This is a genomic window from Geomonas diazotrophica (genome assembly GCF_018919385.1).
Taxonomy (GTDB): domain Bacteria; phylum Desulfobacterota; class Desulfuromonadia; order Geobacterales; family Geobacteraceae; genus Geomonas; species Geomonas diazotrophica.
The window spans coordinates 1-115,343 of record NZ_JAHLMF010000004.1; the positions used below are offsets into that span (position 1 = coordinate 1).

Genomic DNA, 115,343 nt, shown 5'->3' on the forward strand with positions numbered 1-115,343 from the left:
TTAGACTCCGACAGGGCGGCAACGGCTACTTTGGCTTTGAATTCTGCGCTGTGACGGGTGCGATGTTGTGGCATTGAACCTCTCCTCTGGAAATAGGTCGGTCCATTGCTTATCACCCTGTCTCAAAAACCGCAACCACTTCAGGACATCCACTTTACAAAACCCCTTTGCACGTTGCTTTTGGGGCTTTGCGCGTTGGCTTTCCCCCTCTGCAGGCTGACTTTGTAGCTTTGCAAGCTTGCATCGGTCCTTTGCAAGCTGACATTGTCGGTACGCGACGGAAAAAAAGGGAAAGCAGGTGATCCTGGGCGGAAATCGAGAGGAGGCAAGGCCGTTCCGGCATGTTTCTTGTCCAAAGCCAGCGGTTTCCCACCGATGCAACGCTAAAAGGTCCAAAAGCAGCTGCTTTTTTGCAAAAGCACGCTTGCAAAGGTCCTCTGCAAGCGTGAAGAGCATCTAAAGCAGTCAGCAGCGCATCAATAGCGGTAGGAAAGCTCTGCACGCAGGAGCCGGTTCATCTGCGTGTCGCCGGCGCGCAGCTCGTAGTTGTGGATCCACTCCTGCCCGTAGAGAAGCAGGGCGTTCCATTCCTTGGAGAACGGGAAGGTCCAGGTGGCGCGGAGGGCGTTCTTGCGCTCGATCGCCTGCATGACGCCGGCGGCATCGAAGCGGCCGGAGGCGTCGACGGTCACGCGCCCGTAGTCGCCGCGCCTGGTGTGGAAGGCCTCGAGCGCGAGGTTGTTGCGGACCGAGAACCAGTGGCTGTAGCGCAGGAAGAAGTCCTGGGTGGCGCCCCCCTGCGAGTGTCCGATGGGCATGTTGTACCTCAGATACCCTTCCGGGAAGGTGCCGTTGGTGTAGAGGATACGGTTTCCGCGGAAATACTCGAAGCGGAGGTCGTCCCTGCCACTTTCGGTGAGACGCGGGAGGTAGAAGCCTGCGACATAGCTCTCCACTATGGGCCAGAACGAGGCGGAGTCCTCGCCCGAGAGCTCGCCGTAGAGTTCGGTGTTGCGCAACCAAGGCAGTCTCAAGCGCAGGTCGAACCCAGCCACGGTGTTGGAGTTGTCATCGCTGGTACCGCCGACGATGCCGCGGACGATGTCCCCCAGGCTGTTGTTGACGCCGGGACCGCCGACCTGCCGCCCCAGGTTGATGCCGAACTCGAGGTCATCCAGCGGCTTCATGGCCAGTTTGCCTGCAAAGAAGAAAGGCTGGCGCTCCAGTCCGTCGGTGACGGTCTTTTCGAACCGGGAGAAGATCAGGGAGTATTTCAGGTCCCATAGGTATTTCGTCTTCACCAATTCGGGGCTGGAGAGCTTGACGAGGTCGAAGTTCCTGGCGTTGTTGGTGAGGGTGATAGCGCCGCGATAGCCCGGCCCCAGCCAGTTTTCGTCCCGTCCCACCTCCAGTTCGAGCCCCTTCCCCCCCAGCTTGACATAGCCCCGGTTCAAGCGCAGGCGCGCCTCATCGGCGTCTTCTGACCAAAGCAGCATCGGTTCCACTAACGCCGAGGCATATGAGGAGACGTAGAGCGCACCGCTCGCCCTGAGGTCGACGTTGGAGCCGGCGCGATAAACCGCGCCGTCGTTGTTCTCGAAAAGAGGCGTTCCTTCAGTTCCACGCTGCTGGACCGGAGATGGATATGGATTGGCGGGCCTTAGGCCGCTGCCGATGCCGAAGACCCCGTCGTTGCCCGGGTCGTGCACGGCCCGGAAGTAGCTCCGCGGAGCACCGTCCACGTAGACATAGCGAAGTCGAGCGGCGGCAACCGGAGCGAAATCGAACGTAGGCGCCGCGTCCTCGCGGCCGTAGTAGGAGAGTTCGCGCGGCAGCAGTTCGTTCAGGCGATCGAGCAGTTCCGCGGCCAAGGCAGGCTGTCCGCCGGCGGCAGCCCGCGCTTCGGCCTCCTTGACCAGGCGTGCGGCCTCCGCCTGCGACAGGGGGCGGATACCCTTCACGTCCGAGGATATGAGCCCGAAACCGGACAACTTCTCGAGGTATGAATAAACGGGACTGTCCAGCGGGATATTCGGTGAGGAAAGCGCAAAGGCAAGACAGGGATATAAGACGACTACGCATGCCGCGACGACAATAAACTTGGACAATTTCATTCAATTCTCAATCTTTTAACAGGGATAAAAAGGATAAAAGGGATGACTACCCACACAATCTGTTGCCTAATCTTCGATATTCCAATTTAGGAGAACCGAAATTAATCAGTAACCCGACGCCAATGCCGGTGGCTTTAAGGTAATTCAGGACCTGGGCTACATGCTCGGGAGCTAAAGCTTTTACAGCCTTTAACTCTAGCAACACGGTACCCTCAACAACGACATCCGCGTAGAAATCGCCAACGTTTTTCTTGCGGTAAAAGACCTGCAGGGGAACTTGCGCCCGTGCCTGAAGACCTGCTTCTTCAAGAGCTATCAAAAGGGATCTTTCGTAAACCGACTCAAGAAAGCCGTTGCCTAATTCATTACTCACGTCAAAGCAGGCGGCTAGAATCTTCCCGGTCAAATCTTCATAAATCATCGCGGTCTCCTTAGATTCAGAAGTTGTATCGGATGATCCTAAGAAGTGCTTCGTTTTATCCCCTTTATCCCCTTTATCCCTGTAAATAGGGTTTTTCTCTAGATCTTGTTTAGGCAGCCGTCCCCTCGCTGGTGCCGGCGACGCGGAGGTTTCGGATGAAGGTGAGTTTTTGGGGCGGGAACAGGTCAGGCCTGACCCGCTGGAAGGCAAACGGCGGTGCCACGTCGAACTCGTAGCGCGGCACGAACTCAGGCACGATGCTGCGTAACGAGGCCAGCACCTCTCCCAGGTCGTGAGCCCTGGCGTGGTTGAAGAGCTGCTCGAGGTCCGCCGTGACCTTCTTCAGATCAGTCGCCACCGGCGCCATGACCCTGATCTTTTTATGGCTGGTAGGCCGGATCCCCTCACCGTCGATCAAAAGCTCCTCGAAGAGCTTCTCCCCGGGCTTGAGGCCGGTGAACTGGATCTCGATCTCCTTGTGCGGGATGAAACCGGAAAGCCTTATCAGTTCCTCGGCCAGCGAAAGTATGCGGACCGGCTCTCCCATGTCCAGAACGAAAATCTCACCCCCATGCCCGATGCAGCCGGCTTGCATGACCAGCTGAGACGCCTCCGGAATCGTCATGAAGTAGCGCACGACATCCTTGTCTGTCACGGTGACCGGGCCGCCCTTGCGGATCTGCTCCTTGAACAGGGGTATGACGCTCCCGTTGCTCCCCAAGACATTGCCGAAACGCACCGTGGTGAACTTGGTCTGGCTCTTCGCCGCCAGCGCCTGAACGTAGATTTCGGCGCTCCTCTTGGTGGCCCCCATGACGTTGGTCGGGTTGACCGCCTTGTCCGTGGAGACCATGACGAAATTGCGCACCTTGAACTTGTGCGCCGCGTCCGCCACGATCTTCGACCCCAGCACGTTGTTGAGAACCGCCTCGGCCGGGTTGTACTCCATCATGGCCACGTGCTTGTAGGCCGCGGCATGGAACACCACCTCCGGGCCGAACTCGTCGAAGACCGTCTCGACCCGATCCTGGTTCTTCACGTCACCCACCATCGGGATGATGCGCAGGTCAGGGAAGGCGGCGGCGAGCTCCTTTTCGATGTAAAATAGCGGGGTCTCGGCGTGGTCGAACAGCACCAGTTTTGCCGGTTTGAACAGGGCGACCTGGCGGCAGATCTCGCTGCCGATGCTCCCCGCCGCGCCGGTCACCAGCACCCTTTTGTCGGTAAGGTAGTTGCGGATCGCGGTCTGGTCCAAGGCCACCGGGTCGCGCCCCAGGAGGTCCTCGATCTCCACGTCCTTGATCTGGCTCATGGAAAACTTGCCGTCGATGATGTCGGTGATCCCCGGCAGGGTCTTGAAGCGCGCCTTGGCCCGTTCGCAGTTGGTTATAACCCGGCGCATCAGCTCCGGCCCGCCGGAGGGGATGGCGAAGATGACCTCCTCGACGCTGTACTTGCGCACCAGCGCGCAAAGCCGGTCGGTCCCGCCGATAACGCGCACGCCTGAGAGCCGCATCCCCTTTTTCTCCGGGTCGTCATCCACGAAACCTATCACGTTATAGGTGGCGTCGGCCTGCTTGCGGATCTCCTTGAGCAGGAGGTTCCCAGCCTCACCCGCACCGATGATGAGCGTCCTTCTCCCCTTGTGCAGACTGGGGATCAACTGGGTTTCCCGGTAGATGCGCCAGAGCAGCCGACTGGTCGCGACCATGGAAAAGAGCAGGAACCAATCCAGGATGTAGACGGACCGAGGCAGGGCGAAAGGACCCTTCATGAAAACGAGTGCAAGGGCCGAGAGCAGCGAAGAGAGTGTCACCACCTTGAAGATCTCGTAACCGTCCTGCAGCGATGCATAGCGCCAGATGCTGCGGTACATGCCCGAGGCGATGAACATGATCGGCTTGGCCGAAAGGATTACCAGCAATCCATGCAGCAGGTTATTGAACTGCTCGGAGGGTATTTGAAAGTCAAAGCGAAGCAGGAAGGAGAGAACGAAAGCACCAGCAATGAGCACAACATCGAGGAAAAACACAAGGATTCTTCTAGTGCGGAACATGTCCCCCCCACAGCACGACAGGTCATTATGAACCTAAAGAGTCTACATTAAAACTAACATATACAACTATACCATCTGGCCTAAAAAAAGCAAACCTTAATGTAATATTTTCCGTTGGCTACTCGGACTGTCACAGCGTTAATCGTATGAGACAGTAAGAGGTGGTAGTAAAGTCCAATCCAGCCGGGAATTGCCCCGTTGCAAGCCCCAAAAAACGGAGCACGGTACCAGGACTTTATTTAAAGAGGCAAGGAGCATGTTTGTGCAGAATCAAGGGCATCAACGTCCTGCAGATATTTAGAACTCACCAACTTATGAACCGTACTCTTTAACTCGAGTGAATTCGACAGTAACTGTTCATTGGTGTACAGCGATACAGTCCTGTTGTATTTTTTCAATGAGTCAACCTCTTTACAGAACCTACCGGCCCCCACCTCAGGTGATACGCCTTCATAAACGAGGTTGAAATCCCGAGACAAAATGACCTGAGACGACCCCAATCTATGGTGTTCAGATAAAATCAATTCAGAACCGAGAGCGCCTTGACCAATTCTCGCTATCCCTCCAAATCCAAACTTTATGCTTTGGGACTTTATGCTGGAGGCCAGATACTCAACGATCCCGCAGGAAAGAAGTTCGAACATAAAATCTAATTTCAATGATAAATGGAGATCGTTAAGTCCGATGTGGATGTTTTGTATTCCATTTACTTTAACAATTTCGTTCACCCGTGCCAGAGCCTGACCAGTTTCTAACAGCAAGCACGTCTCCACCCGACCTCGCACCAGTGTGAGAAATTTATCGACCTCCACAGCATTTGTAAACATGGGGAGCATGAGGATATCGGCACCAAGTTCAATGCATCTTGTTATCTCGCCAGCCGAATCATCATGTAGCGGGTTTATCCGCACCATCAATTGTGAGGAGTTCAGCACTTTACGTATTTTTGTCACGTCCTCCAAAGTATGACGGGAAATCACACTATTCAAATGCCCCTGTCTTTCATCTTTCCCATTGATTTCCAGATCAACCATTACCTTGTGAACTCCCGCCATCTGGGCGGCACCCGCTCTAAAGGGGTCATTGGTTATATATATAAAGTCCATTAATAGCTCACAAAGTTCTTAAAAATATAATCCGATGTTTCTCGAGTCCTGACAACTGAGTACCCGCCTCCTTCAACTTTCTTTATAATTGCACAGTTAGGCAAAATAAACGGAGGTTTCATCACTATCGAGTAAGAGCCAACATTCTCGTAGACAATGAAATCTCCAACCTCCGCATAGCCTTTAACTGACTTGGAAAGGTAGTCGCTCTCTATGCATGTGAACCCTGTGACATCGAAAAACTGCGAAGCCTCACCTACATCAGTAGAAGCATCGCGGTTAAGTATCGATACTGGCAAGTTGAGCGAACGTGCGACGGGGCTGATGTTAAAGATGCTTCCGGACACGTTTACTATACGTCTGCCATTTATATTTTTAATATTGATGATTTTTGTATAGAATTTAAAAGTATCAGCAACCAAGGCAGTTCCAGGCTCGATAAAAAGCAGAGGCTTTTTGCTTTGTCCTTCAAAGGCCCGGGCAAATTTTGTACATATCACTTTTGCATAATCAGAAAAATTGGGCAGTTCGAACTTGTATGTCATCTTAAGCTTATCAGGCATGTTGCCAAAGTATCCACCGCCTATGTTGATAAAGTCAGGCGGCTCACTGAAAAGGTTTTGACACAATTCAATCATACGCTCGACTCTCACAGCATACGAAGACAAGTCACGATTAGGGAAATGGCAGTGCAGGCCAGCCAACCTCAAATTTGGTGAGTTGTTGATAGTCTGAACTGCATGTCGAAATTCCTCGCCTCCAACATCAAAACCAAAGCGCGACTGCAAGTTATCGTCAATGGGGAAATTGCATCTGATTGCAACATTTATGACGCGCGTTGACGCCTCAAGCGAGGTAGCGACTGCCATATTCAGGTCGCGGATGGAGTCCAAATTAACCAAAGCCCCGGACAAGAGTGCGGCCCGAATGGAATCAAAAGACTTGTACGGACCATTATAGACGATCCTTTCAGGCAAGACACCAAGCCTGCAGGCAAGGTTATATTCCATCTCCGATACTACTTCGGCATACCCGCCAAGCTGATCGACAAGTTTGCAGATGTCAGGGGTATAATTAGTCTTGTAAGAATATGCTATTTGAGTTTGGCCATACAATGCTTTGAAGGCATGGTCCATCCTCCTGAAATTATCTATAAACCTGCCCTCATCATAAACAAAAAAAGGATCTCCATATTGTTTACTTAGTTCCTCGGCCTCGGTCCACGCCATGTCAGTTCTCCACTCTCTTTTCGATGGTATTTTTCATAAATAATACGACATAAGGAGTTTTAAATAGAATAACTAGGTCAAGCCAGATTCCTTTTTCCAGGTATTTATCGACATACATGTTGTCTAAAATGATTTTTTCATCCCAGTTTAGATCGTTCCGTCCTGAAATCTGGGCAAGCCCAGTTATCCCAGGTTTCACCATGAACCGTTTCTTAAGAGTCTCATTGAAGTCTTTATAATCGCCGAGTTCATTGAAAACAGGAGGACGGGGTCCGACGAAAGACATGGTGCCATTGAGTACATTAATGATCTGGGGAAGTTCATCCAAGCTTGCAACCCTAAGAACCCTGCCAACCTTGGTAATTCTAGGATCATCCGAGAAACTGAAAAGCTCAGCCGGACTTTCTATCGAACCGCTTCTTAGAACATCCGTAGCATTGTGAGGGATGGGCGATCTATCAGCATGTTCGATCATGGATCGGAACTTGAGCATTTTGAAGATAACGCCGTCTTTGCCAATCCGGTCTTGAGTAAAGAGAACAGGCCCCTTCGAGTCAAGCTTGATTAGAACTGCAATCACAATAAAAACCGGCGCAAAAAAAATGAGTAGTGTCAGACCAAGTGCTATGTCAAGAATGCGTTTCGCCATATGTTAAAACCTTTCCCTTGCGGTAAGAGTGCAGCTATCAATAAACTTTCGTCAACCATCCACCATGCTGGGGACTCTTATTACTAACGACATCAAGATACAAGTCCAACATTTTTACCGTCAGCTCACCAGGTAAGCCTTGACCTACAGGCACGCGGTCAATAGAGGTAATTGGAGTCACTTCTGCTGCGCTGCCACATAGAAAAACCTCATCTGCAATATATAGTTCAGTCCTGTCGACCTCCCTCTCGCACACGCGTAAGTTCATTTCTAATGCAAGGTCCAAAATTGTATTGCGGGTGATACTTTCAAGAACAGAAGAAGTGAGCGAAGGCGTGATGAGCTGGCCATTTCTCACAATAAACAAACAGGCGCCCGCGCCCTCCGAAACCTTTCCGTTAGAAGCGAGAAATATCGGCACATCATAACCATTCCTCCGCGCTTCGAGATGACCATAACGGCCGTTTATATAATTAGCCCCGGCTTTGATCCTAGGTGGGAGACAGTTGTCACCAATGCGGTCCCAAGATGAGACACAGGCAGACAGGCCCTTCAGATTAGTAACGTCGGTCCTACTTTTGGCAATAGGAGCGATAAACATTTCGACAGGGGCTACTGAGTTCCAGCTCCCCTCGCCATCGATAAACAGCGTCATTCTGACAGCCACATCCTGTCGATAGCTATTGAAGCGGATCGTTTCTAAAAAATACTCCCGCAACTGCCCGAGAGCATACGGGCATGAAAATCCTATGAGTTTACATGAGTTAAGCAAACGGTCGAAATGCTCCTGTAGGCGGAAGGCGTATAGTTGCTGTTGCTCTTCATTCCAGTAACAACGAATCCCCTCGAAAACGTTTAAACCAAACTGTGAGGTGGGAGAAAGCACGTTGATTTTAGCGTCCGCCACCGGAACAATGCTGCCTTTAAACCAGATACCGCGATCTTCCATTTTCTTCTCCTCGTTTACACTTAAACAACCGTCGTTATATTTACCGTATGTATTTAAACGCTGATTTAATTACCCTATGAACAGAAACACTTCTTTAAGTAACCTTTTACTCGGGATCCGACATCTATGTATTCCATGATAGAATAAATCGGATTCAGTCACGAAGAGGTCAAGTGACAGAATTTGAGACTTCTTCAAGATACTTTTTCATATTCGAGTAAACAATTTCTGCGGTGAACCTTTCTTGAAAGAGGTTGATGGCATTGTTCGCCATTATCTTCAGATGTGCTGGATCGTCATAGGACAGTTCGAGTGCATCTACAAGGCTATTTACATCACCTTCTGAATAGAAAACGCCACAACCATTACTAAGCAAAAGATCGTGCAGAACCCCGGTCAGGGGAGATAACACCGGTAGACCGGCAGAAAGGTATTCGATAGGCTTGTTTGGAATCGACGCACAAAAATCTTTTGTGTTGTGATACGGAGCTAACCCCAAGTGCGCAATGCGCATTAAAGCGCATATTTCACTTGAACCAACCCAACCGGGGAAACTCACATTTGATAGTCCAGCGGCGGCTTTTTTATAATAATCAAGACGATCCCCCGCACCGCATAAAATGAAGTGGAACGCTCGCGACCCGCCGTCAAGCCTGCGGGCTGCATCGATGACCGTATCGAGATCGAACTGCCGCCCAATCGTACCGAAAAACACCACGAAAAATTGCTTTGAATCAACAGCAATCCCGTGCTCCTTCCAAAACTCGTTGGCCTCTCTCAACTCGGCATCAGTTGGTCTGCGTTCCTCATAACCAAACGGGAATTCCCGATCGAGTTCGCTGCGCGACCTGTTGGCGTACCCGAGTCCCCATTGTAGGATCTGCGGCGTCATGCTGGTCAGGGCGGTTGCATGAGAACATGCCCAACGCAGATCCCTAAAAAGCGGGGTCAAAATCAGACGCGCGAGACCTCGCGCCCAGCGTGGAGCTAAATCTACGAATATTTCCGGCCACAAGTCACGGATATCAAGTACCACTGGAATTTTCCTAGAAACAGCGTACTTCACCGCGGCGCGACTTAAATCAATAGTCGGCATGGAGCAGAGAATGACATCGGGAATTGGCTCCCTTGGTGCGAGTTCGGCAAAACGTGTAGCATGCTCACGGTGATCAAGTAACCGCGCCAGGGAAATGTTGCGCCGATATCCTCTTGAACGAAGCATCATCAAACGATATCCGTCGGAGATGGTTGTAGATACTTCATGGACTGCACGCTGCTTTTTGCGGGTGTGATCGAAAGATGAACACCACCAGACAACCTCGTGTCCGTTCTGAGACAACAGGCGGGCAAGAATTCCCGTTCGCAGCAGGCGCTCATCGTGGCCGTCCGTAGGAACGGGTTCGCCTATGGTTATGAGCCAAACACGCATCGTTTCAAATCTCCCGGAGTAACATTAAATTGCGGAAGGACCAGCAATACTAGTTGAAAAAGAAGGTCGTCAATCCTCACCCGCGCAACGTGCGCAAGCCTCGAGAAACTTTAAAACACGTTTAGATATGATACTTTCGGCAAGATCCCTTTTAGCGATAACAGGGCCGTTGGAGCGTCTCCCCAGGGAAATAACATCGGCCACTGCTTGGCCTAAAGCATGGGGGTCTCTGGCAACAATCCTCGAGGGATCTACTTCAAGGAGACGCTCAACCACATCACCAACAGCCACACTGACCACGGGTAGGCCGCATGCCATGGCTTCTTTAACGATTGTCGGACTACCTTCGTAATCACTGGTCACAATTAATGCATCGGCCGCATTTGTGTATAGGGGAACCTCTTCAGGCTTTACATTGCCGCAAAGAACTTCGAACCTGAGGTTTGGAATCCGCCTTTTGGCCTGCCAGTAGGCCGCCTCGGCTAAGTCCAAACGCTTTACTGTGCAGTGGAGCCCGGCATTAAAGAGAAGGACCGGGTCTTGATGCGTCCACCCGAGGGCTTTTCTTGCCTCGCAAGGAGAAACGGGCTGAAAACAGTCAACATCAACCCCCATAGGAACGACGACGGCACGGTTTTGTCCAAACCTCAGGCGTCCAAACAGTTCCTGGCTGACACAGATAATGCCCTTGGCTCTGCGTGCGGCAAGTTGGGAGAGAACGTGGCCAATAAAAACTCTAAGTTGATTGCCCGGGCCAGGATTGAGATCACTACCATGAAAGGTGATCACGACCGGGTAATTCGTTGAATGAGTAACCAGCCAGGCAGTCATTGTGCCATAATGAACATGAATTATGTCGGGTTTAAAGGTGCTGATCTCAGCGCGCAGCCTAAAAGAGTCGCGTAAAAGCCCAAACAAAGAGGTGCGGGAAGCAACGAAAAAGCGGCGGACGGTAGCGCCAAGTTCCTCGATCTTGTCCACCTGACGGCGGGAGAATACCATACTCATCCCTTGGCCGTTACCAGGAATCACTGTAAGTACTTTCAATGAACAGGCTCCTCGATACCATTTCGCTGAAGTTTGGAATTAATACGGGAAGCGGCCTTAAGAGATCTGAACACCTTAAGTGCCACATAAACAATAACAAAAGGAATCAGACTCATAAGGGTGGCTTTAACCGACCCCAAAATACCGTTTCTGACACTACTAATTACCAGCGCATAATAGATGCCGCCGTAGGAGAGAAGAACCAGGTCATTATTACAATACTTTCTAAATTTCTGGTATATTTTTTGGGTGATAAGGCCATAACAAAACATGAAGATAAACACTCCTACGGCGCCAAACGCCCAATACCCCTCCTGAAGAAAGAAAAAACCATACCCACCACCGATTTCGCGAACGCCGGGGTAAAAAACCTCTACGAATTGTTCATTCAGCGGAAGTGGTCTTTCATCAAAGAAAATCCTCGGCATGAATACCATGAGTTCGGTAATGATCGACCATCCATAGCTGAAATGAGTTTCTCCATCACTTATCCCCTGGATCAGTCTCATAAGATTTTCCCCGACGATAAGCTCTCCGGAGGATGACAGCTGTAAAAACTTGGCACCATATACACTAAAGTAGTCCCAAAAAACGGATAACATCTCCAATGGATTGCTAGTAACTCTGACTATGGACATAACATTCATGAACAAGTATAAGAACGAACCTATCATTATTCCGGTTCTCAGCTTAATCTCTCTCACCCTGTAATGATAATAAGCAAAGACCGTAACAGCTGCACTAATAACTAGTCCTCGCCAGCCTGACAACGTATTTACCACGAGGTAATCTACTATTATCGTGAACCCAACCAGCCTTAGAAGCCAATGTCTCTTAAACATCAGTATAGTCGCCGACGATAAAATATATGCGATAGGTATTTTTTGAGTAAAAACCTCTACAAGCCCGGCTGTACTATCTTTCATTTTTTCTACGCGAGATATAAGGGCCATCTCACCATAGGATTTGATATGCAAAAAATCAAAAAAATCGGTAAGATTAACGGCAAAGACAGCCCCCAAAACGATGCCCATTGCAATTATGCATTGCCTAATTAGTCTGTTAGACGGCAGTTTCAAATGGACTTTCGAAGATATTTCCGTCTTTACGGCTAAAATACCCAACATCAGTCCTGAAAGTCCTATCAGGCAGATTGCGTAATATTGAGTGAGGGTGTCATCACTTATATAATCTCCGTAGTATGTAGTCAAATTAGTTTCAACGTCTACAGCAGAGGCAACTGAGTATAGGAACAACAAAACGACAAAACCTATTACAGGAGACAAAAGGTCAGTTTTGTTTTTACGATGATATACAATCAAAAATATTGAAGATGTTAAAATATAATTGATAACAAAAGCGGTAAGCCTATTGATACAATGTTGATCATTGGCAAAGTAAGTGATGCACATAAATGCCATCAGCAAAAAAATAAAAGCCGTATGCAGATAAACGGAACTTTTGTCTGTCATAATCACCGCGAGGTTTTACTCCAATGGAATATTTGATATTCAAAAGCAATAGTTTGGGTCACTAGGGCAGCCTGTTTGACACCAAGCACTACCTCGTTTGAAAGGTCTATAAGATCGTGTAGGTAAGGTAACCCCAATAGAGTAGGCGCTGAACGGTGCATCACCTTGCCTGATACACTTTGCAACTGAGGTGTTACTCCTTCCGTGCAGGAACCGGTGTCTCTGCAGTACAGGGACGCGGCGGAACATCCCTGTCACGGAGAAATTTTGCAGGGACCCCTCCCCATATCTGGTTTGAAGGAACGTCGCGGGTGACAACTGCACCGGCGGCGATTATGGCCCCACGATGGATCGTTACCCCGCGCAAGACTACTACATTGGCACCTACCCAAACATTGTCCTCAATGACCGGGCGAGGAGAAATTTTTGTTGTTGAGGCAGCAGTAAATCCAGCAACAACCGCCTCAAAAGGTGAGGTTGTCCAGTGATCCGGTATATGCTCGGTAGGGCCGATCAGGACATTATAGGCTATCGAGCAGTACCTGCCGATTGTCGCAGCTGAAATATCGCCAGAATTGACATAAGTGCCGCAACCTATGCTGACGTCTCTGCCTATAACAACGTCGCCTAAAAAAGCGGCTTCTTTGACATCAGCATAGGGACTGATTCGGGCCGCTGAAGAAAGCTCGACACCATACATTGAGGCCTTAACCCATCCTACTGCGTAGTAGAGTTTCTTAGCTACGAGATTGAAAATGTTCTTGCACAGAATCAGCATTGCGGTCTCACTTTTTTGGGAAAGTCACATCTGCGGACCTTACGCATCGGCTACAACATACTGCTTGAGATACCTGAAGGTTATCGGAGTCGCCAGCGCTGTAAACGCGAGTGTCGCACAGAAACAGGAAGCTATAGTCGCGATCCCTACCAAACCGGTTATTGGCCAAGTGATCAGCAGTTTAAGTCCACCGCACAACAAAAATGAGGAGACCAACGGATAAAACAAGTCGTATGTGAACCAGTTTAAGTTCTCCCCGGGGATGATACAACGGTGTATCAAAGTAATGACGATCAAATCTTGTAGAAGGCTCACCCCAGAGAAGGTGGCCGCAGCCCCTAACAGTCCATAATGCTTTACACTTAACATAAGAAGCGGCACATAGATTACGAGGAAGGGGATAAAAATGTACAGTATCACCTTCATACGGCCAAAGGCCTGCATGATAGAATATGGCATGTAGAGAAGGCCATTGAAGGTTGCGCCAACTATCAGAACCGACATGATGACATGGCAGTGTGCCACGGTCACCGGATCCCTAATCCACAAGAATAGAATCTCTTTGGAAAAAAATACCAGCGTGGCAGATATGGGCATGACAGCCAAAGACATGAATTGGCAACCCTTGTGGTAGACCTCTGTTAGTGAAGCGACATCGTTTTTGGCTTGTAATTGGGTTAACACCGGGAAAAAAGCGCAATATATGGGGTAATAAAGCATAAAGAGACTTCCCACCACCTGCCAGGCGATACTGTAGTAACCGAACTCGGTGAGGGAAATCTGTTTGCTGAGAATGATTTTGTCCAGCTGATTGAAGAGCAGGATGACGACGGATACGAGGCTCATCCCGATCGCCAACCGCCAGACCGATCTGATCAGTTCGTACTGGAACCTTGATGCAGCACCCGTAGCAGGTAGGGAGCGCCAGAGGGCGACACCCACCGCTGCAACATTGACGATGCTCATAAAGAGCTGCCACCAGAAGAAGGCCAAGACGGGTGAGGGGGAGAAAATGACCACCACTAGCGCCCCCACACCGCGTAACGTCCACAGCGCCGCATTGATGTAGTTGAAGAGGACCTGCCGCTGCAGCCCCATCAGCCCGCCGCTGTAAAAACCGACCGGCCACTGGAACACCATGGACAGACCCATGAGGAGCACTGACTGCTTCACCACCCCGAAGGAAAGCGCCTGAGCATTCACCCATTTGGCGGCCACCACAGGGGAGAGCAGGAGCACCACACCGCACAGCACTGCGGCAAGCCCCCAGTACACGACCTCAAGCGTTCGCACCGAGTTGCGCATCATCTGTTCCTGCCCTGGAGAGGCCGAGTAACGGGCCAACTCGCGGTTGATGGACGGGCTCAGCCCCAGGTCCAGTATGGTCATGAGCGGTTGGATCGTGGCGAAGATCCCGACCAGGCCATAAGCCTCTATGCCCATGTAATTTATGTACAGAGGTACGAAGGCGACGTTGATTATGGCAGCCCAAGCCTTGCCGGCATAGTTGGCTATGACATTTCTTTTCAGCGTGCTCAATGGGAACCTTTTGGTGCCATGCCTTGGAACAGTTCGTTGAAGATCACCGCCTTCAACTTCGCTGCACGCGCAGGGTCCTTTTTGACTAGATTGTCGTTCTCTTCGGGGTCTCTGGCGAGGTTGTACAGTTCCTCCTTCGGTGTGTTCAGGGAACACACGTACTTGTATTTCCCTTCAACCACACTGACGGTACCCAGTTTAACCACCGCCTTTTGGTAGTTCTGTTCGAGATTCATGGAGAAAACTCTTTGCTCCTGGCGTTGCCCCCCCCTCAGGAGTTCCAGAAATGATTTCCCCTGCATATTGGCTGTAGCCGGAATCCCGGCTGCAGCGAGGATGGTCGGCGCTAAGTCAACCTGTTGCACGTTTTGCTCAATGCGGACGGCGTTTTTTTGCCCGGGGAGGCGCACAACGAGCGGTATGTGGATGAGCGGTTGGTTCAGCCTGTCACCGCCGTGTGACTGTTCACCCTTCTCGAATATTTCACCGTGGTCGGCAGAGACGAAGACAGCGGTGTTTTCCAGATAGCCGTCCTTTTCGAGCTTTTTGATAAAGCGCCCGAATTCGTTGTCAGTGTAGAGAATGAGTTCATCGTAGCGTGCTCTGAGGGAGTCTATCCTAAGCTGGTCTTTGGGGTCATAACACCTGCCATAGATGGAGTACTGAGAAGTCGCCGTGTCGAAAATCTTCTGCGCCAGAAAGTGGTACTTGAACTTCTCCGGCGGCAGATAAGGTGCATGCGGGGTGAAAACGTGTACCCACAGGAAGAACGGGCCGTCCTTCTTTTGGTCCAGGAATCTCGACGCCTCCTCGAAGGTCTTTTCGGGCGGGTTCATGACCTGAGTATTCCAGTCCTTGTTGCCAACCATGAAGAAGTCGTGCCACTCGGCAGGAAGTGGGGGATCGATGACTATGTAGTTCAAGAAGTACTTGAATGCGTAGTACACCACGACACCTTTCATGCTGTAGAACCAGTTGTTGATGTTACTGTCCAGCTTTAAAAGTATCGGTGTGAGAGTGTTGTAGCACCGGCCGGAGACGTAATTGGAGATATAGGGAACCGGCGCCACGTAGCTGAAGTCGGCATAGGTCCTGTTGTGCCAAGGATGCGCCGCCGGGTTCGCCACCACCGCCGCCGTCGTATAACCATTTTTCTTTAAGATGGCTGAAAGATTGTCACGACGTGCCTCTTCGGTCAGCACCATGAAATTGTTGTAAACCTTGTGCTGTGCAGGGTAGTTACTGGTGAGTATGCTGCAGATGCTCGGAGAGGTATGGTTGGAATTAGAGAACATGCGGTCAAAAACGAAGGCAGTCCTCGCAAATGTGTTTATGTTAGGGGTGGTGTCTCTTGAGTAGCCATAGAGTGACATGTCTGATGCGCTCAAGGCGTCGAACGTGATGAGAATTATGTTCTGTTTGTGCGTGGAAGGCGCTGTCACCGGCGCTGCCGGACCAGCAAACAAGGAGACCGCAGTAAACCTGACAACCAGGACGAGGACCGACACCGCCGCAAATACCGGGACTGCCTTAAAAACCCCGTCAACGATGGAAGGGATCTGCTTCAGCTTGGCTGCAAGAACAAGGTTAAAAAGCAGGAATATGCCTATCACTATGGCGTGCCGCAGAGTGTTCTGCCCAGCGGGAACCACCGTGGCCGACCAAAGGTTCAAGTAGATGAAAAAGACCAAATCCACAAAAAACCATACCGCCAGGCTGTTGGCCGTCAGCACCAGCTTTCCCAGTGTCTTGTTGAAAAAACCAAGCACCGTGCTTAATGGACCGACTACGAGGGCCGGGAATACAGCAGCCAGAGAGAGGATGAGAACCAGCAGCGACGTGTCCACGGCAATGGTAGTGAGGGTGAACGCCCCGAGGAAGGAGTCGATACGGTACAGAAAGTCGCCCGGCAGCAAAATGAACAGCAGCGCGCAACTCCAGTATTTGAAGACACGCAGTGAGTTCTGCCTTATCTCATGCATCGAGATCTTTTTCATGTTTGGCAGATACCCCCGATGGCTCGGGCGACATCCAGCACGGTTGCGACATCTGCCACACTTTCCCTCCTGCTGCCGAAGATGACCCCCGGGACCAGGGAGGCGTCGCAACAGTGGTCACCACTCCACTTTTTCAGGTTGTTTTCCAAAACCGGCCCAGCGCCGAAGGCACCGATGGCACTCTGCCAAGAGGTGCGATAACCATCGGCGAAGCCTATCACTAAGTCCGGCCCATCGGCGGCATCGATCCTCCCGTAAAGGGCCCCGGTGTCATAGCATCCTTTGACGCAGTTGACATCTCCGTCGGAAAGAGTCAACAGATCAGCTGCCAGCCTTCGTTGCAGTGCGGGAAGATCCGCAGGATCCACGATGCCTTGGCTCTCCCGTCCCTTGACGTTGAAGTAGATGCTGGTAAAGCCCACGGCGTAGGCGCTGGTGGCCGACCAGTCAACTCCCTCGAACAGCCCGCTGCAGGAGTCTACACCGTCCTTCAGTGTGAGGTATCCCTTTTCCATCAGCCAAGCATTCACATGAACCGAGCGCCGGAAGGTAGTGAAACCGTGATCGGAGCAGACCAGCAGTTGCCCCCCGGGCGCCCGCTCCATGACCTCGCCCAGGATTCGGTCCATCCAGCGGTAGTACCTGGGGATGACGTCGCCGAAGCTTTCGGCCGCATGCGCATCGTACATCGGATGGGAGCCGTCCTGCAGGCGCCAGAACATGTGCTGGATGCGGTCGGTGGTATCGAAGACACAGCCAAGAAGGCCGTTCCGGAACCGCGCGAGCTCATGCATGAGCATCGCTTCGCGCTCGGCCATCACGGCGTCGCACAACTCGACGAACTCGCTGTCAGAAAGGACGCCGTCGTTGAGCGCGTTGGTGTCCTCGGAGATGCCAAGGGTGGCGTACGGACCGATGGCCTGGGAAAGCTCTGTGGCGTACCCCGCGGGGGTGGCAATAGGGAACTCAGCGCTGGCGTAGTCCACCTGGACCGGGGTCAGGTAGAGCCTGAACTCGGGGGCGGTCTGCTGCAGCAGGAAGCGGCAGACGCCGGTCACTTTGCGGAAGAAACCGACGTCAAAGCTAAGCTCGATCCACGGGCTCCAGGAGCCCACCTGGAGCGTCACCGCCTTCCTGCCGATTTTAAGTGTGGCTTCCCGCTCGTCGAACTCGATGAACAGCGGCAGCGTCGCGGCCTTTCTCCCGATGAGTGAAGCGGTGAAAGGGCCGGCTATGTCGGTTTGGATCTTGCCGCCGCGTGGGGCCACCTCGACGATGCGCCCCTTGCTGTCGGGCGCGAGCGTTCCTTTCTCGGTGGTGTACCAGGCATAACTTCCCAGCATGCCGCGCACGTCCGGAACACCGAGTCCGGCCAGAAGTTTCCCTTCCTGAAAGGGGCGCGGTGGAAAGCCCATGGGCCACTTAAGCAGCGTACCCTGCTCCCCTCGCCGGGCCGCCTGCTCCCAGAAGGTCTCCCCCTGCACCGGGTTCACGTACTTACCGGAGTGCTGGCGGTGCAGGGACAGAAACGGTTTATAGGTGGCGGGGTCGCGGTGGATGAAGTCGAAGATGCCGTGGGCGCTGGGCGCCTTGCCGGTAGCAATCGTGGCCCACACCACCGGGCTTTGCGGCGGCGCGACGGTGGCGAGCCTGCCGTAGGAGCCCATTTGCGCCAGGCGCTCGAAATTGGGCAGGCTCCCCTCCCCCATCATGCGCTCGGTGACAACCGGGTCCATGCCGTCGACTCCCAGGAAGATGCACCCCGTCATGCCACGATCCCTGCGCCGGCCGGTACGCCGTCACACTCGATCACGAAGCGTCCAAGCTCCGGGACCACGGCGAAGGAGTCGATCACAAGGGGTGCCTCAGTACGGATGCGACAGCGTGCCATCTCGCCAATGTTGAGGCTCTCCGGGTCGAGTTCGTCATCCGGCGCGGCCGGGTCATACACCTTGAGCAGCTCGATAACCCCGGCGACCGCCTGGGTTGCGCAGCGAACCACGACGCGGCGACCGGAGACGTAGGAGTCGGCAAACCAGAAGATGGTGGCGCCGAAATCAGACACGGACCTGGGCGCCGGCTCCCCGGCGACAATCTCCCCACGCTGCGGCACCCGGTCGACATCGAGGAAGAGTCCGACGGCGTCCCCGTAACTGGCCGCTCCCACGTCCAGCGCAGGATACCTGGCGATGCCGCGCACCCGCGCTCTGCACCCTTCTGGCCAGACGGCGACCCAGTCGCCGGTGCTGAGACGGCCGGAATCGACCTTGCCGACCAGGACCGCCCCCTCCTCGTGCGGGTAGACGTCCTGCACAGCGAACCGGAAGGGACGCTCCTCGATGGGGGGAGTGTCTATGGCGTCCAGAACCTCGAGGAAGCAGGGGCCGAAGTACCAGGAGAGCCCTCCTTCCAGGGCGCGGCTGGCCACGTTCTCACCGGTCAGGGCCGAGATGGGAATGATGGCAAAGGGGGTGCCGGAAAACTCCGCGAACAGGTCGCGCACCTGGTCCGCCACCTCAAGGTACCGCTCGCGGTCGTAGCCGGTCTGGTCCAGCTTGTTGATCAGCACGCAGATCTCCTTGATGCCCACCATGGCGAGGAGTTTCGCGTGCCGCCTGGTCTGCGGGCAGATCCCCTCCACGGCATCCACCATCAACACGGCGGCGTCTGCGTAGCTCGCTCCGGTCAACATGTTGCGGATGAACTCCCGGTGCCCCGGCGCATCGATTATGACGTAGTTGCGCTGCGAGCTGGTGAAGTAGATCTGCGAGGTGTCAATGGTGATGCCGCGCTGGCGCTCCTCCTCGAAGGCGTCAAGCACGAACGCGAACTCGCTGGCCTTGCCGGCGTCGTGTGAGCTCTGCCGCATCTCGGCCAGGCGGTCCGCCTGCAGCGCTCCGGTATCGTAAAGGAGCCGGCCGATGAGGGTACTTTTGCCGTGATCGACGTGTCCGGTGATTACGATCGGGAAGGGGCGCATTACATGTACCCCAGCGAACGGAGTTTCTGCATGGTGTAGAGGTTCTCCTTGTCCTGAGCGCGTCCGGCGCGCTCCGATTCCGTGGTCAGCTGCAGCTCCTTGATGATCTCGTCGATGCTGGCGGCGGGCGAATGGACCGGCGAGCAGCAGGGAACACAGCCAATGCTGCGGTAGCGGTGCCCCTGCCGGCTCAGGTAGAGGTCGACGAGGGGGAGTTGCTCGCGCCGAATGTAGCGCCAGATGTCCAACTCGGTGAAGTGGAGGATCGGGTGTACCCGGTAGTGCTCGCTGTCGTTCAAAAACGAGTTGTACTGGTCCCACAGCTCCGCGGGCTGGTTCTCGTAATCCCACTGAAACTGGGAATCCCTGGGGGAAAAGTAGCGCTCCTTGGCCCTGATACCGTGTTCGTCGCGCCGGATGCCGAGGAGGATGGCCTGGAACCCCTCCCGGTCGATCAGCTGTTTGAGCGCATTGGTCTTCAGCTCGGTGCAGCAGTCGAGCTTCGCGCCTTTGTCGGGGCCCATGCCGCAGGCCAACTGCTCCTCGTTGCGCGCAACGATGACCTCGAACCCCCACTCCTTGGCCAGCCGATCCCGGAACTCGTACATCTCCGGGAACTTGTAGCCGGTGTCGATGTGGATCACCGGGAAGGGGATCTTGCCGAAGAATGCCTTGCGAACCAGGCAGAGGAGCGTCGTAGAATCCTTGCCGACCGACCAGAGCATGCCGGTACGCCCCTTGAATTTCTGGTAGGCTTCGCGGATCACACAGATACTTTTGCTTTCTAACGCGTCGAGGTAGTCCATAAAAACCGCCCGTCAGGCCAAGGCCCGGAAAATTGTCCGCACGCTGAGTGCGCAGATGAGGGTGCCTATGAATAGCATCATAATGCGCGGCGAGATCCTGCTGCACATGGCAGCAGCGATGGGCGCTGCAACTGCCCCTCCGGCAATCATGCCGAGTATCACTGTCCAATCAGGGGAGCGCAGCAGCAGAAACAGCGAGGCGGATTCGGCCAGTGCCACGAAGAACTTGGCGAAGTTGACCGATCCAACCGTGACCCGTCCCGCGGTCCCCCTGAGCATAAGGGTAGCGGTGACCATAGGCCCCCAGCCTCCCCCGCCGATCACGTCCACCACCCCGCCGGCCACCCCGAGGGGGAGCAACGGAATCGGCTTAGCCACCGAGGCGGCCTTCCCCAGCCCCATGAGCAGTATCCGCACCCCCATGAGGATCAGGAAGCAGGAGATCCCGGGGACCAGTACCTTGACCGGGAGCGAGGTGACGATCAGCGCTCCAGCGAGGGCTCCAGCGACCCCCCCGGCAGCAAGCTTCTTGAACAGTCCCGGATCCACGTTGCCGTACCGGTAGTGCGACAGCCCGGACAGCAGCCTGTTCACCACCTCGGAGGAATGCACGCTCACGCTGGAAACGGCCGGTGGCACCCCCATCGCCAGCAGGATAGAGGTCGAGGTGACCCCGTACCCCATGCCCATGCTGGAGCCGACCATCTGCCCCAGAAAGCCGATGCAGGCGTAGGGGAGCAGGCCGCTGGCGGTGAAGGGCCCTGGCATCTACTTCTCCGGCCTGCGGAAGATCTTACGCAACAGCTTCACCACGCCATCCCTGCAGAAAACGAAGGCAGCGGCGACGGCGGAGACTATGGGGAAGAGAACCTGAAAGACGTAGCCCCCGGTATTGGGGTCGATGTAGGCATGGGCGTCACCGCAGCTAACAGCCACAACCGTCAGGGCCAGCAATGAAATGGTCAATGCTCCACCTCTCATACACTCTCCTTTACCGCGAGCCTGACCTGCTCCGTGATGCGCAGCAGGTCAGGCTCGCCCAGATAAGGGTGCATCGGCAGGCTCATGACCCGCTCGGCGGCTGCCTCGGCTACGGGGAAGCTCTGCCTGCCCAGTCCCAGAGAGGAGAAGACCGGTTGCAGGTGCAGCGGGACCGGGTAGTGCACCGCAGTCGGGATCCCTGCGTCGGCAAGCGCCTTCTGTACTTGAGCCCGGTTTGCGACCTGCACGGTGTACTGTGCGTAGACCGAGCTGCAGCCCGGGGCTAGGTACGGTGTCACCACCGAGTCCCCCAGAAGCACGTTATACCTGGCTCCGACGCGACCGCGCTCCGTCACTTCGTCCGGGAACACCTCCAGCTTGGCCAAAAGCACCGCGGCCTGCAGGGTGTCGATGCGGCCGTTGATACCCAGCGCCGGGTGATGGTAGCGGCGGTCCTGACCATGCACGCGCACCTGGCGCATCATGGCCGCCAATTCGTCGTCATCGGTGAAGCAGGCCCCACCGTCGCCATAGCATCCCAGCGGCTTGGAAGGGAAGAAGCTGGTGCAACCGATAGTGGAGAGGGCGCAGGACCTTTTGCCCTTGTAGAGGGCGCCGAAACTCTGGCAACCATCCTCGATGACAGGGAGGCCATGTCTGCCGGCGATGGCGTTGATGGCGGCGAAGTCGGCGCACTGTCCGTACAGGCTGACCGGCAAAATGGCCTTGGTGCGGGAGGTGAGCGCCGCCTCGATTCTGGCGGGGTCCATGTTGTAGCTGCGCGGGTCGATATCCACAAACACCGGCGTCGCCCCGAGGAGTGCTATCATCTCACCGGTGGCGATGAAGGTGAAGGGCGAGGTGATCACCTCGTCGCCAGGGCCGATTCCCAACGCCATCAGAGCAATAAGCAGCGCGTCGGTGCCGCTGGCCACGGCGATGGCGTGGCGCGAGCCTGTGTAGGCCGCAAGCTTTGCCTCCAGCTCCCCCACCTCGGGTCCCATGATGTACTGGCCGTGGCAGAGGACCTCCTTCATCCGCCGCTCCAGGTCGGGCAGGATGCGCTGCTGCTGCGTTTTCAGGTCGATGAAGTCGATGGCGCTCACGTTCATGCCCCCGCCTTGAAGTTGTCATAGAATTCCTTGCCCACGGCCAGTTCCGTCGGCAACGGGGCCTCCTCGTCCAGGTCGAGGCAGCGTAGCATCTGCCCCTGCAACTGGTAGCGCAGCCCGCTCTCCGGGCAGGTCATGATCCCGGAAGCGTCTGGTGCGGTGAGCAGGTGCCCGTGCCGGCTCATCCACCCCTTCTGGCGCGCCGGCACACCGACCATGAGGGCGTAATCGGGGACATCCTTCGCCACCACGGCCCCGGCCGCGACGAAGGCGTAGCGACCGATGCCGATGCCGCAGACCACCGTGGCGTTGGCGCCGATGGAGCAGCCCCGCTTGAGCAAGGTCTTCTCGTAGAGTGAGCGCCTGAGCACCTGCGAGCGCGGGTTGGTAACATTAGTGAGGACGCAGGAGGGACCGAGGAAGACGTCGTCCTCGATCACGGTCCCCTCGTAGATGGAGACGTTATTCTGCACCTTGACGTTGGAGCCGATGACGACGCCGGAGGAGACAACGCAGTTCTGGCCGAAGCTGCAGCGTTCGCCGATCTTCGCCCCACTCATCAGGTGGCAGAAGTGCCAGATCCTGGTGCCGGCGCCGATCTCGCAGAGTTCGTCGACAAAGCTCGACTCGTGCACGAAGTAATCAGACACGCCGAGCCTCCTTGAGCTGCTGCAGGAAGTCATGCGAAGTGGAGGAAACCCCCTGCGGCTGGGCCTCCCGGATATCGTGGGCGAGCACGATGGCGGGACGCGCGTCCCTGAGGCCGAAGCCGTTCCCTTCCAGGGTGCGCTGGTAGACGACGGTGTGCAGGTCAGTGAACCCTTCCGAGAACTCAACCTCCTTGCCGTCCACGGTGATGGAGCGGAAGGTGGAAAGCCCTTGCTCGGTCGCCGCCTGGGGCAGGTCGCTGCGGTCCACGGAGAGAAACCACCGCACCCGAGCCCGCTCCAGTTCCACGAAGCCGCCGATCCTGTGACCGTCGGCATGATGCACCTCGCTTTTTTGCACCGCCCCGAAGAGCCAGATCAGAAGATCGAAAAAATGGATGCCGATGTTCGTCGCTACCCCCCCAGCCTTACTGATATTCCCTTTCCAGGAGTTGTGGTACCAGGGACCACGGGAAGTGATGTAGGTGAGTATGACGTCGTGCTTTGGTTGGCCCGGCTGGGCTTGGTGCGCTGCGACCAACGATTCCTTGAGGGCGACCAGCGAGGGGTGCACCCTAAGCTGGAGGATGGTGTTCACCTTTTTGCCGCTCTCCACCTCCATCTCCTCCAGTGCGTCCAGGTTCCAGGGGCTGAGCACCAGGGGCTTTTCGCAGATGGCATTAGCGCCGATGCGCAGAGCGAAACGGATGTGGGCGTCGTGCAGGTAGTTGGGCGAGCAGACGGAGACGTACTCGATGCGCTTGGAAGGGTCCTGGCGCCGCAGCTTCTCAACATAACGGTCGAAGCGCTCAAATTCCGTGAAGAAGGATACATCTGGAAAAAACCGGTCCAGAATCCCGACCGAATCGTTCACGTCCAGCGCCGCCACCAGCCTGTTGTTGGTTTCCTTGATAGCCTTGAGGTGGCGCGGCGCGATGTAACCGCCCACCCCGATCAACGCGAAATTCTTAGGCATAATAGCCGTCCCCTTCTGTAAGTGGTTTCGGAAGCAAAAAGTGAGTTATCAGAGTCTCCAAAATCGGATGTCGCTCTGCTCCAGTTGCTGCCTGTCGTATATGCCCTTCACGTCGATGAGAAGCGGCGCACCGTTCATCATCCCCCTCACCTCGGGAATACTCATGGAGCGGTATTCCTGGTGCGCCACGGCCACAACCACCGCGTCGCTGGGGCGCAGCTTTTCCCTGGCGACCAGTTGCACCCCGTATTCGTGAAACGCCTCGGCAGGGTCGGCCAGCGGGTCGCAGACCTGCACGGTGATGCCATACTCCTCCAGTTCGCGGATGATTTCGATCACCTTGGAGTTGCGCAGATCGGGGCAGTCCTCCTTGAAGGTCAGCCCGAGCACGGTCACCAGCGAGTCCCGCACGCTGTGTCCGGCGCGAACCATCTCCTTGACGGTACGCTGGGCGATGAACTTGCCCATACCGTCATTGATCCTCCTGCCGGAGAGGATCACCTGGGGGATGTAGCCGACTTTCTCAGCCTTATGGGTTAGGTAATAGGGGTCCACGCCGATGCAGTGTCCGCCCACAAGGCCCGGCTTGAACTTGAGGAAGTTCCATTTGGTGCCGGCAGCTTCCAGCACGTCGGTGGTGTCGATCTCAAACTTGTCGAAGATAACGGCGAGTTCGTTCATGAGGGCGATGTTGAGGTCGCGTTGGGTGTTCTCTATGACCTTGGCCGCCTCGGCCACCTTTATCGAGGAGGCGCGGTGCACTCCGGCGGTAACTACCGACTCGTACACCTTGGCCACGATGTCCAGGGTGCGGGGGTCTTGGCCGGAGACAACCTTCTTTATACTGGTGAAGGTATGCTCCTTGTCCCCCGGGTTGATCCGCTCGGGCGAGTAACCGACGGTGAAGTCCTCACCGTTTTTCAGCCCGGACACCCTTTCCAGGATCGGAAGGCACTCTTCTTCAGTGACGCCAGGGTATACCGTAGACTCGTACACCACGATGTCCCCCTTCTTGAGCGCCCGTCCCACCGTTTCCGAGGCCTTAAACACCGGGGTGAGGTCGGGGCGGTTGGCACTATCCACCGGTGTCGGCACCGCGACGATGTGGAAATCGGCGTTCGCAAGCACCTCGACCCGATCGGTGTACCTGATATCGGCGTCACGCATATGCTCGGACGACACCTCTCCCGTTCGGTCGATCCCCTGCTGCAGTTCGCGGATGCGTTCCGGATTGATGTCGAACCCTATGGTCGGGCTCTTAAGCCCGAATGCCACTGCCACCGGAAGCCCTACATATCCTAAACCAACAACTGATACTGTCCGTCCGGTCATCTGCTCCCTCTTCTCCGTAGGATGGATATATTCCACGACGTGGCACAGCCGTCCACAGCGTGCCAAAACGGGTTCACTTAAAGCGAAAGGCGTATCTTCTTATGTCGTGAAGCGTTTTGCGATCACTCTCGGGGAGGTGCTCCAGGTACTCCAGCAAGAAAGCGAGCATAATCGAAGCGAAGAAACCGACAGCGGTTATCATCACCACCAAGCGTGTGCGGGCCGGTCTACTCTTCTGTGTGGGGACTACCGCTTCATCCAGTACCTGGAGAGATGAGGCGTCCTTTGCCTCGTTTAGCTTGGCCACCTCATACTGCTTGGTCAGTTGTTCGAAAATGGCCTCCTGCGCCTTCAGGTCCCGCATCCGTCGCGCGTACTCCAGTCCTACGCCGGGAACCCTTCCTACCGCAGGGATGGCCTCTCCGTCACCGCCGTTTCCGGTAAGGGCACCGATATGGCTTTTCAGGCCGCGGATGCTACTTTGAACTGCCTTCACCTCGGGGCTCTGTTCGGTCTGTTTGCTGGTTAAAACGGCGAGTTGGACCTCTTTGCTGGCCAGTTCAGCCCTGAGCTTCGCTATCCCCTCGATGGAGGCCTTCGCCTGCGCCTCCATCTGTACCACTTTGTTGCTCTGGGAGTACGCCCTCAGACTCTCCTCGGCAGCTTTCAGATCCTTTTTCACCACGGCGAGGCGCTTCTCCAGGAAGGCCCTTTCCGTCCCGGCCTTGGAAAGGTTAAGCCGTACCGTCGTCTTGCCGAGTTCCTCTACGAAGGCATTGGCCAGCCGCGTCGCTCGCTTAGGATCCTTGTCGTCGGCTGTGATGGTAATGATGCCATCCTTGCCGGATTGGAACTTTACGGAAGTAGAGAGCTGCAGCCTGGCCAGCTCCATGGTCTTCCCCTTGAACCCATCAGCCAGCCCAGAGGAACCAATGATTGCGTCTGCAACGGAGCGGCTGCGCAGGATGCCGAGGTAAAGGTCGCTGCCGCCGCCAAGTCCGCCAGCTGCAAGTCCGGCCAGGCCACCTGCCTGCCCCAAGAGTGCGGAAATGCCACCACCCCCCTCCTTCTGGGGGGGGAGCACTCTGGCAGTGGCCGAATAGATGTTGGGGAGAGCGAGGCTGTAGCAAACTGCGGCCACCGCAGTGAGCGCAGAGATCTTTACTATGAGCATCTTACGCTTGAACACCACACGCAAAAGTTCCAGGACCCTTATCTCGTCATCTTCTAACTGTTTATCCGCTTCCATACCGTCCTTTTTTTACACGAGTTCCTCGATTACAGTCCTGCCGCCACCAACACACCGGCCATGACCGCGATGTTGCCGATGATTGTGGCGATGTCTTTCATGTTCCTTAGGTACGCCGTCTTCTCGTATTGTCGCGGCACGATGATGGTGTCGCCTGAATCGAGCGTCTTACCCCAGAAGGAGTTGTAGAACATGAACTTGGAGGAGTTTGCCTGGCTGATGACCGAGCCATCCACCTTGACTACATAGATGCTGTCCATGTCGGCATCGCCGGTCGGCCCACCGACCTGCTGCAGGTACCAGTCGATGTCGCGGCCGCGTTGGGTTACCACGGTGCTCTGGTTGTAGACGTCTCCAATCACATTGATGCCCCCTGGATCACTGGGGACGGTAAGTTGGTCGCCCCCCTGCAGCTCCAAGTCGTACATGCTCCCCTTGAGGTCGCGTAACGAGGTGATCTCCATCAGCACGCGCCCTTCGGCCTTCTTCGTTTTCAGGATCTCGATGCTGCGCATGAGGTTATCCAGAGTGGTCTTGGAACTGGCGACTTCTTCGGCGGAGGATGCCGTTTGTGAGACGTTGCTCTGCAGCTTGATGATCTGGTCCTGCGCCTTGTCGAGCGCCTCGTCCATGCGCTGCTGCTGCAACTTACGGGCGCTTTCCCTGGTGAACCGCGCCCCTTTCAGGTAAGCGAGATCGGTAAAGCCGCCGGCGCGGGCGATGACGGAACTGAGCCGCTCTCCCTTGTAAATGGGATAGGTGCCGGGGAACATGACTTCACCCTTCAAGGTGACGTAGCGCTCGGTCGCCTCTGCCCAGTTCGGGATGCGGCGCACCGTCAGTTCGTCGAAGGGCTCCAGTTTGACGTTTTCCTTGCCACCCTTGAGGGCTTGATCGAGGTTCACGGAAATCGAGTAGGAGGTGACCGAGCCGCTATCGCGCTTGACCCTGGTGATTTCGGCATTGCCCAGGTAGGCGGAGAGCTTCACGTTCCCCGCCTGCATGAGCAGGTCGCGCACGGTCATGTTCTCAAGGTAGCGGACCTGCCCAGGCTTTTGCACCTCGCCGCTTATCTTGACCACCGGCACCTCTTCCATCTGCTCCCGGGAGAAGATCTTCACCCGGTCGAACTCCTTTAGCTCAACGTCCTGGCCAGGATCCCCCTTGAGGGCTCCGGCAACGTCGAAATAGACGATCTCGGGGTGCATATCCGGCGGGTAGAGACGGATGATCTGCGCAGCTCCGGCGTGGTACTGGGGCAGGAGGTTATCGCCTTGCAACAGCGAACTCACCCTCATACCCGGCTTCAGCGCGTAGTCGCCGGGGCGCAGCACGTGACCTTCGAGCCTGACATAGCCGCGCAGCACGCTGTCAATCGGCAGGACGTTAACCAAGTCCAGGTCCTGCATCTTTATGCCGGAAATCTGTTGTTCCGCGGCGGGGCCGCTCAGGTCCAGATTGAAGTCCTTGACGACTTTCTTGTCGTGCGCCTCGACGCGGTACAACTGCACCCTCTGCAGGTACCCTGTCGGATTGGCGCCGCCGCCGAGGGCAAACAGGTCCTTCAGAGTACTCTCCCCCTTCAGCTCGTAGATGCCGGGACGCCGGACGTTGCCGACGATGCCGGCGACGCGGCCGATGACCGGGACCAGGATGGTGTCCCCCGGCTGCAACCGGATGTCCTTACCCTTGTCTCCCTTGAGGAAGAAATCGTACAGATCGACCGTCTCCACCACCTTGCCGTTGCGGTTGATCTGGATGTTGCGCAGGCTGCCGTTCTTTGTTGGCCCTTTCGCGGCTGAAAGGGCGCTGATCACGGTGGAAAGCGAACTTACGTTGTAGTCGCCGGGGGAGGCGACCTCGCCTACCACGTAAACCTTGATCAGCCTCAGCTTGTCCAGGTTCACGTTGAGCTGGAAGTCCTTGTAGATGCGTGCAACGCTCCCCTTCAACAGCGCCGGGAGTTCACCGTAGCTTACCCCGGCAACCTTGACGGCACCCACTTTGGGCAGCACGATCTCACCGCTGCGATTCACTTCGAGCTTGTGGGTACCGTTGATGCTACCCCAGAGTGTAACGATCAGACGGTCTCCCGGGCCGACGAGGTAGTCGGGCCCCACCGGAACGTCAGTCTGAGCCGCAAAGGTGTCCTTGCCACGTTTGAAGAAGTTGTAGCCGAACTGGGTCAGCTGATCCCACCCGTATGGCTGCGGCCGGGACTTGTCGATGATCACGGGGTTTTCACCCATGGCCTGTTCCAGCGCCGAGGGCTCCGCCACCGGCTGCACCGTCTTCCTGGCAGGTACCTTGGCGGTCTTCTTCTTTTCTTTTTTGTCCTTCCCTTGCGCTTTGTCCCTCTTGTCGTCGCGGATGCTCTGGCGCTCCCTGCGCGACTTGCCGTCCTGTACCTGCTTCTCTTCTTTGCCCGTCGAAGGATCAAAGAATTCCCGCTCTTCCTTGCCGCTTACTTCCCTCGGGTCTTCGGCCTGCTCTTGACTCCCTTTTGCGGGACCGGCTTCGACGGCTTCATCATCAGAGTCGCTTTCACGCACCGTGGACTTGCGGCGATAGCCCGACTGATCGCCGCCTTTGTCCTGTCGCAAGGAATCGCCGTCGGCGTCATCGGGGGTGCTGAAGTAGTCGGAAGAGACCTCTGAGGAACCTTCCTCTTTGGCGGCGGTTGGAGTCGTATTGGAGGAGGGATCCTCGGAGGTGGTGGCGGAAAAGGCGGTTGCAATGGACAAAAGCGTAAGCGTTACGACCAGAAACAGAATTCTTTTCATGCTTGGCTGTACCTCTAACTGAAGATCACGAGAAACGGGGCATCTGAAGGCACAAACTTACCAATCACCGGGTGCATCGTATATCATGCATCCCTTCAAATGTAAACGAAAACCCACTGATAAATAAAAGAGATCAGGAATCACGCCCTGCACAAATCGCTTATAAACTGGGTAGTTTTCTTAATGAAAGGCGGGAACAGCAGCAGGAGATCAGACAGTAGCTTACACCGAAAGACTAAGGCTAGTCTTTGTGACAATACCGTGACTGCCCGACGGGCAGAGCCGATCACAACTGCACCCAACAAAACAAAAGGTATTACTAATGATCAGGCTCTAGTCTATACCACTTACACAGCGCATTGTAAATGCAAAAACAACAGAAGCCAAGCATCTCCAGTCAAACCTTGAAAGACACTGTACCTCTTTTTTGGCACATGCTAGCTGAGCAGTTTTCATGCCCACTTTTCATGTATTACGCCTCAAAAAATCGTAACCGTCAAGCAGGCGGACCAGCGCCCTGGAAAGACTTTCCACCTTTTGTTCTCATTCCCAGACACTTACCGACGGAGACAGAGTGTATCAGAAAAAAAATAGAACGATACTAAGAGAGAGATTTTTTTCGTAGCAGTGGCATAGAGCATGAGGAGGGAAAGAAGAGTGAAATGCAGATAGAGGGGAAAGAGTGTCAAAGACTGAGCGAGTGACTGAAAATTGACATCATTATTCAAGTTCCGCCCTGATGGACTCCTGGGAGGGAAAGTTCACCAGCACTCCCATCCCCTTCTTCTGGAAGACCACCATGCTGCCGACCGCTACGGCGGAGGCGCCCCCTTCCCTGACCACGGTGCCGATGTCCTTGACGCTCCCGGCACCGCCGTGGGCAATCACCGGCACGGTTACGGCCTGGGCCACGGCGTGCACGAGTTCGACGTCGAACCCCGCCCAGCTCCCCTCGCGGTCGATGGAGGTGAGCAGGATCTCCCCCGCCCCCAGCGACTCGAGTTCCTGGGCCCACTCGACGGGGTTTCTCCCGGTGTTGCGTTTCCCCGCCTCGCTGTGCACCCGGTAGCGCCCGAGGAGGTCCTTCTTCACGTCGACCGAGGCGACCACGGACTGGTTCCCGAAGTGCTCGGCGAGCCTGGTCACGAACTGCGGCTGCTCCAGCGCGAAGGAGTTGAGCGCCACCTTCTCGAAGCCGATCTCGAAGATCGCCTTGGCGGTCTCGAAGTCGCGCACCCCGCCGCCGTAGCCAAGGGGCATGAAACACTCGTCGGCGATCTCGGAGAGGACCCTGAGGTTCGGGCTCCTCTTGTCGGGGGTGGCGGTTATGTCGAGGAAGAGCAGTTCGTCCACCTCCAGCTCGTTGAAGATGCGCACCGTGTTGCAGGGGTCCCCGACGTAGGTGAACTTACCGAAGCGCACCGTCTTCACGAGGCTCTCGTTTCTCAATAGAAGTACCGGTATGACTCTCGTTCTCAGCATCATAGACTCGCAAAGTTCTTAAGGAGCTGCATCCCGAACCGGTGGCTCTTCTCCGGATGGAACTGGGCGCCGTAGATGTTGTCGTGCTGCAGGGCAGCGGTGAAGTCGAGGCCGTAATGGGCCTTGAGGATCTGGTCCTTTTCGTCGTCGACGCAGACGTAGTAGGAGTGCACGAAGTAGAAGCGGACCTCGCCGGCGAGCCCGCCGGTGAGAGCGCTGTCGCGGGTGAGCTCGACCAGGTTCCACCCCATGTGGGGCACCTTGAGCCCCGGCAGCGCCGGGAAGCGTTTCGTCTGCGCGGCCACCCACCCAAGCCCCGGCCGGCTCCCCTCTTCGCTGGAGCGGGTCAGAAGCTGCATGCCGAGGCAGATCCCCAGAACCGGCACCCGCTCAACCAGGGCCTTTTGGTCGAGCACCTCCCTGAGGCCGCTCTCGTCTATGCGCAGCATGGCGTTGTCGAAGGCCCCCACCCCCGGCAGGAGGATCTTCTCGGCACGCGCTATCTGCTCCAGGTCGCCGGTGATGACGGCGGCTGCGCCGATGCGCTTGAACATGTTCCGGATGGAACCCAGGTTCCCCATGCCGTAATCCACGATGGTGATCATTTTGTCTCCTGCGCGGGGAAGCAATACTTAAGATAGAAGCTCATCCCAACCAAGTTTGCCTTCACCAAAAGTGCAAAGAACGGGCGCAGCCTTTCAAAGCGTTTCTTATATGTCGGATAGTCCTTCCACGACTTTGGCGGCTGCTGCATGATCCTCTCATACTCGTCGTCGCTCAGGCCGAGCCTTTTCTTGAAGTACGTCAACAACTCGTCCTCGATCTTCGGCGGAGTGTTGTACTCGGCCCAAGCATCCTTCCTGGACATCGCGCCCTTTCGAACCAACGCGGACAACGAATTGTTTCGGAAGTCGGCACCGAATTTCTGCGGGGCATAGATCCCGTGGAAGAAAGCGGTCATCCGGTTCTCAAGGTGGTGCCCCCCGTAATACTCCCAGCCGCATTTTTTCTCCAGAAAAGCTCGGGCTTCCTCCTTGCTGTACTGGATGTACCAGAACGGGCGGATCATCTTGATTCTGGCCACGCACGCTCGCCACAAAAAACGCTCGAAGGTCATAAGCGGGTACGTCTGCATCGGCACACGCCCGTACATCCTGTGTATGGACCGGATGTACTCTCCGTCAAAATAGTTCTTTCCGACAGGGGTTATGCCTTCAGCAAGAAACGAATGTCCTTCCAGAACATGCTTCACGCCATACTTGGCGGCAGCCCGGTACATCGTTTCGGCGTACCCGAGATCGGTTGACGCCTCGATTTCCGGCACGCCTGCGTAGAAGAACGCCTTGAAGATATCGTCACCTTCCTTGTTGTTGATCACATGCGTGTGGAGGTCCACGTCGAACGCGCTCAGTACCTTGCGGATGTTCTGGGTAGCTATCGCTGAGTTCCAGGTGTTGTCGTAATGTACGGCAAGCGGCCGCAGTCCCCATTCTTTCGCCATGTAAACGAGGTAGGATGAGTCGGTGCCTCCGCTTACCCCTATGATACAGTCGTATTGCTTGCCTTTGCCGGCGCTTCTGATTTCGTCGAGGATGCGGGAGAACTTCTCATTTCCCAGCGCGGTGCCGGTGCCAAACTGCTCCTTGAGGGATTCCACCTGCCGGCAATAGTTGCAGACGCCATCATCGTCAAAGCTGATGGATGAGACGCGTTCATCGTAAATGCAGCGGGAACAAATCTGTATGCCCGCCTCGTCCAGATTGGTGTTCAGAATCATGTCAACCGCCTATTTCTATTTCAACAAGTAGCTGGATGAGTTGCCAGCGACACGACAAGGAGTGCCAAACGCCTTGCTCCCGGCAGGGACGTCTGCGAGGACGAGGCTGTTTGCGCCGATGATGCATCCGTCGCCTATGGTAACGCCCTTGGCAACTATCGCATTCGGGCCTATGTAACAGTTGTTTCCTACCACGGTCTTCGCGTATTCGTACCCGCATTCGCCGCCGCTGATGGCCCATTTAACGGAGTCGTGACTGTAGATCTGCACCCCTGCCGAGATCGAACAAAATGAGCCGACCACCAATCCGCCGGAACCATCCAGCATCACACCGGGCCCGATCCATGTCTTTTCGCCAACCTTCACGTCTCCAAGGACGATGGCGCTGTCGTATATGGAGGTACCCTCGCCAAAGCCCAGCTCCCTTGCCTTTTCCCACCGGTCGACTACATAATCTGCAAAGGGAAGCGTGCGCTGCCAGCGTCCGGCGACTTCACCCCTGCGCTTGTTGTAGAGTTTCCCCAAAAGCTCAAACAGGCGTTCCAACGCCCTGGAATCGCCTTCCCCCAACAGTGCCTCCAATTCCAGGTCTTCGTGCGGTTCTCCCTTCATATCAACCTCGCTGCAAGCGGGCAATCCGCCTGCTCACCTTAAGTTCCGGATACTTTTCATAATGGCGTGCAACTATGGTATTTAGTTGCTCCGCAAATTTCACTCCCGAAAGTCTTGTTCCCGGCACCGGATTCCAGCCAGGGTCATCAGCCTCCCACTGCCTGATCAGCAGGCGTCCGTCAAAGCAGTTGACGAGGAACTCGCCGCTTTCGAAACAGGCGCTAATCACTCCTTCTTCGGCCTCTATAACGTCATCGAATGGATGGCAATTCCAGATGGTGATCACCCTTTCTTCGTGGGAGGTTTTCAGACCTGGGTAGGGTTTGCTGAGGGCCCGGCAGTGGGAGCAGATGGTGGCTTGAGGGAGGGTCCAGTCTACCCAGCCGTCCTCGGGCTTGCGCTGAGGGTAGTAGAAGCCTTCGCTCGGCTGGGGAACTCCGCGAAGAAGCGTCGACGGGTCGGCCAGCGCCCCGGCAACCATATCAGCCATGGCAAGTGCGCACCTGTAGTATGAAACCGCGATATCGTCGCCGTCTGCGTAAAAAAACGAGCGGGTTGCCAAGATGGGCCCGTCGTCTATCCCCACCGTGATCTGGAACAGGGACAGGTCGAAGCGTTTGCACCCCAGCATAAGGGCCCAATTCTGCGGCGATCGCCCCCTACCCCCGTGAATGCCGTCCGGGCTGCCGTGCCCTCCCAATACTCCGTAACGACAGCTCGCGATGAGCCACTGAGGCACCAGCCGTTGCCATCCGGCGACCCAAACCAGGTCGAAATCGATTTCCTCTATTACCTTCCTGTCCTCCGGCGCAGAGAGGCCGTAGGTCCTGACATGGCGGTACGGGATATTCCAGCGTTCGGCGAACGATGCTATGTCGATCCAGCCGCTCATCTTTACCGGGTCGGCGCTGTCAGGGTGAACACCTACGATGGCCTTGACCGGTATGCCGCGTCTCAGAAGCTCGGCGACCGCGTCAAGCCCGGTGCGAGCCGTGCAAAGGATGAGAAGTTTCGGGCAATCTTCAAACGGCATATCAGTCCCCCTCCGGAAAGATTTCCCTATGGCGACCAAGAAACGCAGCAACTTCTTCCGCCCCAAGTCCCAGTCTTTCCGCACCGGCGGTCAGCCATGCGGAAAGGGCGCCGACGTCCGATGCAGGGGTTTTCGAGGCCGGGGAGTTGCCGCCCTTGGGAATCGCTTTCGACCATTTCGCCACATTGACCATGGCCACACACAGGGCGTTGAAATGCCTCGGCAGGTTCACCGTACGGACGGGAAACCCATGAATCAACGAGTTGCGGGCGTTCGTGATCGCCCGATAGGTGGAGCCGGAGAAACCAAGCAGCCTGGACACCGGTTGGCTCGTCAGCAGTGCCAAAGCGGCGACCGGGTCCAACTGCAGCTTGTGGTCGGACAACAACGCCGCGACCTCACGAGCGGGTGCTGCCATACGCTGCAGGTACCGGCTCACCATCGTCTTGGTCAGCCGCTCAAAGCAGCGGTAGAGACCAAGAAACGCAGGCTCCCGGCGGCCGTCCAGCCAGAGCCTGAGAATTTGCTCCCCCTCCCGCGGGATCAACAAGGGAAGGCAGCTGCTGGCCTCATCGAGCCCCGACTTGTTGCATCGCCCTCCCGTTCTCAAGGAGATGCAGTAGCTTTCCCACGCACGTTTGCTGCGCAGGTCAAGGTGCTGACAGACCTTTTCGGCAGGCTCGCCGTCACGGTCGTTCCACCACTCGGGATGGGTCAAAACCTGTATTCTCAGGGGGGCTTCACTCAGAAGCTCCTCCCAGCTGCGGTGGATCCAGTAACCGTTGGAGTCAGATGTGTAACTCACCTGGCTCTGGAGTATGCCGGCATAGGCATTTCTAAGTCCCGCGTACGACGTCTGCCTGCAGGCCATCGTGAAAGGCGTCGTGTTGTGGAAGGAGAACATCTTGACGTCGCCAGAGGTCTTTTCGAACCCGAGAAGCCGGTTGAGAATCTCCAGTTCGAATCGGATTGCCCCCTCCAGTTCAGCCTCGCTGCTGATCTTGTGCCAGGCGGCATCGAAATGAAGGCCGACGTCGTGCCCCAGACCTGCTATCTCCTGCAGGACCTTCCGCGTGCCTTGTTCGAACGGACTGTAGAACTCGCCAGTCAGAAGAATCGTGTAGGTCGCGCGGATGTTGTTTTCCGCCTCGATTCTGGCCAGATCCAGAGCGGCTTTGGGCGAAATGTCAATATCATGACGGATGATGGCAAATCGTTCGGGTAAAGAATCAGGATCGTCCAGGACCTCGAAGCCGACGCACCGGTAGTTGCGGGAAGTGTGCTTCAAAAGCTTCTCGTATTCACGCAGCGTGAAACTGGCCTTTTGCCGATTCGTAACCATCTCTTTCCTCGTTACCGGGTGAACCTGCCGCTGTAGCAGGCCTCTTCCTCGTGGAAGTGCCTGGTGGACAGCCCCTGCCGCTCGACGAGTGCCAGGACCTCCTCCTTGCCGTAGCGCCTGGCGTTGCTCGGGCTGTACCAGTCGTAGTTGGTGACCACCGAGGTCTCGGGCCCGAGGTCCTCGCTCCAGAAGCACTTGATGAAGTTCCAGTACAAAAAGCGCTGGATGTCGTAGCGCCCACCCTTGATGCCCAGTGCCGGGATGTCGGGGGCGTCGAAGCTGACCTTCAACTCGGAGAGCCTTTTCCCCAGCTCGGTCAACTGCTCCGACATCTCCCACAGCTCACGCGACTCCATCTCCTTGCAGCGCAGGCGGAAGTGATCGTCCAGAAGCTCGCGCGGCAGCGCCTTCTTGCGGTAGAAGTAGCAGGCGAACTCCCCTCCCCCCTTCCTGGTGACCCTGGTCAGCTCGGCGAAGGTGAGGTCCGGGTTCTGGGTGTGCATGATCACCTGGTCGCAGCTCACGTAGTCGACCGAGCCGTCGGGAAAGGGGGTCGCGGCTATGTCGCCGCGGATGAAGAACAGGTTGGGGAGGTGGCGGTAGTTGTGCGCCGCCTGCCGCGCCGCGTCGGAGAAATCGATCCCGATTACGAGCGCCTGCGGCGCGAGCTCGGCGAACCAGGCCGCCTTGTACCCCAGGCCGCAGCCGGCGTCGAAGATCACGCTGCGTCCCTGCAAAAAGGAGGCGAGCTCCTCCTCGCCGGAGAAGCCGTAGAGGTCGAGGTACCACTTCTTCTGCATCTCGTAGAGCCTCTGCTTCTCGTCGCTTTGGTCGTAGCGCCCCCACTTGTCCGAGAAGGCGTCGTTGGTCTGCGACTGCTCGGCATCCTCGGCCGTCGCGGCGAGCGAGGCGAAGTTGGCGCCCGGCGCGAAGAGGACTCTCTCCCCCACAAGCGCCTGCAGTTTGTTGCCGAACTCTTCCCTTGTCATTTATCCTCCGCGTATTGCTTTAGCCACTGCTCCACGTTCAAAAGCGACCAGATGAACAGGCGCCGGTTCTGCCTGCCGCTCAGGTGGTCGTCGACCAGTTCGTGCACCACCTTGCGGTCCAGGTACTGGTAGATGAGGGGGTTCCCTTCCAGGAGGTTGCGGCGCACGTAGTCGATGCTCTCCCCCTTGAACCAGGAGGCGTCGGGGGCCGAGAAACCCTGTTTTTCGGCGTTGGTCACGCTGCCGGGGATGTAGCGTTCCATGGCCCTGCGCAGGATGATCTTGCCGTCGTTTGTCTTCTGGAAGTACTTCTGCTCCTTGCCCGGCTCGTTCTCGTCGATGCGCACCACCTGGTCGAGGCTTCTGAGCTTGAGCGAGACCGGGATCCTCTGGGCGAAGTCGACCAGGTCGTTGTCAAGGAAGGGGACGCGGGTCTCCAGGCTGTGGGCCATGCTGATCTTGTCCTCGACCACCAAGAGCCCGTGCAGGAAGGTCTTCGCCTCGAAGTAGAGCGAGTGGTTGATGTAGTCGGCCGGCGTCGAGAGCCGGTGCTCGTGCTTTTTGAAGACGTTTGCGAAGATGTCGCGCGTCTGCACCTCGCGCACGTCGTCCCATATCGGTTGAAAGACGCGGGTGACGTCCTTGGTCGGGATGAGCCGCTTCCAGTAGCGGAAGTACTTGTCGACGTAGTCCTCGAAGTTGTCGTTCACCACCGCGCGGTAGTAGCGCCAGGGGTACCCCCCGAAGAGCTCGTCTCCACCGGCGCCGGAGAGGACCACCTTGACGAAGCGGGAGGCGAGCTTCGCGGCGTAGTAGTTCGGGTAACTCTGCCCCACCCTCGGCTCCTCCAGATGGTAGGCGAGCGTCGGGAGGCAGCGCTCCATGTCCCCCGCCTTCAAGACCATCTCGTAGTGCTCGGTCTTGAAGAGGTAGGACATGTGCTCGGCGCGCTTGCGCTCGTCGAAGCCAAGTTCGAGGCCCGAGGCGGAGCTGAGGTCGAAGCCGCAGGTGAAGGTACTGATGTAGGGGAGCTGCGACCCCGCTACCGCGGTGATTGAGCCGGAGTCCATGCCGCCGCTCAGATAGCAGCCGACGTCGACGTCGCTGACCAGCTGCCGGTTCACGGCCTGGCAGAAGAGCCGGTTCAGCTCCTCCAGGTACTCATCCTCACTCAAGGGATGCTCCGGCTCGCCGAAGTCGTAGTCCCAGTAGCGCACCGGCTCGAGCTGGGCGACCGGGCGCCCCAGCGCGACCTTCGCCCAGCAACCCGCGGGAAACAGCTTTACCCCCTGCAGCAGGGTGCGGTCGGTGAAGATGTTCTGGAAGGTGAAGTACTCGACCAGCGCCTCGCGGTCCACCGCGGGCCTGAGCTCCGGGTGGGCGAGCAGGGCCTTTTGCTCCGAGCCGAAGAGGAGCCACCTCGATGACAGCGCGTAGTAAAGCGGCTTGATGCCGTAGCGGTCCCGGGCGAGGAACAGCTCGTGGCGGCGCTTGTCCCAGATGGCGAGGGCGAACATGCCGTTGAAACGCTCGACGCAGCGCTCCCCCCAGGCGAGATAGGCGTGGATCACCACCTCGGTGTCGGTCTTGGAGTGGAACTGGTGCCCGAGCGACTCCAGCTCGACCTTCAGCTCCCTGAAGTTGTACACCTCGCCGTTGTAGCTGATGACGTAATCGCCGCTGGCCATGGGCTGCTGCCCGGCCGGGGAGAGGTCGATGATGGCGAGGCGGCGGTGCCCAAGCCCGAGCGGCCCGTCGATGTAATGCCCTTCGCCGTCGGGGCCGCGGTGGGCTATGGCGTCGGTCATCCTGCGCAGGATGACCGGGGAGACCGGAGCCCGGTCGAAGTTCAGGATGCCGGCTATGCCGCACATATCAGGCTATTTCCTTCAGCGCCTGCACAACGTAGGCGTAGTCCTCGTCGGACATGCGGTTGTGCAGCGGGATGGCCATGGTGTGGGCGTCGCAGTCGCGCGCCCCGGGAAAGTCGTCAGGCTTGAGCCCGAAGCGGTCGCGGTAGTAGCCGAGCATGTGCACGGCGTGGGTCCCGGGGCGGGTGGCGATGCCGCGCTGCTGCAGCCGGTCCATGATCTCGTTCCTGGGAAAGGGCGCGGTTTCCGGGTCGACGTAGGTGACGTAGGCCTGCCAGGCGTGCTCGTACCCCTTCGGGACCTTGGGCGGGCGGATCCAGCCGATCTTGCCCAACTCCTCGCGGTACCAATCAGCCCAGCGGCGCCGCTCGGCGAGGAAGCCGTCCAGCTTGCCAAGCTGCACCAGTCCCACCGCACCTTGCAGGTCGGTCATCCGGTAGTTGAAGCCGAGCAGGTTGAATTCCGGCAGGAGGTAAGGTCGCGGCCCGAGGTGGCGCTGTTCCTCGGAGAGGCTCGCGCCGTGGTTTCTCAGCATGTTGGCGATCTCCGCCAGCTCGGGGTCGTTGGTGGTGAGCATCCCCCCCTCACCGGTCGTGATCGACTTGCGCGGGTGGAAGGAGAAGGCGGCGAAGTCGCCCAGTCCCCCGGCGGGGGTTCCGTGATAGGCGGCTCCGGAGGCGCAGGCGGCGTCCTCCACGACGCGCACCCCCTCGGGGAGCACTGCGCGCAGGGCGTCCATGTCGGCGGCGAGCCCGAACAGGTGCACCGGTATGATCGCCTTGGTCCGGGGGGTCAGGCGACGCTGGACGTCTTCGGCATCGATGTTGTAGGTGTCCCGCCTGACGTCGGCGAAGACCGGGGTCGCGCCGCAGTAAATGACCGCGTTGGCCGTGGCGATCCAGGTGAAGGCGGGGACGATGACCTCGTCGCCCGGGCCGATGCCGAGCGCGGCGAGGGCCAGGTGCAGTGCGGTGGTGCAGGAGGTGGTGGCGAGGGCGTGCTTGACCCGGTGCCGCTCCGCGAACCCCTTCTCGAAGGCAGCCACCTTGGGCCCCTGGGTGAGCCAGCCGCTCTCGAGCGGACCGCGGCAGGCCTGCCACTCCTCCTCCCCGGTGCAGGGGAGCGAGATCTGTATGGTGCGCTTATCGTGCGCCATGGACATCCCTCCAGGCGATCAGCTTCTTGAGCCCGTCGCGCAGCGAAAGCTTGTAGGTGAAGCCGAGGTCGGCCTGCGCGTTCTTCGGGCAACCGATCCGGTTCTGGACCAGGGCCCGGGCGTCGTCGGCGCTGTAGGGGCGGTACTCGACCTTGAGGTCGCTCTGCTTGAGTTCGAGGATCAGGTCGCACAGCTCGCGGATCGAGGTCTGCACCCCGGTCCCCACGTTGTAGAAGCGGTCGGTCGCCTTGGAGAGAAGCGCCATGACGTTGCAGCGGGCGACGTCCTCCACGTCGATGAAGTCGTAGGCCTGGGAGCCGTCGCCGTTGATCACCGGCTGCTGGTTGGCGTCGATCTTGTTGAGCATGATCGGGATGACGCCGGTGTAGACCGCGGTCTGGTCCTGGTGCGGGCCGTAGACGTTCATGTAGCGCAGCCCCACGTAGTCCAGGCCGTAGCGGTCGTGGTAGGCGCGGCACATCGCCTCGCCGGCGATCTTCGTGGCGCCGTAGAAGTTGCGGTTGTTGAAGGGGTGCTCCTCGGTCATGGGGACCTCGACCGCGTCGCCGTACACCGACGCGGAGGAGGAGTAGACCAGCTTCTTCACCTGGCTGCGCACGCACGCCTCGAGGACGTTGAAGGTCCCCTCGATGTTTACGTGGAAGGCGGTCCTCGGGAAGTCCTTGCAGTGCAAGAGCCACATGGCGGCAAGATGCACCACGTAGTCGGCCCCCTTCAGGGCGTCGTCCAAAAGGTCGACGTCGCGCACGTCACCGCCGTGCGGATAGATGGTGCAGCGGGGGTCGGCCAGGTGCGGGTCGAGATTGGACATCTTGCCGCGGGTGAAGTTGTCGTAGACCACCACGGAGCCGGCCTCGGTCTTCAGCAGTTCGCCTACGACATGGGAACCGATGAAACCTGCGCCGCCGATTACCACTACCTTGCTTCCTTTGATCTCGTTCAATGCCATCGGTTTTCCTTTTGGTGAGGGTTCGGTTTATCTGGTGAGGCGCTGCACCTGCTCCGCGATGGAAGCAAGCTGCTCCTCCGTCAGGTACGGATGCATGGGGAGGCTCATCACCCGCTCCCCGGCCGCCTCGGATACCGGGAAGTCACCCCTTTTGAGCCCGAGCCCTGCGAAGACGGGCTGCAGGTGCAGGGGGATCGGGTAGTGCACCGCGGTGGGGATACCCGCCTCGGCCAACCCTTTTTGCAGCTCCTCCCGCCGCTCCACCTGGACGGTGTACTGGGCGTAGACGGAGCCGTTGCCGGCAGCGAGGGTGGGGGTGCCGACGCATCCCTGCAGGAGCTCGCCGTAGCGCGCCCCGATGCGCCCCCGGGCGGCCACCTCGTCCTCGAAGACGTCGAGCTTGGCGAGAACGATGGCGGCCTGGAGGGTGTCCATGCGGCCGTTGATCCCCAGGGCGGGATGGTGGTACCTGCGGTCCTGCCCGTGCACGCGGATCTGGCGCATCTTCAGGGCGAGGTCATCGTCGTCGGTGAAACAGGCCCCCCCGTCGCCGTAGCAGCCAAGCGGTTTGGACGGGAAGAAGCTGGTGCAGCCGATGCTGGAGAGTGAACAGGAGCGCCGTCCGCGGTAGGTGGCCCCGAAGCTCTGGCAGGCGTCTTCGATCACCGGAAGGGCGTGTGCAGCGGCGATCTCGTTGATGGCGTCGAAGTCGGCGCACTGCCCGTAGAGGCTCACCGGCAGGATCGCCCTGGTGCGGGGGGTGATGGCCGCCTCGATCCTGGCGGGGTCGATGTTGTAGGTTGCCGGGTCAATGTCCACGAAGACCGGCGTGGCGCCCAAGAGCGCGATCATTTCACCGGTGGCTATGAAGGTGAAGGGGGAGGTGATCACCTCGTCGCCACGCCCTATCCCCAGGGCCATCAGGGCGACCAGGAGGGCATCGGTGCCGCTCGCCACCGTGACGCAGTGCCTCGTCCCAGCGTAGCCGGCCAGCTTCTCCTCGAGCTCCGCCACCTCAGGCCCCATGATGTACTGCCCGTGGGCGAGGACTTCCCTCATGCGCCGCTCCAGCTCGGGCATGATGCGCTGCTGCTGGCTCTTCAGATCGATGAATTCGAACTTGGTCACGGCCTAGTCGCCCCCTTTCAAGACATCGTAGAACTCTTTGCCCACCGCAAGCTCGGGGGGCAGCGGGGCCTCCTCGTCCAGGTCGAGGCAGCGCAGCACCCCCGGCTCGACCTCGCGGTAGCGAAGCCCGCTCTCCGGGCAGGTCATCACCCCGTCACGGTCCGGGCTCTTCAGGAGATGGCCGTGGCGGCTCATCCACCCCTTCTGCCGGGCAGGTACGCCGACCATCAGGGCGTAATCGGGGACGTCCTTGGCCACCACCGCCCCGGCCGCCACGAAGGCGTAGCGCCCGAGGGTGATGCCGCAGACTACGGTGGCGTTGGCGCCGATGGAGCAGCCTCGCTTGAGCAAAGTCTTCTCGTAGAGGGCGCGGCGCAGCACCTGGGACCTGGGGTTGGTGACGTTGGTGAGCACGCAGGAGGGACCGAGGAAGACGTCGTCCTCGATGACCGTCCCCTCGTATATGGAGACGTTGTTCTGCACCTTCACGTTGGAGCCGATCACCACACCCGGGGAGACCACGCAGTTCTGGCCGAAACTGCAGCGCTCGCCGATGGCTGCCCCGGACATGACGTGGCAGAAGTGCCAGATCTTGGTGCCGGCACCAACTTGTGCCCCTTCATCGACATAGGACGATTCGTGTACGAAGTAATCCATCTCTCCTCCTGACGGGCGGGTGCCGTCGCCGGCCTACAATCTCCAGAGCCGGATCCCGTGCGCGGCGAGTTGCTCGGCCTTGAAGATTCCTTTCACGTCGATCACGAGCGGCGAGCCGTTCATCATCCCCTTGAGCTGTTCCGGAGACATCCCCCGGTACTCCTTGTGCGCCACGGCGATCACGAGTGCCTCGGCGACCTGCAGTTTGTCGGCGGGAACGAGGGTGACCCCGTATTCGTGCCGCGCCTCGTCAGGGTCGGCCAGGGGGTCGCAGACCTGGACCTCGATGCCGTAGTCCTGGAGCTCGTGGATGATGTCGATCACCTTGGAGTTGCGCAGGTCGGGGCAGTCCTCCTTGAAGGTCAGGCCGAGCACGGTGACCCGGACCCCGAGCACGTTGTGCCCCGCACGGATCATCTCCTTCACGGTGCGCTGGGCGATGAACTTCCCCATGCCGTCGTTGATGCGCCGGCCGGCCAGGATGACCTGCGGGATGTAGCCGAGCTTCTCCGCCTTGTGGGTGAGGTAGTAGGGGTCGACCCCGATGCAATGCCCCCCCACCAGTCCGGGCTGGAACTTCAGGAAGTTCCACTTGGTCCCGGCCGCCTCCAGCACGGAGTTGGTGTCGATCCCCATGCGGTCGAAGATGAGGGCAAGCTCGTTCATAAGGGCGATGTTGAGGTCGCGCTGGGTGTTCTCGATGACCTTGGCGGCCTCGGCGACCATGATGGAGGGGGCCCGGTGCACGCCGGCGGTGACGACCGACTCGTAGACGTCCCCGACGATCTTGAGGGTCGCGGCGTCCTGGCCGGAGACCACCTTCTTGATCTTGGTGAAGGTGTGCTCCTTGTCGCCGGGGTTGATCCGTTCCGGGCTGTACCCAACGAAGAAGTCGGTGCCACAGGCAAGCCCGGAGACGCGCTCAAGGATGGGAACGCATTCGTCCTCGGTCACGCCGGGGTAGACCGTCGACTCGTACACGACGATGTCCCCCTTTTTCAGGGCCCTCCCCACCGTGTCGGACGCACGCAGCATCGGGGTGAGGTCCGGCTGATTGGCCGAGTCAACCGGAGTCGGCACCGCTACGATGTGGAAGTCGGCCTCGCTCAACACCTCTATGCTGTCGGTGAAGACGATATCGGCCTCGCGGAGCTCGCTTTCAGTCACCTCTCCGGTACGGTCGTACCCGCTTTTCAGCTCCTGGATGCGCGCGGCGTTGATGTCGAAGCCATAGGTTTTATGCACTTTGCCAAAGGCGACCGCCACCGGCAGGCCGACATAGCCCAAACCGATAACGGAGATAATACGATTGTGGTTCATCTGACATGGTCTCCTCAGCAGTGGATTTCACAACACAAAAATTCATTGAACAAAAAGTCTGCTTCCATTCAAGCTCTACGGCACCAGTACCCCGTAGGGGAGTCGATAAACAGGGGCATGTTCCGGCAGCAGCGATCCGCAGGTAGCCGTTGCGGGGGAGACGATGGCCGCCTGGTCTCCGGGCCAAGGCAGCGCACCTGCCCGAAACGACTTAAAGCAGCTTTCATGCCGGTGTTCATCTCTTGATGGAAAAAACAGGATTCAGGTACGGCAGACGGTGGGAACTCTTTGAAGCGGTGGCTGGGCCTTTTTTTTCATTGGTTCAGGCTCAGCGGGCCAGGGGTAGTGTATCAGAAAATACTCAGAAAGGAACAAGCGAAAAACAGTGGGGAAGGGACAATACGCACGAAAGCGGGGAGATCGTGTCAAAAAAGCAAAGGGATGTCCAAATGTTGACATCCCTTCGTTTCAGGCAGAGTAAGAATATATGGTCGCGCTTCAACTATTGTAACTTGATTGGCTGATCAAAAAGTTCAGGGATCCATCTAAAGGCGTTTACGATGATCCAGACTGTCTTGGAGTTACATCTCCCCCCAATCATGGAAATACCTGTCACCTTTTGGGGTGGTGTCTTAACACTCAGACGTAATACCTGGAGGTGACGCTTTCCCAGGTTCCCTGGGCCTTCAGGATCAGGTCGCAGAGCTCGCGCACCGCTCCCCAGCCGCCGCGGTTCCTGGCGACGAATTGGGCGAAGGGAAGAACCTCCTGTACGGCATCGGCGGGCGCCGCGGCGAATCCCACCCGTTTGAGCAGCGGGATGTCGATGACGTCGTCCCCCATGAAGGCGACCTGCTCGTCGGAGAGGCCGGTGGCCTCCAGCATCTGGCGGTACGGGACGAGCTTGTCCAGGGATTTCTGGTACACCTGCCCTATCCCCAGTTCCACGGCACGGTTGTAGACCACCTGCGACTCGCGTCCGGAGATGATGCCGACCTCGATGCCGGAGCGCTGCAGCATCTTGATGCCGTGACCGTCCTTCACGTTGAAGAACTTGCTCTCCACGCCGTTGGAGTCGAATATGATGCGTCCGTCGGTCAGCACGCCATCGACGTCGAGTATCAGCAACTTGATCTTCTTCAGCTTTTCTTCCATGAAAACCTCACTTAAGCCTCACGCTCACGCAAAGCCGCAAAGACGCTAAGAACTGCACAAAAAAACAAAACAAACCTGCTCACGCAAAGACGCTAAGACGCAAAGTACGGCAAAAACATTTAACAGGGATAAAAACGGATAAAAGGGATAGACAATAAAAATCGCGCAAAAACACTATGAGCACAAAATCTTTATATGGCTTTTATCCCTTTCATCCCCTTCATCCCTGTTGAGAGCTCTGAGGTTTGCTTTGCGACTTTGCGGCTTTGCGTGACAAAGCTTCTATGCTATGCCCGCCTTCAAAAGGTCGTGCAGGTGCACGATGCCGACCGGAGCGACGGCGTCATCGTCGGAGAAGACGAAAAGCGAGGTGATGGAATACTGCTCCATCTGCTGCAGGGCGCGCGCGGCCAACTCGTCGCGGCGGATCCGCTTGGGGCCCTTCTTCATCAGCGCCGATGCCGGGAGGTTTATGATGTCGAGCCCTTGTCCCAGCGCCCGGCGCAGGTCGCCGTCGGTGATCACCCCGAGCAGGGCGCCGTCTTCAGAGGTGACGCCGGTGATGCCCAGCCCCTTGGAGGTGATGGTGAAGAGCGCCTCGCGCATCAGGGTTTCGGAGCCGACCAGCGGGAGCCCCTCGCCCGAGTGCATGATGTCCTCCACCTTCAAAAGGAGCCTGCGCCCCAGCGTGCCTCCGGGGTGGAACATGGCGAAGTCCTCCGCCTTGAAGCCGCGGCTCACCAGGAGCGCCACGGCGATGGCGTCGCCCATGGCCATGGTCACGGTGGTGGATGCGGTCGGGGCGAGCCCCAGGGGGCACGCCTCCTCCTTCACCGAGATGTCGAGGAAGATATCGCCGCTTTTGGCCAGGGTGGAGTTGGGGTTGCCGGCCATGGCGATCAGGGAGCCCCCCAGACGCTTGATGATCGGGAGGATGCGCACCACCTCGTCGGTTTCGCCGGAGTTGGAGATGGCGATCACGACGTCCCCCTTCATGATCATCCCCAGGTCGCCGTGAATGCCTTCCGCTGGATGCAGGAAAAAGGCGGGGGTGCCGGTGGAGGCCATGGTGGAGGCGATCTTCTGGCCGACGAGGCCGGATTTGCCCATACCGGTGACGACGACGCGCCCGGTGGTGTTCAGTATCATCTGTACGGCTTTTTCGAAGGCCTGGTCAATCGAGGCTTCGAGGTGCAAAAGCGCCTCCGCCTCGACTCTGATCACCCGCTTTGCTTCTTCTAAAATCAAGTTCAACTCCTTTAAAAAGGGGCACGCCCGTTCGCTTCGCTCACTCAAGACGCAAAGTCGCAAAGTAAAGCAAAACCAAAAGCAAACATCATTTAAACAGGGATGAAAGGGATAAAGGGGATACAACCTAAAAGACTTTGGGGTTAAAACCAAACCTTTGGTCTTGTCCTCTTCTTTGCGTCTTGGCGTTAAGTTCGCTTTTCCGCGGTTATCTTCTTTATCCTTGCTTACCCGGCCTTGTCTTTGCGTCTTCGCGGCTTTGCGTGAGTTGCCTTTACGCTTGTTTCACGATTGCGTCGATGGCCTTCAGTTTCTTCAGAAGTGCCGGCAGGTCGTCCAGGCGCACCGAGTTAGGTCCGTCGCAAAGGGCACGCTCGGGCTCCTCATGCACTTCCATGAAGACGCCGTCCACACCGGCGGCAACCGCCGCACGGGAAAGGAACTCGACGTACTCGCGCTGCCCGCCGGACGAGGTCCCCTCGCCTCCCGGGAGCTGGACGCTGTGGGTGGCGTCGAAGATGACCGGGAAACCCGTGGAGCGCATGATGGGGAAGCTGCGCATGTCCACGACCAGGTTGTTGTAGCCGAAGCTCGCGCCGCGCTCGGTGAGAATGATGTTCTCGTTCTCGCAGGCGCGGATCTTCCCGACCACGTTCTTCATGTCCCAGGGGGCCAGGAACTGCCCCTTCTTCACGTTGACGACCTTGCCGGTCCTGGCAGCGGCGACCAGGAGGTCGGTCTGGCGGCAGAGAAAGGCGGGAATCTGCAGCACGTCCAAAACGTCCGCTGCCGGCTCCACCTGTTCGATGGAATGGATGTCGGAAAGAACCGGAACACCCAGCGATTCCTTCACCTTGGCCAGGATCCTGAGTCCCTCTTCCATCCCGGGGCCGCGAAAGGCGGTGACCGAGGTGCGGTTCGCCTTGTCGTAGGAGGCCTTGAAGATCAGCGGAATGCCGACGCCGTTGCAGATGCTCATCAGGCGTTCAGCGTGACGCAGCGTCGCCGCTTCGTTCTCTATCACGCACGGCCCCGCAACCAGCACGAGCGGCCTGTTCCCGCCAATCTTTATGTTTCCTACCGAGATCTCGCGAATCATCATCTTTCTCCTATTTGCGTCTCACGCTCGTTCGCTTTCACTCACTAAAGCCGCAAAGACGCAAAGTGAAGCAAAGCAAACCGTTTAACAGGGATCAAAGGGACAGGATAAAACGAAAAAGGATTTTGGGTCAAACCAATAATCGCTTTCCCGCTTTATCCCTTTTATCCCCTTAATCCCTGTTCAGTGGTTTGTTCTGCGTCTTTGCGTCTTTGCGTGAGGCGGTTTGCTAGCCTTTCCTTGCCTTGGTGGCACCGATGAACGCCTTGAACAGCGGGTGCGGGTTGAGCGGCTTGGACTTGAACTCGGGATGGAACTGACACCCGAGGAACCAGGGGTGGTCGGCCAGCTCGACGATCTCAACCAGGTTCCCTTCCTTGTAGATGCCGGAGATGATCAGCCCCTTTTCTTCCAGTGCGGCGCGGAAGACGTTGTTGAACTCGTAGCGATGACGGTGACGCTCGGAGATCTCGGTGGCGCCGTAGGCCTTCTGCGCGAAGGTCCCCTTGGTGAGGGAGCAGGGGTACGCACCCAGGCGCATGGTGCCGCCCTTCTTGTCGACCCCCTTCTGCTCTTCCATCAGGTGGATCACCGGGCTCTGGCAAGAGGGCTTGAACTCGCTGGAGAAGGCCTCGGGGAGCTTGCAGACGTTGCGCGCGAACTCGACGGCGGCCATCTGCATGCCGAGGCAGATGCCGAAGAAGGGGACCTTGTTGACGCGGGCGTACTCGATGGCCTTGATCTTGCCCTCGGTGCCGCGCTCGCCGAAGCCGCCCGGTACCAGGATGCCGTCCACGTCGGCTAGGTACTTCTCGGCCCCCTCCTCCTCGATCTTCTCGGAGTCGAGGTAGACCAGGGTGACGCGGCAGTCGTTGGCGATGCCACCGTGGGTGAGCGCCTCGGAGAGCGACTTGTAGGATTCCTTGAGGTCGACGTACTTGCCGACCACGGCGATGCGGACCTCGCCGCAGCCGGGGTTGGTGAGCTTGGAAACCACCTGCTGCCAGTGGGAGAGGTCCGGCGCCTTGGTCCAGATGTTGAGCTTCTCAACCACCTGGTCGTCGAGCCCTTCCAGGTTCAATGCCAGCGGCACCGCGTAGATGTGCTCGGCGTCGCGGGAGGTGATGACCGCCTTCTCCTCGACGTTGCAAAACAGGGCGATCTTCGCCTTCATGTCCTGGGGGAGCTCCTGCTCGCAGCGGCACAAAAGGATGTCCGGCTGGATGCCGATTTCGCGCAGCTCCTTGACCGAGTGCTGGGTCGGCTTGGTCTTAAGCTCCCCGGCGGTCCTGATGTAGGGGACCAGGGTGACGTGCAGGTACAGCACGTTCCCCGCGCCGCGGTCGCTCTTCAACTGGCGGATCGCCTCGAGAAACGGCAGCGACTCGATGTCGCCCACGGTGCCGCCGATCTCGACGATGGCGATGTCGCTTCCCTTGGCGTTGTCAAGGATGTTGGCCTTGATCTGGTCGGTGATGTGCGGGATGACCTGGACGGTCCCCCCCAGGTAATCGCCGCGGCGCTCCTTCTCGATGACCGAGAAGTAGACCTGCCCCGTGGTGAAGTTGCTCTTCTTGGAGAGCTTGCTGGAGGTGTAGCGCTCGTAGTGCCCGAGGTCCAGGTCGGTCTCGGCGCCGTCGTCGGTGACGAAGACCTCGCCGTGCTGGAAGGGAGACATGGTGCCCGGATCGACGTTTATGTACGGATCCAGCTTCTGGATGGTGACCCGGAGCCCCCGTGCCTCCAGCAGAGCGCCCAAAGAAGCGGCGGCGAGTCCCTTACCTATGGAGGAGACAACGCCGCCGGTAACAAAGATGAATTTTGTCTTCACTGAAAAAACCTCCAATTAACTAGATCAAGACAAAGATATAGATAGAAGTACCGCCTCTGATCTCATCCTCGCCTTGAATCTCTATCTCATTCTTAATCTCAATCTCAATCTCAATCTGCTTTTTAGCCTTTCAACTTGGCCAGGACCTTCTCCAGGTCGGCCGGGGTGTCCACGCCGATCGATTCGCACTCGGTCTCGACGATCTTGATGCGGTAGCCGTTCTCAAGAACCCGCAACTGCTCGAGCTTCTCGACCATCTCGAGGTAGCTGGGCGGAAGCGCCGCGAAGACCGGCAGGAACTCCCTGCGGTACACGTAGAGTCCCACGTGCTTGTAACATAAAAGCTTGCCGCAGCAGAAGGCATCGTCCTTCAGATCGTTCCACTTGTCGCGGAAAAACGGCAGCGGCGAACGGGAGAAATAGAGTACGTTCCCCTTCGGGTCGGCCACCACCTTCACCACGTTGGGTGACAGGAAGTCGTGCAACGTCTTGATGCGGCATTTAAGGGTCGCCATGGGGATCGAGGGATCCTCGAGCATCGGTGCGATCGCCTGGTCGATCATGGCCGGGTCGATGAGCGGCTCGTCCCCCTGCACGTTGACGATGATGTCGGCGTCGAGCCTCCCCGCCACCTCGGCCAGCCGGTCGGTCCCGGTCTCGTGTTCCACCGAGGTCATCTCCACCCGCCCGCCGAAGGCGCGCACCGCGGCGGCGATCCGCTCGTCGTCGGTCGCCACGATCACCTCGGAAACGAGGGTGGCCTTCGAAGCACGCTCATACACATGCTGCACCATGGGTTTCCCCATGATGTCCGCCAATGCCTTAGCCTCAAAACGCGTGGAAGCATACCTGGCGGGAATTACCGCGGTTATTTTCATTTGGCGTCTCAGTACGACCCGCACCGGCCGAGCCGGCGTCGTGTCCTGGTTGCGGTTGTGGTTTGGTGATTTTTATGGCTGGCTTTTGCTGCGATTTTAGCCGGTGGAGCGCAGCCTGAACCTCTGGCTCCGTCCCTTGTCTGGCGGGACGAAACAAGTTACATCAAAAGAAAGGTTCGTGTCAAGGAGTGAAATTAGAGGGATGCGCTCAGCTTGTCGGCCCACGAGAAGGTCTCCAGCTGGGCGGAGAGGAGTTGATCAAGCTCCAGTTCGCAGACATCCAACTGCTCGCTTACGGCCGGGAAGTCTGTCTGTTCCAGCAGCTCGGCCAGCACCAGCAGTGACCCCAGCTCCCCCTCGTGGTGCAGCAGCGCGCTCTTCACGTTCTCCACGAGGTTCAGCTTGCCGACCAGCTCGGCCATGGCATCCTCGAACAGCACGTCGATGAGCGAGAGTATGCCTACCATGAACCCCTGGTCGGCGAGCTCGCCGGCGCCGCGGCCGCGCGAGGCCAGGATGAGGAGTTCCATCAACTTGCCGCGCGTGGCCGCCATCTCCAGCAGCGGGCTTTGCACCCCGTTCTGGTCGTTGCAGGCGTACAGCGCGAGGGTGATCCAGCGCTTTAGCTGCTCGAGCCCGAGGACCGTCAGGGCGTGGCGCAGCGTCTTGATCCGTACCCGGAGCCCCATGGCAACGGAGTTCACCAGGCGCAGCAGGTTGTAGGTGAGCCCCGGGTTCTGCTTGAAGGTCTCCTCGATATCGGCCCAGTCGGCGTCGGACATCACCTGCTTCATGAGCTGCATCATGGTGATCTTGCCGATATCGATCTTGTTCTGCCTGAGCACCACCGGACGGGCGAAGTAGTATCCCTGGAACAGGTCGAAGCCGAGCTGCGAGCAGTATTTGTAGTGCTCCGCGTTCTCGACCTTCTCGGCCAAAAGTGTGAGCGGCCACTTCCTGAGGTTTTCCACCATTTCAGGAAGGGCGTGGGCAGGCGTCTCCAGCACGTCCACCTTGACGATGTCGACCAGGCGGTAGATGTCATGGAAGGCGGGGGAGTAGACGTGGTCGTCCAGGGCGAGGCTGAAGCCCAGGGCCTTGAGGGAGCGGCAGCGGTCGAAAACCTCCTGGTCGGCGACGATGCTTTCCAGCAGCTCGATCACCACGCGGTTCTTGGGCAGGAGCTCGACGGCGTCGCTCATCAGCACTTCGCGGGTCACGTTGAAAAACCCCTTGTGCCGGCCAAGGACGTCCTGGATGCCGAACTGGGCGAGGGCGTTGACGATGACGCTGGCGCTGGCCGCCTGCACGTCGAGGATGTTCGCCGAGAGCAGGCTCTCCGGCGAGCGGAACAGGAGCTCGAACCCCATGATCTGCTGGGTCCGGTCCAGTATGGGCTGGCGCCCCAGAAAGAACTTTTCCTCAAGCATGGCAAACCCCTAGAACCCGTTCTACGTTCTACGTTCTACGTTCTACGTTCTACGTTCTACGTGATACCTCTTGCCGATCAAGTTTCTCGGTCGATAGCGCCGTGCCCTGCCTGCTGCCTCTAACATAGAACCCAGAACGTAAAACGGCCGTTAGCAGCGTTAGTTGCAGAGCCTCAGTACCTCGCGGCTGATGGAGTCCAGGGGACGGACGTAGTCGACGCCTCCCAGCTTGATCGCCTCGTTGGGCATCCCGAAGACGATGCAGCTCGCCTCGTCCTGGGCGATGTTCAGGGCACCCGCCTGCTTCATCTCGAGCAAGCCGTGCGCGCCGTCGTCCCCCATACCGGTCATGATCACCCCTACGGCGTTCTTGCCGGCGTAGCGCGCGGCGGAGCGGAACAGCACGTCGACCGATGGGCGATGCCGCGACACCAGCGGCCCGTCCTTGACCTCGACGTAGTAACGCGCGCCGCTTCGCTTCAAAAGCAGGTGGTGGTTCCCCGGCGCGATCAGGGCCCGGCCGCGCACGACGGTGTCGTTGTTTTCCGCCTCCTTGACCGTGATCCGGCACAACCCGTCCAGCCGCTGGGAAAAGGCGCGGGTGAAACCCTCCGGCATGTGCTGCACGATAACGATGCCGGGACAGTCCGCCGGCAGCGACTCCAAGAAGGTCCGAAGCGCCTCGGTCCCGCCGGTCGAGGCGCCGACCACGACCACCTTCTCGGTGGTCTGCATCATCGCCTGGCTCTTGGGCTTTTCCATGATCACGTCGGCCGTCAGCTTGGGCGCCACCTGGTGGGTGACCGCGGAGACGCGCCGCAGCCTGGCCTGACTCGCCGCCTTCACCGCGTCGCAGATCCTCACCCGGGACTCCTCCAGGAACGCCTTGGTCCCCAGGCGCGGCTTCTGGATGATCTCCACCGCGCCGTACTCAAGGGCCTTCAGGGCGGTCTCCGATCCCTTTTCGGTGAGGCTCGAGCACATCACCACCGGGATGGGGTGCTGGCTCATGATCTTGTGCAGGAAGGTGATCCCGTCCATCCTGGGCATCTCGACGTCGAGGGTGATCACGTCGGGCACTTCCTGCCGGATCCGTTCGGCGGCGATGAAGGGATCGCCGGCGGTCGACATCACCTCGATCTGCGGGTCAGAGGAGAGGATCTCCACCATGGTCTGACGCACCACGGCCGAGTCGTCCACTATCAGTACCTTTATCTTTTTGGGCATCAACACCCCCCCGATTTTCTCATTCGCTTCAGGAGGACCTCACCGGTGTTGGAGTGGAAGATGATCTTCCTGCCGCGCTCCCCCCCGAGGTCCTGCTTGGCCACCCGGACCGTCTCGTGCGCGAGGACCCTGAGCGCCATCTCCGAGTTCTGCCGGCCGACGCTGCGCATCCTGCCGCGGGCGTCGAACATGTCGGCCCCGCCAAAGACCTTCGCCTCCAGTTCCCCGCGCAGCGCCCCCCGCTGCATCAGCCGCTCCAGCATCGCCCTGATGGCGGAATCGACGTACTTGCCGCGATACCCGTCGTGCTCGCCGCCGGAGGGATTGTCGCTGCTTGGGAGCTGGGCGTGACAGATGGCTCCCAGCCGCAGCCTGCAACTGAAGATGGTCACCGCAACGCAGGAACCGAGCAGGGTGGTCACCAGGACAGGCTCAGAGCTTACCATTATCTGGCCCGGTTTCAGAAAGACGACCTTTCCCTGCGCCGCCGGCATCACCTCGGCCTTCGGTACACCGTCGGGTAGACGCTTGCCAACGGTACGTCGAGGCCGCTCAAAGTCTCCGAGTGCCCCATAAAGATGTAGGCGCCGGGCTTCATGTGGCGGTGGAAACGCTGCAGCAGCCTCTCCTGGGTGGGGCGGTCGAAATAGATGATGACGTTGCGGCAGAAGATGATGTCCAGCTGCTCGCGCATGCCGAAGTCTTCGTCCATGAAGTTGAGGCGGCGAAAGCGCACCTTCTCGCGCAGTTCCGGGACGATGCGCACCATGCCGCTGGAGCGGTCCTTGCTGCGCAAGAGGTACTTTTTCTTTAGTTCCATCGCTACCGGCTCGACCTGGCTCTCGGTGTAGATCGCCGTCCTGGCCTTTTCCAGCACGCGCGTGGAGATGTCGGTGGCAAGGATCCTAAAGTCGAACCCCGGATTGCGCAGGGCGTATTCGGAGAGGACCATGCAAAGGGTATAGGGCTCCTCGCCGGAGGAGCATCCGGCGCTCCAGATGGAAAGGGTCGCGCCGGGATGCCTCTTCACCCAATCGGGGAGCACCGTCTGGGTCAGGTAATTGAAATGGTCCGGTTCGCGGAAGAAGTCGGTCTTGTTGGTCGTGACCATGTCCAGCATCTGCACCAGCTCTTTCTCCATCCCCTCTGCGGAGAAGAGAAAATCGCAGTAGTCGGTGAAGCTGTGCATTCCGAGACCGCGCAGCCTCTTTTGAAGACGCGCCTCCAGCATGGTTTTCTTCACCTCCGGCATCTTGATGCCGCAGGTATCGTAGATAAACCGGCTCAGCCTGCCGAAGTCGCGCGCCGACAGGGTTGCGGTGTGTTCAACGACACATGGCTCTTCCATGATAACGGACCTCGCTGCATGCATAGACGCTGCCCCTCCCCCACTTGTCAATTCTGTTCCGTCTCGACGGCCTGCACCAGCTGCGGGATATCCAGGATCAGCGCGACGGAGCCGTCCCCGAGGATGGTGGCGCCCGAGATCCCCTCGGTATCCTTGTAGGCGCGCCCGAGCGACTTGATCACGGTCTGGTGCTCGCCGATGACGTGGTCCACCACGAAGCCGACCCGCGTTCCGTTGACCTGGGTGATCACGATCTGTTCGATCTCCGGCGGCGGACCGGTGATGCGGAAGTGCTCCCTAAGCGGTATGTAGGGAACCAGGTGCTCGCGCACGTGGGCCAGGTTCCTGCCGTGCGAGCGCGCCACGTCCTCGCGGGTCAGCTCGACGCACTCGTCGACCAGGGCCAGAGGCATCATGAAGGAGTCGTTGCCGATCTTCACCAGCAGGCTCTCGATGATGGCCAGGGTGAGCGGGATCTTCACCGTGATGCAGGTCCCCTGGCCGCGCACGCTGGTGATGTCGATGCTGCCGCGCAGGGACTCGATGGCCCGCTTCACCACGTCCATGCCGACGCCGCGTCCCGAGATGGAGGAAACGGTCTTGGCCGTGGAGAAGCCGGGGGCGAAGATGAGGCCGAAGAGCTCCTTCTCCGAGAGCTCGGCACTCGCAGAGATGATGCCACGCTCGATCCCCTTGGTGCGGATCGCCTCCTTGTCCAGACCCGCCCCGTCGTCGGCTATGGTGATGAGGACGCTGTCGCCGGAGTGGACCGCCGCGAGGCGCACGGTGCCGCGCGCCGGTTTCCCGGCCGCCTCGCGCAGCTCGGGAAGCTCGATACCGTGGTCGATGCTGTTCCTGATCAGGTGCACCAGCGGGTCGTTCAACTTCTCGATCACCGTCTTGTCCAGCTCGGTCTCCTCCCCTTCCGTGGTCATCTCGATCTGCTTGCCCAGTTCTGCGGAGAGGTCGCGCACCAGGCGCTTGAACTTGCTGAAGGTGCTGCCGATGGGAAGCATGCGGATGTTGAGGGCGCTGTCGCGCAACTCGGCGGTCAGGCGCTCGACCTCTTCGGCGATCGCCATGAGCTCCGCGTCGTCGCGCTGGGCAGCGGTCTGGGACAGGCGCGCCTGCACCGTCACCATCTCGCCCACCAGGTTCACCAGGAGGTCGAGCCGCTCGGCCGGGACCCGGATGCTCGATGAGGCGTCCGCCGCCTGTTTCTCCTGGCGCACCTCCTTCACATGCTTTTGTTCCGCCAGGGCCGCCTGCACCCTCCCTTCGGGGAGGATCCCCTCGGAGATGGCGAGCTCGCCGAACCTGCGCTGCCGGGAAAGCACGGCCTTCATCTCGTCCGCGGTGATGTCCCCGCGCTCCAGGAGGATCTCGCCCAGTTTCTTGTAATCCTGCTGCTCGTCGTAGCGGTTGTGCTCCGCCACCACCTCGATCTTCAGCTCGCAGTCGTCCTCGACGAAGATGAAGATGTCGCGCACCGCGTTCTCGCCCTGGTCGGTGGTGAGGATCACTTCCCAGTAGACGTAGCACCCTTCCGGGTTCATCTCCTCCAGCGGCGGGAAGCCGTCGGTCTGTGCAACCAAGGTGCAGGTCCCGAGCTCCTTCATCTCGGCCAGGAGGTTCAAGGGGTTGGTGCCGGTGACGAAGATGTCCCGGGGCGGCACGAAGCGGATCCGGTAGGTGACGGGGTCTTTGCGCTGGGTCTCCGCCTTCTCCTGCCGCTCGGGGGTCCCCCCGTCGGCAGCGACGAAGCCGGCCAGCTCGCGCAGCCCCACGATGATCTCGGCGCTTGCCTGCAGGTCGGTTTCGGCGCCGCTGTCGGCGGCATCGAGCATGGCCCGGATCTGGTCCCGGGCGGCCAGGGTCAGGTTCACCAGTCGGCCGGTGACGTTGAGCTTGCCGTTGCGCACCATGTCGAAAACGGTTTCCACCTCGTGGGTGAAGCTCGCGATGTCGTCGAAGCCGAACATGGAGCCGGACCCCTTGATGGTGTGCATGGCACGGAACACCCTGCCGATCAGGTCCTGGTCATCGGGGCGCTCCTCAAGCTCCAGAAGCGAAGACTCCAGTTCAGCCAGGAGCTCGTATGCCTCTTCCTTGAATGCCTGCCGATGCAGATCGATCATCCCAGCACCTTCTTCACAACCGCCATCAGTTGTTCGGGTTTGAACGGCTTGACGATCCAACCGGTGGCGCCGGCCGCCTTTCCTTCCTGCTTCTTGGAGTCCTGGGATTCCGTGGTCAGCATCACGATGGGTATGAACTTGCAGCTGGCCAAGGACCTCGCCCCCTTGATCAGCCCGATGCCATCGAGGTTGGGCATGTTAAGGTCGGTGATCAGCATGTCCACCTTGGTGGTGGCCAGCTTCTGCAGCGCATCCTTGCCGTCCACGGCCTCCACCACGTCGTAGCCACCCTGCTTAAGGGTGAAGGTCACCATCTGCCGTACGCTGGCAGAATCATCCGCTGTCATTATCACTTTGGCCATTAGCTCTCTCCTCCTACCCAGATGCAACTGCAAGCTCGATCTTGCGGACACCCGGTGTGCCTTTGAAATCCGGCGCCGTTCGCCGCTTCACGGAAGGTGGCGTTGCCGCCATCGAAGACATGCAGGTTCTTGCCTCTGCGCAACGCACTCTGGTGCGCCGAGCACAATAGCTGCAGCCCGGTCAGATCGATCCCGGTCAGTGCGGAGACGTCCACCCGCACCTCCGGAGCCGCCTCGAGTGCCGCCAGGAGCGCCTCCCGGAAGTCCCGGGCCTCGCAGATGGTGACCCCGCCGGATACCTTCAGAACCTCCGTCGCCCCTTGCGGGTCTTTTACCCGTTCCAACTTCACCTCGTCCATATGGATCCTCGTCCTCGATTTAGAAAAGTTCCACGTTGCCGCCCAATTCGTCCTCGTCGGCCGCAGGTTGCCGCGGCGCGGACTGGGTGGGCATTCTCCCCCCGGTGGCGGGACCGCTCAGCGACTCGTGGATCCTGCGTTCGCTCTGCATGGTGTAGCGCTGGGCCAGTTGGTCCAGGTTCCCCCCCGAGCCGGCCGGGGCCAGCCTGCGGGCTTCGGTCGCGACGCCGGAGATGGCCCGGATCGACTCCTCCAGCACCTGGGCCACCTTGCGGTGCACCGTCATCCCCGACACCACCTGCTCGATGTCGGTGGAGAGCCGGGTCACCGCGTCGTCCATCTTGTGCAGCGAGTGCTGCAGCGTGTCGTTCACCTGCCTCAATGTCTGCACCAGGCCGGAAAGGGTCTGCACCATGCCGTGCACCTCGGACTCAAGCCCCGTGGTCTCGACACTCACCCCCTGGCTGAGCCGGTCGGTGACCGCGATGATCCCCTGCAGCGTCCCGGAGACCGCGCCGGTATGGTCGATGGCGTCGATGGAAAGCCGCTGGATGGCCTCAGCCAGGACCCCGAGCGCCGCCCCCTCGTCGCCGGTATAGGCCGACTTGATCTGGGCGTTCAGGGCGATCAGCTTGATCTCCTCGCCTATCTTTTCTATGTCGCCCACGAAATTGGCGATCTCCCCCACCGTCTCGGCGACGGTCCCCATGGCCACGCACAGCGCCTGGTTCACCTTCGAGCTCTCCAGGAGCGCGTCGGAGACCACCGAGATGTCCCTTTCCATGCCGGTGAAGAAGCTTCCCCCCGCCTGGTCCGCGATGCCGGACATGCCGCTGGTCTGGGCGGAGAGACCGGATTGCTTCCTGGCCACTTCCCTGAGGCTCTCCATGATGACCCGCACCGCGCCGTCCAGTTCGTCGGAGGCGTGCCGCAGCTGCGCTATCTGCAGCTCGCAGATGGTGGCTGTCGCGTCGGCGCCGCAGCTTCCCGCGTCGAGTCCCTCTTTGACCTCGGAAAGCGCCTCCTCGACATGCTCGATCTGCTGGCGCACGATGTCGTGGGCCTGCATGGACATGACCACGTCGCCGATGGAGCGGTACACCTCGTCGGAGACCGCGGAGACCAGCGCCACGGAGCTTGAGCAGCGCGAATTGATCTCGGTGAGGGACTGCAGGCTCTTCTTGGTCCGTGCCAGGACCTCGATTACCTTATCGTGCTGCTGGGCGCCGCTCTCGAGTACCCCGGTCAGGGTCTGCTCGATTTCCCGCGCCAGGTCGTCCTTTCTTCTCAGGATGAAGGCGGCCTTTTCGTTCACCTGGACCGATAGCTCGCCGACGTCGCTGGCAAGGGTGTCGAACCCCGCGGCGCTCTGCCCCAGCCGGGCGCTCTCGATCTTGGTGGAGATCCCCAGCATGCGCAGCACCTTGTTCACCTTCTTGAAGCCGGAGAGCGGATCGCTCACCTTCTCCAGGAGCCCGAGGATCTCGCGCAGCGTCTGGGCGCTCCCCTCGATCTCGTTCTGGGCCCGGTCCACGTAATGCCCCATGTGGTCGAGCATCTCTCCCAGGCGGTCCATGGCGCCGGTCACGTGATCGCCGGCGACCTCGCCCACCATTTCCGAGGCGAGCCCGGAGATTCCCAAGCCGCGCTGGTAGAAGTCCTGCAGCCTGCCACCGATCGCCAGGAACTCGTCTTCGGTGGTCCCCGATATCACGGCAAGCTCCGCCGCAGCCTTGGCCAGGACGCCGGACCATCCCGGCGCTAGTGCCCGTGTTTCGGATTCCCGGGCGCTGGTATCATTGCCGGCAGCTATCATAACTTTCCTTTTAACTCGTATGAGGTTGGTAAACGGCGGGCCTCTCCCGATTTTTCCACCAATGGCCCGGTTGAGTTAATTTATCGACAGGCGGGGGCAGATCTTGAAACCTTTTTCTCATGGAATCCAAAACTTCGGCAATTTAATGGGAAGTATGCGCCCTAATTGGTGTTCTTACTCCGCGGCTTCGGCCGCTTCCCCCCGAAAAAAGGCAACATCGCCGTAATCTCGGGCACTTTTGACCACAAAAAATGTTTACGGTGGAATTCCGGAAACACCCCTTAGTGAAGCGGTCACGCAAAGCACGCAAAGCACGCAAAGGTCAGGAAGAAGGCTCTTGTCGCGACCAAAAGCCTTCTTTGCATCCTTGGCGGATGCTCGGCGTTCTTCGCGCCACGCTTTTAAGGGTCGGGATTGCGGAGGAAAAAAAAGGGCGTCCAGGTGAAGGGACGCCCTTGTTGCTGCGAGGGTGGTATGGGGGGGCGAAGGCGTTCTTGCCTAGCGCCTGACGAAGATCTCGCGGGCCATGGCCGAGTCGATGGCGAATTCGGAGAACCCGACCCTGAAGATGTAGGAGGGAAACGCCTGCAGCAGGGAGATCCGGTTCCCCGGGAGCACCCCCATCGCCATCAGCTTCTGCATCTTCTTGCTGTCTTCGGTCTGGATGTAGGCGATGTCACCGTCGTCGCCCGGCTTCAGCTCGGTGAGCGGCACCACGCCCAGGTCGCCGGTTTTGCGGGCCTCCTCGCAGCACTCCCCGGGAGGGATGGGCTTGCCGTGCGGGCAGGTCGCCGGGTGGTTCAGCATGGTGCAGACCTTGCTGTCGACCCCCTCGTTCAAGAGGTGCTCGAACTGGCAGGCCTTCACATCACCGCTCTCGCCCCTGATGTTCAACACGTCCATCATCAGCCTCTCGGCGAGACGATGCCGCCTGATGGTCATGCGCCCTTCCTCGCGCCCCTCGGGGCGGAAGTAGATGCGCCCTCCCCTGATCTCCACCAGGGCGTGCGCGGAGAGCTCGTGGTAGGCGGGATCAGAGGGATCGATCTCCATCCGGTCCAGCTCGGCGTAGCCGGTTCCCTTCTCCTCCGACTCGATCCAGAGCGCCTCCAGTATCTCTTCCGCTTTATCGCTAAGCTTCATAACTTCTCCTTTTTCCCTCACTCGGGGTCATAGTTGCGGCCCACGGGCCCAGGCGCTACTCTCGATCCTTCTTGCCGAACATCTTCTTGAGCCCTTTAACGAAAGCAGGTTCCGGCGGGTTCTCATAATTGCAGCGGGGACATTTTACCATCTTGCAGCCGGATGACATCGGGCAATTTTTGCACCCCACGTTCCCTTCGCTCTCCGCAAACTCATGTCCGCAAAATCCGCACCTCATGCAAACCTCGACTAACGTACTACCTGTCCCGGAAACAAAACCGACGTAACAGGGATAAAGGGGATCAAAGGGATACCACCTGAAGCAAAAACCGGTGTCACGCCAAGACGCAAAGTCGCAAAGAAAAGACACCATCTTGGTAACTGTAGTTCTTATCCCCATTGTTGTTTTGAGCCTTTATCCCCTTTATCCCTTTTATCCCTGTTTGAATGATCTTGGGTGTCGCACCATTAGTTACAGGATGTTTGTCAAGAGCAGGAAACGGTTCAACAGCCACCCGGTGCCGAAGGCGAAGGTGGAGACGAACAGGCCGATGCCGATGGCGACCTTCCAGCCACGCTCCTTCTTCATGATCAGGAACTGCGCAACGCAGGGGATGAACAGGGTCAGCGTCACGGCGGCAACGGTAAGCTGGCGCGCATTCATGAGCCCCTTGCTCTGCAGGTCGTACAGGCCGGCGGCACCGTAATCGCGACGGAAGAAACCGAAGATGAAGGCGACGGCACTCTCCTTGGGAAGCCCAAGGGAAGCCATCACCGGCGTCATCGCCTCAATCATCTTCTCGAAGAAATGGGTGACCTTGCCCAGCCACAGGAGCACCGAGGCCAGGATGAACAGCGGCAGGATCTCCATGAAGTACCACTGCATGCGGGTGTAGGTCTTGGTCAAGACGTTGGAGAACTGCGGCAGCCGCATGGGCGGGATCTCCATGTAAAACATCGGGGTGTCGCCGGGGAGCACCTTGGCGGCGAGAAGCCCCACCAGCAGGAAGATGCCAAAGAGGCAGAGGCCCCAGACCAGGAGCGCCCCGGGGGTCTTGGCCAGAAGGGACATGATCACGCCGAGCTGCGCCGAGCAGGGAATCGCCAGCGCCAGCAGCACCGTCGCGATGACGCGCTCGCGCACCGTTTCCAGGGTACGGGTCACCATGGTGGCCATGGTGTCGCAGCCGAAACCGAGCACCATCGGGATGACGGCGCGGCCGGTGAGTCCCATGGTCTTGAAGACCCTGTCCACCAAAAGCGCCAGGCGCGGGAAGTAGCCGCTGTCCTCCAAGACCGAGAAGAAGAGGAAGAAAGTCGCGACGATGGGGAGGATGATGCCGACGGCGTAGCGAAAGCCGAGGGTGATGATGCCGTACTCGCCGACGAAGAGCTCCTGGATGATGGGCCAGGGGAGGCTACCCCTCACGACGCCGGTGATCCAGGGGTTGAAGAACCCTTCGAATCCCTTCCCCTCCAGGAGATCGACCAGGGTCCCGGCGCCGAAGACGCCGACGAACTGGTACAGGCCGAAATAGAGCACGATGAGAAGCAGCGGGATGCCGGTTGTCGGACGCACGGTCAGGCGCGAGATGCGCTCGGCCAGGGTGACCACCCGCTTCTGCGGGGTCCTGAAGGCACCGTCCAGCACCTTCTTCACGATCGCCTTGCGTTCCATGGAGAGGTCGAGGTGGAAGGATTCCCTGCGCTCGAAGCGTTTATCCCTGACCGCTGCCTCGACCAGGGCGAAGCCCTCCCCCTCGCTGGTGCGCACAAGCTCCGCCACCTCGTCGTCACCCTGCAAAAGGAGCAGCGCCAGCGACTTCTTGGAGAGGATGTACTCCCCCTTCAGGCGGCCGGCGATCTCGGCGATGTCCGCTTCCATGAGGCGGGAATATCCGAAGGGGGGGGTGCTGCTCGCGGTGGAGCCGGCGATGGCTGCCCTGATCTCAGGAACGCCGACCTTCTTGGCGGTAGCGGCACCGATCACCGGGATGCCGAGACGCTCTGACAGCAGCGGGATGTCGATCTCCAGCCCCATGCGCGCCGCCTCGTCCATGATGTTCACCACCAGCACCACCGGAAGCTCGGCCTCGATCAGCTGCAGCGTCATGGGGAGCATGCGCTCCAGGTTCCGGGCGTCGAGCACGTGCAGCACCAGGTGCGGCCGCTCGGTGAGCAGGATCTCGCGGGCGACCCGCTCCTCCTCGGTGATGGGAAGGATGGAATACATGCCCGGCGTGTCGATGATCTCAAATTCCTCGCCGTTGATGGTGGTAGTGCCGCGGGAGACCTCCACCGAGGTGCCGGGGTAGTTGGAGACGGTGACGTAAGCGCCGGTCAGGGCGTTGAAGAGTACGCTTTTGCCGACGTTGGGATTCCCGACCAGGGCCACTTTTTTGGCGCCGGTGCTGCTGACGGTGGGAGTTTCGTGACAGGAACCCTTCTTACCGAAAAATGACATGATTCTACCTACCCCTTTTTAACGTTCGTTTGCCAATGAAATGCCAATGAATGTCACTTTCATGATGGCGGGAAAAAATTTTGTGCGGCTTGATTCGGGCCTTGGCCGGTCCGGTGGCCGCGAGGGCATAAGGGCGCTAATGAGCCCTCCCTACGGCGCCGGCCGCTTCGGCTATTTCCTGCAGTTGGCGCAGAGGCCGTAAATTTCGAGGCGGTGCCGCTCGATCAGGAAGCCGCGGCTGTTGGCCACCTCGTCCTGCAGTTTTTCGATGGTTTCGTTTTCGAATTCTTCGATGTGGCCGCACCGGGTGCAGACCAGGTGGTCGTGGTGCTCCCCTTCGCTCACGTGCTCGTAACGGGTCTGGCCGTCGCCGAACTGCATCTCGCGGGCAATGCCTGCCTCCGCGAAGAGCTTCAGGGTGCGGTACACGGTGGCGTAGCCGATGTTCGGGTGCTTGGATCTGAGCTTCAGATACAACTCCTCGATGCTCAGATGCCTGTCGCTGGAAAGGAAACTGTCGAGGATGATGTCGCGCTGTTTGGTCGACTTGAGTCCCCTCTGGGACATGAAGTCGGCAAAAACTTTTTTCTTGGCTCGTTTCATGACAACCCCAATTGAAAGTGGATGTCATGATAGCGAGCGTCACTGGCACTGTCAACTCTTTTTTGGGACTGATGGAAAAGAGGCGGAGTCTGTGTCAGGCTTCGGGAAGAACATTGAAGCACAAGCATCCCGTTTACAGCCAGTGTCGCAGGGGGAGACCAACGTAGCTGCCGTTGTGAGGGCGAGGTGAAACAGATGCTCAAAGCCACGAGCGGATGACTGGTCAATGCGGATTATGTCACGCGCTCAGCGAAGTGGCACCGGCGCCCCTGCACCGACCTACTTCGCTCCGGGCTTGTTGATGATCTCGGGGGGGATGTCTTCGGGGAGCGGCTGTACCGGGCGGCCGCACTTGCGGCAGCATTCCTCGCAGCCGGTTTCCTTGCTGGTGTCCTCTTCCAGTTGCGGCTTCGTCTCCTTCTTGGCAGCCTTGCATTTCTGGCAACAGTCGCAGGCATTCTCCTGAGTCGGGCTGACCTCCACATCACGCTGATCGGGAAGGAACTTGCCGTTGCCCCGGTGCACCAGTTCACCATCTCCCGCATAAGACAGAGCGACTTGGGACAAGAGCAGCAACACGATCGCGATCGGACTCTTCTTCATATGCGGCTCCTCCGGTGGATTTCAGAATGGCGGGAACGCTAAACGTTAACATCGGCCAAATCCATGTCAAACGCCGCTTCGAAAAGGCGACGATGAAAATGGCCGGCATTCAGGCACGGTTGCTTTTCTCTGGTATACTCGCCGGATGAATAAACCCTAACAGGAGGTGTCACATGCAGAGGCGTTTGGTGGTAACAATGGCAATCTTGGCACTGGTAACCGGCGGCGTGATGGGGTGCAAGAAGAAGAGCGAAGAACAGGCTCAACCTCCACAAAGTGTCGTGTCGACCGCCAAGTCGGCAACGTCGAACGCGCCGCCGGCGCCATCCTCGACCGGCCTCACCGGGGAGCAGCTCTTCAAGCAGCATTGCGCGGTCTGCCACCCCAACGGCGGCAACACCATCACCCCATCCAAGACTTTGAGCGCCAAAGCCATGGCCGACCAAAACAAGATCACCAAACCCGAGGACATCGTCAAGGTCATGCGTAACCCCGGCCCGGGCATGAACAAGTTCGACGAGGGGATGATCTCCAACGACGACGCCAAGAAGATCGGACAATACATCCTGGCCACCTTCCCCTAATCCACATCTGCTCCAGGTGGGGGCGTCAATGCCCCCACCGAAGCCCCTCCCTTTGTGACGCGGTTCACTTCTCTTGGCACCTATGCAGTAAACCAACCTTCCGCGTCGACAGACTCGCGGCCGGCGATGGACGCTTTGCAATCCCCCGGGGCGACAGTAGAGTTGGGGAGTCAATCCTGACCGGAGTGCCGAACTGACCAAGGGGGCCGATATGGAAAAAGAGGAAAGCCTTAAGCTGGCCGCAGGGATCATGCACGACTTCGCCGTGCAAACCGGCCTGTCCGGGGAGAACAAGACTCCGCGGCGCTATCTCTGGACCGACGCCTTCGCGGTCTGTAACTTCCTGGAACTCTACCACCGCACCCAGGACGAGGAGTGGCTGGGGCTGGCCCGGCAACTGGTGGACCAAGTGCATCACACCCTGGGGCGCAACCGCCCGGACTCGGCCAGGAGCGGCTGGCTGAGCGGTCTCAGCGAAGAGGAGGGTGAACGGCATCCCACCCGTGGCGGTCTGCGCATAGGCAAGAAGACGGACGAACGCGCGCCGGACGAGCCGTTGGACGAGCGACTGGAATGGGAGCGGGACGGACAGTACTACCACTACCTGACCAAATGGATGCGTGCACTGGGCCGCATCAGCCGGATCACGGGGGAAGCCGGGTACCTGCGCTGGGGAATGGAGCTGGCGCAGACGGCACACCGGGCCTTTCGCTTCAACGCGGCGGCGGAGGGCGTTTTGGGACTTCACTGGAAGATGAGCAGCGACCTCAGGCGCTCCCTGGTTCCCTCGGTCGGGCAGCACGACCCGCTGGACGGCCTGGTGACCTGCTGCGAGCTCGTCTTTGCAGCCCGGCTGTTCCCCGACGAGGAGTTCCCGGACCTGCAGCGGGAGATCCGGGAGTTGACCGGGATGTGCCGCAACCGGGACTTCAGCACCAGCGACACCCTCGGGATCGGGAGCATGCTGGTCGATGCCTGCCGGACCGGCGAACTGATCATCAACGACGCCTTCCATGACCTCGCCCTATTCCGGCGCATGCTGAACGACGCCCTCCTCTCCCTGGAGGACCTCGGCGGGGGCTTTCTGGATCAGCAGGCCAAATACCGACTGGCGTTTCGAGAGCTCGGACTCTCGATAGGGTTGAAGGGAGCCGTACGGCTCGCCAAGCTGTTCGAGGAGTATCCGGACGTGCGGGGGGGCGAGCTGGCCTCGTGGCTGCAGCCCCGGTTCGAAGCCTTACTGTGGTTTCACAAGATGGCGGGAAAAATAGAGGCGTTCTGGATCGGAGAAAAGAGGAAGCAAACGGAGCACTGGCGGTCCCACGGCGACATCAACATGGTGATGCTCGCCACGAGCCTGGCCCCGGAGCAGTTTCTCAAAAGCGGTTGAAACTCAGACCAGCGCCGACGTAGATGGCCGGTCATCAGGGTGAGCACTGCATGGCGCCTGGGAAGGAAACTTCCACCACCGGCGCGGCCAGCCCCCCCGGCCAGCTCCCAGATCCGCTCGGGGGACCGGTGTCCCGGTATAAAGCAGCGAAGTCCCGCCACGGGTGACGCGGTACCCCACCGCCTGCGGCGGCTATTTGCCCCCCAGCGCCGCCAGCCTCTCCTGCGCCTGTTTTGCCAGCGGGCTGTCCGGGTGCTTCGTCACTATTTCCTGGTACAACTGTTTCGCGTGTTCCCGGTTGTTCTGTTTTTCCTCGAACTGGGCCGTATCGAAGAGTTCCCTCCCCTTGTCTCCGGCGCAGCCGCCAAGCGCCGCCAGCAGCAGCGCCCCCAGTACCAGTCTCTTCATCGTTGCCTCCTCCATTCCCCGTCACTCTTTCCACGCAGCATGAACATAGGCACCATTACCATTAGGAGATGACCATGTAAATATCTTTTCCTGTCCCAGGCCACATCCCCTATTCCAGTCGGCTGCACACGACCGAACGTGAGCCGACAATCGGGAGGGATCCGGCCATGGTGACGCCCTCCCCCTCCACGCTCGCCCTGCACGCTAACTGCGGCTGCGGTGACCCCGGTCACATCGCCATAAAAAATTAGAGATATATAATTCAATGGCAAAAGCCGGCATCGTGACCGTAACCGGGACCACTGCCTCTGCCCGCCGCGGCAGAGGCACAACAAGCTGCATGTGGAGGTGGCTATGAACGTGACAGAGCTGAAGAAGGTGTCCAAAATCGCATGCATCGCAGTCGTTCTGGCTTTGCTGTCTGCCTGCGGAGGAGGAGGGGGGGACCAGCCGGTCGACAAGTCCAAGTACACGGGGGCGACCGCCAGGGCAAGCATCAATACCGGCAACGCCGTAGCCTTTACCACAGATGCCTACGCTGCCGGAAGCATCGGTTCGTCGGCAAACGTTATCGGCGTCATGGTGCAGAATGAGGGAAGTCCCGACGGCAAGTTGACCACCCTTCCGGAAATCGCCGCCACCGTCCGGGGAAGCCTCGCCCAACTCTTCGCGCGAGGGGGACAGGCCACCACACTCACCGGTGTCGCAGCCAGCAGCACGGTTTACGGTGCCGTCGGGGGATCGGCCGCCGTAACCATGACCGTCAACGAAAGCACCGGCAACTTTACCGGGACCATGACCTTCAGCAGGTACCAGAACGTGAGCGACGGCCCGACCATTTCCGGGACCGTCACCATGACCGGTATCTACAGCCCGAACACCGGCCGGTACGACTCCATCACGATGGAATGCGCTCCGCTTTCCGCCACCACGGCCAAAGGGACGGCGACCATTTACGGCTCCTTCGCTTTCAGCGTCGACGCCACCAGCGAAAAACTCAAGATGTCCTGCACGGTGAGCGTCAACTCCAGTCCCAACTACTGGGTCAAGGACTGGACCTACACCTTCACGGCGGGCACGCTCACCATAACCGGCGTCTACTATCACCCGAGCTACGGGTACGTCGAGGTGACCACACCGACACCGCTAAACGTAAGCTCGATCTCGGGGGTACCGAGTTCGGGCGTGTTCCAGGCCGCCGGCGCCCACTGCTCCAAGGCGAGACTCACCTTCAGCTCGTCGGGCTCGGTGGTAACCGCTACCGGCGGAGACGGTCAGGATTGGCAGCTCTGCAACGAATAGCCGGGAGAGCTTCAAGACCCCCGGCTCACAGAGCCCCCTTCCCCGCCCCGGAAGGGGGCTTTGTTTTTCGGCTGGGAGCGACTCTGCCGGCGGCGCCGCTCCTTGAACAAACTGCTTTCATGGCCTAAAGTCATAGCTATGCCATCCGCATTGAGACATTTCCATCCGCTGATCCAGAAATGGTTCATCGAGAAAGTGGGACAGCCCACCGATGTCCAGTTGCGCGCCTGGACCGAGATCAGCCAGGAGCGCCACGTCCTGGTCACCGCGCCGACCGGCAGCGGCAAGACCCTGGCCGCCTTTTTGTGGGCCATCAACCAGCTGGTCACCGGGGCCTGGTCCTGTGGCGAAACCCGGGTGCTCTACGTCTCGCCGTTGAAGGCCCTCAACAACGACGTGCGGCGCAACCTGCTTGCTCCGCTTGCCCAGTTGCGCGACTACTTCGCCGCCCATGGGGAGGAGTTCCCCGCCATCGCCGTCCAGACCAGAAGCGGCGACACCCCGGGCGACGAGCGCCGCAGGATGCTGCGTCATCCCCCCGAGATCCTGATCACCACCCCGGAAAGCCTCAACATCCTGGTCACCTCCAAGGGAAGCAGGTCCACCCTCACCGGCGTGGTCACGGTCATCCTGGACGAGATCCATGCGGTCGCCGGCGACAAGCGTGGCACCCACCTCATCACGGCGGTGGAACGGCTGACGCTTTTAAGCGGCGAGTTCCAACGTATCGCCCTCTCGGCCACGGTGCGCCCACTGGAAACGGTGGCCGATTTCGTGGCGGGGCTGCGCCAGGTAGGGCAGCGCTACCAGCAGCGCCCGGTGGCGCTGGTACGAGGCGAGCAGGAGAAGCGCTTCGAGCTGGAGATCAGCGCGCCGGAGGCCATGCCCCCCGGCGCGGAGGGAGAATTCTGGCCCGCCTTGGTCGACAGGTTCACCGAGATCATCACCAGGCACCGTTCCACGCTCTTCTTCGCCAACAGCAGGAGGACCACCGAGAGGGTGACCCGCCTGATCAACGAGCTCTCCGGGGAGGAGCTCGCCTACTCGCACCACGGTTCGCTGTCGCGGGAGATCCGGCTCGCCGTCGAAGAGCGCCTGAAGCGGGGCGAGCTGAAGGCCATCGTGGCAACCAACTCGCTCGAGCTCGGGATCGACATCGGCAAACTGGAGAGCGTGGTGCTGATCCAGACGCCGCGCTCCATCTCCTCGGCCATCCAGCGCATCGGTCGATCCGGGCACGGCGTGGGTGAGGTGAGCAGCGGCATGCTCTTCCCCACCTACGGCATGGACTTCGTCTGCGCCGCCGTGATCGCACGTGCCATCGCCGACGGCGAAATAGAGGAACTGCACCCGGTGGAAGCCCCGCTGGACCTGCTGGCCCAGATCATTCTCGCCATGGGGCTGCCCGAGCAGTGGCACCTGGACGAGCTCTACGACTTCCTGAGATGCAGCTATCCGTACCGCAACCTGTCCCGGCGGCAGTTCGACCTGGTGATCGGCATGCTGGAAGGAAAGTACGCCGACTCCCACGTGCCGGAACTGCGCCCACGGGTGACGGTGGACCGGCTGGAGGAGACCGTCGCCACCCGCCCTGCCCTCTCCATGCTGGTCTACCTGGAAGGGGGCACCATACCGGAACGGGGCTACTTCGAGCTCCGCCTCAAGGAGACGGGGGCGAAGATCGGGGAGCTGGACGAGGAATTCGTCTGGGAAAGAAGGCTCGGGGACACCTTCGCGCTCGGGGCGCAGGTCTGGCAGATCACCGAGATCAGCCACAGCACGGTGCTGGTCGTGCCGGCCCGGAAGCCCCAGCAGATCATCCCCTTCTGGCGCGCCGAGGAGCTGGACCGAGACTTCTATTACTCCGAGAAGATCGCCGCCTTCCTGGAGTCGTGCGAAGAGCGGCTGGGGCACCCTTCAGATACGTCGCAGCAGGGGCTGGTCGAGGAGCTGATGCGGCGCCACTTCATGGACCGGGGTGCGGCGCAGGCGTTGGAAACGTATCTGAAGCTGCAAAGGGAGGCGAGCCGGGGCGCTCTCCCCCACCGCCACCACCTGCTGGTCGAGCATTTCCGCGACCCTGTCGGGGGGGCCGATACCGAGCAGATCATCCTGCACACGCTCTGGGGTAACGCCGTGAACCGCCCGTTCACCTTCGCGCTCACCGCCGCCTGGGAGAGGCGCTACGGCTACCCGTTGCAAGCCTTCTACAACAACGACGGCATCGCGCTGCTGCTCCCCCACGAAACGGACCGGCTGAACGAGATCCTGGAGCTGGTCACCCCGGATAATATCGAGCCCCTGCTCAGGGAGTCGCTGGAGGGGACCGGCTACTTCGGCGCCCGCTTCCGGGAGAACGCCGGGCGGGCGCTGCTCCTGTCCCGGAGCAACTTCAAGAGAAGGATGCCGCTCTGGCTGAACCGCCTCCGCTCCAAGAAGCTCCTCGCCTCAGTGCTGCGCTACCGCGACTTCCCGGTCCTCATGGAAACCTGGCGCTCGGCGCTTAAGGACGATTTCGACCTCGCGAACCTGAGGCGCCTTTTGGAGGAGATCCAGGACGGCACCATCGCCGTCACCCGGGTCGACACCAGGGAGGCCTCTCCCTTCGCCAAGGGGCTGATCTGGCAGCAGACCAACAAGTACGTCTACGAGGACGACACGCTCGGGGGCGGCCGGAAATCCGCCCTCGGCAGCGACTTCCTCAAGGAGCTGGCGCTATCCCCGCACCTGCGCCCGGACCTCCCTTTGGAACTGGTGCGCCAGTTCCAGGAGAAGCGGCAGCGTCTCGCCCCCGGCTACGCCCCCGATTCGGCCCGGGAACTCATCGACTGGGTGAAGGAAAGGTTGCTCGTTCCGCTGTACGAATGGCCGGAGCTGCTGCAGGCGCTGGCACGCGACGGCGGGCCCGAGGCGGAGGAGCTGCTGCCTCAGGTGGCGGAGCGGCTCGTCCTCCTGGAGTCACCCGGAGCGGACGGCCCTCTGGTAGCGGCGCTGGAGATGATACCGGAGATCGCCGAGGGGCTGGGGCGGAGCAGGGAAGAAATCGTCCTGTCCGTGCTCCCTGACCACCAGCGCCTGCCCGGGCTGCTGCAGGAGTCGCTCGACAGGCTGTGGCAGCGGAAGTCGGATGCCGGTGACGCCGCGGAGGAGGAAGAACCTGCCGCAGCGAGGCTGGTCGGTAGATGGCTCGGCTATTACGGTCCGGTGGAGGTGGCCGTCTTGCAGCGCACCCTCGGGCTTGAAGAGAACCTGCTGCGCGACGCGCTGCAGACACTTGAGGAAACCGGCGCGGTCCTGGTGGACCAGTTCACCGAGGGCGCCGCGGAGCCGCAAGTCTGCGATGCGGTGAACCTGGAGGCGCTGCTGCGCATGCTGCGCAGGTCGAGAAGGCCCGCGTTCGAGGCGCTGCCCCTCGCCCAGCTCCCCCTGTTCCTGGCGCGGTTCCAGGGGGTCGCGGAGCCGGGGAGGACCCCCGAGGAGTTGCGCGACAGGCTGGAGCAGTTGCTTGGCGCCCCGCTTCCGGCGAGTCTATGGGAGGAAGAAGTCCTCCCCGCTCGCCTCGCTCCCTACCTCGGGACCTGGCTGGACAGCCTGATGCAGACGAGCGACCTGCTCTGGTTCGGCTGCGGACCCAAGCGGCTCACCTTCGCCTTCCCGGAGGACCTCGACCTGTTCCAGGATCAGGAGGAAAGCGGGACGGGAGTGGATGTGCGCGAGCATGCCTCGCTGATTCCGGATCACAGGGGGCACTACAACCTGAGCGCCATCTGCTCCATAGCGGGTGTCACGGCGGCAACGGCAACCACGGAGCTTTGGCAGGAGGCATGGAGGGGCGACGTGAGCAACGACTCCTTCGTCGCGGTGCGCAAAGGAATCTTGAACCGCTTCGAGCTGCCGCAGGGCGACTCGGGGCATCTCCGGCATCCTGCCCACGGTCGGCCCCAAAGGCGCCTCCCCGGCAGCCGCTGGAGCCGCGTCCAGGAAGGCCCGGGCAACTGGTTCCTCCTGCCGCAACCGCAGGGGGAGACCGACGTGTTGGAAAAAGAGGAGAGGAACAAAGATCGCGTGCGGGTGCTGCTGGAGCGCTACGGCATCCTGTTCAGGGAGCTTTTGACGCGGGAGCTCCCCGCCCTGCAGTGGAGCCGGCTGTTCAGAACCCTGCGTATCATGGAGATGTCCGGCGAACTTGTTTGCGGCAACTTCTTCACGGGGATCCCAGGGCTGCAGTTCGTCACGCAGGAGACGTACCGGCTGCTGGAGCGTGGCCTGCCCCAGGATGCCATCTTCTGGCTCAACGCCGCCGACCCCGCCTCGCTCTGCGGCAGCGGCCTGGAGGGGCTGCGCGAGGAGCTTCCTTCCCGCATTCCGTCAACCCACCTGGTCTACCACGGCCCGCACCTGGTCCTCATCTCAAGACGCTACGGCAAGGAACTGGAGTTCAGGGCCGAGGCGGAGCACCCCCAGTTGGAGAGCTACCTCGCCTTGTTCAGAGCCCTGGTCGGCCGCGACTTCAACCCGTTGAAGCGCGTCACCGTGGAGCGGATCAACGGCGAGCCGGCAAAGGAATCGCCGTATGCCGAAGCTCTCAGGCGTTTCGGCTTCCAGGAATCCTACTCCGGGTTGGAATACTGGAGGCAGTACCCTTAGCGCCCTATCCTCCTCCCCCTCGCCCTCCGGGCGAGGGTGCCCGCAGGGCGGGTGAGGGAGATGCCACGAAGCCAGTTGGTTGCCTTTTGCACCGCCCTCACCCCTGCCCCTCTCCCGGAGGGCGAGGGGAACCTTGGCGGGGGAAAGCCTACAGTTCCTCTGAGCTTGCTTACGAGGTGATCGCCGCCGTAAACCCGCCGCCGTCCGCCGGCACCAGCTCCATGCTGTTTTCGATGCAGGGGATCCGATCCTCCGCGTGGTGGTTCACGTAGAGGATCTGGGTGTTGCCGGTGCGCCCCAGGTGGTCGATCAGCTTCAACACCATCTCCCGGTTCACGTCGTCCAGCCCCTGGCATGGCTCGTCCAGGATCAAAAGGTCCGGCTGTTTCACCATGGCCCGGGCCAGCAGCACCAGCCGCTGCTCCCCGTAGGAGAGATCCCGGAAAGCATGGTCCTTTCTGTGATCCATGTGCAGCAGCTTGAGCCACTCCAGCGCGATCTCCTGCTGGCGCAGGGTGTACTGGGAGTACATGCCGATGGAGTCGTACATCCCCGAGATCACCACGACCTTAACCGTCCCGCCGACCCGGTACTCCTGCTGCAGGGAAGTGGAGACCAGGCCGATGCGCTTCTTGATGTCCCAGACGCTCTCCCCGCTCCCCTTCCTGCGGCCGAACAGGCTAATGTCGTTGGCGTAGGCCTGCGGGTTGTCGCCGCTGATCAGGCTCAACAAGGTCGACTTCCCCGAACCGTTGGGGCCGCTGATCTTCCAGTGTTCCCCGGCTTTTACCGTCCAGTAGACGCCGTTTAGCACGTACTTCTCACCGTAGCGTACCGTCACGTCCTTCATCTCGATAAGCGGCTGCCCCGGAACAAGCGGCGGCGCGCCGCGCGCCGTGTCGACCTCGGGCAGAGTTTCCGGGAGGGTGTAGTGAAAGGCGTGGAAGCGGCGCAGCGCCTCCGAGTTCAGCATCTCGTCCCTGGTTCCGGACCTGAGGATGCGGCACTCCTGGAGGTAGGCGATGTGGGTCGTTTCCGGCATGATCTCGCTGAAGCGGTTCAACAGCAGCACGACCTGGATGCCGCGTTCGATGCAGCGGCTGATCAGTTGGCGCAGCACGTCGGATGATTCCCGGTCCAGCCCATCAAACGGCTCGTCCAATACCAGGAGTTCCGGTTCCTGTAACAGAGCCTTGCAGATGAGGGTCTTGCGCATCTCACCGGTAGAGAGGAACTTGATGCCGCGTTCCAGGATCTTGGTGAAGCCGAGCTCCCGTGCCAGTTCGGCCAGTCTCGTCTCGTCGGCGTCGGTCCCGGCGAGGATGAACCGGTCCACGCGGGTCCCTTCCGTCACGTAACCGAGGAAGTCCGAGTCGTCGTTGTAGCGCTCCTTTTCCAGGATCTCGTCGATCTTCTCGAAAGAGACAAACCCCGACCGGGCCGGGACGCGGCTGGTGCCGGAGGTGACCGGCAGGTCGTTGCAGAGGAGTTTTCCCAAGGCCGATTTCCCCGACCCGTTCGCCCCGACCACGGCCCAATGCTCGCCGGGGTTGATCTGCATCGTTATCCCTTCCAGGAACCTCAGTTCCGTGATCCTTGCTTTTACCTTGTCCAAAATGATTTCGACCACTTTATTTCCCTTTACACCTTAAGTGGAATAATGCCTCCCAACGGCTTCGTTGACGTCATAGCGTCACTGCGTTATGCTCGGTGCGGAGGTAAAGACATGAGCGCACTAACAAAAAGAACAACTATTTACCTTGATCCTGCCATGCATCAGGCGCTGCAGCACAAGGCCTTGGAAACATCGCGTTCCGTTTCCGATCTCGTGAACGATGCCGTCCGCAAGACCCTTGCCGAGGACGCCGAGGATTTGGCAGCTTTTCAAGAGCGGGTCAACGAACCGCTGCTGACATACGAATCTCTGCTGAAAGAACTAAAGGCCGATGGCCGTCTATAGCATCCTGCGAGGTCTACCGCTAACCAGGAACCAGGAAAAGCAATGACAACAAACAAGGGGTGAGCACGACGTGCTCACCCCTTTTCTTTGGCTTCTTCTGCCCTGATGCCGCAGACGTTATTACTTGTTCAGGAACTCGCGCCCAAACGGGGACATCGCGCGCAGGCGCGAGATGATCGGGGGGAGCGCCTCGATGACCGCGTCGATATCGTCATCGGTGGTGAACCTGGAGAGCGAGAAACGGATGGAGCCGTGAGCGCAGGTGAAGGGGACGCCCATGGCGCGCAGCACGTGGGACGGCTCCAGCGAACCGGAGGTGCAGGCGCTGCCGGAGGAGGCACAGATTCCCTTCTCCGAAAGAAGAAGCAGGATCCCCTCCCCTTCCACGAACTCCATGGCGATGGAGAGGGTGTTGGGAAGACGCTCGGTGCCGCCGCCGTTGATCCTGGTGTTGGGGATCAGCGAGGTCAGCTCGCGCTCCAGGCGGTCGCGCATCTCGCGCACGCGCCCGGCCTCGTCCGCCATGTACTGCTCGGCCAGCTGGCAGGCCTTGCCCATGGCGATTATGGAGGCGGTGTTCTCGGTGCCGGCCCTGCGGCCGCGCTCCTGGTGCCCGCCGACCAGCATCGGGCGGAACGGGGTGCCGCGCCGCACGTAGAGGACGCCGACCCCTTTGGGGGCGTGCAGCTTGTGCCCGGAGAGCGAAAGCATGTCGATGGCGGACTCGGCCATGTTCAGCTGGATCTTGCCTACCGCCTGCACCGCGTCGGTGTGGAACAGGGCGCCCTTCTTCTTCACGATCTTGGCGGCTTCCTCGATCGGGAAGATGACGCCGGTTTCGTTGTTGGCGTACATGAGGGAGACGATGGCGGTATCTTCATCGAGCGCCTTCTCCAGTTCGTTCAGATCCAGCTGCCCGTTGCCGTCCACGTTGAGTTCGGTGACGCGGTAGCCGCGCTTGGTCAGGTTGCGGCACTGGGTCAGCACCGCCGGGTGCTCGACGCGGCTGGTGATGATGTGGCGCTTCTCCGGGAAGACCTCCAGCGCCGAGCGGATGGCGGCGTTGTCGCTCTCGGTGCCGCAGGCGGTGAAGACGATTTCGTCCGGCAGGGCGCCCAAAAGGGAGGCGACACGGGCGCGGGCCTCGTCCACCTTCTTTTGCACCTGGCCGCCGAAGAAGTGCATGGAACTCGGGTTGCCGTACAGCTCGCAGAAGTAGGGACGCATCTCCTCGAAAACCCGCTCGTCCACCTTCGTGGTGGCGTTGTTGTCAAGATAGATCTCTTTCATCCCTGTACCTCCTGTACCGTGATGTCGGGGGAAACCAGTTCGCGCAGCTTCTGCTCCACGAACTTGGCGGTGTAGCCGGAGGAGGCGCAACCGGCGCAGGCCTTCCTGAAGGCGACCTGAACGTTGGAGCCGTCGATATCGATCAGCTCGAGGTCGCCGCCGTCAGCCCAAAGCTGCGGACGGATCTCGTTCTCCAGGGTCTCCTGGATCAGCTGCATCTTCCTGAGGTTGGTGAGCTTGGCCGGCTTTTCAACGGCCGCCTTCTTCTCCTCGCCCATCACCTCGGCGATGAGTTCCTTGATCTTCGGGATGCAGCCGCCGCAAGCGCCGCCAGCCTTGGTGAAGTGGGTGACCTGCTCCGCGGTGTGCAGCTTGTTGGAGGCGATCACCTTCTTCAGGAAGACGTCGGTAAGGCCGAAGCACTTGCAGACCAGCTCACCCTCGGTCTCGACATGGTCGTGGCCGTGGCCGTGGGCGGGCGCGTCGACGCCGCGGTACTGGGCGATGGCGGCTTCCAGCGCCTCCTGCCCCATGACCGAGCAGTGCATCTTCTCTTCCGGAAGCCCACCCAGGAAATCGGCGATCTGCTGGTTGGTGATCTCCAGCGCCTCGTCCAGCGTCTTGCCCTTCACCATCTCGGTCAGCGCCGACGAGGAAGCGATGGCGCTGCCGCAGCCGAAGGTCTGGAATTTGGCGTCAACGATGCGCTCTTTGTTCTCGTCCAGCTTTATAAACAGCTTAAGGGCATCGCCGCAGGCCAGGCTGCCAACCTCGCCGACCGCATCAGCATCCGTTATCTCGCCCACGTTCCTCGGGTTGAGGAAATGTTCTTTTACTTTATCGGTGTAGTCCCACATAGACCCTCCCTCCTAATTAGTCCGGTTATCATAGCGCAAAGCTTGCGAAAAGAACAACCCCTAAACGACCACAATTCACAGCAGCGCGGTAGGGTACCCGGATTTACGTAACGTTTCCGGCAGGAACTGCAATTCCCGCTCCGCTTCAAGCCTCATCGGGCCAGCGAGCAATCACGAAGCGATAACTGCGGGAATATGCGTCGAAAGTTCTGCTGCGCGAATGAGCGGCTATCACCGATGTTTCCCCGAGGGTGCCGGCAACGTGACCGGCAACTGCCACACAAAAGAGCATCTGTAATAAAATGGGACGCAGTCACCGCCAGGCTGGAAGCCCTGCGCGGAACTGCGTCCCGGATGGGACAGGTGTTTCATCATGGCTTTACGGGAAGAACCGTTCCCTCTTGCCTCCCCCCCCATCGACGCGAGGGGACGAAGCCAACAAGGAACCGGACCCGAAATAGTCGCTGTTACCCCTTGCCGAGAATGAACTCGCGGCCGGCATCCACCAGCGCCTGCAGGCGCTCTTCGCTGGACGCCTCGCAGTACAGCCGCACCACCGGCTCGGTCCCCGATTTACGGAACAGGAGCCAGCTGCCGTCTTCGAGGATGAACTTGTTGCCGTCTATGGTGATCTTCTCCTTGACCGGCTCCCCGGCAAAGCCGGCCGGCGTTGCGGCGATCCGCTCGGGGAATACCTCTTCCAGTTCCGGAGAAAGGGTGAGGTTGATCCTCTTGGTGAGGTAGCGGCCGACCTTGCTGTAAAGACGCTCCAAAAGCGCCTTGACCGGCATACCCTCGTGGGCCACCATCTCGGCCACCAGCAAGCAGGCGAGGATGCCGTCCTTCTCCGGGACGTGCCCCTTGATGGTGAGCCCGGCGCTCTCCTCGCCGCCGATGATGATCTTGTCCTGGGCGATCAGTTCGCCGACGAACTTGAAACCGACCGGCGTCTCGTAAACCTTGACGTCGTGCATCTTGGCGACGGCATCTACCAGGTGCGAGGTGGCGACCGAACGTCCGACGCCCCCTTTCATCCCCTTGACACGGACCAGGTAGTCGAGCAGCAGCGCGATGATGTAGTTCGGTTCGATGAAGGTGCCGTCGCCGTCCACGATGCCGAAGCGGTCCGCGTCGCCGTCGGTGGCGATGCCGAGGGCGATCTCCGGGTCCTGCCGCACCAGCTTGATGAAATCCTGGATGTATTTCTCGCTCGGCTCCGGCGGGAAGCCGCCGAAATAGGGGTCACGGTTGGCGTTCATCTGCACCACCTTCACCCCGTGCGCCTTGAGCGGTTCGGCCAGATACCCGCGCGCCGTTCCGTAAAGGGGGTTCACGGCGATGGTGCCGAGCTTGGCGATGACAGCGAAGTCGATCTTCTTGGCCAGGTCGTCGAGGTAGTGCTGCATCGGGTCGATCTCTACCAGGAGCCCCTTTTTCACGGCCTCGTCGATGGAGCACTCGTTGTAGCAGATCTCCCCCAGCATCTCGTTGGCACGGCGCTCGATGTCATCGGTGGTCTGCGGCAGGGCGGGTCCCCCCCAGGAGGGGGAGAACTTGATGCCGTTATACTCGGGCGGGTTGTGGCTGGCGGTGAAGTTGATGGCGCCAGCGGTCCTGCGCCGGAGAATCTCGAAGGAAATCACGGGTGTGGGGGTGTCGCGAACACAGAGGAAGGTGGTGATGCCGGAGCCGGTCAGGACACGGGCCGCCTCGCGGGCGAAGGCCTCGCCCATGAAACGGGAGTCGTAACCTACGATGATACCCTTGCCCGCCTCACCGTTGCTCTTTACGTGATCCGCAATGGCTTGGGTCACGACCTTAACATTCTCAAAGATGAAGTCCTCACACAAGATACCGCGCCAGCCGGACGTGCCGAAAGTAATCCGCTGCATAATCCCTCCAGGAGAATTGATAGTAAGGTCACCTGAATCTGGCACAACGCCCGCCTCCGATGGATAACTTATCGAAAACAAAAGTGCCAAGCAACCCGAATGAATAATTACTAGAGCTTAATCCAGTCCTTTGGGAGAGTCAAGTTTTCGCTAAAAAAGTGGGTTGACATTTTTCTTTCGAAATTGGTAGAGTGTCTCTTATCAACGATTACGAAGCAATTTGAGGAGGCTTAAACATGCAATGTCAAACCGTACTTCCTGGTGCAGAGTGCACTTTCTGGGGTAAACAGGGTTGTGTATTCACCGAAGGTTCCTGCCAGCCGATCGTGGAAAACTGCGAAGGTTGTGACAGGATCGTAGACGGCTCCATCGGGAAGGTTTGCAGCGCATACCCGGCTCCCGAGAAGAAGTGGGTCGGCGGTATCTGCAACTTCGCGTCCCACGTCAAGGTCGAGATCAAGACCGACGACGCCAAGATCAACCCGCTCAAAGCTTCCAAGAAAGCTGCAGGCGCCAAGAAGAAGAAGTAGTACACGCAGTTATCTGCTGTACCCTAAAAAGGGAGGACCGAGGTCCTCCCTTTTTTTTGCCAACTACAGATCTGGAGGTGTGCGATGCCTTTCGACTTTCTGGCCTGCCCTGCGTGCGGTGCGAAGGTGAAGGAGTACAAGAACCCGCTGCCGACGGTCGACGTGATCGTCGAGCTCCCGGAAGGAATCGTCCTGATCGAGCGCAAGAACGAGCCCCTCGGCTGGGCCATCCCCGGCGGCTTCGTGGATTACGGCGAGACGCTGGAGCAGGCCGCGGTGCGGGAGATGCAGGAAGAGATATCGGTGGAGTTGGAGGAGAAGGACCTGAGGCTGCTCGGCTGCTACTCAGATCCCGCCCGCGACAAACGCAGCCACAACATCTCGACCGTCTACGTCGCCAAGGCTATGGGCACCCCCAAGGCGGGCGATGATGCGGCAGCATTCGCCATCTTCCCCATCGATGCCCTACCCGAACCGCTCTGCTTCGACCACGCACAAATTCTGTCGGACTACCGCAGCAGGAAGGAAGCGGGAAAGATATAAAAAGGGACCTTCCTTCGGCGGAGAACGGTTGGAATTTAAAAACCGAGGTTCAAAAGGAAAAAGGAAGACATACGAGTCGGGCCTGCGTTCAAAACATTAAAATGAAAGTTGAACTCTAAAAATAATCATTCAACTTCCAAAAGCGCGTGTTCAACTTCAAAATTAAAATCTCAAACGATTAAAAAATTGCGACAGCGCCTCGAACCGACGTTTAAACTTCCAAAAAAAAAGTTGAGCACCAAAAAAAATCGCTCAACTTCAAAAACCGCGCGTTAAACTTCCAAATTAAAATTTCAAACGATTAAAAAATTGCGACAGCACCTCGGATCGATGTTTAAACTTCAAAAAAATAAGTTAAGCACCAAAAAAAAACGCTTAACTTCAAAAACTGCGCGTTAAACTTCCAAATTAAAATTTCAAACGATTAAAAAATTTCGACAGCGCCACGGACCGATGTTTAAACTTCCAAAAAGAAAGTTGAGCACCCAAAAAAATCGCTCAAGTTCAAAAAAAAGAAGTTGAGCGCCAAAAAAGTTCGCTCAACTTCTAAAACCGCACGTTGGAATCCCGCCTTCGCCCCTACTACTCGAAAAACCGCAGCACCGGCAGGCTCGGAATGAGCCCCATCTCGAACGCGTGCCGGAAGAACAGCCGCGCCCCTTCGAGGTGCGCATCGGTCAACTCGTACGAAATGGTCTGCCAGTAATCCACCAACGCCTCCTCGCTGAGCCAGCCCCGCTCCTCGCACTGAGCCGCGATCTCGGCGTAGCTTGCGTAAGCGAGTTTCTTGGCCGCGACCAGGTCACGGGCGAGTGCCGCCAGTTCGGCGCGCTTCTCCAGCGCCGCCTCGCGCTGCACAATCCAGAGGGCGAAGACGAAGGGGAGCCCGGTAAACTCGTGCCAGAGCTGTCCCAGGTCGTAAAAGAAGAACCCGGAACCGGAGGCCGCCCCTTTCAGGGCGGCGTCGCCGATAAGCAGGAGGCCGGGATACTCCTCCAGCGCCTGGTGGAGCGGCAGCGTGGTCCGTTCGAAGCTGTTACTGAAGCCGAATTTCCTGGCCAGCAGCACCTTCAACAGGTTCACCGAGGTGTCGGACTCTGCGGTGAGGCCTATGACTGCGCCATCGAGCTCCTCGACCGGAACCCGGGAGAAGAGGAACACGCTCTTCACGGGACCGATGGCGCTGATGGAGAGCTCCGGGAGCAGGCAGTACTGCTCGTGCGCCATGGCGTATTCGATCGAGGAGGACGGGCTGAGATCGATCTCTCCGGCACGCAGCATGGCGTTCAGGCGCGCCGGTACTCCATCCACAAACCGGTAGCCGGTACAGTCGAAATTGGAGGCGAGAGCGGTGAAGATGGGGGTGCAGTTCGCGTACTTGATGTGTCCTATGTTGATGGTCACGGGAAAACTCCAGGATAAGGCTGAGGCAAAAGGAAAAGGCGAGAGGATCTCTCGCCTTTTCAGGTCTATCTGAAACAACTAGCTGTTACTCTTCGGAAACGGAAACGGTGTCCTCGTACAGCTCGGCGGACATGAGAAGGTTCAGCTCCTCCGGATCGGCCATCTCGATGACGACCAGCCAGCCGGCGTCGTAGGGATCATCGTTGACGAATTCCGGCGCGGTGCCAAGTTCGGTGTTCACCTCGAGCACCGTGCCCGAAAGCGGCGCGTAGAGGTCGGCCACGGTTTTTCTCGCCTCGATGGAGCCGAACGAATCGTCCTGCTCCAGCTCATCTCCCGGCTCCGGGAGCTCGACCGAGGTGACGTTGCCCAACTCCGACTGCGCGTAGTCGGTGACCCCGATTACGGCACGGTAACCCTCGACGCGGACCCACAGGTGCTCTTTGCTGTACTTAAGCTCTTCTGGAAAGTCCATAGTTACTCCAATACCAGCCTTTCGATGAAGCCGGTGTCTATGTTCCCTTCTATGAAGTCTTTGTTGGCCATGATCCGCTTGTGGAACGGAATGGTGGTCTTGATGCCGTCCACGATGTACTCGTCAAGGGCGCGTGCCATGCGCTTGATGGCCTCTTCCCTGGTGTCGGCATGCACGATGAGCTTGGCGATCAGGGAATCGTAGTGCGGCACGACGGTGTAGTTGGTGTACACGAACGAGTCGACGCGGACGCCGAGCCCGCCCGGGGTGTGGTGGTCGGTGATCTTGCCGGGGCACGGGGTGAACTTCACCGAGTCTTCGGCGTTGATGCGGCACTCGATGGAGTGCCCCTTGATCTTGATGTCATCCTGGGTGTAGCGGAGCTTTTCGCCGTAAGCGGAGCGGATCTGCTCCTTCACGATGTCGACGCCGGTGATCATCTCGGTCACCGGGTGCTCAACCTGCACGCGGGTGTTCATCTCCATGAAGTAGAAGTTGTTGTTCTTGTCGACCAGGAACTCCATGGTCCCCACGCTCGAGTAGTTGACGGCCTTGGCAGCGGCGACCGCTGCCTCGCCCATCGCCTTCCTGAGCTCGGGGGTGGTGACGGTGGAGGGAGCCTCCTCGATCACCTTCTGGTGACGGCGCTGGATGGAGCAGTCGCGCTCGCCCAGGTGGATCACGTTGCCGTGCTTGTCGGCCAGGACCTGGATCTCGACGTGGCGCGGGTTCTCGCAGTAGCGCTCGATGTACACTTCCGGGTTGCCGAAGCCGGTCTGCGCCTCGGTCCTCGCGGTCATGAACGCGTTGGGGAGGGCCGCCGGGGAGTGCACGATCTTCATGCCGCGCCCGCCGCCGCCAGCCGTCGCCTTGATGATGACCGGGAAGCCGATCTCCTTGGCGACCTTGATCGCCTCAGTGACGTCGTGAACCCCTTCCTTGGTGCCGGGGAGGATGGGCACGCCGACCTTGATGACCGCCTGACGGGCGGAGATCTTGTCACCCATGATGCGCATGCTCTCGGCGGTGGGGCCGATGAAGGTGATGCCGCACTTCTCGCAGATCTCAGCGAACCTCGGGTTTTCCGAAAGGAAGCCGTAGCCCGGGTGGATCGCCTCCGCGTCGGTCAGTTCGGCAGCGGAGATGATGGCGTTGATGTTCAGGTAGCTGGAGAGGCTGGGAGCCGGACCGATACAGACGCTCTCGTCGGCGAGTTTCACGTGCAGCGACTCGGCGTCGGCGGTGGAGTAGACGGCGACCGTCTTGATCCCCATCTCCTTGCAGGTCCTGATGATCCGGAGGGCGATCTCCCCCCGGTTGGCTATAAGAATTTTATGAAACATGATGTCTCCAGAAACAGATTAAGATTGAGACTAAGATTAAGGATGAGGCTAAGACCAAGATCGAAGGTGAGACAGCCACAACGAGATCTTCGTCTTAATCTTTATCTTTATCTCAATCTGCCTTAAAGCTTCTCGACCACGAACAAGGCGTCGCCGTACTCGACCGGCTGCGCGTTCTCCTTGCAGATCTTGACGATCTTGCACTTGAACTCCGCCTCGATCTCGTTCATGAGTTTCATCGCCTCGACGATGCAGAGTACCTGCCCCTTCTCGACGATCTGGCCGACTTCCACGAAGGGAGCGGCGTCCGGAGCCGGAGCGCGGTAGAAGGTGCCGACGATGGGGGAGGTGATCACTTCGCCCTGCTCCTTCTCGGCAGCGGCGGGAGCAGCCGCGGCGGCGGGAGCGGCAGCCGGAGCTGCGGCGACGGGAGCGGCCGGAGCGTACTGGTAGGCGACCGGTGCCTGCATCTGGAACTGAGCGGTACCGCTGCAGCCCCTCTTGATGACCACCTTGTCATCTGCGTTCTCCAGCTCGAACTCGGTGATGTCGGTCTCCGTTACCATCTTGATCAGCATCTTCAGGTCTTTTATATCCACATCTTTCTCCTTTTCATTACGTTATTGCATGGTTAAAGGCCTTCCGAACGACGCCGGACAGGCCTGCCTACTCTCAGAGGATCATCAACTCCTTGGGAACCCTGGTGATGGGACGGCAGCAGTTCTGCTCGACCACCACGGTGTCCTCTATCCTGACGCCACCCCACCCCGGGATGTAGATCCCCGGCTCGATGGTGAAGACCATCCCCTCCTGGATGACGTGCTTGCTGCGCGGCGAGGCCGTTGGATGCTCGTGGATGTCGATGCCGACTCCATGCCCCAGGCCGTGGCCGAAATACTCCCCGTACCCCTTCCCGGCGATATGGTCGCGCGCCTTGGTGTCGAGGTCGCGGAAACTGAGGCCGGGGTGCACCGCATCCAGGGCCGCGCGCTGCGCCGCCAGGACCGTCTCGTACACCTCGCGCTGCTTCGCGTCGGGCCGGCCCAGACAGACCGTCACCGTCTCGTCGGAGCAGTAGCCGCGATAGATGGCACCGTAGTCGATGGTGACCAGCTCTCCCGCCACCAGTTTCTTCTCTGACGCGCGGCCGTGCGGCAGCGCGCCGCGCTCACCGGAGGCCACGATGAAGTCGAAGGATTTCCCTTCCGCTCCCCTCTCCCGCATGGCGACTTCCAGCATCCAGGCCACTTCGCTTTCGGTCATCCCGGGCTTCAGGCGCGCCACCGTATCCAGGAGCGATTCCGAGGCGATCGCCGCCACCCGCTCGAGGATCTCCAGCTCGCCGGCGTCCTTCACCGTCCTCAGGGCGGTCAGCTCGCTGTCGGCGGGCAGATACTCGATCTGCGGCGTCTTGGCGCAAAGCTCCTGGTAGAAAGCGACTGTGGTGGAGCCGGCTTCGAAGGCCACCCTGGTCGCGCCGCTTTGCTGCAGCCGCTCAACCAGCGCATCCATCCGGTTCGAGAACTCGATAACCTTCGCGCCCGTGACCTCGGCGCCAGCCTGTGAGGTGTAACGGGAGTCGGTGAAAAACCACCCGTCTTCTGGAGAGAGTACAAGCAGCGCCTCGCTGCCGGTGAATCCGGTAAGGTACCTGATATTGCTGAGATTCAAGACCAGCAACAGATCGGCATCCAACCGCTTCAGGCATTCTCGGGCCGCAGGGATTCTGTTACCTATCATAATTCCGTCCGTATGACAATCTTATTTTCCCAGCCGTTTGGCAAGGGCGCGCAGCCCTAAAAGGTAGCTTTCCGGGCCGAATCCACAGATCTGACCGACGGCTACCGGGGCGATGAAACTGTGGCTCCGGAAGGGCTCCCGTGCGTGCACGTTGGAGAGGTGAACCTCGACGGCGGGAAGCGCGGTCGCGGCAATGGCATCGCGGATGGCGACGCTGGTGTGGGTGTAGGCTGCGGGGTTGATCAGGATTCCCTGGCACTCCCCCATGGCCCCTTGGATGGCGTCCACCAGGGCGCCTTCGCTGTTGCTCTGCACGATCTCGAGCTCCAGCGACAGCTCCGTCGCCAGCTCTTCGAGCGCCCGGTTGATCCCGTCGAGGGTGGTGGTGCCGTAGACGCCGGGCTCCCGAACCCCCAGGAGGTTCAGGTTAGGCCCGTGCAGGACCAGGATCTTGACGGCGCTCATTGCAGCGACTCCCGGAAGCCGGGGGCCGCGCGCTTCAACAGGAAACGTGCCTTTCCGAAGTTGCCGTCGGAGGGGAGCACCAGCGCAGCGAAAAAGTCGTCGCTGATACCGCGCACGATGATGCAGCACTTCTCCGTGATAATGGAAACCTCTTCCAGTTCCCCGGTCTTGAGCACGCCGACCGTCCTCTTGATCTCCTTGAGCACCGAAGCGTACTCGATGGTCATGGTCTGCACGTCCACGCCGGTACCCTCGCGCAGGTACTCGTCGATGGCGATGCCGTCATACCCCATGATGACCCCGCCCAGGCCGCCGCTCTCCGCGACGATCTCCTTGAGAATCCCCTTAAACCCCATCTTTTCTTCTCCTTATGTTTTCCAGCCAGCGTTGCAGCGAGCTCTCCAGGTCCTCCTCGCCATGCGCCTCCTCCTGCACCTGGGGCCGCTCCAGCGGCGCCGATTCCAGCTGCGCCGGCGACTCCATCCCGGAAAAAGCGGCGGGCGCAGCTGCCTCCTCGATGCTGATGGGCACCTCCATGGCGGCCGGCCCTTCATGCGCCTCGAACGCGGCAGGCGCCGATACCGCATCTGCAACAGGTACTGCAGATGCGACCGGCGCCGAAGCAACAACAGGTGCCGCGGGAGCGGCAGTCGCTTTAGGTGCTCCAAGAGATGCGGGGGCAGCGACCGGCTCAGCCGGTGCCGGCTGTGCGGAGGCCACCTGCTGCAACTGCTGCTGTTCCACGAGCTCCTCGCAGCGGAGCCGGTACTGCGGGTTGTCAGGGTGCGCCGCAATGAGCTCGCGGTAGATGCCCATCGCCTTCTCCAGGAACCCCTGCGAAACGTAGAGTTCCGCCAGGGTCGCCGTGGTCAGCGGGTCCGGCACCGCGCCGCGCGGCTGGGACGCCACTGGAGCGGGCGCTTCGGTAAGCTCCTCCAGATCCTCGATGGCCCAGATGTCTTCCGCTGCATCGGCCGGAGGCTGGACGGCCGCCGCGGCGGGCGCGGTTCGCGGCTGCGAAGGCGCCGGTACGACCTCTGCCACCGGTTCCTCGACCAGCTCTTCCAGCTCCTCGATTATCTCCAGCTCTTCGAGCACTTCCTCCTCGGGCTCCGCTGCCAGGGACGAGGCCGGAGCAGAGGCGATGGATCCGAGGAGCGTGACGCTTTCCAGGTCCTCCGGGTCCAGCGCCAGCAGCTGTCCCAGCACCTGGCGCGCGAGCGACAGCTCGCCGAGCTCGGCGTAGAGCTGGCTCAGCACCTTCATGGCCTGGATGTGATCGGGCTTCAAGGCAATGGCCTTTTCCAGGGCCTGCCGCGCCTCCTGGGCCATCCCCTTCGCGTAACAGGCGTTGCCCAACGCGACGAACCCGAGGGCGTACTCCGGATGCGCCGTGCAACCTTTCTGCGCCACGGAGACGGCATCGTCCAAAAGGCCGAGCTTCCGGTACAGGTCGGAGAGCGGTGCGAAGCAAAGCGATTTCGCGTCCGCCGCCAGCATGTCTTCGTAACGCTGAATCTCAGTCCAAAACGATAACGCGTCCTCTACCATGTCACGCTCCTATGCGCAGATCTCCAGAAGTGCTTTGAGGTCGGTGACCCTTTCCATCTTGTAGGCGCCGATGCCGCGGTTGCAGATGAAGAGCAACCCCTTGTCGCGCACCTTCTTGTCGTGGGAGAGAGCCTCCACGTACTTTTCCGACGGGAAAGCGGGGAGCTCGGCGGGGAGCCCCAGTGCGGCGATGAGCGCTTCGATCCGATCCCGGTCGGCCTGGTTGCAGTAGCCCAGTTGCTGGGAGATCTTCGCCGCCTGAACCATGCCGATGGCGACCGCCTCGCCGTGCAGGTAGGTGGTGTATTCGGTGAGGGTCTCGACGGCGTGCCCCAGGGTGTGCCCGTAGTTCAGGACGGCGCGCACCCCCCCTTCCCTCTCGTCCACCGCCACCACCTTGGCCTTGATGGAGCAACTGCGCGCGACGGCCTGGATGAGGGCCTCCTTGTCGCGTGCCAGGAGCAGGTCGACGTTTTCCTCGAGGAATCTGAAGAAGTCGCCGTCCAGGACGGCACCGTACTTGACGATCTCGCCCAGCCCGGCACGGAACTCCCGCTCCGGCAGCGTGTCCAGGGTCATCACGTCGATCAGTACCGCCTTGGGCTGATAGAAGGCGCCGATCAGGTTCTTGCCGCGGGGGTGGTTGATGCCCGTCTTGCCCCCGACGCTTGAGTCGACCTGGGACAGGAGCGTGGTTGGGAGTTGCACGAAGGGGATGCCGCGCAGGTAGCTCGCGGCGGCGAAGCCGGCCATGTCCCCGATCACCCCGCCGCCCAGGGCAAGGATGAAGGAGCCGCGGTCGAGCGAGGCGTCGACCAGGGCGTCGTAGATCTGGTTCAGCGTGGCGCTGTTCTTGTACGCCTCACCGTCGGGGAGCGATACCAGGAGCACATGGTACCCTGCTGCCTCCATGGAGGCGCGCACGGTTTCGTAGTAAAGCGGTGCCACGGTGGTGTTGGAAACGACAGCCGCGGTTCCGGTGAGCCCGAGATCGCGGCAGAGGGTGCCGACGGTCCCCAGTATCCCGGCGCCAAGCTGAATGTCGTAGCTACGTTCTCCAAGTGCCACTTTTATCTGTTGGACGTTCACAAAGACCCCTTACAGTAATCCAGTACTTGCTCGACGACCGCGGCGATCTCCTTGCCGGTGGTATCGATCCGGACGTCGGCATCGGCGTAGAACTGCTCACGGCTATCCAGCATGGTACGGATCTTCTGCACCGATGCGTCGTCCGCCAGCAGTGGTCGCTCGCTGTCGCCGCTTACCCGCTGTGCGATGGTTTCCACACTGGCGGTCAGGTTCACGATGCGGCCGTGGCTGCGCATCACGGCCCGATTGATGGGCGCGATCACCACGCCGCCTCCGGTGGAAACCACCTGGCCCGAGCCAGTCGCCACCCGTTCCAGGGTTTTGGACTCCAGCGTCCGGAAGCAGGGCTCGCCCTCTTCGGCGAAGATCTCCTTGATGCTCCGCCCCGCCTCCTGGACGATGACCTGGTCCAGGTCGACGAAGGACCACCCCAGCCGCTGCGCCAGCACCTGCCCGACGCTGGTCTTGCCGCACCCCATGAAGCCGGTGAGAAAGATGTTTTTCAAAGGACGATCCCTCTAGACTAGGTTCCCTCTCCCCCTGGGAGAGGGTGGCCGGAGGCCGGGTGAGGGCGCCGCTCGATCGCACGGCCTGACGCTGATGCAACTCCCCTCACCCCGACCCTCTCCCAGGGGAGAGGGGGTGCTGGTATCTTTAGAATTCCCGTAGGTACTCGATGTACGACGAATAGTTCCTGGCGGTCTCGGCCACGGAGTCGCCGCCGAACTTCTCCATGAAGGCGTTGGCGATCTCGACGGCGACCACGGCCTCCGCGACCACCGAAGCAGCGGGTACGGCGCAGCAGTCGGAGCGTTCCACGGTCGCCTCGAAAGGCTCCTTGGTCAGGATGTCCACCGACTTGAGTGGCGTGTACAGGGTCGGGATCGGCTTCATGGCGCCGTACACCACGATCTCCTCGCCGTTGCTGATCCCACCCTCCAGGCCGCCGGCCCGGTTGGTGGTGCGGTAGAAGCCGGTCTTCTCGCCGCGCGCCTTGCGCTGCTCGTCGAAGTAGATCTCGTCGTGCACCAGGGATCCCGGCAGTCGCGCCGTCTCGAAGCCGGCTCCGATTTCGACCCCCTTGAATGCCTGGATGCTCATCACAGCCGCGGCCAAACGCGCGTCCAGCCTGCGGTCCCACTGCACGTGACTCCCCAGGCCCACCGGCACACCGGTCACCCTCACCTCAACGACGCCCCCCAGGGTGTCGCCGGCGGCCTTGGCTCGGTCAATGGCCTCGATCATCGCCACCTCGGCCTTGGCGTCGTAGGTGTAGACCGGCGAGGAGGCGATCGCTTCCTGCAGCGCCTTGACGGAGAGCTCGGGACGCTCCGCCTTCACCCCTCCCAACTCGACCACGCAGCCGGTCACGGCGATGCCGAACCGGGCGAGATACGCCTTGGCCACCGCCCCCACCGCGACGCGGACCGCGGTCTCGCGGGCGCTGGAGCGCTCAAGGATGTTGCGCACGTCGCTTTGGGCGTACTTCATGGCGCCGGGGAGGTCGGCGTGTCCCGGCCGGGCGCGGGTGACGCGGATGGAATCGTCGCGGTGTTCGGCGTCGACCGACATCCGGTGTTCCCAGTTCACCCAGTCGGAGTTTTCCACCACCAGGGTGATCGGGGAGCCCAAGGTCTCGCCCCAGCGTACGCCCGAGCGGATGCTGGCGCGGTCGGTCTCGATTTTCATGCGGCCGCCGCGTCCGTACCCCCCCTGCCTGCGGATGAGATCGGTGTTGATGTCGGCTTCGTTGAGCTTGAGCCCGGAGGGGACCCCTTCGATGATGGCGGTCAACTGCGGCCCGTGGGACTCCCCCGCGGTAAGGTATCTGAACATGCCTACTCCTCGTGTACTAATTCAACGCCCCGGCCGGGCTAGGGTCCGCCTGCGCGTCGCAGCGGATATTAGCAGCAAATCAGGCCACAGGCAAAACAATATGACCGGATAAACGAAAGCCAGGATCGTCCCCTGGCTTTCGCATACTTCTGGTTATGGTCGGTACGGCTACTTCGCCATGAATTTCTTCTGTGTCTCCACGGTAAGGTTCGCCTTGGTCTCAGCCGACATCATGCTGCCCGAGAAAAGGTACTGGCAGTTCTTGTCGACGTAGAAGACGACCGGTTCTTTCCTGATGCCGATCACGACTTCATAGAGGCCGGCATAGGGCTTCTCGGAGATCTGCAGCACCTCGAAATCCATCGGTACGAACTTCTTGATGGTTTCCTGTACCTGCTCCTTGGCGGGAGCCTTGGAGCAGGCGGTAAGGGTCATGGTGATGAAACAAAGAACCAGCAACTTCTTTAACATCAAAACACTCCTGAAAATCAGATTCCGCAGGCAAACCTACTGCTGCACGCTCTCTCTGGCCGGTGCCGCCACCCGCAGGTTGCGCAGGCGACGGAAGAAGGCGCCGACCGGCAGGAGCAGCAGGACCAGCGGATACTTCACCGCGAAGATGAGCGGGGTGAGCGCCCAGCGGGTCAGCATCCTCAGGAAGCCGTGCTCGTAGATGAAGTCCGCGATCGGGGGGCTGTTCTTGTAGTAGAAGCGGACGAAGGCGCGGCCGGGTTCGGACTTGAGCAGCACGTTGTCGCGGAAGTGCCTGAGCACCACGACCTGCGGATCGAGGTAGCTGCCGTATGCGGCGGTCGCGATGAAGCAGCCGCTCTTGCCGGCGGAGGAAGCCGGAGGGGTGTTGGTGCCGGTATCGCCGCCGCCGGTGGTGCCGGTGCTCCCCACCACGATGGGATCCTGGATGAAGCCCGGCCTGGTGTCGGAGTCCTGGGTCACATCGTTGTCAGTGATTGCAAAGGTGACCTTGTTGCCGCTGCGGGCGAAGGGCGTGATCTGGGTCCAGGTGCCGTTGACCACCTTGTAGAACACAGGGGATGCCGGCAGCGAGTTGTAGGTCACGTCGACGTAGACGGTGCCGTTGGGTACCACGTTGTCCAGACGGATGTTGATCGCCGAGCTGATGGTGAAATCGGTGAGGCTGACCGGCTTGGACTTGCCGATGAAGACCACGTCCCCGTCCGAATAGGCCACCGCTGTGGTCCCGGTAGTCCCGGTTGTACCGTTGACCGCCGCTACGGAACTGACGCCGAAACCGGTCAGGGTAAGCGGATAGGTCGTCAGGTTCGAGTCGGTGATGTTCAGGGTAGCGTTGTAGGCCTTGACGGCCTGCGGCGTGAACTGGATGCTGACCGGAACGGACTGCCCGCTGCCCAGGATGTAGTTCTGCTGTGTGCTTCCCTGGAAAGCGCCGGCATCGGTGCTGGAAATGGACTGGATGGTGACCGGGGTGGATCCGTTGTTTTTCAGCATCACGGTTCCAGACGTTGTGGCGCTGCCGGTCAATTTGCCACCGAAGGCGTAGGAACTGATCGGCGTACCGCTGCCGTCGGTGAAGACCACCGAGCTGGAGACGACACCGGAGTTGTTAACGGTGATGGTGAAAAGCTTGCTGACGGAAGAACCGTCGCTATCGGTCAACTGGGCGTTGAAGTCGTAGTCGCCGGCGCCCGAAGCGGTGCCGCTCAGGTAGCCGTTGGTGGTAAGGGAAATGCCCGGGGGGAGGTTACCCGAAACACTCCAGGTGTAGGGCTTGGTGCCGCCGCTACCCACCAGTTGCTGCTGATAGGTGGCGCCGGCTGTGACCGGAGGCAGCGACGAGGTGGTAATGGAGAGCGTCGGGTTCACCACGATGCTCAGGTCGCGCTTCGCGACGGCGCCGGTGCCGTCGGTCACCTGAACGGTGAACAACGAGGTACCGGGGCCGCTGGGGGTGCCGGTAAGGTCGCCGGTGCTCGGGTTCAGCAGGATGCCGGACGGCAGGAACGTGCCGGGGACGACGGACCAGGTGTACGAGGGGGTGCCCCCCACCATGGTCAGCTTCTGGGTGTAAGTGGTGCCGACGACGACGGCGGGAAGGCTCGTAGTGGTGATGAAGAGCGCCGGGTTGACGGTTATGGTCAGCGATTTCGTCGCCGTATAAGTTTTGTTGGCGACGGTGTCCGTATAGGTCGCCTTGACGGTCAGGATGTTGGCACCGGAAAGGACAGGCCCGGTGACCGGGGAGGTGATGCTGCCGTCGCTACCGAGGACGAGCCCCTGGGGCACTGCACCTACTGCCGTCCAGGTCACCTGGTCCTTGGGTAGCGTGACCCCGCCGACGGAGGCGGTCAGTTGCTCGGTATACCCCGGATTCCCCTGGGTCCAGGGAGCCAGGGAGGTGTTGTTGATGGTAAGCGAGGTAACGTTGAGGGTGAACGACTTGGTTGCCTTGTTTCCCGCGTTGTCGGTCACCGAAACGGTGAAGGTATACGTGGGAAGCGCAGCCAGATCGAGGGTACCGCTGAGGGTACCGGACCCGCTGTTAAGGGTGAGTCCCGGCGGCAGGGTACCGGAGGTAACGGTCCAGCTGCCGTAGGGAATGACCCCGCCGTTGGCGGTCAGGGCGGTGGCCGGGTAGGCCTGACCTGCCGTACCGTCAGGAAGCGCGGTGGTAGCGATGGACAGCGGTTGGGTACCGACGCCGGCGCCGGAGAGGTAGATGACTGCCTGGCCGCCGTCGGAGTTGAAGACCATCTTGTAGCCGTTGGAGGAGTTACCCGAGTAGGAACCGGAACCGGTCGGGGCAAAGCGGACCGTCATGTCCGCACTCTGGCCCGGGCTGATGGTGACCGGTTTCGGCGTGATGAAGGAAAACGGCAACGCCGGGTCCGTGATGGAGTCGATGGTCAGCTGGGTGTTGCCGTCGTTGCGGATCTTGAACTGCCAATCGGCGTACGGGGTGGCGGAAGCGATGTCGACGTTGCCGAAATCATGCGAGCCGCTCAGTACGGGGTTGCCAAGGCTGTCGGTGATGACCAGCTGCGGCAGGGCGGAGAACTCGAGGAGCTGGCCGTAGATGTCGGAATTGGTGAGCGTACGGCCGTCCTTCCAGACCACGAAGAACTTCCTGAAGTTCACGTCGCCGAAAGCGACCGCAGGGGCCAACTGGTTGCCGGTAGCCACAGTCACGATGGAGTAGCCGCCGGAAAGGTTCCCCTGCGGGTCCACGAACTGGCCGTAGAGATCGATGTTGCTCAGGTTGGCGCTCTGATTCCTGGCATCCTCCCAGACCACAAGGAAGCGCTGGTTGACGTTGTCGAATGCGGACGTGGGAGCGGTCTGGTCCCCGACGGCACTGGAGATGTTGACTCGATCACCGTAAGGGGTGCAACCGGAGAGGTCCATGAGCTGCGCTACGATGTTCTTGCCGCTGTCGGTGCCGCCGTTGTTGTCCTCCCAGGTGACCAGGAGCCGGTTGGTGTTGGGATCGACAGCCAGGGTGGGGCTGGTCGCGCTGAAGGTCTTGGTACCGAACGACATGTCGTTGATGAAACCAAGACCCTGGTTGCGGCGCAGCTTGATCTTGGTCGGAGCATCGTCTTGCGGTGTCCAGGTGAATACGGCGCTCTGGTACACGGCGGTGGTGATACCCCCAACGGTCCCCTTGGTATAGGTGATGGTGAGCTTGACGGTGTTGGTGGAGCCGCTCCAGGCCACGAACACCTCGCCGTCCACGGGGCTGTACGCGAGTTTCGGATGCGACTCGTTCACTTGCACTGCCCAAGTGTCGGTAATGTTCGAGGAGCCGTTATCGGTTATAGACGCAGTCCGGATGGTTTCCGAGACCGACTTCATGTTGGCGAGGGCGCCGGTCAGAGGGTCGACCTCGATGGTGCGGACCAGGTTGTTGTCTGCCGCCGGGACCGGGATATGGGGCACGACGATGGAGTTGATGGCACCGGCCGCGGTGTAGGTCACGTTGTTTTCCGGTACGTTGGCGTCGGTGTCGTGGATCGTGGTATCGATCCAGGCAACCACGAATTTGCCGGTCACCTCGTCGTAGATGAGGTCGGGGTCGTTCTGGTTGATGTCGACGTTGGGGGTGTGGGTGGAGATGGGGAAGTTGCCGCCGATCAGGGTACCGGTCATGCTGACGAACTGCCCGTAGATCTGTCCGTAGCCGTTGCGCGAGTCGGTCCAGACCACCAGGTACCGGCTGTTGTTGGCCGGATCGGTCGTATCGCGGTAGAAGACGACCTTGGGCTGCGACTTGTTGCCGTTGACCGCGGTGATGGCGAAATTGACGGGGTTCGCGGCCATGGTGGTCACGTTGCCCGGCACCCCCTGCCCGAGGGAGTCCGACCCCACCGAGATGGCGCCGTAGATCTGCTGGCCGCTCCTGCTGTCGACGAAGACGCTCAGGTAACGGTTATGGTTCACGGTGTCGTAGGCGACGGCAGGCTGGGACTGGTCCGTGGCGTTGCTGGTGACCTGGAAATCGGTAGCCAGGACTTTGCCCGTGGTTTTACCGCCGGTTGCCGCGGTGCCGGAAGTCTTGCCGGTTTCCCCTGAACAGCTGAGCATCACGGTGCAGATAAGCAACAGCAACGCCCAGAAAATTTTCTTGGAAAATCTCATTTCACACCCCTTCTTAGGCATCAATACATGGGACTTGTTTAGGATCTATCCGCCACGGCCAGGTTGGTCTTTGCGACGATGGTGCGTACCTTGCCGTTGCCGCCGGGTTCGGATGCTTCGAAGATGATGTCGACGTAGTACTCGAAAACGGTCGAGCTGCAAAGCGGCATCGGCAGCGTGGTGCGGTCCAGGAGGGCGATCTTCTGTGCGTCGGTGAGGATCGGAACCGAGATGGTCGCGGTGGTACCCGGAGCCACGGTCTGGGACGTGTTCAGGAAGTAGTCGGGAATGTCAGGCGTGGTGGCCCGGTTGACGGGTGTGTAGTGGACAGTGACCTTGCTGATGACCAGGTTGAGAGCGCCCGAGCTGTAAAGCTGGGTCGAGGTGAAATCGACGTCGATAGCGTCGGTCTCTATGGTCCCACCGGTAGAACCGCTCGTGGAGCAGGAGTTCCCCTTTACGACGTCGGACTCAAGTCTCGGGGTCTTCGCTACCGCCGACGCACTCACCGTGGTGAACTCGCCGACTCCCCCTCCGATATCGCCTCCGCCGCATGAGGTCAAAGCGGCCATCATACATACTCCGCACAGCAACAACGCAAACCGTTTAAACATTTGAGTCTCCTTAAAGTACAATCTTCGGCGTAATGAAGATGAGCAGTTCGGTCTTGGTCTTTTGTTTCGAGTTCGACTTAAACAGCCAGCCCAGCAACGGGATGTCGGCCAGGAACGGCACACCGGTGTCGGAGTCGGTGTCGCTGTCGACGTAGATGCCGCCGATGACGGTGGTGTCCCCGTTGGAAACGACCAGCTCGGTGGTGGCTTCCTTCTTGTTGATCGGCGGAGGGGAACCGGTGCCCGGGGAGTTGTTGCTCGCCTTGATCTTCATGCTGACGGAACCGTCTGCGGTGATGTGCGGCGTGACCTCGAGGGTAAGTGCCGCCTCAACGAACTCGGTCTTGGTCCCCTCGGCGGAGGTGGTCTGATACGGGATCGACTGTCCCTGCGAGATCTTCGCGGCCTTGTTGTTCAGGGTGACCACCTTCGGGGTGGAGATGATTTTCACCTGGCCGATGGTGGCGGCCGCCGCGATCCTCATGTCCAGCTGCACGTTGCTGGTGAGCTTGCCAAAGGACATGCCAAGGCCCAGCCCGCCGGAGCCGCTGGTGCCGGGGCCGGCCGTGGAAACGACGCCACCGAAGGCGGTCTCGACGTTGTTGATGTTGGCCACGGAGGCGGAGGCGTCCTTGTAGGAGAGACCCCACTGCACGCCGAGGTCACGTGTGAAGGTCGAGGTCGCCTCGACGATGCGGGCTTCTATCTGAACCTGCTTCTCGGGCAAGTCCAGGTTCTTCAAAAGGGCCCGCATGTCGTCCAGGGCAGGCTGGATGTCCTTGACGATGACGCGGCTCGTGCGGTCGTCCTTGGTGATGATGCCGCGCTCGCTTTTCAGGATGTTGAACTGCTGGGCGACCTCGCTGGTCGAGGCGTAGTTCACCTCGAACACGGCGGTCTTGAGCTCCATCAGGCGCTCGGAGGCCTTCTTGGCGGCCAGTTCCTCGTCGGCCTGGTTCTGCATCTTGTTACGCGGCTTGATCTGGATGATGTTCCCCTGCTGCACCATGGCGAGCCCCTTGGCGTCCAGGATCACGTCCAGTGCCTGGTCCCAGGGGACGTTGACCAGCTTGATGCTGATGGTGCCGGTGACGTCGTCGGAGATGAGGAAGTTCAGGTTGCTGACCTCGGCGATCAGCTGGAAGATCTTCCTGATGTCCGCGTCGGAGAACTCGAGGGTCACCCTCCTCCCCTTGTACACCTTCTTCAGCGCACGCTTCTCCACGTTTCCAGAGATCTCGGTCACCTGCTCCTCGGAGCGCGCCGGGGCGGCCAGTTCGTCGCCGACCTCGTTCGCCCTGGACCTGGCAACCGGGGCCTGCGGCAGTTTCGCCGCCACGGCCGGTCCGGGGTTCACGATGTCCAAGGTCAGCACGTCCCCCTTGCGGCTGGTCGTGTACTCGGGGCTGCCCTGCACCTTGACGGCGATCTTGGTCACGTACCCCCCTTTGACCTTCACCTGGTAGGGGGTAACCGAAAGGACGGGGGAGCCGAACTTGGAGGTGTCCATGGCGCGCTGCAGCGGCTTGGGCACCTGGCAGTTGCTGATGGTAAGGGTCAATCCCTGGGGTCCGCGCACCGGTTCGCCCGGCTCACAGGTCCCGTGAAGTTTCATCGATATGCGCGAAAGACCGTCGACGATCTTGAAGTCGACCGCCTCCAGCGCGCCCTTCACGTGGCGCCCCGGCGGGACTTCGGTTTTCATGGCGGCGACAGGAGCCGGTTTGACGACCGGAGCAGGAGCCGGTGCGGGAACCGGTGCTGCGGCCGGGACGGGAGCGGGCGCCACCGCCCCTTTCGCCTTCAGCTTGATCTTCACGCCGAGGTCGCTCTTGACGACCTCGAAGCCAGGAAGCCCCTCGCCGGAGGCGTCGAGCACAACGCGCACCTTGTCGGGGGTGGACCCGACCCGGGCGTTGGCGACGCCGAAGGCGCCGATGGGAATCACGTTCTGGGCCAGTGCATTCTTCACCTTGAAAAGGTCAACCACGATGCGGTCAGGCTTGGCGAGCTTGAAGGAGTTGAAGGTCTCCACGCCCCCCTGGACCGACAGCTCCACGCCGTCAGCCGTGGTGAGAACCGCGTTGAGCCGGGCTCCGGTGCCGTTCTCGGCCTCCTTTTTCGGGGCCGGGGTCACGTTGCCGGCGGCTTTTTGGGCAGGCGGTGCGGGCGGTTCCGGGACCACCGGCTTCGCATCGCTGACCTTGGCGGGCGCGTCGGCCACCAGGGTCTTCTCCTCGATGCGCGGTTCGGCGATGGGAGCCTCCTTGACCACCACCGGCTCGCTCTTCGCCTCCGCGTCGCGCGGCAGTGTGATCAGGAGCTTGTTTTTGTTGGCGGGGTCGGTGGCGACCGAGAAGTCGACGTCGCGGCTGAGCACGAGGGCAACCCGGGTCAGCACGCTCCCCCCCACCGGCTGGCGCTCCACTTCGATGCGCTTCACGCTGCCGCGGTTGACTTCGACCGACGAAGCTACCGCGCCGGGCTCGGTCTGGGAGATGTCGACGACGATCTTGGCCGGCTCCCCACCCTTGTACGAGGTATAGGTGAGCGGTTTGTCGCTGGTCAGCTCGACGCTGGAACCATCGTCTGACACCGCCACGGAGCGCAGTGTGGCAAAAGCCGCGGACTCTGCCTGACCAGGCTCATTGACGGCCGTCATTCTCTTGACGCAACCGGTAGAAACCGTCAACAGGACGATGAGTGCCATGGCATGACGAAGAATTCTGCTCTGGTACATGGTCATCTGAAACGCTCCTTACCTTTTCTTGGCCAGCGTAAGCACGATGGTTTTACTCTTGCGACCGCTCTTCTCCACGACCTCAACCGTCGAGGCGGTGATCCTGGAGATTCTGCCGTTGGCGTTGCCTATCTGCATACCCACCTTCACGACGTACCCTTTGCCGTTGGGGTCGATCACCAGGGCCTTGTTTTCCCTGAGCCCGGCGATGATCCCGGTGACCTTGAACTTGTTCACCTCGAAGCTCTGGATCGGCAGCAGGTCGGCAGGCGGAGGTCCGCTGGGCCGGGCGCCCTGGCCGGCCGGCGCGACCGGCGCCTGGGGCACCAGCAGCGGCTTGAACGGATCCTTCTTGAAGGAGACCGCGGTACCGACCTTGGCTGCGGACGAGAGCTGCTGCTGCACCGGCGGCGCAGGCTTGGGAGCGGGCGCAGGGGCCGCAGCGGCGGAGGCGGGAGGGGGAGCCGCGGGTGGCTCTTCCTTCTTGCAGCCGGCCGAAAGCGCCAGCAGCAGCATCAAAAGCGGCGTGCTATTTCGGTTTATTGGCATTCGCATTCTTGCTCTCTTTGGGATCGAGGAAACGGAAGGTGGTGGCCAGGCAGTTCACCTTGAGGACGGTGCGCCCGGCGGTTTCCTTGATGTCCATGACGTTGACGTTGGTGATGTTCACGATGCGCGGCAGCTTGCCGACCGCGACGAAGAAATCGGCCACGTTGTAGAAGGTCCCGGAAACGGAGATGTCAACCGGCACCTCGGCGTAGAACTCCTTGGGAACCTCGGGCTTGGGCCTGAACAGCAGGAAGTCGAGACCCGCCCCCTTGCCGGAGTTGGAGATGCTGGTCAAAAGCGACGGGATCTCCTTCTGGTTGGGGAGTTCGGTCAAGGCGTTGTCGAGGTCACGCTTCAACTGTTCGTACTCCGCCTTGAAACGCGGCAGGTTGTTGGCGATGCGACGGTTCTCGTCGATCTGCTTTTGCAGGTCCTGCTGCTGCGACTTGAGCGCGTCCAGCTCCTGGAGCCTTGGGCGGTGCAGCCCGTAGTACAGGCCGGCCCCCTCGAGGAGCAGCAGCAGTATCAGGAGCGCGACCTTCTCCTTGGTCGGGAGCTTCAGCAACTTCTCTATCTGTGGATCCATGGCAATGCCTCTGATTCAGCTTCTTGGTTTGAGCGCCGCCTGGTAGCGCCGCATCCTGTGCCGGCAAACCCGGCGCTACGGCTTCTGGTCCTTGATCTGGAAGGCCAGCTCGAAACGCTTGTACTTCGTCCCGGCCATTTCCGCCTGCTCGGAGACCACCAGCTCCACGTTGGTGAAGGAGCCGGAGGCCTGCAGCGTCTTCATGAACACCGCGATGAGTTCCTCGCTCATGGCACCGCCGGCGAGCGACACCGCCGACCCGTTCTCGGTGTACTTGGTGAGCCAGAGCTTGTCCGGCACGGATTCGGAAAGTGTGGCGAGCCGCGACGCCGGGCCGGTCTTGCCGCGGCGCAGGCGGTTCAGCACGTCGAGCTTCTTCTTGACGTCGGCCTGCAGCTTCTTCAGGTTGTCGATGACCCCGATCTTGGTCTTCAGTGAGGCGAGCTCGGTCTCCGAGTTCGTAATTTCGGTCTTCACCGTGTTGACCTGGCTGCGCAGGTAGATCCACCAGCCCAGCCCCACCACCAGGAGGGTCACCAGGGCGACCACCAGGATGGCGATCTGCTGGCGCATCGTTTCCTTCTTCTTGGATGCCCGTATCGGGAGGAGGTTTATCTTAATCATTTGTCTCCAGCCCTCCTCGTAGCGAGCCCCATCGCTACCGACATGAGCGGAGCGATCTCCTCAAGGTACCTCGAGTCGAACTCCTTCTCGTTCACGGTGACCCGGGCCAGCGGGTTCAGGATCTCGACCGGCAGCGCAAGTCTCTGCTGCACCGCTTCGATCAGGTGCTGCGTCTTGGCGGCACCGCCGCTCAAAAAGACCTTGGTGATGCGTTCCTCGCCGGCGGTGGAGTTGTAGAAGTCCAGGGAGCGGCGCATCTCCATGGCGATGGTGTCGTTCACCCGTTGCAGCACCTCGCTCAGGCGCGGGTCCTCGGAGTGCCCGGCCGCCAGCTTCATCTCTTCGGCCTCGCCGCTACTGATGCCGAACTGTTTCTGGATCTCCTCGGTGTAGAGGTTGCCCCCCATCTGGACGTCGCGGGTGAAAAGGGAGACCCCGTCCCTGACGATGTTCAGGTTGAAGATGCTCGCGCCGATGTTGACCAGCGCAACCACCTGGTCCGGATCGACCGGGTAGTTCAGCTCGAAGGCGTTCTGCACGGCGAAGGAGTCCACATCGACCACGACCAGCTTGAGCCCGGCCTCCGCGAACACCGAGATGTAATCGTTGATGATGTCCTTCTTGCTGGCGACCAGCAGGACGTTCATCTTGGAGGGGTCCTGCTCGTCGGGGGAAAGGATCTGGAAATCGACGTTAACGTCGTTGATGTCGAAGGGGATGTACTGCTCGGCCTCCCAGTGGATCTGGTCCTCCAGTTCTTCGACCGGCATCACCGGCAGGGAGATCTTCCGGATGATGACCGAGTTGCCCGAGATCGAGCAGACGGCTTCTTTGGCCTTGACGCCGAGGGTGCCCAAAAGCTGCTTGACCGTCTCGACGATGGAAGAGCTGTCCATCAGGGTGTTGTCGACGATCGCCTCGGCCGGCAGCGGCAGGATCCCTATCTTCACCAGCTGGAACCCCCCCTTGGCCGGGCGCAGCTGTACGAGCTTCACCGCGCTCGATCCTATGTCGACCCCTACTATGTCCTTCTTCTTGGAGAAAAGCATCGTGTGGTCCTATCGCTCCTAGTCCTGGAATACCTTGTTTTTGTCGGAGAGGGAAAACCCAAGAGCAAGCAGGATCTTGCGCTTGGTCTCCATCCTGCAGTCCTCACCCCGTTCGATCCGGTCGATGGTGATGGGCGATACCCCGGCCAGCCGTGCCAGCTCGGCCTTGCTCATCAGGCGTTCTTCCCGAAGTTTCTTGACGCTGTTCATGATCATAAGTAGGCACCGCGTGAGACAGACATTGCAAATTTTTGCACACATTCTCATCATTAAAAAGGAAAGTCAACCTTTTATTTAAAGTTATATGTAATTATATTCCAAAGACGCACTTTAACCCGTCTTTGGTGCCTACCTGTCTGCATACGGTTTTCTAATGGGTAGAATGGGGAGATGATACCAATAAAAAAACGAGATGCAATTTAGGAGCTTTTTCTGAGATTCGGGGTGAAGCACCCGCCGCAGCGGCTGGCTTCTCAGTAAGCGTACAGCACCGACAGGCGCGCCTTTTCCCGTGCCGACGGTTCCTCCCGGGCGCCCTGCACGGCAAGGTTGTACATGACCGGTACGTGCTGCGGCCGGACCACCTCGTCCTGGGCCGCAACCGCCCCTCCCGCGTCGAGCAGGTCGAAACCGCTGCGGTCGGTGTTGCCCGGGACGGTGTCGACGATCTTGGTGCTGATGCTGAACCCTTTGGCAGGCGGCACACCGGCCAGCCTAAAGGAGAGGTCCGGGGAGCTGGCGGCATCGGCCGAGGAGCGGGCAGCACTGCACTTGTTCCAGGCGCCGGAGGAGAGAAACAGCTTCTGCTTCAGACAGTCGTCCCCGCTGATGTGCAGGTCAATGACGGCGTACTCTCCTTGCAAGGTTGCGGCGTCCACCCCCTGGAAGAGCCGGGGCATGATCTCGCCGGTGAACAGCTCGAGCCCCCCCTGCGCCGCGGTGAGGGAACTGCGGTAGCGTTTCTGGCTGGCGGACACCTGGGTACCGGTCGAAACCAGGGTGAGCAGGGAGAGGGCGATCACCAGTGACAGCACGGTCAGCATCAATGCGGTTATCAGGGCCGCGCCCCGCTCACAGCCGAGGATCTGCATCGCCCCTCCCTGCTACAGGTTCTTGGGCAGCACGGAAATGGCGTACACCTTCCAGCGGTAGTTGCGCCACTCCGGACCGAAGGTTTGCTTCAGCGCCCGCTCGCTCCAGACCTGTCCCGCATCGTCCGGCAACTCCGGGTCTCCCACGACGATGACTCGCGCCGGATCCTCGACCGGAAAACTATAGGACGGGTCCTTTTTCCCCTGCTGTGCCAGGATGTAGACCCTGATCTCGCGGAGTTCCTCGCGCAGCGTCTGTGCGTTTAGCAGGGCGTCCCCCGGCTTCGGGTGGTAGTCTACCTTGCCGTCGGCATTGGTGTCGAAGTACAGCACGGCCTGCAGATCGCCGGCACAATCCAGAATCGGGTACTTGGTGGGGCTTCCTTGATGGTTGATGACCGCCTTGTAGAGGGTTCCGGTGCCCGGGCTGCAAAATGCCGACATCTTGTCGACCTTTCGGTTGATGAAGTAATCCGAGCGGTTGAAGGGAAAGCTCAGCAGCCCCCCGGCGGAGTCCTTGGGGGCGACACCGTAGACAAGGTAGTGGTCGGTCCTTTCGCGTGGGGAAAACTCGGAGGGGAAAGGGAGTTGGAAGGGGACGGTGAAATTGGTCCCGCTGGTAACCAGAACCCGGGTCGGCCTGCCGGAGACCACCTCGTTCTTCAGCACGATGACGCGGTCCTTGCCGCCGTTTTTCAGCTCCGGCTCCACCCGCGAGGGCCTGGTCACCGAACTGTAGGTAAGGTAACACCAGCTGCGGCACACCGCGCTCGCCCCCAGCGCGGTTCCCTTCAGCACCAGGTAGTCGGAACCGTTGTACCCCACATTGTCGCCGATGCGGTACGGAGTCGGCGCGTCCAGGTGCGGCGCATCGTTGTAGTTGCCGGGCCTGGCATCGGGGCAGCCGCCGGGACAGCTGGTGACCAGTTGCAGCCCCTCCTCGGCCTCCACGTAGTTGAGCCCTTTGGTGCCGCTGTAGGGTAGCCCGAAGCCGGCAAGCTCCAGGTCGGTACGAAGCAACTCCAGCCCGATCATCCCGCCTATGTCCGTTTCGGTCGATTTGCCTATGGCCTTCGAACCGGTCACGATCCTGGCGAAGGAAGCGCTTATCAGCGTCATGGTCACCGAAAAGACCACCAGGGCAACCAGCACCTCCACGAAGGTGTATCCATCCCTCCCTGCCGCCCTCATTCTCCTGCTCTCCTTGTCCTCAGTGCGTAGATCTCATGACGAAGGTTCTCCCCCCGCACCTTCCATGTCACGCTGACCGAAAGACGCTTGGTGTCGCCGCCCCCAAGCGGGCTCGCTTCCTTGCTCACGGTGTAGCTCCAAGGTGTGCCTCCCACCAGCTTCGAAGCTGTCGAGGTTCCGCCGCCGCTGATCGACCCGAACGAGAGTTTCTGCCAGCCGTGCATCTGCTCCTCCGCCACCAGCACCGCCTCCCTGTTGAGCCGGTCCCGCAGGTTGTGCCGGTAGGCCAGGTTGACCGACTGCAGCAGCCCGAGCAACCCCACCGTCAGCACCAGCATGGCCATGAGCATCTCGACCAGGGTGAAGCCGAGGTCATTTGATGGTGATGTTTTCACTGTCGCAGTCATTGCCCCTATCCCTTTTGCCGACGCTGATCCTGGTCGCCGCTATGACGATGCTGTCCACGCCACCGGCGTCCCCGGCGGGGTCCACGCAGATCGAACACCAGTCGTCCGTCACGCCGGTTTCCTTGAAGTCAATGACCGCCCCGCTGCTCCATCCGGATGCGTTGCTGTCAAGAAGGTTCGTCAGTCGAAAGACACGCACCGGCTTCACGCCGCTGTCGCCGTCGCATTGCGAGGAGTAGACCTCGAAGCGTTCGGGGTAGACCCTGACCCGGGTCCCCCTCCTCTGGCAGATCGCCTGCACCCTCGACCGCTGCAACTCCGAGAAGAGCAGGCTGATCTCGGCCTCGCCGCGAGCGCCCTTCAGGTAACGCTGGAAACGGAGCGTCGCCAGCCCGATCAACACCGACGCGATGGCAACAACGACCACCATCTCCACCAGTGAAAACCCGCGTGCTGTCATGCCCCCCCCTATGTGCGACCCTGCCGCTTTGGTTAAAATTTGAACCTTCCAATCTTAACAAACTCGGACGGAAAAAAAAGGAGCCCTCTGCACGGGAACGTCCCGGAGAGAGTAAGCGACATCCCGAAGCTTCACAGAAGGGGCGCCGCCCCTCTGCGGGAGGGGGTAAGGGGCGGGGGAGGATGGCAGGCAAAAAAAAAGACCCTCCCGGTCGGGAGGGTCTTTCGGTGCGAGGCGGCACCGGCTGCTAATAGGCGTAGAGCACCGAGAGAAGCGCCTTCTCCTTGGGGGTGGAGGCGCGCTCACCCTGCACCTCGATGCTGTAGAGCGCGGGGTTGTGCTTGGGAGCGATGCCGGAACCGACCCCGGCCACGCCGGCGCCGGAGTCGAGGTAGTCGACCCCGGTGGGGTCGGAGTTGCCGGGTATGGTATCGACCACCTTCGCGTAGATCTTGAAGTTGGTGTTCGCGGAGAGCCCCCGGAGGGTGAACTGCAGGTCGGGCACGTCCTTGGCGTTGATCGTCTTGGACAGAGATCCCCAGTCCGCGGTCGCGTTCGCCAGCTTTGTCTTCAGGCCGCTCCCGACGACGAGCCCGATATCCCCTATCCCGCCCGAACCGTAAGCGGTGAGCAGCGGGCCAATCCCGGTCGAGTAGTTCGAGAAGAGCTTGGGGATGAACTCGCGGGTGACCAGTTCGGTCCCCCCGTAGGAGGCCTCGAGGGCATTGCGGTAGTTCTTCTGGCTGCCGGAGACCTTGGTCTCCAGGAGCAGCATCTGCATCAGCGCCGCCACGATCCCCAGGCAGATCAGGGTGAACATGAGGGCCGTCACCAGCGCGATACCGTCTTCGTTGCCGATCTTTTTCATAATCGTACCGTCTCGTTATTGGATGAGGTTCTGCGGCCGCACCACGATGGAGTACAGCTTCCAACGGTAGTTCTGCCAGCCTGTCCCGATCAGGGTGGCGAGGTTGAAGGCCCTCCCCTGAAGCGTGCCGCCGAAGTTCTCCCCGACGTTGATGATGGAATCGGGATGGGTGTAGCTGGTGTCTTTGCGGCCGGTATGAGCCAGGATGTAGACCCTGATCTCCTTCAACTGCTCCCTGATATCCTGGGCGCTGCCGGTGCCAGGGAGGGTGGTCTGGTGCAGGTTGACCTCCTTGGATCCGGCCGGGCCGATACCGTAGACCACCTGCATGTCGGCCACGCAGTCAAGCAGCGGGTACTCGGTGAAACCTCCCCCCTGGTTCACCACCGCCTTGTAGAGGACGCCGGTATTGGGGGCGCAGGCCGGAGGCGGGTTGGCGGGCCGGTTGACGTAGTAGTCGGCGCGGTTGAAGGGCATCCTGGGCTCGGTGGCGGCATCCACCCCGTAGACCTCGAACATGTCGCCCGATGAGTGGGGGAGCGTGAGGCTCGTGTACTGGTTCTGCTTGAAGTAGCTGGAGAAGTTGCCTCCGTTCACCTGCAGCTGGCGCGTCGGAATCCGGTCGATGAAGGTGTTCCTGAGCACGATGACCCGCTCGGTGGCACCGGTCACGGTCTGGAAGTCGCGGGTGGCGTCCCCCCAGTTGGTGGTACTCCGGCCGCTGTCCGTGTAGGCCACCTGCACCGATTTCTTCTGCGTCCCGGTGGTGGAACTCGCCACGGAGAGCGACTTGATCACCAGGTACTGCGCCCCGCCGTTGAAGGTGGTGGAACCGCTCAACACGGCGCGCGGCACGCCGGAGCCCACCCCGGCGTCGTTGTAGGTGAGGGGACTCTGCCCGCCGGACCAGAAGGTCGCGGCCATGGCCCCGCCGGAGTCGCCGCTCACCACCTCGGTGTACTTTGCCGAAGACGGGGTGGCCTGGAAGGACCAGGGGAGGCCGTAGCCGGCATTTTGCAGGTCGGAGCGAAACATCTCCAACCCCACGACGCTGCCGATGTCGGTCTCCATCTGTTTGCTCTGCTGCCCCACCTGGGTGAGCACCGTATTGAAGCCACTGGAGGCCACGATCAACACCGAAATGAAGATGGCCATGACCACCACCAGCTCGACCAGTGTGAAGCCCCGGCTGTTTTTGAGCATAGTTACCTCACCCCTCATGGTCTGGCCACCACGGATACCACGCGGTTTTGCGAGGTCATGTTCCTGTAGGCCCACTTGACCACTACGGTGACCTGGCGCGAGGTGGACTGGGCGCTTTCCGTCCGCAGCACCTGGCTGCTGCGCTCCACCACGTAGTTCTTGTTCGCCCCCCTCACCCGCCTGGTGACGTTGGTGACGGGGTAACTGTCGGCGATGGCGTCGAAGTTCATCCCCCGGAAGTCGGCCATGTATTTCTCGCCGAGCTTGATTGCCTCGTTGCGCAATTCGTTCCTTAAGTTGTGCTGCAGGCTCACGTTGAGACACTCCAGCACCCCGAACATCCCCACGGCGATGATCACCAGGGAGACCAGCAGCTCTATCAGGGTGAAGCCGCTGTTATTTTTGATCGATGCTGGCTGGAGCACAGGCACCTCCTGTTCTTCTTTTCCCCATTTTGCTGCTCACCGCGGAGACCACGACACTGTCCATGTTCCCTGTGGTCGCGGGGGCCCCGCCGGGCTCGACACAGATGGAGCGCTCGGTGAGATTCATGATGCCGGCCGCGTCGTAGAGCACCCGGTTGGCACTGGAACTGACCACCACCGGGAAGGAGAAGCTGACCACGGAAACCGGGGGAGCTGTGCTAACGTCGGCGGGGTAGATCGTCATCTGGTTGCCGTTGAAGAGCACGAGGCGCGGGGTTTTGGTATACATCGCCTCCAGCCGAATCTCCGTGAGCTTGCTGTAGATGGTGCGCACCTCAGCCTCCACGGCGGCTTTCTTCTGCATGGCACTGAACTGCAGCATGCCGATGCCCAGCAGTATCCCGCTGATGGCCATCACCACCACCAGCTCGACTATGGTAAAGCCCTTTTCTTTCATGCCTCAGCGCTCCTGGATGTGCATGATCCGCTTCACCGGCTTGTTGGCGCTCTTGCTGACCACGGGGAAGGCGTCGGCCGGCGGCTTGCCGGTCATCGGGGTCGTGGTGCGCCGCATCAGACGCGATGCCCCGCTGCCGAAGGCCTGGGCCAGGTCGACCTCCTTGAATTCGCCTGTGGAGAGCTGGATCAGCGCCTTGCCTGCCAATGCGGCGTCGCTGGGCCTGCCGCCGGTATCGTAGCCAAGGGCCCAGAGGAAGGAGTTCCCGCCGAATCCGCAGGCATCCGAGGTCGGCTCGAAGGTGGTCACGAAGACGGTGCCGTTGGTCAGGGTGACCGCGTCGGAGACCACACGCTCGGCGCCGAAGGCGGTTGTGGAGGCGTCCAGCTGGATCTTCCAGCCGCCGGAGCCGACGCTGCTCGAGATGGAGGAGGACTGGTCGGTGACGTCCCCGAGGGCGACGGTGGTGCTGCAGCTCGCATCGTAGATGTTGCCCGGCAGGTTGCTGGTGTTGTAGCAGGGCTCCTTGACGCCGTAGATCCACCGGCGCGTCGAGTAGTCGTCGATGTCGGTGCCGGAGCGGTAATAGTACCTGCCGCTGCCGAAGTAAAGCCAGAGCTTTTTGTTCTTGCGGTCCTGGAGCCTGGCTATGGAGGTGACCACAGGGCCGGTCCCCTCGATGACCTTGCTCCAGGTCCAGTGGGCAGGGTCGGTGTCGTTGTGGGTGACGATCCTGATCACGCCGCCGTCGGTCCAGGTGGCCGGGGTGCCGGCGACCTTCTTGGTGTATCCGGCGAAGACGGCGTCATCCTGGTAGAATCCGTTGGCGCTGGAGTCCCAGCGGTCGGCGTCGATGGCACCGCCCATCATGGAGCCTGCGAACGCCTCCGCAATTTCGGTGTCGATGGCCCGGACCATCTCGCCGGTTTTCAGGTCGACCACGAAGAACTTCAGGTTCTGGTTGGAGCGCCCCTGGAACTGGTTGCCGTCGGTATCGATGGGGCCGGTGGGCCCGGATCCGAAGATGGCGAACCAGCGCCCGTTCTTGGCGCGGTCCCCTACCCTGACGATGGCCGGGCCGGTGGTGGCGAAGCCGAGGTCGTTGTCCGCCGCGCGGTTGAACTCCCACATCAGCGAGGGGTTCTTCGGGTCGCTCACGTCGAGAGCGAAATAGGTGGAGAAACCGAGCCCCTTGCTGGTATCGGAAGGGTCGGTGCGCGGCGTCGGTACGCAGTTGCTGGTGGAGGGGGTGCCGCAGCTGGACGAGGAGGCGCCGCCGATCCCCATGGACCCGATCAGGATGCTGCGCCAGGGGTTGGCGCTGCCGTCAAGCGAGTTGGCGCCGTCGACCACCGAGGTCAGCTTGGTGCAGTTCCAGTAGCTGGTGGCGTTGCAGCCGGAAACGCCGCTGGGCGCGCCGATGCTGGCATCCAGCAGGAGGGTCGGGCCGTCCACGTAGTACAGATGGTTGTATTTCGGATCGCCGAAGTATTTCAGATACGGAAGGGCCTGTTTAGGGATGTAGGCCCACATCTCCTCGCCCAGGGCAGGGTCGGAGTTGGAGAGCTTGCTCAGGGTCGCCTTCTGGGTCCCGCTCGCTGTGACGTTCAAGAGGCCGAAGTTGAAGGCATGCAGCATCCCGTCGTTGCCCCCCACGTACACCATGCCGCGATTGTGGTAGTCGCTGGACTGGATGTAGGAGGTGTACGAGGTGTCGCTGTAACCGCTGGGAGGCTGCAGGTTGTAACCGTTCAGCCTGAGGTTCGACTGGATGCGCGGCGTGGACGAGATGATGTCACCCAGGCGCCAGACCCCGGAGCTTGCCACGTTGGTGCTCTTGTTGAGGATAGAGACGGTCCTGGAGCGGTAGCCGGTCTCCTCCAGCCCGTGCACGTAGTCGATCAGGGTGGGCGCATCCGTGGTGGACACGTCCAGGTAGGACGCGAGGGTGTTGGCATTGTTCCCGCCGCCGGTATTGGGGAAGGTCGCCGACGAGAACTGGATCAGCGAAGTCCCGTTGGTCGAGGTGTAGATCTTGCGCGGCCTGGCGCCGGTGCCGGTGAGCGGGCGTTGCCACAGCGTCTTGCCGGCGCGCCAGATACTGAGCACATCGTCGCTGTCCTCCTTGGTCTCCGCGGTGTCCCCCGCCCCGTCGCCGTTGGTGTCCTGGGAGACGTAGGCATAGGTGACGTTGTCAGTAGGGTCGAAGCGGAAACTGACCACCTTGTCCGCGATCAGGTCGAAGGCGTTGTTCTGGTCGGTATCCTCCCTGATGGTGGAGCGGTTGACCTGCGGGTCGACGTAGTACCAAAGGTTCTGCATTTCACCGATCCAGCTCGCCTCTGTCTGGTTGTAGAAGACCTTCTTGGGATAGAACACCGCCTGCAGGATGTTGGCGCCGCTACCCTCGGAGTTGCTGAGGATCGACGCCGCGGTACCGGAGGAGGCGCCCGCCGCGATGCTCTCCAGGGCGGCCTTCAGCTCGGTTCTCAGTTGGGTCGGGTTGTTCGGGTTGTGCAGCGTAGTCCCGCCGTTCACCGCGGTCATGTTCATCTGCACGTATGGATCGCAGACGTTGGTCGTGCCGGTGCTGGACGGCGCGTTGTACACCACGTGGGTCTTGATGGTCTGGGCGTTCTCGCAGGCGGTGGCGCCGGTGCCGTGGCAGACCTGGCTCGGATCGAAGAGGTTGCGGTGATAGGCGAAGTAGCTCAGGTCGTGGATGTAGGGACTCCCCGCATAGCTGCCGCATACCCCGGAGGTGGAGCCGCTCTCGGCCAGCGTGTTCGGGTCCCTGAAGTAGCCGGAGCTGTCGGTGACCTTGTTCCTCATGGTGTCGTTCTTGTCCGCGGTGGATGTGCCGTCCGTGATCAGCATGACGTTGTTTTGCTGGCAGCGGAACTGGATCGGGTTGTGGTTTGTGTAGTCATCCGTACCGGTCAGGGGCTCCTGGATGGCTGCCGTCGTCGGGGTGAACTTGGTCGAGTTCAGGGTCGCGGTAGTCGCGGTGGCATCCTTGACGAAGTAGGCGATGGCGTTGTAGAAGGCCTCGGCAAAGGGGGTCCACGAGACCGCCGGGATGCCGTCGATGGTGTTGATTAAGCCGGAACTGTGGTCGCCAACGGCTGTGCCGATGTGGTCGAGCACCTTGCTGGCGTCCTTGTTGGTGGCGGCCTGGCAGGTCCCTTCGCTCAAGCTGGAGAGGCAGTCCGAGTCGGTGCTGCACATCTTGTTCTGGTTGCCGGAGCAGAACTTGGGACAAGGCATGCCGACGGTGCTGCCACACTCGGTCGCCGAGCCGTAGTTATTGAAGCTCATGACCCCAAAACGGATGCTGCTGGCGAAGTCATTGATGAGGCCGGTCGGGGCCGACGAGACCCCCACCTTTCCGTAGAAGGGGTTGTTACAGGTCTGGGGGACGCAGGTCCCCGGCGAGGTGCAGTCGGAATTGCTGGTGCAAGTGGTGGCCGGTGCGTTGGAGCAGACCTTGGTGGAGCAGTCCGCATCTGTGGAGCAGGTGGTCGTGGTCCTGCGGGAGCAGTAACCAGGTTTGCCTGCGGGGCCGACCGGGGAGCCGATGGCGCGCACCCCGGCATCCATCAGTACCGACGGGATGTTGCCGCTGGTGGGGATGACCGAGGAGGGGTCGGTCACTTCCGCGAAGTTCTGCCCCATGCAGTAGTGCAGGATCTCGTTCTTGACGCAGGTATCGCCGTCGTTCAACCACTTGTCGCTGTTGTTCCTCCAGCATTTCCCCATGAAGCCGGTGGTGTCAGAACTGGTGCCGATATAGGGCGCGACCGGAGCCGAATGGGTTGCCGCGCTGGTGCAGATGTAGTTGCCGCTGGACTCGTCGGTGAGAGCCGCCGGTGCGATCGGGGTCTTCGGGTCCGAGTAGACGTTGGCACAGGCCGTCTGCAGGGAGTTGACGCTCACACCCTGCCAGATATCACCGCCGGTCCTGATATTGTCCTTGATCTTCCAGCATGCCTGCTGGGTGTGGTTGATAGTGGCCAGCGCGTTGTCCGCGTTGGTGGTGTCCAGACAGTTCTTGGTATCGGTGCTGGCCTGACCGTAGTTGCCGTTACTCCAGTTGTAGACCGCGCACTGGCAGTCGGACTGGTTGTAGGTCCCCTCGAAGATCTCGATGCGGGTCCCCCCCCCCTGGGTGCTCGGGTCATAGTTCGGCTCGACCGCGGTGGGACCGCGGACCGCGAAGGAAAGGCCGGAGATGGCCGGCACCACCTTGACGAAACGCCGGCCGACACACCCCCTGGTCTCGCCTTGCAGCAGGCTGCTTCCGGAGACGTACTTCCCGCCGGTCAGGATCTTCTTCTCGATGTCGAATTTGGAGGCAGCAAGCCAGTTCAGGAACTTTCCGCTGGCGATGAAGGTGTCGATCACCCTGGTGGGAGGCGTTACGGTATTGTCGCCGGACATGGCTATGTAGACGTAGCTGGTCCGGTAGATGCCGGTGCCGGTGGTCGTGGGTACCCCGGTATTGATCTCCACGAACTTCCCGCCCGAATACTGGTAGACGGGATAGGTGAAGGTGCCGTCGCTGTTGAGCTTGCTGAAGTACCCCTCGTAGTCCTTGGTGTCGTCGTAGGTGTTATCGAAGCAATAGGATGAGGAGACCGTCGCGGACCCCGCCCCGGTGCCGCAGGTGTAGGTCGGGGCAGCCGATGTCGATCCCGCGATGTAGCCGAGGTCGTACATACTCGCGGAGTTGTCGATCATGAGCAACAGGTTCGGCTTGATCCCGCCGGTGATGAAGGGAGGGGTGATGCACCAGTTGTCGCCCGGATCGGCAGCGAGCGCCGCGCCGGGTAAAAGCATGGCAGTGAGGATCAGTAGCGGCAAGTTCTTGATCAAGAGCCTGTTCAGAGTCTTTCCCATTGAACACCTCGTATAGATGGGCATGAAAGCTTCAGTCGAAGTCGGACGAAAATTCACGGTCGGTTACCTCGCCAGCAGTTCCCGCATAGCGGCGGCATCCTTGTACCCTACCAAAATCTTCCCGTCTGGCAAAACCAGCGTCGGCGTCGAGACAATCCCGTTCGACTCGGCGAACTTGATGGTCTCCTCCACCGGCTTTCTGGCGTCCTTATCGGTAGCGGTGGGCAATGGCTCGCCGGCGAACGATTTCTCCAGGAGTTCCAGGGAACCCTGCGCCAGGATCACCCGCGACTTGTCGTACGCCTTGGGATGCATCTTCAGGGGGTAGAGCTTGATGTAGATGGCGAGGTCGGGCTCCAGGGCCGCCAGCTTCTTCAGCTCGACGTGGGCCTTGGCGCAGTAGGGGCACTCGGGGTCGGTGAAAACGAACAGCTTCTTTTTCCCCTTCGGGTTCCCGAGGATGAGCGCGTCGGCGGTGGTGAGGGTGGCCGGATCGAGACGCTCCTTGCGCTCCGTTTTCGCCTGCTGGGCCGAGCCCCCCACCGGCTGCCTGGAGGCGATGTCGAAGACCTGGCCGGCGATGATGTGCTTTTTGCCGTAGTCGAGATAGGCGACCCCGGTTTTGCCGGCCTGCTCGAAGGTCACCTCGTACAGCCCGCGCACCGGCGCCGGCTTCACATCCTTGACCGGCCCGATCTCCTTCAGGAGACCGCTCGCCTCCTGGAGCGTGATGGAGTGGCAGGAGGCGCAGTCCCCGCTGCATCCTTCCGACATGGCGAAGGCGGGTGCGGCAATGGCGATAGCGACCAGGGTGAAGCAGGCTGCAAAGAGACGGGTGAGATTTTTCGCGAAGGACATTCAGCTACCTCATGGGTGATTTCGTTGCTCGGGAAAGGTGAGCAACAACCGTGCCTTGGCCTCCACCGCGGCGCGGAAGCATCTGTTTCGGCGTCAATACGGTTAGTTGTGGCATACCATAGCACGGGGATACAGCAAAAAACTACGCATTTTTTTCATAGCAGAAGCACCTACCCCGCAAAAAATTGGCACCTTTTCGGTGCCGAGGTCCGCCGGGTGCTAGCCGAGGTCGTACTCCTTGAGCTTGTACAGCAGGGCCCGGTGGCTGATCTCCAGGAGCCGCGCCGCGTGGGTCCGGTTCCCCGCCGTTTGTTCCAGCGCGCGCACGATCAGTTGCCGCTCCAGCGCCTCCGCCCCCTTCTTTATCGAGAGGGAGTCGACCAAGTCCCCTCCCCTGGCCTCCAGCCCCGCTCCCCTGCGCACCGCCTCCGGCAGGCAGGCAAGCCCCAGCGTGCCACCATCGCAGAGCACCAGCCCGCGTTCGATGCAGTTCTCCAGTTCTCTCACGTTACCCGGCCAGCCGTAGCGCACCAAGGCCTGCAACGCCTCGGGCGTGGGGCGCACCCCCGGCATCCCCATGCGCTCTCCGTGCTTCTCCAGGAAGTGGTCCACCAAGAGGGGGACGTCCTCCACGCGCTCCCGCAGGGGCGGCAGGGACAGGGCGAAGACGTTGATGCGGAAATAGAGATCCTCGCGGAACCTTCCTGCCGCGACTTCCCCGGCCAGGTCCCTGCTGGTGGCGGATACCACCCTGACATCGACCTTTTGCGCGGCGGAAGCGCCGAGCCGTCGGATCTCCTCCTCCTGCAGCACCCGCAGCAGCTTGACCTGCAGCGAAAGCGGAAGCTCCCCTATCTCGTCCAGGAAAAGGGTGCCGCCGTTCGCCTCTTCGAAGAGGCCGATCTTGTCGTGGCCAGCATCGGTGAAGGCCCCCTTGACGTGCCCGAAGAGCTCGCTCTCCAGCAGGGCGGCGGGGATGGCGCCGCAGTTCACGGCGACGAAGGGGCCCTGGCGGCGCACGCCGCAGTTGTGCAGCGCCCGCGCCACGAGTTCCTTGCCCGTTCCTGACTCCCCCTGGATCAGGACGGTGGTCTTGTGCTCGGAGAGCTTCTTGACCAGCTCCATGATCTCCGCCATCCGGGCGTTTCTGCTTATGATGTCGGGGAAGGCGCGTCCCCGCACCGCGTCGCGCAGCCTGCGGTTCTCGTCCTTTAGCCGCTCCCGCTCCTCCGCCTTTTTCAGCACCAGCGAGATCTCGTCGCTGTTGAAGGGTTTGGAGATGTAATCGTAGGCACCAAGTTTCATGCACTCGATGGCATCGTCGACGGTGCCGTAGGCGGACATCATGATGATGGTGGCGCCGATGCCGGATTCGTTGCAGGCAGTCAGGAATTTTTTGCCGTCCATGACCGGCATGCGGATGTCGCACAGGATGAAGGCGTAGCCTCCCTCGCGCGCCTTGGCCAGGGCGTCCGCGCCGTCTGCGGACTGCTCCACCAGGTAACCCTGCTTTTTCAAGAGGACCTGGAGCATGTGACGCAGGTTCGCCTCGTCGTCCACCACCAGGATTTTCTTTTTCTCGCTCAAAACGTGCTCCTTGTCGGACTGGTCGGGCTGGTCGGACTGGCCGGAATGCTGAAAAAGCCGCCAACTGCCAGCAGCAAGCCCCTACCCCCTAGCCCCCTGTCCACTGGCCGGCAGCGTCAGGGTGAAGCGGCTCCCCTTCCCTAGCTCGCTCTGCACGCCGAGCCTGCCACCACAGGACTCGGCTATCCGCGCTGCGATCGCCAGCCCCAGACCGGTCCCCTTCCCGGGCTCCTTGGTGGTGAAAAACGGATCGAAAACCTTGCTCAGCAGCTCCGGAGGCATCCCCTCGCCGTTGTCCGCCACCTCGATGACCACTTCGGCTCCGGAGCGCCTCCCCTTTAGCCACAGGTTGCCCCCCTTCGGCATTGCGTCCCGCGCGTTCACGATGAGGTTGATCAGCAACTGTTCGAGCTGGTGCGGGTCGGCGTGCACTGCGGCAAGCCCGTCTTCGACCTCGACGGATACCTCGAGGTGCTTCAGCACGCCCTGGCCTGCCAGCAGTTCCACCACCTTTTCCAACAGGGTGCGTATCTCCACTTCCTCCCACTGCACACGCTTGGGACGGGCGTAATCCAAAAGCCCCCGCACGATGCGGTCGATACGCCTTGACTCCTCATCGATGCGGCGCAGGTAGTCGGACTTTTCCGGGTCGGCGGCCAGCTCATCGGCGAGGATGGTGCCGTACCCCATGATCGCGGCAAGGGGCGTGCCGATCTCGTGCGCCATCCCGGCAGCCAGGAGCCCGACGGAGGCCATCTTTTCGGAACGAACCGCCTCGTTTCTCGCCTCGACCAGCTCCTTGTTGGCCCACTTCAGCGAGGCGACCTTCTCCTCGACCTCCACCCTCTTCTCCCGAAGCGCAACCATCATGCTGTTGAACCCGTCCGAGAGCTCGGCGACCTCGGAGCTCCCCGCCACGTTGACGGAAACACCGAGATCCCCCGCGGTGATGCGACGGGTGGCCGAGAGAAGACGCTTGATGGGCGAGACCACGGTGCGGGACAGCAGGTAGGATCCGAAAACGAGGAGCAACAGGAAGTCCAGGGCGAAGTAGGCGAGGAACAGGTGCCTGGACGTGGACAGCCGATCCTGGACCGGTTGCAGCGACAGCGTGAGGCGCGCGGCCCCGACCACCTTCCCCTGCTGCACGATGGCGACGTAGCAGCGGCCGCTCGTCTTGTCCGGGGAGATCTGGAAAAAGGACCGCCCGCTGGCCAGGACAGCGAGAAGGTTGCTATCCGTATCGCTGCCGTCGGCAACCGCGTAGAGCCGCCGCCCCCCCTGGTCGACCACCACCAGCCCGGCGAAACTCCGGTCGCGTCTCAGCTGCTCGAGATACTGCACTACCTGGCTTTCGGGGTCCGGCGGGGCCAAGGGACGCGGCAGGGCCGACACGATGGCGGCCAGGAGCTGCTTGGCGTCCTCTCCCTTCTGGGCCAGGAGGTCGTTTTCGGAGGTTTTGAAGGAGATCAGAGAGAGGAGGGCCCAGGTGAGCACGAGCAGCATGCTCAGGGCGGAGAGGATGTAGAAAGTGAGGCTGAACCGGAATGGTCTCATAGCCGCCGCTTCAGCTTCCCACGTTCAGGTACCAGTTGATGATGCGCCTGCCGTAGAAGACGTACAGCACGGCGCCCCCCGCGAGGAACGGGCCGAACGGTATGGCGAGTGTGGAGTCCTTCTTGCGGATCAGCATGAGGGTGACACCTATGATCGACCCCAAAAGGGAAGACACGAAGACGATGAACAGGATCGATTTCCAGCCGAGGAAGGCCCCCATCATGGCCAGGAGCTTCACGTCGCCCCCTCCCATGCCGTCCTTCTTGGCGACGACCTGGTAGATCCAGGCGATGAGGAGCAGGCTGCCGCCTCCGGCAATGATGCCGATCAGGGAGTTGAGCCAGCCCAGCTGCGGGATGAAGAACGAGATGAGAAAGCCGAGGACGATGCCGGGCAGGGTGATGCGGTCCGGGATGATCTGGTGTTCCAGGTCGATGAAGGTGACCACGACCAGGGCGCTGCAGAATACGAAGAGCACCCCGAAGTAGAACAGACCGGTGAACAGGAACTGGACCGGGGCCCCTTCCTCGAACAGACGCTGCGG

General features: G+C 60.2%; 100 protein-coding genes (1 of these 100 running past the window's edge). 7 read left to right on the plus strand and 93 right to left on the minus strand.

What is annotated here, in order from left to right:
- Positions 1–476: 476 nt before the first annotated feature.
- From KOM00_RS04850 to KOM00_RS05115, 55 genes are all read right to left on the minus strand, one after another.
- Positions 477–2,114 (minus strand): capsule assembly Wzi family protein, encoded by a 1,638-nt coding sequence (locus KOM00_RS04850; RefSeq protein WP_216497711.1) that lies wholly within the window; start codon positions 2,112–2,114, stop codon positions 477–479.
- A gap of 46 nt (positions 2,115–2,160) precedes the next feature.
- The gene (locus tag KOM00_RS04855) at positions 2,161–2,535 is read right to left on the minus strand and encodes a GxxExxY protein (protein ID WP_216497712.1); all 375 of its coding nucleotides are present in this window, start codon (positions 2,533–2,535) and stop codon (positions 2,161–2,163) included.
- Positions 2,536–2,644: 109 nt separating this feature from the next.
- Complete coding sequence (locus KOM00_RS04860; protein WP_216497713.1) at positions 2,645–4,591, minus strand: polysaccharide biosynthesis protein; 1,947 nt, start codon at positions 4,589–4,591, stop codon at positions 2,645–2,647.
- A 239-nt stretch (positions 4,592–4,830) separates the two neighbouring features.
- Positions 4,831–5,697, minus strand: coding sequence for an aldolase/citrate lyase family protein (locus KOM00_RS04865; protein WP_268898980.1), 867 nt, complete (start codon positions 5,695–5,697; stop codon positions 4,831–4,833).
- A complete protein-coding gene (locus KOM00_RS04870) occupies positions 5,697–6,926 on the minus strand; it encodes a type III PLP-dependent enzyme domain-containing protein (protein ID WP_216497715.1) in 1,230 nt (409 codons plus the stop codon). Before KOM00_RS04870 ends, KOM00_RS04865 begins: the two co-directional genes overlap by 1 nt.
- 1 nt (position 6,927) lies before the next feature.
- Positions 6,928–7,575 (minus strand): sugar transferase, encoded by a 648-nt coding sequence (locus KOM00_RS04875; RefSeq protein ID WP_216497716.1) that lies wholly within the window; start codon positions 7,573–7,575, stop codon positions 6,928–6,930.
- 37 nt (positions 7,576–7,612) lie between these two features.
- Positions 7,613–8,524, minus strand: a complete 912-nt coding sequence (locus KOM00_RS04880) for a branched-chain amino acid transaminase (protein WP_216497717.1) — start codon at positions 8,522–8,524, stop codon at positions 7,613–7,615.
- A gap of 169 nt (positions 8,525–8,693) precedes the next feature.
- The gene (locus tag KOM00_RS04885) at positions 8,694–9,953 is read right to left on the minus strand and encodes a glycosyltransferase family 4 protein (RefSeq protein WP_216497718.1); all 1,260 of its coding nucleotides are present in this window, start codon (positions 9,951–9,953) and stop codon (positions 8,694–8,696) included.
- A 69-nt stretch (positions 9,954–10,022) separates the two neighbouring features.
- Complete coding sequence (locus tag KOM00_RS04890) at positions 10,023–11,000, minus strand: glycosyltransferase family 4 protein (protein WP_216497719.1); 978 nt, start codon at positions 10,998–11,000, stop codon at positions 10,023–10,025.
- Entirely contained in the window at positions 10,997–12,472 is a 1,476-nt protein-coding gene (locus KOM00_RS04895) for an O-antigen polymerase (RefSeq protein WP_236026766.1), read from the minus strand. The genes KOM00_RS04890 and KOM00_RS04895 overlap by 4 nt, the downstream gene beginning before the upstream one ends.
- 193 nt (positions 12,473–12,665) lie before the next feature.
- Positions 12,666–13,250 carry an acyltransferase gene (locus KOM00_RS04900; protein WP_216497721.1) on the minus strand — a complete coding sequence of 195 codons (585 nt, stop codon included), beginning with the start codon at positions 13,248–13,250 and terminating at the stop codon, positions 12,666–12,668.
- Positions 13,251–13,289: 39 nt separating this feature from the next.
- A complete protein-coding gene (locus tag KOM00_RS04905) occupies positions 13,290–14,789 on the minus strand; it encodes an oligosaccharide flippase family protein (protein WP_216497722.1) in 1,500 nt (499 codons plus the stop codon).
- Entirely contained in the window at positions 14,786–16,786 is a 2,001-nt protein-coding gene (locus KOM00_RS04910) for a sulfatase family protein (protein WP_216497723.1), read from the minus strand. The genes KOM00_RS04905 and KOM00_RS04910 overlap by 4 nt, the downstream gene beginning before the upstream one ends.
- Positions 16,783–18,555 (minus strand): alkaline phosphatase family protein, encoded by a 1,773-nt coding sequence (locus KOM00_RS04915; RefSeq protein WP_216497724.1) that lies wholly within the window; start codon positions 18,553–18,555, stop codon positions 16,783–16,785. Before KOM00_RS04915 ends, KOM00_RS04910 begins: the two co-directional genes overlap by 4 nt.
- The gene (locus KOM00_RS04920; protein WP_216497725.1) at positions 18,552–19,766 is read right to left on the minus strand and encodes a GTP-binding protein; all 1,215 of its coding nucleotides are present in this window, start codon (positions 19,764–19,766) and stop codon (positions 18,552–18,554) included. The genes KOM00_RS04915 and KOM00_RS04920 overlap by 4 nt, the downstream gene beginning before the upstream one ends.
- Entirely contained in the window at positions 19,766–20,572 is an 807-nt protein-coding gene (gene cysD, locus KOM00_RS04925) for a sulfate adenylyltransferase subunit CysD (protein ID WP_216497726.1), read from the minus strand. Before cysD ends, KOM00_RS04920 begins: the two co-directional genes overlap by 1 nt.
- Positions 20,573–20,584: 12 nt before the next feature.
- Entirely contained in the window at positions 20,585–21,340 is a 756-nt protein-coding gene (locus KOM00_RS04930) for a sulfite exporter TauE/SafE family protein (RefSeq protein ID WP_216497727.1), read from the minus strand.
- On the minus strand, positions 21,341–21,553 hold the full coding sequence (locus tag KOM00_RS04935; RefSeq protein WP_216497728.1) for a hypothetical protein: 213 nt from the start codon (positions 21,551–21,553) through the stop codon (positions 21,341–21,343).
- Positions 21,550–22,665 carry a DegT/DnrJ/EryC1/StrS family aminotransferase gene (locus KOM00_RS04940; RefSeq protein WP_216497729.1) on the minus strand — a complete coding sequence of 372 codons (1,116 nt, stop codon included), beginning with the start codon at positions 22,663–22,665 and terminating at the stop codon, positions 21,550–21,552. The genes KOM00_RS04935 and KOM00_RS04940 overlap by 4 nt, the downstream gene beginning before the upstream one ends.
- A complete protein-coding gene (locus tag KOM00_RS04945; protein WP_328758026.1) occupies positions 22,662–23,315 on the minus strand; it encodes an acyltransferase in 654 nt (217 codons plus the stop codon). Before KOM00_RS04945 ends, KOM00_RS04940 begins: the two co-directional genes overlap by 4 nt.
- On the minus strand, positions 23,308–24,288 hold the full coding sequence (locus KOM00_RS04950; protein ID WP_216497731.1) for a Gfo/Idh/MocA family protein: 981 nt from the start codon (positions 24,286–24,288) through the stop codon (positions 23,308–23,310). Before KOM00_RS04950 ends, KOM00_RS04945 begins: the two co-directional genes overlap by 8 nt.
- Before the next feature lie 48 nt (positions 24,289–24,336).
- Positions 24,337–25,620, minus strand: a complete 1,284-nt coding sequence (locus KOM00_RS04955; RefSeq protein ID WP_216497732.1) for a nucleotide sugar dehydrogenase — start codon at positions 25,618–25,620, stop codon at positions 24,337–24,339.
- A gap of 73 nt (positions 25,621–25,693) precedes the next feature.
- On the minus strand, positions 25,694–26,869 hold the full coding sequence (locus tag KOM00_RS04960; protein ID WP_216497733.1) for a GumC family protein: 1,176 nt from the start codon (positions 26,867–26,869) through the stop codon (positions 25,694–25,696).
- Positions 26,870–26,898: 29 nt separating this feature from the next.
- A complete protein-coding gene (locus KOM00_RS04965) occupies positions 26,899–29,652 on the minus strand; it encodes an SLBB domain-containing protein (protein ID WP_216497734.1) in 2,754 nt (917 codons plus the stop codon).
- Between the two features lie 720 nt (positions 29,653–30,372).
- Positions 30,373–31,134, minus strand: coding sequence for an AglZ/HisF2 family acetamidino modification protein (locus KOM00_RS04970; protein WP_216497735.1), 762 nt, complete (start codon positions 31,132–31,134; stop codon positions 30,373–30,375).
- A complete protein-coding gene (gene hisH, locus KOM00_RS04975) occupies positions 31,134–31,739 on the minus strand; it encodes an imidazole glycerol phosphate synthase subunit HisH (protein ID WP_216497736.1) in 606 nt (201 codons plus the stop codon). The genes KOM00_RS04970 and hisH overlap by 1 nt, the downstream gene beginning before the upstream one ends.
- Positions 31,736–32,911: an N-acetyl sugar amidotransferase gene (locus KOM00_RS04980; protein ID WP_216497737.1), complete on the minus strand. Its 1,176-nt coding sequence runs from the start codon at positions 32,909–32,911 to the stop codon at positions 31,736–31,738. The genes hisH and KOM00_RS04980 overlap by 4 nt, the downstream gene beginning before the upstream one ends.
- Positions 32,912–32,926: 15 nt before the next feature.
- Positions 32,927–33,523 (minus strand): acyltransferase, encoded by a 597-nt coding sequence (locus tag KOM00_RS04985; RefSeq protein WP_216497738.1) that lies wholly within the window; start codon positions 33,521–33,523, stop codon positions 32,927–32,929.
- A gap of 1 nt (position 33,524) precedes the next feature.
- Entirely contained in the window at positions 33,525–34,556 is a 1,032-nt protein-coding gene (locus KOM00_RS04990; RefSeq protein WP_216497739.1) for a methionyl-tRNA formyltransferase, read from the minus strand.
- A 1-nt stretch (position 34,557) separates the two neighbouring features.
- Entirely contained in the window at positions 34,558–35,898 is a 1,341-nt protein-coding gene (locus KOM00_RS04995) for a hypothetical protein (RefSeq protein ID WP_216497740.1), read from the minus strand.
- An 11-nt stretch (positions 35,899–35,909) separates the two neighbouring features.
- A complete protein-coding gene (locus KOM00_RS05000) occupies positions 35,910–36,887 on the minus strand; it encodes a class I SAM-dependent methyltransferase (protein ID WP_216497741.1) in 978 nt (325 codons plus the stop codon).
- The gene (gene asnB / locus KOM00_RS05005; protein ID WP_216497742.1) at positions 36,884–38,761 is read right to left on the minus strand and encodes an asparagine synthase (glutamine-hydrolyzing); all 1,878 of its coding nucleotides are present in this window, start codon (positions 38,759–38,761) and stop codon (positions 36,884–36,886) included. The genes KOM00_RS05000 and asnB overlap by 4 nt, the downstream gene beginning before the upstream one ends.
- A gap of 1 nt (position 38,762) precedes the next feature.
- Positions 38,763–39,914 (minus strand): DegT/DnrJ/EryC1/StrS family aminotransferase, encoded by a 1,152-nt coding sequence (locus tag KOM00_RS05010; protein WP_216497743.1) that lies wholly within the window; start codon positions 39,912–39,914, stop codon positions 38,763–38,765.
- Complete coding sequence (locus tag KOM00_RS05015) at positions 39,901–40,884, minus strand: NAD-dependent epimerase/dehydratase family protein (RefSeq protein ID WP_216497744.1); 984 nt, start codon at positions 40,882–40,884, stop codon at positions 39,901–39,903. Before KOM00_RS05015 ends, KOM00_RS05010 begins: the two co-directional genes overlap by 14 nt.
- 27 nt (positions 40,885–40,911) lie before the next feature.
- A complete protein-coding gene (locus KOM00_RS05020; protein WP_302467694.1) occupies positions 40,912–42,012 on the minus strand; it encodes a DegT/DnrJ/EryC1/StrS family aminotransferase in 1,101 nt (366 codons plus the stop codon).
- A gap of 3 nt (positions 42,013–42,015) precedes the next feature.
- Positions 42,016–42,669, minus strand: coding sequence for an acyltransferase (locus KOM00_RS05025; RefSeq protein WP_216497745.1), 654 nt, complete (start codon positions 42,667–42,669; stop codon positions 42,016–42,018).
- 33 nt (positions 42,670–42,702) lie between these two features.
- Positions 42,703–43,989, minus strand: a complete 1,287-nt coding sequence (locus KOM00_RS05030) for a nucleotide sugar dehydrogenase (protein WP_216497746.1) — start codon at positions 43,987–43,989, stop codon at positions 42,703–42,705.
- Between the two features lie 639 nt (positions 43,990–44,628).
- Positions 44,629–45,144, minus strand: a complete 516-nt coding sequence (locus tag KOM00_RS05035) for a KdsC family phosphatase (RefSeq protein ID WP_216497747.1) — start codon at positions 45,142–45,144, stop codon at positions 44,629–44,631.
- A 282-nt stretch (positions 45,145–45,426) separates the two neighbouring features.
- Complete coding sequence (locus tag KOM00_RS05040) at positions 45,427–46,392, minus strand: KpsF/GutQ family sugar-phosphate isomerase (RefSeq protein WP_216497748.1); 966 nt, start codon at positions 46,390–46,392, stop codon at positions 45,427–45,429.
- Positions 46,393–46,666: 274 nt separating this feature from the next.
- Positions 46,667–47,491, minus strand: a complete 825-nt coding sequence (gene kdsA, locus KOM00_RS05045) for a 3-deoxy-8-phosphooctulonate synthase (protein WP_216497927.1) — start codon at positions 47,489–47,491, stop codon at positions 46,667–46,669.
- A gap of 229 nt (positions 47,492–47,720) precedes the next feature.
- Positions 47,721–49,322 (minus strand): CTP synthase, encoded by a 1,602-nt coding sequence (locus tag KOM00_RS05050; RefSeq protein ID WP_216497749.1) that lies wholly within the window; start codon positions 49,320–49,322, stop codon positions 47,721–47,723.
- A gap of 122 nt (positions 49,323–49,444) precedes the next feature.
- Positions 49,445–50,200: a 3-deoxy-manno-octulosonate cytidylyltransferase gene (gene kdsB, locus KOM00_RS05055; RefSeq protein ID WP_216497750.1), complete on the minus strand. Its 756-nt coding sequence runs from the start codon at positions 50,198–50,200 to the stop codon at positions 49,445–49,447.
- A 194-nt stretch (positions 50,201–50,394) separates the two neighbouring features.
- Positions 50,395–51,630, minus strand: a complete 1,236-nt coding sequence (locus KOM00_RS05060) for an EAL and HDOD domain-containing protein (protein WP_216497751.1) — start codon at positions 51,628–51,630, stop codon at positions 50,395–50,397.
- 159 nt (positions 51,631–51,789) lie between these two features.
- The gene (locus KOM00_RS05065) at positions 51,790–52,857 is read right to left on the minus strand and encodes a protein-glutamate methylesterase/protein-glutamine glutaminase (RefSeq protein WP_216497752.1); all 1,068 of its coding nucleotides are present in this window, start codon (positions 52,855–52,857) and stop codon (positions 51,790–51,792) included.
- Positions 52,857–53,303, minus strand: a complete 447-nt coding sequence (locus tag KOM00_RS05070) for a chemotaxis protein CheD (protein WP_236026752.1) — start codon at positions 53,301–53,303, stop codon at positions 52,857–52,859. The genes KOM00_RS05065 and KOM00_RS05070 overlap by 1 nt, the downstream gene beginning before the upstream one ends.
- 47 nt (positions 53,304–53,350) lie before the next feature.
- Positions 53,351–54,205 carry a CheR family methyltransferase gene (locus tag KOM00_RS05075; RefSeq protein ID WP_407931676.1) on the minus strand — a complete coding sequence of 285 codons (855 nt, stop codon included), beginning with the start codon at positions 54,203–54,205 and terminating at the stop codon, positions 53,351–53,353.
- A gap of 47 nt (positions 54,206–54,252) precedes the next feature.
- Positions 54,253–56,343: a chemotaxis protein CheA gene (locus tag KOM00_RS05080; RefSeq protein ID WP_216497755.1), complete on the minus strand. Its 2,091-nt coding sequence runs from the start codon at positions 56,341–56,343 to the stop codon at positions 54,253–54,255.
- Positions 56,340–56,705: a response regulator gene (locus KOM00_RS05085; protein ID WP_216497756.1), complete on the minus strand. Its 366-nt coding sequence runs from the start codon at positions 56,703–56,705 to the stop codon at positions 56,340–56,342. The genes KOM00_RS05080 and KOM00_RS05085 overlap by 4 nt, the downstream gene beginning before the upstream one ends.
- Positions 56,705–57,064, minus strand: coding sequence for an STAS domain-containing protein (locus KOM00_RS05090; protein ID WP_216497757.1), 360 nt, complete (start codon positions 57,062–57,064; stop codon positions 56,705–56,707). The genes KOM00_RS05085 and KOM00_RS05090 overlap by 1 nt, the downstream gene beginning before the upstream one ends.
- Positions 57,065–57,083: 19 nt before the next feature.
- A complete protein-coding gene (locus KOM00_RS05095) occupies positions 57,084–58,880 on the minus strand; it encodes a methyl-accepting chemotaxis protein (RefSeq protein ID WP_216497758.1) in 1,797 nt (598 codons plus the stop codon).
- A gap of 498 nt (positions 58,881–59,378) precedes the next feature.
- Positions 59,379–60,023 carry a metal-dependent transcriptional regulator gene (locus tag KOM00_RS05100; RefSeq protein WP_216497759.1) on the minus strand — a complete coding sequence of 215 codons (645 nt, stop codon included), beginning with the start codon at positions 60,021–60,023 and terminating at the stop codon, positions 59,379–59,381.
- Positions 60,024–60,078: 55 nt separating this feature from the next.
- Positions 60,079–60,261: a hypothetical protein gene (locus KOM00_RS20590; protein ID WP_236026753.1), complete on the minus strand. Its 183-nt coding sequence runs from the start codon at positions 60,259–60,261 to the stop codon at positions 60,079–60,081.
- Positions 60,262–60,495: 234 nt separating this feature from the next.
- Positions 60,496–62,487 (minus strand): ferrous iron transport protein B, encoded by a 1,992-nt coding sequence (feoB, locus tag KOM00_RS05105; RefSeq protein ID WP_216497760.1) that lies wholly within the window; start codon positions 62,485–62,487, stop codon positions 60,496–60,498.
- 171 nt (positions 62,488–62,658) lie between these two features.
- Positions 62,659–63,090 (minus strand): Fur family transcriptional regulator, encoded by a 432-nt coding sequence (locus KOM00_RS05110; protein ID WP_216497761.1) that lies wholly within the window; start codon positions 63,088–63,090, stop codon positions 62,659–62,661.
- A gap of 279 nt (positions 63,091–63,369) precedes the next feature.
- The gene (locus KOM00_RS05115; protein WP_216497762.1) at positions 63,370–63,693 is read right to left on the minus strand and encodes a hypothetical protein; all 324 of its coding nucleotides are present in this window, start codon (positions 63,691–63,693) and stop codon (positions 63,370–63,372) included.
- 197 nt (positions 63,694–63,890) lie between these two features.
- On the opposite strand from KOM00_RS05115, the gene KOM00_RS05120 reads away from it, so the two are divergent.
- Together KOM00_RS05120 and KOM00_RS05125 are read left to right on the plus strand one after the other, a co-directional pair.
- Positions 63,891–64,277 carry a c-type cytochrome gene (locus tag KOM00_RS05120; RefSeq protein WP_236026754.1) on the plus strand — a complete coding sequence of 129 codons (387 nt, stop codon included), beginning with the start codon at positions 63,891–63,893 and terminating at the stop codon, positions 64,275–64,277.
- Positions 64,278–64,488: 211 nt separating this feature from the next.
- On the plus strand, positions 64,489–65,667 hold the full coding sequence (locus tag KOM00_RS05125; RefSeq protein ID WP_216497764.1) for a hypothetical protein: 1,179 nt from the start codon (positions 64,489–64,491) through the stop codon (positions 65,665–65,667).
- A gap of 192 nt (positions 65,668–65,859) precedes the next feature.
- Here KOM00_RS05125 and KOM00_RS05130 read toward each other — a convergent pair whose 3' ends face one another.
- Entirely contained in the window at positions 65,860–66,075 is a 216-nt protein-coding gene (locus tag KOM00_RS05130; protein ID WP_216497765.1) for a tetratricopeptide repeat protein, read from the minus strand.
- A gap of 354 nt (positions 66,076–66,429) precedes the next feature.
- Here KOM00_RS05130 and KOM00_RS05135 point away from each other — a divergent pair, with 354 nt between their 5' ends.
- Together KOM00_RS05135 and KOM00_RS05140 are read left to right on the plus strand one after the other, a co-directional pair.
- Entirely contained in the window at positions 66,430–67,377 is a 948-nt protein-coding gene (locus KOM00_RS05135) for a DUF1996 domain-containing protein (RefSeq protein WP_216497766.1), read from the plus strand.
- 138 nt (positions 67,378–67,515) lie between these two features.
- Positions 67,516–72,024, plus strand: a complete 4,509-nt coding sequence (locus KOM00_RS05140) for a DEAD/DEAH box helicase (RefSeq protein WP_216497767.1) — start codon at positions 67,516–67,518, stop codon at positions 72,022–72,024.
- A gap of 169 nt (positions 72,025–72,193) precedes the next feature.
- On the opposite strand, the gene modF is transcribed toward KOM00_RS05140, so the two are convergent.
- Positions 72,194–73,654 (minus strand): molybdate ABC transporter ATP-binding protein ModF, encoded by a 1,461-nt coding sequence (gene modF, locus KOM00_RS05145; RefSeq protein WP_216497768.1) that lies wholly within the window; start codon positions 73,652–73,654, stop codon positions 72,194–72,196.
- A gap of 96 nt (positions 73,655–73,750) precedes the next feature.
- Here modF and KOM00_RS05150 point away from each other — a divergent pair, with 96 nt between their 5' ends.
- Positions 73,751–73,984 (plus strand): ribbon-helix-helix protein, CopG family, encoded by a 234-nt coding sequence (locus KOM00_RS05150; protein WP_216497769.1) that lies wholly within the window; start codon positions 73,751–73,753, stop codon positions 73,982–73,984.
- A gap of 120 nt (positions 73,985–74,104) precedes the next feature.
- Here KOM00_RS05150 and nifS read toward each other — a convergent pair whose 3' ends face one another.
- From nifS to KOM00_RS05165, 3 genes are all read right to left on the minus strand, one after another.
- Positions 74,105–75,274 carry a cysteine desulfurase NifS gene (gene nifS / locus KOM00_RS05155; RefSeq protein ID WP_216497770.1) on the minus strand — a complete coding sequence of 390 codons (1,170 nt, stop codon included), beginning with the start codon at positions 75,272–75,274 and terminating at the stop codon, positions 74,105–74,107.
- Positions 75,271–76,131, minus strand: coding sequence for a Fe-S cluster assembly protein NifU (gene nifU, locus KOM00_RS05160; protein WP_216497771.1), 861 nt, complete (start codon positions 76,129–76,131; stop codon positions 75,271–75,273). Before nifU ends, nifS begins: the two co-directional genes overlap by 4 nt.
- Before the next feature lie 467 nt (positions 76,132–76,598).
- Positions 76,599–78,023 carry a phosphoglucomutase/phosphomannomutase family protein gene (locus tag KOM00_RS05165; protein WP_216497772.1) on the minus strand — a complete coding sequence of 475 codons (1,425 nt, stop codon included), beginning with the start codon at positions 78,021–78,023 and terminating at the stop codon, positions 76,599–76,601.
- 236 nt (positions 78,024–78,259) lie between these two features.
- Here KOM00_RS05165 and KOM00_RS05170 point away from each other — a divergent pair, with 236 nt between their 5' ends.
- Complete coding sequence (locus tag KOM00_RS05170) at positions 78,260–78,553, plus strand: PxxKW family cysteine-rich protein (protein ID WP_216497773.1); 294 nt, start codon at positions 78,260–78,262, stop codon at positions 78,551–78,553.
- 84 nt (positions 78,554–78,637) lie between these two features.
- Positions 78,638–79,096: an NUDIX domain-containing protein gene (locus KOM00_RS05175; RefSeq protein WP_216497774.1), complete on the plus strand. Its 459-nt coding sequence runs from the start codon at positions 78,638–78,640 to the stop codon at positions 79,094–79,096.
- Between the two features lie 582 nt (positions 79,097–79,678).
- On the opposite strand, the gene KOM00_RS05180 is transcribed toward KOM00_RS05175, so the two are convergent.
- The 33 genes from KOM00_RS05180 to KOM00_RS05340 all read right to left on the minus strand — a co-directional run.
- Positions 79,679–80,500, minus strand: coding sequence for a menaquinone biosynthetic enzyme MqnA/MqnD family protein (locus KOM00_RS05180; protein WP_216497775.1), 822 nt, complete (start codon positions 80,498–80,500; stop codon positions 79,679–79,681).
- A gap of 85 nt (positions 80,501–80,585) precedes the next feature.
- Positions 80,586–80,975 carry a glycine cleavage system protein GcvH gene (gene gcvH / locus KOM00_RS05185; RefSeq protein WP_216497776.1) on the minus strand — a complete coding sequence of 130 codons (390 nt, stop codon included), beginning with the start codon at positions 80,973–80,975 and terminating at the stop codon, positions 80,586–80,588.
- A 2-nt stretch (positions 80,976–80,977) separates the two neighbouring features.
- Complete coding sequence (gene accC / locus KOM00_RS05190; RefSeq protein WP_216497777.1) at positions 80,978–82,318, minus strand: acetyl-CoA carboxylase biotin carboxylase subunit; 1,341 nt, start codon at positions 82,316–82,318, stop codon at positions 80,978–80,980.
- A gap of 122 nt (positions 82,319–82,440) precedes the next feature.
- Positions 82,441–82,917, minus strand: a complete 477-nt coding sequence (gene accB, locus KOM00_RS05195; RefSeq protein WP_216497778.1) for an acetyl-CoA carboxylase biotin carboxyl carrier protein — start codon at positions 82,915–82,917, stop codon at positions 82,441–82,443.
- A 73-nt stretch (positions 82,918–82,990) separates the two neighbouring features.
- A complete protein-coding gene (locus KOM00_RS05200; protein ID WP_216497779.1) occupies positions 82,991–84,058 on the minus strand; it encodes a M24 family metallopeptidase in 1,068 nt (355 codons plus the stop codon).
- Positions 84,059–84,079: 21 nt separating this feature from the next.
- A complete protein-coding gene (gene aroQ, locus KOM00_RS05205) occupies positions 84,080–84,523 on the minus strand; it encodes a type II 3-dehydroquinate dehydratase (RefSeq protein WP_216497780.1) in 444 nt (147 codons plus the stop codon).
- On the minus strand, positions 84,520–84,879 hold the full coding sequence (locus KOM00_RS05210) for a roadblock/LC7 domain-containing protein (RefSeq protein WP_216497781.1): 360 nt from the start codon (positions 84,877–84,879) through the stop codon (positions 84,520–84,522). The genes aroQ and KOM00_RS05210 overlap by 4 nt, the downstream gene beginning before the upstream one ends.
- Positions 84,869–86,074 carry a tetratricopeptide repeat protein gene (locus KOM00_RS05215; RefSeq protein ID WP_216497782.1) on the minus strand — a complete coding sequence of 402 codons (1,206 nt, stop codon included), beginning with the start codon at positions 86,072–86,074 and terminating at the stop codon, positions 84,869–84,871. The genes KOM00_RS05210 and KOM00_RS05215 overlap by 11 nt, the downstream gene beginning before the upstream one ends.
- Before the next feature lie 9 nt (positions 86,075–86,083).
- On the minus strand, positions 86,084–87,163 hold the full coding sequence (gene aroB / locus KOM00_RS05220) for a 3-dehydroquinate synthase (RefSeq protein WP_216497783.1): 1,080 nt from the start codon (positions 87,161–87,163) through the stop codon (positions 86,084–86,086).
- On the minus strand, positions 87,160–87,669 hold the full coding sequence (locus KOM00_RS05225) for a shikimate kinase (protein WP_236026755.1): 510 nt from the start codon (positions 87,667–87,669) through the stop codon (positions 87,160–87,162). Before KOM00_RS05225 ends, aroB begins: the two co-directional genes overlap by 4 nt.
- Positions 87,670–87,817: 148 nt before the next feature.
- Positions 87,818–88,999 (minus strand): chorismate synthase, encoded by a 1,182-nt coding sequence (gene aroC, locus KOM00_RS05230; RefSeq protein WP_216497784.1) that lies wholly within the window; start codon positions 88,997–88,999, stop codon positions 87,818–87,820.
- 168 nt (positions 89,000–89,167) lie between these two features.
- Complete coding sequence (locus KOM00_RS05235) at positions 89,168–89,470, minus strand: disulfide isomerase DsbC N-terminal domain-containing protein (RefSeq protein ID WP_216497785.1); 303 nt, start codon at positions 89,468–89,470, stop codon at positions 89,168–89,170.
- A 36-nt stretch (positions 89,471–89,506) separates the two neighbouring features.
- Positions 89,507–93,634, minus strand: coding sequence for an Ig domain-containing protein (locus KOM00_RS05240; RefSeq protein ID WP_216497786.1), 4,128 nt, complete (start codon positions 93,632–93,634; stop codon positions 89,507–89,509).
- A gap of 38 nt (positions 93,635–93,672) precedes the next feature.
- Positions 93,673–94,209 carry a hypothetical protein gene (locus tag KOM00_RS05245; RefSeq protein ID WP_236026756.1) on the minus strand — a complete coding sequence of 179 codons (537 nt, stop codon included), beginning with the start codon at positions 94,207–94,209 and terminating at the stop codon, positions 93,673–93,675.
- 49 nt (positions 94,210–94,258) lie between these two features.
- Positions 94,259–96,994, minus strand: coding sequence for a type IV pilus secretin family protein (gene pilQ / locus KOM00_RS05250; protein ID WP_216497788.1), 2,736 nt, complete (start codon positions 96,992–96,994; stop codon positions 94,259–94,261).
- Positions 96,995–97,006: 12 nt separating this feature from the next.
- Positions 97,007–97,537, minus strand: a complete 531-nt coding sequence (locus KOM00_RS05255; protein ID WP_216497789.1) for a pilus assembly protein PilP — start codon at positions 97,535–97,537, stop codon at positions 97,007–97,009.
- Entirely contained in the window at positions 97,518–98,123 is a 606-nt protein-coding gene (locus KOM00_RS05260) for a type IV pilus inner membrane component PilO (protein ID WP_216497790.1), read from the minus strand. Before KOM00_RS05260 ends, KOM00_RS05255 begins: the two co-directional genes overlap by 20 nt.
- 75 nt (positions 98,124–98,198) lie before the next feature.
- Complete coding sequence (locus KOM00_RS05265; RefSeq protein ID WP_216497791.1) at positions 98,199–98,747, minus strand: PilN domain-containing protein; 549 nt, start codon at positions 98,745–98,747, stop codon at positions 98,199–98,201.
- A complete protein-coding gene (gene pilM / locus KOM00_RS05270; RefSeq protein WP_216497792.1) occupies positions 98,744–99,796 on the minus strand; it encodes a type IV pilus assembly protein PilM in 1,053 nt (350 codons plus the stop codon). Before pilM ends, KOM00_RS05265 begins: the two co-directional genes overlap by 4 nt.
- 18 nt (positions 99,797–99,814) lie before the next feature.
- Positions 99,815–100,012: a helix-turn-helix transcriptional regulator gene (locus KOM00_RS05275; protein WP_041248407.1), complete on the minus strand. Its 198-nt coding sequence runs from the start codon at positions 100,010–100,012 to the stop codon at positions 99,815–99,817.
- 257 nt (positions 100,013–100,269) lie between these two features.
- Positions 100,270–100,887, minus strand: a complete 618-nt coding sequence (locus KOM00_RS05280) for a pilus assembly PilX N-terminal domain-containing protein (protein WP_216497793.1) — start codon at positions 100,885–100,887, stop codon at positions 100,270–100,272.
- Positions 100,888–100,899: 12 nt separating this feature from the next.
- Entirely contained in the window at positions 100,900–102,078 is a 1,179-nt protein-coding gene (locus tag KOM00_RS05285) for a PilW family protein (protein WP_216497794.1), read from the minus strand.
- Positions 102,075–102,485, minus strand: coding sequence for a prepilin-type N-terminal cleavage/methylation domain-containing protein (locus tag KOM00_RS05290; protein WP_216497795.1), 411 nt, complete (start codon positions 102,483–102,485; stop codon positions 102,075–102,077). The genes KOM00_RS05285 and KOM00_RS05290 overlap by 4 nt, the downstream gene beginning before the upstream one ends.
- Positions 102,451–102,945 carry a pilus assembly FimT family protein gene (locus tag KOM00_RS05295; protein WP_216497796.1) on the minus strand — a complete coding sequence of 165 codons (495 nt, stop codon included), beginning with the start codon at positions 102,943–102,945 and terminating at the stop codon, positions 102,451–102,453. Before KOM00_RS05295 ends, KOM00_RS05290 begins: the two co-directional genes overlap by 35 nt.
- A 247-nt stretch (positions 102,946–103,192) precedes the next feature.
- Positions 103,193–103,813: a pilus assembly PilX N-terminal domain-containing protein gene (locus tag KOM00_RS05300; RefSeq protein ID WP_216497797.1), complete on the minus strand. Its 621-nt coding sequence runs from the start codon at positions 103,811–103,813 to the stop codon at positions 103,193–103,195.
- A 15-nt stretch (positions 103,814–103,828) separates the two neighbouring features.
- Positions 103,829–105,016, minus strand: coding sequence for a PilW family protein (locus KOM00_RS05305; RefSeq protein ID WP_216497798.1), 1,188 nt, complete (start codon positions 105,014–105,016; stop codon positions 103,829–103,831).
- Positions 105,017–105,030: 14 nt separating this feature from the next.
- Complete coding sequence (locus KOM00_RS05310; RefSeq protein ID WP_216497799.1) at positions 105,031–105,441, minus strand: type IV pilus modification PilV family protein; 411 nt, start codon at positions 105,439–105,441, stop codon at positions 105,031–105,033.
- Entirely contained in the window at positions 105,413–105,898 is a 486-nt protein-coding gene (locus KOM00_RS05315) for a pilus assembly FimT family protein (RefSeq protein ID WP_216497800.1), read from the minus strand. Before KOM00_RS05315 ends, KOM00_RS05310 begins: the two co-directional genes overlap by 29 nt.
- Before the next feature lie 3 nt (positions 105,899–105,901).
- Positions 105,902–110,797, minus strand: a complete 4,896-nt coding sequence (locus tag KOM00_RS05320) for a pilus assembly protein (RefSeq protein WP_216497801.1) — start codon at positions 110,795–110,797, stop codon at positions 105,902–105,904.
- 63 nt (positions 110,798–110,860) lie between these two features.
- On the minus strand, positions 110,861–111,655 hold the full coding sequence (locus KOM00_RS05325) for a DsbC family protein (protein WP_216497802.1): 795 nt from the start codon (positions 111,653–111,655) through the stop codon (positions 110,861–110,863).
- A 219-nt stretch (positions 111,656–111,874) separates the two neighbouring features.
- Positions 111,875–113,242 (minus strand): sigma-54-dependent transcriptional regulator, encoded by a 1,368-nt coding sequence (locus tag KOM00_RS05330; RefSeq protein ID WP_216497803.1) that lies wholly within the window; start codon positions 113,240–113,242, stop codon positions 111,875–111,877.
- Between the two features lie 81 nt (positions 113,243–113,323).
- Complete coding sequence (locus KOM00_RS05335) at positions 113,324–114,799, minus strand: sensor histidine kinase (protein ID WP_216497804.1); 1,476 nt, start codon at positions 114,797–114,799, stop codon at positions 113,324–113,326.
- A gap of 10 nt (positions 114,800–114,809) precedes the next feature.
- On the minus strand, positions 114,810–115,343 hold the 3' portion of the coding sequence (locus KOM00_RS05340; RefSeq protein ID WP_216497805.1) for a prepilin peptidase. 291 nt of this gene lie beyond the right edge of the window; only the last 534 of its 825 coding nucleotides appear in the window; the start codon falls outside the window, past its right edge; its stop codon occupies positions 114,810–114,812.

Coding starts and splice junctions, on each gene's coding strand:
- KOM00_RS04850 (WP_216497711.1), bottom strand. CDS start 2,114: ATGAAATTGTCCAAGTTTATTGTCGTCGCGGCATGCGTAGTCGTCTTA.
- KOM00_RS04855 (WP_216497712.1), bottom strand. CDS start 2,535: ATGATTTATGAAGATTTGACCGGGAAGATTCTAGCCGCCTGCTTTGAC.
- KOM00_RS04860 (WP_216497713.1), bottom strand. CDS start 4,591: ATGTTCCGCACTAGAAGAATCCTTGTGTTTTTCCTCGATGTTGTGCTC.
- KOM00_RS04865 (WP_268898980.1), bottom strand. CDS start 5,697: ATGGACTTTATATATATAACCAATGACCCCTTTAGAGCGGGTGCCGCC.
- KOM00_RS04870 (WP_216497715.1), bottom strand. CDS start 6,926: ATGGCGTGGACCGAGGCCGAGGAACTAAGTAAACAATATGGAGATCCT.
- KOM00_RS04875 (WP_216497716.1), bottom strand. CDS start 7,575: ATGGCGAAACGCATTCTTGACATAGCACTTGGTCTGACACTACTCATT.
- KOM00_RS04880 (WP_216497717.1), bottom strand. CDS start 8,524: ATGGAAGATCGCGGTATCTGGTTTAAAGGCAGCATTGTTCCGGTGGCG.
- KOM00_RS04885 (WP_216497718.1), bottom strand. CDS start 9,953: ATGCGTGTTTGGCTCATAACCATAGGCGAACCCGTTCCTACGGACGGC.
- KOM00_RS04895 (WP_236026766.1), bottom strand. CDS start 12,472: ATGACAGACAAAAGTTCCGTTTATCTGCATACGGCTTTTATTTTTTTG.
- KOM00_RS04900 (WP_216497721.1), bottom strand. CDS start 13,250: ATGCTGATTCTGTGCAAGAACATTTTCAATCTCGTAGCTAAGAAACTC.
- KOM00_RS04910 (WP_216497723.1), bottom strand. CDS start 16,786: ATGAAAAAGATCTCGATGCATGAGATAAGGCAGAACTCACTGCGTGTC.
- KOM00_RS04915 (WP_216497724.1), bottom strand. CDS start 18,555: ATGACGGGGTGCATCTTCCTGGGAGTCGACGGCATGGACCCGGTTGTC.
- KOM00_RS04920 (WP_216497725.1), bottom strand. CDS start 19,766: ATGCGCCCCTTCCCGATCGTAATCACCGGACACGTCGATCACGGCAAA.
- cysD (WP_216497726.1), bottom strand. CDS start 20,572: ATGGACTACCTCGACGCGTTAGAAAGCAAAAGTATCTGTGTGATCCGC.
- KOM00_RS04930 (WP_216497727.1), bottom strand. CDS start 21,340: ATGCCAGGGCCCTTCACCGCCAGCGGCCTGCTCCCCTACGCCTGCATC.
- KOM00_RS04935 (WP_216497728.1), bottom strand. CDS start 21,553: ATGAGAGGTGGAGCATTGACCATTTCATTGCTGGCCCTGACGGTTGTG.
- KOM00_RS04940 (WP_216497729.1), bottom strand. CDS start 22,665: ATGAACGTGAGCGCCATCGACTTCATCGACCTGAAAACGCAGCAGCAG.
- KOM00_RS04950 (WP_216497731.1), bottom strand. CDS start 24,288: ATGCCTAAGAATTTCGCGTTGATCGGGGTGGGCGGTTACATCGCGCCG.
- KOM00_RS04955 (WP_216497732.1), bottom strand. CDS start 25,620: ATGACCGGACGGACAGTATCAGTTGTTGGTTTAGGATATGTAGGGCTT.
- KOM00_RS04960 (WP_216497733.1), bottom strand. CDS start 26,869: ATGGAAGCGGATAAACAGTTAGAAGATGACGAGATAAGGGTCCTGGAA.
- KOM00_RS04965 (WP_216497734.1), bottom strand. CDS start 29,652: ATGAAAAGAATTCTGTTTCTGGTCGTAACGCTTACGCTTTTGTCCATT.
- KOM00_RS04970 (WP_216497735.1), bottom strand. CDS start 31,134: ATGCTGAGAACGAGAGTCATACCGGTACTTCTATTGAGAAACGAGAGC.
- hisH (WP_216497736.1), bottom strand. CDS start 31,739: ATGATCACCATCGTGGATTACGGCATGGGGAACCTGGGTTCCATCCGG.
- KOM00_RS04980 (WP_216497737.1), bottom strand. CDS start 32,911: ATGATTCTGAACACCAATCTGGACGAGGCGGGCATACAGATTTGTTCC.
- KOM00_RS04985 (WP_216497738.1), bottom strand. CDS start 33,523: ATGAAGGGAGAACCGCACGAAGACCTGGAATTGGAGGCACTGTTGGGG.
- KOM00_RS04990 (WP_216497739.1), bottom strand. CDS start 34,556: ATGCCGTTTGAAGATTGCCCGAAACTTCTCATCCTTTGCACGGCTCGC.
- KOM00_RS04995 (WP_216497740.1), bottom strand. CDS start 35,898: ATGGTTACGAATCGGCAAAAGGCCAGTTTCACGCTGCGTGAATACGAG.
- KOM00_RS05000 (WP_216497741.1), bottom strand. CDS start 36,887: ATGACAAGGGAAGAGTTCGGCAACAAACTGCAGGCGCTTGTGGGGGAG.
- asnB (WP_216497742.1), bottom strand. CDS start 38,761: ATGTGCGGCATAGCCGGCATCCTGAACTTCGACCGGGCTCCGGTCTCC.
- KOM00_RS05010 (WP_216497743.1), bottom strand. CDS start 39,914: ATGGCGCACGATAAGCGCACCATACAGATCTCGCTCCCCTGCACCGGG.
- KOM00_RS05015 (WP_216497744.1), bottom strand. CDS start 40,884: ATGGCATTGAACGAGATCAAAGGAAGCAAGGTAGTGGTAATCGGCGGC.
- KOM00_RS05025 (WP_216497745.1), bottom strand. CDS start 42,669: ATGGATTACTTCGTACACGAATCGTCCTATGTCGATGAAGGGGCACAA.
- KOM00_RS05030 (WP_216497746.1), bottom strand. CDS start 43,989: ATGAACCACAATCGTATTATCTCCGTTATCGGTTTGGGCTATGTCGGC.
- KOM00_RS05035 (WP_216497747.1), bottom strand. CDS start 45,144: ATGGAAGAAAAGCTGAAGAAGATCAAGTTGCTGATACTCGACGTCGAT.
- kdsA (WP_216497927.1), bottom strand. CDS start 47,491: ATGATTCGCGAGATCTCGGTAGGAAACATAAAGATTGGCGGGAACAGG.
- kdsB (WP_216497750.1), bottom strand. CDS start 50,200: ATGAAAATAACCGCGGTAATTCCCGCCAGGTATGCTTCCACGCGTTTT.
- KOM00_RS05060 (WP_216497751.1), bottom strand. CDS start 51,630: ATGCTTGAGGAAAAGTTCTTTCTGGGGCGCCAGCCCATACTGGACCGG.
- KOM00_RS05065 (WP_216497752.1), bottom strand. CDS start 52,857: ATGCCCAAAAAGATAAAGGTACTGATAGTGGACGACTCGGCCGTGGTG.
- KOM00_RS05070 (WP_236026752.1), bottom strand. CDS start 53,303: ATGGTAAGCTCTGAGCCTGTCCTGGTGACCACCCTGCTCGGTTCCTGC.
- KOM00_RS05075 (WP_407931676.1), bottom strand. CDS start 54,205: ATGGAAGAGCCATGTGTCGTTGAACACACCGCAACCCTGTCGGCGCGC.
- KOM00_RS05080 (WP_216497755.1), bottom strand. CDS start 56,343: ATGATCGATCTGCATCGGCAGGCATTCAAGGAAGAGGCATACGAGCTC.
- KOM00_RS05085 (WP_216497756.1), bottom strand. CDS start 56,705: ATGGCCAAAGTGATAATGACAGCGGATGATTCTGCCAGCGTACGGCAG.
- KOM00_RS05090 (WP_216497757.1), bottom strand. CDS start 57,064: ATGGACGAGGTGAAGTTGGAACGGGTAAAAGACCCGCAAGGGGCGACG.
- KOM00_RS05095 (WP_216497758.1), bottom strand. CDS start 58,880: ATGATAGCTGCCGGCAATGATACCAGCGCCCGGGAATCCGAAACACGG.
- KOM00_RS05100 (WP_216497759.1), bottom strand. CDS start 60,023: ATGAAGCTTAGCGATAAAGCGGAAGAGATACTGGAGGCGCTCTGGATC.
- KOM00_RS20590 (WP_236026753.1), bottom strand. CDS start 60,261: ATGAGGTGCGGATTTTGCGGACATGAGTTTGCGGAGAGCGAAGGGAAC.
- feoB (WP_216497760.1), bottom strand. CDS start 62,487: ATGTCATTTTTCGGTAAGAAGGGTTCCTGTCACGAAACTCCCACCGTC.
- KOM00_RS05110 (WP_216497761.1), bottom strand. CDS start 63,090: ATGAAACGAGCCAAGAAAAAAGTTTTTGCCGACTTCATGTCCCAGAGG.
- KOM00_RS05115 (WP_216497762.1), bottom strand. CDS start 63,693: ATGAAGAAGAGTCCGATCGCGATCGTGTTGCTGCTCTTGTCCCAAGTC.
- KOM00_RS05120 (WP_236026754.1), top strand. CDS start 63,891: ATGGCAATCTTGGCACTGGTAACCGGCGGCGTGATGGGGTGCAAGAAG.
- KOM00_RS05125 (WP_216497764.1), top strand. CDS start 64,489: ATGGAAAAAGAGGAAAGCCTTAAGCTGGCCGCAGGGATCATGCACGAC.
- KOM00_RS05130 (WP_216497765.1), bottom strand. CDS start 66,075: ATGAAGAGACTGGTACTGGGGGCGCTGCTGCTGGCGGCGCTTGGCGGC.
- KOM00_RS05135 (WP_216497766.1), top strand. CDS start 66,430: ATGAACGTGACAGAGCTGAAGAAGGTGTCCAAAATCGCATGCATCGCA.
- KOM00_RS05140 (WP_216497767.1), top strand. CDS start 67,516: ATGCCATCCGCATTGAGACATTTCCATCCGCTGATCCAGAAATGGTTC.
- KOM00_RS05150 (WP_216497769.1), top strand. CDS start 73,751: ATGAGCGCACTAACAAAAAGAACAACTATTTACCTTGATCCTGCCATG.
- nifS (WP_216497770.1), bottom strand. CDS start 75,274: ATGAAAGAGATCTATCTTGACAACAACGCCACCACGAAGGTGGACGAG.
- nifU (WP_216497771.1), bottom strand. CDS start 76,131: ATGTGGGACTACACCGATAAAGTAAAAGAACATTTCCTCAACCCGAGG.
- KOM00_RS05165 (WP_216497772.1), bottom strand. CDS start 78,023: ATGCAGCGGATTACTTTCGGCACGTCCGGCTGGCGCGGTATCTTGTGT.
- KOM00_RS05170 (WP_216497773.1), top strand. CDS start 78,260: ATGCAATGTCAAACCGTACTTCCTGGTGCAGAGTGCACTTTCTGGGGT.
- KOM00_RS05175 (WP_216497774.1), top strand. CDS start 78,638: ATGCCTTTCGACTTTCTGGCCTGCCCTGCGTGCGGTGCGAAGGTGAAG.
- gcvH (WP_216497776.1), bottom strand. CDS start 80,975: ATGGACTTTCCAGAAGAGCTTAAGTACAGCAAAGAGCACCTGTGGGTC.
- accC (WP_216497777.1), bottom strand. CDS start 82,318: ATGTTTCATAAAATTCTTATAGCCAACCGGGGGGAGATCGCCCTCCGG.
- KOM00_RS05200 (WP_216497779.1), bottom strand. CDS start 84,058: ATGATAGGTAACAGAATCCCTGCGGCCCGAGAATGCCTGAAGCGGTTG.
- aroQ (WP_216497780.1), bottom strand. CDS start 84,523: ATGAGCGCCGTCAAGATCCTGGTCCTGCACGGGCCTAACCTGAACCTC.
- KOM00_RS05210 (WP_216497781.1), bottom strand. CDS start 84,879: ATGGGGTTTAAGGGGATTCTCAAGGAGATCGTCGCGGAGAGCGGCGGC.
- KOM00_RS05215 (WP_216497782.1), bottom strand. CDS start 86,074: ATGGTAGAGGACGCGTTATCGTTTTGGACTGAGATTCAGCGTTACGAA.
- aroC (WP_216497784.1), bottom strand. CDS start 88,999: ATGTTCAGATACCTTACCGCGGGGGAGTCCCACGGGCCGCAGTTGACC.
- KOM00_RS05235 (WP_216497785.1), bottom strand. CDS start 89,470: ATGTTAAAGAAGTTGCTGGTTCTTTGTTTCATCACCATGACCCTTACC.
- KOM00_RS05240 (WP_216497786.1), bottom strand. CDS start 93,634: ATGAGATTTTCCAAGAAAATTTTCTGGGCGTTGCTGTTGCTTATCTGC.
- KOM00_RS05245 (WP_236026756.1), bottom strand. CDS start 94,209: ATGATGGCCGCTTTGACCTCATGCGGCGGAGGCGATATCGGAGGGGGA.
- pilQ (WP_216497788.1), bottom strand. CDS start 96,994: ATGACCATGTACCAGAGCAGAATTCTTCGTCATGCCATGGCACTCATC.
- KOM00_RS05255 (WP_216497789.1), bottom strand. CDS start 97,537: ATGCCAATAAACCGAAATAGCACGCCGCTTTTGATGCTGCTGCTGGCG.
- KOM00_RS05260 (WP_216497790.1), bottom strand. CDS start 98,123: ATGGATCCACAGATAGAGAAGTTGCTGAAGCTCCCGACCAAGGAGAAG.
- KOM00_RS05265 (WP_216497791.1), bottom strand. CDS start 98,747: ATGATTAAGATAAACCTCCTCCCGATACGGGCATCCAAGAAGAAGGAA.
- pilM (WP_216497792.1), bottom strand. CDS start 99,796: ATGCTTTTCTCCAAGAAGAAGGACATAGTAGGGGTCGACATAGGATCG.
- KOM00_RS05275 (WP_041248407.1), bottom strand. CDS start 100,012: ATGATCATGAACAGCGTCAAGAAACTTCGGGAAGAACGCCTGATGAGC.
- KOM00_RS05280 (WP_216497793.1), bottom strand. CDS start 100,887: ATGCAGATCCTCGGCTGTGAGCGGGGCGCGGCCCTGATAACCGCATTG.
- KOM00_RS05285 (WP_216497794.1), bottom strand. CDS start 102,078: ATGAGGGCGGCAGGGAGGGATGGATACACCTTCGTGGAGGTGCTGGTT.
- KOM00_RS05290 (WP_216497795.1), bottom strand. CDS start 102,485: ATGACTGCGACAGTGAAAACATCACCATCAAATGACCTCGGCTTCACC.
- KOM00_RS05295 (WP_216497796.1), bottom strand. CDS start 102,945: ATGACAGCACGCGGGTTTTCACTGGTGGAGATGGTGGTCGTTGTTGCC.
- KOM00_RS05300 (WP_216497797.1), bottom strand. CDS start 103,813: ATGAAAAAGATCGGCAACGAAGACGGTATCGCGCTGGTGACGGCCCTC.
- KOM00_RS05305 (WP_216497798.1), bottom strand. CDS start 105,016: ATGCTCAAAAACAGCCGGGGCTTCACACTGGTCGAGCTGGTGGTGGTC.
- KOM00_RS05315 (WP_216497800.1), bottom strand. CDS start 105,898: ATGAAAGAAAAGGGCTTTACCATAGTCGAGCTGGTGGTGGTGATGGCC.
- KOM00_RS05320 (WP_216497801.1), bottom strand. CDS start 110,797: ATGGGAAAGACTCTGAACAGGCTCTTGATCAAGAACTTGCCGCTACTG.
- KOM00_RS05325 (WP_216497802.1), bottom strand. CDS start 111,655: ATGTCCTTCGCGAAAAATCTCACCCGTCTCTTTGCAGCCTGCTTCACC.
- KOM00_RS05335 (WP_216497804.1), bottom strand. CDS start 114,799: ATGAGACCATTCCGGTTCAGCCTCACTTTCTACATCCTCTCCGCCCTG.